The organism is Buchnera aphidicola (Takecallis taiwana) (assembly GCF_039355125.1).
GTDB lineage: Bacteria > Pseudomonadota > Gammaproteobacteria > Enterobacterales > Enterobacteriaceae > Buchnera_L > Buchnera_L aphidicola_AG.
On the sequence record NZ_CP134979.1, the window covers coordinates 346029 to 432979 of the forward strand.

Genomic DNA, 86951 nt, shown 5'->3' on the forward strand with positions numbered 1-86951 from the left:
AGAAATTGCTCAACATGCATTAAAAAAGCATATTGGCGCAAGAGGTTTACGTGCAATTATAGAACATATTTTATTGGATATCATGTATGATTTACCTTCAAAAAATAATGTTCACAAAGTAATAATTAATAAACTAGTCGTTCAAAATAAAATTAAACCAATCATTATATATGATCCAGAATAGTAAAAAATTACTATATATACAATATGTACACCATAATACAATAAAAAATTCTTTATTATTACATAAAATTATCGATAATTGTAAAAAATATTTATATAAATATTTCAATCAATATATACATTCAAAAATAATTACAAAACAATTAAGAGAATAATATGAACTCTGAATGTTCTAAAAACATTGTTATTCCAATATTACCATTAAGAGATATAGTAATATACCCAGATATAATAATCCCATTATTTGTTGGACGTAAAAAATCTATAAAATGTATTCAAACAGCTGTAAAAAATGACAAACAAGTAATGTTAGTTGCACAAAAAACATCTAAAACAGATAATCCAAGTCTACATGAATTATTTTCTATTGGTACAATAGCAACAGTGTTACAAATGTCTACATTACCTGATGGTACTATAAAAATTTTAGTCAAAGGTCTAAAACGCGGGCAAGTACATAAATTATATGAAAACAATGATTTTTTAACTGCGGAAATTGAAAAACTTCATTCGTATGAAACTAATAAGAAAGAAATAACAATATTGATGAAAATTGCAGTAGAAAAATTTGAACAATACATAAAATTTAATAAAAATATCCCGATTGAAATACTACATTCTTTACATGATATACATCAAGCATCACGATTATCAAATATTTTATCTTCACAAATCACATTAAAATTACATGATCAACAAAAAATTTTAGAAATGCTAAATGTTAATAACAGGTTAGAATATTTAATTCTAACTATGAAATCAGAAATTGAATTATTTAAAATAGAAAAAAAAATCAGAAACCGAATACAACATAACATAGAAAAAAATCAAAAAGAATATTACCTAAACGAGCAAATAAAAGCTATTCAAAAAGAATTAGGTGAAATAGAAGGGATTACTAACGAATGTGATATATTAAAAAATAAAATTCAAACATTAAAATTACCACAAATAGTAAAAAATAAAGTCTTATTAGAAGTAAAAAGATTAAAAATGATGTCTCCAATATCAGCAGAAGCATCAGTAATAAGAAGTTATATTGATTGGATTATACAGGTTCCGTGGTCTACGAAAAGTAAAATTAAAAAAAATCTACATCAAGCTAAAAATATTTTAGATAATGATCATTACGGTTTAAAAAAAGTCAAAGAACGAATCTTAGAATATCTAGCTGTACAATCTAGAACTAATAAACTTAAAGGTCCAATTTTGTGTTTAGTTGGTCCGCCTGGTGTAGGAAAAACTTCATTAGGTAAATCTATTGCTCAAGCTACAGGTAGAAAATATATTAGAATGGCATTGGGTGGTATACGTGATGAAGCAGAAATTAGAGGACATCGAAGAACATATATTGGTTCACTTCCGGGTAAAATTATACAAAATATTGTCAAATCTAAGGTAAAAAATCCACTTTTTTTATTAGATGAAATTGATAAGATATCACATGATATACGAGTTGACCCTATATCAGCTTTACTAGAAGTGTTAGATCCTGAACAAAATACAAATTTTAATGATCATTATTTAGAATTAGATTATGATTTATCAAATGTTATGTTTATTGCTACTGCAAACTCCACAAATATTCCAGCTCCTTTATTAGACAGAATGGAAATCATTTATGTATCAAGTTATACCGAAGATGAAAAATTTAATATTGCAAAAAATTACTTAAAACCAAAACAAATTTATAGAAATGCCTTACAAAAAAATGAAATTGAAATTTCAGATAACGCAATTAAAAACATTATTGCATATTATACTCGAGAAGCAGGTGTACGAGGTTTAGAAAAAGCTCTTGCTAAAATATGTAGAAAAGTAGTAAAAATATTAGTTACAGATACATCAGTAAAAAATATTAATATTCATACAAAGAATTTAAAACAATATTTAGGAATAAAAAAATTCCACTATGGTAAAAAACATAAAGATAATCAAATTGGACAAGTTCGCGGTTTAGCTTGGACAGAAGTAGGAGGAGAATTATTAACAATTGAAGCAGCTTGCATACCCGGAAAAGGTAAGTTGATATATACAGGCTCATTAGGCAAAGTTATGCAAGAATCTATACAAACAGCATTAACTGTTGTACGATCACAATCAAAAACTTTAAATATTACAATAGACTTTTATGAAAAGCGTGATATACACGTACATATTCCGGAAGGAGCAACACCTAAAGATGGTCCTAGCGCAGGTATTGCAATCTGTACTGCTATAATATCCACATTAACAAAAAATCCTGTACGAACAGATATTGCTATGACTGGAGAAATCACATTAAATGGAAATGTTTTAATTATCGGAGGATTAAAAGAAAAAATATTAGCAGCACATCGAGGAAAAATAACAAATATTATTATTCCATATCAAAATAAACATAACTTAATAGATATACCAGAAAATATTTTATCTACTTTAACAATACATACAGTAAAAACTATTCAAGAAGTTTTAATACTTGCGTTCAGTAATAAAACTGATGTTATATAAATACAGTATTAATATATAATTTGGCTGGAAATCTTACTTTAATCCAGCCTGTATGTATATTTGATATCCTACACGTAGATAACTTGTATCTAATAAAAAACAATCATATTCTATACCAATTTTATTATACTAAGTAATATAAACTAAATTTATAACGTACAGAATATTTGAAAATAAATAGGATTTTTTGTGCAATTATTTAAAGAAATAAAATGGTACTTTTTGCAAGAATGGAAGCGATATTTAGGATCAATAATTATACTTACTATAATTGCAATATTACAACTTATACCACCTAAAATAATTGGTATATTAGTAGATCAAATTATAGTAAAAAAACGTTATGACAACAAGCTATTTTATTGGACTGGATTAATATTATTCATTTCTATATTAATATACATATTAAGATATATTTGGAGAATATTATTATTCAGCGCTGCATATAAATTAGCAGTTATGATAAGAATACAATTATACCATGCTTTAAACAAAAAAAATGTAAAATTTTATTGTACATATCGTACTGGAGATTTAATGGCTCGTGCTACTAATGATGTTGATAAAGTAGTATTTGCAGCTGGTGAAGGTGTATTAACATTAATAGATTCTATGATAATTAGTATATCCGTATTAATTATCATGACTGTATATATTAATTGGAAATTAACAATAATTGCATTCATACCAATGCCGGTTATGACCATTATTATTAAAAAATATGGACAAAAACTATATTATGCTTTTAAAAAAGCACAAATAACATTTTCCAATCTAAATAATCAAACACAAGAAAGTTTAACAAATATTTACATGATTAAAAGTTTTGGGTTAGAAAAATATGAAATCAAAAAGTTTAAAAAAATTACTGATGATATAAATATCAAAAATATTATAGTATCTCAAATTGATGCAAAATTTGATCCAACTATTTATTATTCTATTACGTGTTCTAATATAATTACAATGTACACTGGGGGTTATTTTATTTGGAATAATATCATTACTATAGGACAACTAACTAGTTTTATTATGTATTTAAATTTAATGACTTGGCCTATGTTAGCATTAGCATGGATGTTTAATATTGTTGAAAGAGGTAATGCTGCCTGGAATCGAATTCAAAATATCATAAATAACAATTGTCTTATCCAATCTAATACAGTGAATATTTTAGAAAATAAAAAAAATATAAAAATTAAAATATCTAACTTTCAATATCCAAACACTGAAAAATCAACCTTACATAATATTGTTATAAAAATTAAATTCAATAACATAATAGGTATTTGTGGACCTACAGGAAGTGGAAAAAGTACACTATTACATTTAATACAGAGATATTTTCACCCTGTACAAGGTAATATTTATTATAATAATATACCAATACAAAATTATAATATATTACATTGGAGAAATAAATTATCCTGCGTGAATCAAAATATATTTTTGTTCTCAGATACCATTCGAAACAATATTGCTTTTAGTAATATATATGCTCAACAAACCGATATTGAGTATGTTGCAAAATTAGCAAAAATTCATCAAGACATTATAAATTTTCCTCATGGATATAACACACAAATTGGTGAACGGGGAATTATGTTATCCGGAGGTCAAAAACAAAGACTTGCAATTGCACGAGCATTATTACCAAATGCAGAGATTTTAATATTAGATCATGCTTTATCTGCAGTAGATCGATTAACACAACAAAAAATTTTTAACAATATCATATCCTGGAAAAATAATAATCATACAATTATTATTGCTACACATGAATTACAAATACTGAAACAAACAAATCACATTTTCATTATAGAAAATGGAATGCTAACACACAACGGTACTCATAATCAATTAATAAAATATAAAAACTGGTATAGTACAATACTGCGAAAACAAAAAAATAAAATCATATAATTATAAATATGAATAATAAGGAAATATATGGCTAATTTCATACAAGGTTGGCCAACATTAAAACGTCTTCTAAAATATAGCATACAATTTAAAAGAAAAATTAGCATAGCATGTTTATTATTATTAATTGCATCTTCTGCAGAGATATTAGGTCCTATTTTAATAAGTTATTTCATTAACCATATACTGACAAACCATATTTTCAATAAGAATATCATTATAGAAATTTTTGTTTTTTATTTAATAACGCAAACTATATCTATCATATTAAACTATTTACAAGTGTTATTGTTTAATAAAATTGCTATTCAGATAGTTCAAAAATTACGGATAGAAGTAATCACAACTACACTTGCTCAGCCTTTACAGTTTTTTAATATGAAACCAATTGGTAAAATTATTTCTATAATTACAAATGATACAGAAATAATTAAAGAATTATATGATACAGTATTAACTACCATTTTTAAAAATAGCATCTTAATACTCATTATATTATGTGCGATGTTTTTTTTGAATTGGAGAATGGCAATTATTGTTACTACATTATTGCCAGTAATTATTGCACTAATATTAGTGTATCAATATTATAGTACCCCAATTTTAAGGAAAATGCGAATATATTTAGCACAAATTAACCATGAATTTAACGAAATTATCAATGGTATCTTAACTATCCAACAATTTTCTCAAGAAAACCGTTTTAAAAAAATCATTACAAATACAAGTAAAAGACATTATCAGACTAAAATTCAAGCTCTAAAATTAGATAGTATTTTATTAAGACCATTAATTAGTTTTCTTTTTACAATCATATTATGTGAATTAATGATACTATGCTCATTATCTACAAATGGTATATTATCTATTGGTACATTATATGCATTTATTAATTATTTAAATCGATTAAATGAACCATTAATTACCATTGCTACACAACAAACTATCTTACAACAAGCAATAGTTGCTGGCGAACGAATATTTAAAATTCTTGATACAAAAACACAAAGATATGGTAATGACATGAATATGTTAAAAACAGGCGAAATTATCATGTCGAATGTAAGTTTTCAATACAAAAAAAATACACCTACCATACTAAATGATATTAATTTATATATCAAATACAAAAGTTTTACCGCTATTGTTGGTAAAACAGGAAGTGGAAAAAGTACATTAATAAATTTATTAATGGGATATTATCCTGTCACAAAAGGTGCTATTTATATCGATAAAAGATTATTATCTTCATTACATTATCAAGTCTTACGAAATGGAATATATATGGTTCAACAAGAACCAACAATTTTTACAGGTACCATTAAAACAAATATTACTTTGGGAAAAGTAATGTGTGAAAAAAAAATATGGAATATTTTAAAAATAGTCCACCTATATTCTTTTATACAATCTTTACCAAAAAAATTAAATTTTATTTTACGGGAAAGAGGTGATAATTTATCCATTGGACAAAAACAATTATTATCTATAGCACGTATTTTATTATTAAAACCAAAAATTTTAATATTAGATGAGGTCACAGCAAATATTGATTCTGAAACAGAACAAATTATTCAAAAAACATTAATTTCAATTCAAAAAAAATCAACATTAATTATCATTGCACATAGATTATCAACAATCATGAAAGCAGATAATATCATTGTTTTAAAAAATGGAAAAATATCTGAAGTTGGTAATCATACACAACTGATTCATAAAAAGGCAATATATTATAAAATGTACCATACATATTAAAGTTATACTACATTTGTTAGCTCTATAATACCTATTTTCATTTAATTTAGCTGCTTCCTTCCAGACCTGACTAGTTATTTAAATTCTAATAGTATTAGAGCTAACAAACCTAATTAAACTGCAATGTTATTTAGTATAACATTATTATCATACATAAAAAATATAAAAAACACAAATGTTAATTTATATATTTTCTAATATATAATCAACAATTATATTTTATAAAATATATACATCTAACATAAATTATATAATACAAACTCATGAATTATAAAATTTTAGCAAGAAAATGGAGACCAAAAAATTTTTCTGAAGTCGTTGGTCAAAATTATATTATACAAACAATAAAAAACAGTTTTATATTAAATAAAATTCATCAAGCTTGGATCTTTTGTGGTACTAGAGGTGTAGGTAAAACTACAATTGCTAGATTATTATCCCAAGTATTAAATTGTCATCATAGAAAAGAAGAACGCGCCTGTCATATTTGCATAAATTGTCAAAATATTAAAAATCAGTGTTTTCCTGATATATTAGAAATAGATGCTGCTTCGAAAACTAAAGTTGAAGACATTAAAGAGATCTTAGAAACTACACAGTACATGCCAATTCAAGGTAAATATAAAATTTACCTTATTGATGAAGTACATATGTTATCTAAATATAGTTTTAATGCATTATTAAAAATTTTAGAAGAACCACCAAAGTATGTAAAATTTATTTTAATTACTACAGAGATTAATAAATTACCAGATACCATTATATCCAGATGTATTTTTTTTAATTTACAGTTAATACATTATACAGATATTCAAAAACACCTAATAAATATTTTAACATTAGAAAAAATTAATTTTGAAATACCTGCTTTAAAAATCATTTCTGAATATGCAAATGGAAGTATAAGAGATGCATTAAATTTAACTGAACAAATGATATTATTAAGCAAAAATAATATTACAAAAAAACTAACAATACAAATGTTAGGTATATTAGATAAATACCATATAATAAAAATTATTTTTTCTCTTCTAGAAAAAAATGCTGTACAGTTAATACATTTATTAAATTATATTTATGATACAAATATAGAATTAGAACAAATATTTATCACAATATTAAAAATATTGCATGATATTGCTATTTTAAAAAAAATACCACAATATAATAAGATGCAGGAATGTTCCAAATATCAAAATAAAATATTGCAACTCTCTAAATTAATTACTTATACAGAATTACAAAGTTATTACAAACTTATTTTATATGGCAGAAAACAATTACCTCTCTTTCCTAACATAAAAATAGGAATCGAAATAACATTATTAAATGTATTACATGCTGTAACTAATAAATTGATTTTTTAAAATATTAAAATATAGTAGAATCATTATATTATACATAAATATTTATATTAGAACTCTATGTAATTAATATAAGGATAAATAATTATGTTTGACAATAATAATATTGGTGACTTCATGAAAAAAGCACAGAAAATACAAGAGAAAATGCAAAAAATAAAACATGATATGCATACTATACAAGTTCAAGGAGAATCTGGAGCAGGATTGGTTAAGGTTATAATGAATGGTCAACATCATTGTATCAAAATAGATATTGATTTTAGTTTATTAAACCCATCCGAAAAAAATATACTCGAAGATTTAATAACAGCGGCATTTAACGATGCTAATCAAAAGATCAATGAAGAAAAGAAAAACAAAATGTCCAGTATCACTCCTGGTATACCAATCCCTAACGATATAAATTTCATGATATAATAAAAAATACTTAATAAAAAATAATAATAAAAAATTTTTAGGAAATAGTAAATATGACCATAAATACAACAGAAAAATATAAATTTAAATCCGAAACAAAACAATTATTACATTTAATGATACATTCTCTTTATTCTAATAAAGAAATATTTATTAGAGAATTAATTTCTAACGCTTCAGATGCAATTGATAAAATGAGATTTACTATGTTATCAAAAAACATAAATGATCAATTACCTTATAACATGTGTATTAGAATAAAAATAGATAAAAAAGAAAACAAGATAATAATATCAGATAACGGTATCGGAATGACAAAAGATGAAATTATACAAAATTTAGGTATGATTGCAAATTCTGGAACAAAAAAATTTATACAGAATATAAAAAATATCAATCATCAAGATTATCAATTCATTGGTAATTTTGGAGTTGGTTTTTATTCGTCATTTATTGTTTCTAAAAAAGTAATTGTTATAACGAAACATATGGATTTAAAAAACGAAGATTATGGTATTAAATGGACATCCGAAGGTCAAGGAGAATATATTATTGAAACAATAACAAAAAAAGAACATGGTACAGATATCGAGTTATATTTAAAAGATACAGAAATAGAATTTTTAGAAGATTGGAAGATAAAAAATATTATTCAAAAATATTCAAATCATATTTCTATTCCAATAGAAATACAACAGTATGATGACAAAAATAAAACGTTATCATGGAAACAAATTAATCAAGGACAAGCATTATGGATGCGTAATAAATCAGAAATCCATAATAAAGAATATGAAGAATTTTATTACAGTATTACACAAGACAAAAATAAACCACTAACCTGGATTCATAGTACAGTTGAAGGCACACATGAATATACATGTTTGTTATATATTCCAAATAAATCAACATGGAGTATACTAGATCAAGAGAATAAAAACAATGGATTAAAATTATATGTCAAAAAAATTTATATTATGGATGATGCTAATCAATTTTTACCTAACTATCTACGATTTATTAAAGGAATTTTAGATACAAATCATCTTCCATTAAATGTCTCTAGAGAAATTTTACAGGATGATAAAAATACTAATATTTTAAAAAAATCACTTACAAAAAGAATATTAACACTAATCAAAAAAATATCCACCGAAGAACCAGAAAAATACAAAGTTTTATGGAAAGAATTTGGATCAATGCTAAAAGAAGGTGTTGCAGAAGATATACAAAATCAAGAAACAATTGCCGGATTATTAAGATTCACATCGATAAATCATAACTCCCCAGAACAAACATTATCTTTAAACGAATATATTAACAATATGAATAAGCAACAAGAAAAAATATACTTTATTACTGCAGAAAATTATGAAGCAGCAAATACTAGCCCTTATCTAGAAATATTTCGGAATAATAAAATTGATGTTTTATTATTATCGGAACGTATTGATGATTGGATGATGCACTATTTAACAACCTTTAAAAATAAAAAATTCCAGTCTATTAATAAAGTTGATCCAGATTCTGAAAAATTATTTAACAAAATTAGTGATAAGATTAAAATTACACCAGAAAAACAAAAATTTTTAAATAAAATTCAACACATATTACAAGAAAATATTATTTCTGTTAGATTTAGTAAAAGATTAATTAATAGCCCAGCTGTATTAATTGCTAATGCACATGCTATTAGCCCACACATGTCAAAATTATTTCAAGCCGCTGGACAAAAAATACCATTAACAAAATATATTTTTGAAATTAACCCAACACATCCTTTAATCCAGAAAATGATTAGTATACAAGAAACGGATAAAATTAATATATGGATTCAAACTTTATTTGATCAAGCGTTATTATCTACACACGGAACATTAAAAAATCCAAATCACTTTATAAAAAATATTAATCAATTACTGACTGACTAGTAAAATGATATATGAAAATTATAATTTTCGGACCCCCGGGATCAGGAAAGGGTACACAATCTAATTTAATTATGCAAAAATATAACATTCCCATAATATCCATCGGTGATATATTACGTAACATCATGCTGAAAAAAAATCAATTAGGTATGTTGATTAAAAAAAAAATACAGACTGGTATGTTAATAGATGATAATATAATAATTGATTTACTCATGGAAAAAATACAAAATAATTCCATGAACAGTTTTATATTAGATGGATTTCCAAGAACAATCAAACAAACAAAAATAATGAATAAAAAAAATATCGTTATTAATTATATTATAGAATTGACTCTGAATAAAAAAATCTTATATGAACGCATTTTAGGCAGACGAATTCATATCCCGTCAGGACGAATATACCATGTGAAATATAATCCTCCGAATATTTCAGAACAAGATGATATTACTCATGAAAAATTAACCACCCGTATTGACGATAATATACAAACTATTCATCAAAGATTATGTGAATATCAAAACATGCATGAAATTATGATGAAATATTTTCATACAATAAAAAACAATAAAATAACTAAATATACCCAAATCAATACTGAAAAATCAATACAAAACGTATTTTCAAAAATCAAAAAATTTATAAAACTGAATAAAAATTTATAATTTATATAATACAATATTAATAATTATACAATATAAAAAATACGCTCTATAGGATTCGAACCTATGACCTACGGCTTAGAAGGCCGTTGCTCTATCCAACTGAGCTAAGAGCGCTATTTAAATTACTGAGTAATTAAAAGTTTTTATTAAATAAAATTATACTACATTAGTATATTAAAATCTATAGTATAAATAAAAAATTAGGATTAAATATGTTAAATAAAATTATGAATGGATCTATTCTTGCTGATGAAATAACTCAAAACATAAAAAAACAAGTGAAATATGAACAACGTTTCGGTAAAAGACCACCGGGATTGGCAGTAATTTGGATAGACAATCATGCATCATCTAAATTATATGTTCAAAAAAAAAGACTCGCTTGTAATCAGGTCGGTTTTTTTTCAGAAGAATGGAAATTACAAACATCAATTACAGAAATAGAAATAATTAATTTAATTAAAAAATTAAATTTAAATGATAAAATTGATGGTATATTAGTACAATTACCATTACCAAATACTATCAATACTAATAATATTATTGAATCAATTGACCCTAGAAAAGATATTGACGGATTTCATCCGTACAATATTGGTTGTTTATGTCAAAAAAAACCAAAACTCAGACCTTGTACTTCAAGAGGAATTATTAAAATATTAAATAAATATAATGTGAATATGGCTGGTATGAATGCAACAATTATAGGTGCTTCTAATATTGTTGGACGTCCCATGGGGCTAGAATTATTATTATCCGGATGCACAACAACTATCACTCATCGATTTACTAAAAACTTAAATACACATATTTCCCAATCAGATTTGATAATCGTAGCAGTTGGTAAACCAAATTTTTTACATGAAACACATATTAAATATGGAGCAGTAATTGTTGATGTAGGTATCAATCAAATACCATCCAAAAATATAATAATTGGTGATGTAAATTTTCAAAAAGTATTACCAAAAGTATCTTATATTACTCCAGTACCAGGAGGTGTTGGTCCAATGACTGTTGCAACATTACTAACCAATACATTAGAAGCATATCAAGAAAAATATGAATATAAACATCTCAATATTATATACTAGTCATTATTAATAATATTTTTTTTTAAAAAAATTGATGGATTTTGTATTAATAAACCAATTGTATTAGATAAATAGCGTAACTGATATAATAACTGCATAGTCACAAATTGATTTTCATCTTTAAAAGCTATATTAATTTTTTTTAATAAAGAGAATAAAATCGATATTGCATATGGAGTATTAAAATCATTAAACATAGCATTATGAAAATTTATACAAAAATACTGATATTTTAAGGAAAATTGAGTTTTTAATACAGGATGATGACAATCAAATTTTTCTAAAGCCGTATATAATTTTCTTAAAGATATCTTTGATTTTTTTAAATTATTTACATTATATTGTAATGGTTTACGATAATGCGTTAATAAAAAAAAATATCGTATTACTTCTGCATCATATATTGTAAGTAAATGCTTTAACAAAATTGAATTTCTTAAAGATTTAGACATTTTTGTATTATTAATTGATAATGCACCTACATGTATCCAGTATTTTCCATACGATTTAGTATTATATAATGCAGTAGATTGTGCGCATTCATTTTCATGATGAGGGAATAATAAATCAACTCCACCGCCATGAATATCAAGATTTTTTCCAAAATATTTATAATTTATTGCAGAACATTCAATATGCCATCCAGGACGCCCTAAACCCCATGGTGAATTCCAATTAGGTATATCATGTTCATCTACTTTTTTCCACAATACAAAATCATGTACAAAATCTTTATTATGATAATTTATACTTATTTTCAATTGATTTAATTTCTGTCTAGACAATATACCATAATTCTGATAACTTGATATAGAAAACAGTATATCTCCGTTTTGCGCAAGATAAGCGTATTTTTTTTGTATTAATTTTTGTATGATAATTATAATATCTTGAATATGTAATGTTACTCGAGGTTCAAGTTCGGGTTTTAATAAACCTAAATTTAAAAAATCTTGCTGCATAGATTGAATCATACGATGTGTTAAATTTATTACACTTTCATTATTCAAACGCGCTGCTTGAATAATTTTATCATCAATATCAGTAATGTTGCGAATATATTTAACTTTATATTTGCAGTATTGTAAATATCGAATAATCATATCAAATACAGTAAATGTCCGAGCATGACCAATATGACAATCAGCATATACAGTAATACCACATACATATATATTTACTATTTTGAAAAATATTGAAGAAAAAACCTCTTTCTTTTTTGTTAACGTATTAAAGATTCTTAACATTACTCACTCTTATATAAAAACTTTAATATCATAGAAATATAATTATACATATATATATATTGTTATAATGTTATATATGAAAATATTATTTCACCACAGAACAATAGTAAAATATTTGCACTGTGGCGAATATGTTTTATTAATAAAAACATTAATTAATTGAATATAACAAAAAACTATAAACTAACAACATTAGCCGCGGATGGTCCTTTTGCACCTTCAGTAATCTCAAATTCAACACTTTGTCCTTCTGACAAAGTCTTAAATCCATTACTTTGTATAGCAGAAAAATGCACAAAAACATCCTTACTGCCATCTTCAGGTGTAATAAAACCAAAACCTTTAGATTCATTAAACCACTTCACATTGCCTTTAATCTTAGACATCAAAATTACCTTACTAATAACCCAAAAAATAAAACTGTAACAGTACTTTCAAATGGATATTAACACAATATAATTATATATAGGTTTCTACATTCACCACTAAAAACAGTATTCAAAAATTATCACACTATTTCAATGATAAACAAAATATAATTTCTAACAATGATCAAAAATATTCTACACAGAATAATATACTGAACAGACAAACATAAAAATTCCAATTTATAATTTTTTATTTTAATTTATGATTTTAATATTTTTAATAGAAGAGTTTTTAATAATAGGATTTTAAGGAAGGGAGTTTTAGGATGGATTTATACGCAGATTGTTTAGATAAAAAGTTTACAAAAAGTACATATTGAAGAAATATTGATATTATAAAAAAATATACCCTGGTAATTTCCTACTCTTGCACGAGGAGAGCCTCGTACTACCATCGGCGTTATAATATTTCACTTCTGAGTTCGGTATGGATTCAGGTGGTACCATTACACTATTTTTACCAGGGTATAAACAATAAAGTCATATTTCAAAAAATTTTTTAAAATATAAAATTAATATAAAACAACTATAGTATTGTAAGATCAAGCCTCTCGGGTCATTAGTACTGGTTAGCTCAACATATCGCTATGCTTACACACCCAGCCTATCAACGTTGTAGTCTTCAACGTCCCTTCAGTAGACTTTCGTCTCAGGGAAGACTTATCTTGGGGCAAGTTTCGTGCTTAGATGCTTTCAGCGCTTATCTTTTCCGCATGTAGCTACCGGGCAATGCCATTGGCATGACAACCCGAACACCAGGGATGCGTCCACTTCGGTCCTCTCGTACTAGAAGTAGCCCCCCTCAATCTTCCTACGCCCACGGCAGATAGGGACCGAACTGTCTCACGACGTTCTAAACCCAGCTCGCGTACCACTTTAAATGGCGAACAGCCATACCCTTGGGACCTGCTTCAGCCCCAGGATGTGATGAGCCGACATCGAGGTGCCAAACACCGCCGTCGATATGAACTCTTGGGCGGTATTAGCCTGTTATCCCCGGAGTACCTTTTATTTGTTGAGCGATGGCCCTTCCATACAGAACCACCGGATCACTAAGACCTGCTTTCGCACCTGCTCGCGCTATCACGCTCGCAGTTAAACTGGCTTATGCCTTTACACTAACCTCACGATTTCCGACCGTGATTAGCCAATCTTTGTGCTCCTCCGTTACTCTTTGGGAGGAGACCGCCCCAGTCAAACTACCCACCAGACACTGTCTCTATACCGGATTACGGTATTAGGTTAGAAGACTAAATTTTAAAGGGTGGTATTTCAAGGTTGACTCCAACAAACCTAGCGATTTGTCTTCTTTGTCTCCCACCTATCCTACACATTAAAAATCAATATTCCATGTCAAGCTATAGTAAAGGTTCACGGGGTCTTTCCGTCTTGCCGCGGGTACACTGCATCTTCACAGCAATTTCAATTTCACTGAGTCCCAGGTGGAGACAGTCTGGCCATCATTACGCCATTCGTGCAGGTCGGAACTTACCCGACAAGGAATTTCGCTACCTTAGGACCGTTATAGTTACGGCCGCCGTTTACCGGGGCTTCGATTAAGAGCTTCAAGATTTAAACTTTAACTCTCTCAATTAACCTTCCGGCACCGGGCAGGCGTCACACCGTATACGTCCACTTTCGTGTTTGCACAGTGCTGTGTTTTTAATAAACAGTTGCAGCCAGCTGGTATCTTCGACTAATCTCGGCTCAAAAAGCAAGTTTCATCACCTATTATTAGCGTGCCTTCTCCCGAAGTTACGGCACCATTTTGCCTAGTTCCTTCACCTGGGTTCTCTCAAGCGCCTTGGTATACTCTACCTAACCACCTGTGTCGGTTTTGGGTACGATTTAATTTTACCTGTAGCTTAGAGGATTTTCTTGGAAGTGTGGTATTAATTACTTCGTTACCGTAGTAACTCGTCATCACGCCTCAACTTAAAAATAACCGGATTTGCCTAATTATTATATCTACACGCTTAAACCAGGATATCCGTCACCTGGATAATCTAACCTACTCCGTTTCCCCTTCGCAGTAAAATTAAGCACAGGAATATTAACCTGTTTCCCATCGATTACGCCTTTCGGCCTCACCTTAGGGGTCGGCTTACCCTGCCCCGATTACCGTTGGACAGGAAACCTTGGTTTTTCGGCGAGCAGGTTTTTCACCTGCTTTATCGTTACTCATGTCAGCATTCGCACTTCTGATACCTCCAAAATATCTTACAATATTTCTTCACAGGCTTACAGAACGCTCCTCTACCCAATAAAAAAATTATTTTTCATTGCCACAGCTTCGGTATATAGTTTTAGCCCCGTTACATCTTCCGCGCAGGCTGACTTGACCAGTGAGCTATTACGCTTTCTTTAAATGATGGCTGCTTCTAAGCCAACATCCTGGTTGTCTATGACTTCCCACATCGTTTCCCACTTAACTATAATTTTGGGACCTTAGCTGGTGGTCTGGGTTGTTTCCCTTTCCACAACGAACGTTAGCACCCGCTGTGTGTCTCCCGTGATAACATTCTTCGGTATTCGGAGTTTGCATCGGATTGGTAAGCCGGTATGGCCCCCTAACCGAAACAGTGCTCTACCCCCGAAGATGAATTCACGAGGCGCTACCTAAATAGCTTTCGAGGAGAACCAGCTATCTCCCGGTTTGATTGGCCTTTCACCCCTAACCATAGGTCATCCGCTGATTTTTCAACATCAGTCGGTTCGGTCCTCCAGTCGGCTTTACCCGACCTTCAACCTGCCCGTGGCTAGATCACCGGGTTTCGGGTCTGTATCTTGCAACTTAACGCCCGTTTAAGACTCGGTTTCCCTACGGCTCCCTTATAAAGTTAACCTTGCTACAAAATACAAGTCGCTGACCCATTATACAAAAGGTACGCAGTCACCTGATAAATTAGGCTTCTACTGCTTGTACGTATACGGTTTCAGGATCTATTTCACTCCCCTAACCGGGGTTCTTTTCACCTTTCCCTTACGGTACTAGTTCACTATCGGTCAATCAGGAGTATTTAGCCTTGGAGGATGGTCCCCCCGTCTTCAAACAAGATTTCTCGTGTCCCGTTCTACTTTTTGAGTTCACTAGTTTAATTTTTTTAATATACTGGGCTATCACCATGTATCGCTATTTTTTCCAAAATATTCTAATAAAAATTAAATAGCTTATAACTCTAGGCTGTTCCCTTTTCGCTCGCCGCTACTAAGAGAATCTCAATTGATTTCTTTTCCTCAAGATACTTAGATGTTTCAGTTCTCTTGGTTCGCTTTACTAACCTATTAATTTAGTTAGTAATGACATTTAAAAATGTCGGGTTTCCCCATTCGGAAATTACCGGTTATAACGCTTCTTATCAGCTTACCGATACTTTTCGCAGATTAGCACGTCCTTCGTCGCTTCTGATTGCCAAGGCATCCACCATATACGCTTATTTGCTTGATCTGACAATCCATAGTTGTTTTATATTAATTTTATATTTTTAAAGAACATTTTAAATTTTATATCTTATATTATATAAAATATAAAATTTAATTTCTACTGTATACATATTAACATAAAATGTTATTTTTGCATACATATTTTTTAATTTAAATTGTCCCCTAGGGGATTTGAACCCCTGTTGCCGCCGTGAAAGGGCGATGTCCTAGACCTCTAGACGAAGGGGACTAAAAAAATGTAAAATAACTAAAATATATAAATACGTATTTAACATATTCACATAAGTATAAGATATTATTCTTACAAAACATCATAAAATAGTCAATATATTTTTTATATTTAATTAAAATCTATATACACCAATACTTCTTATTTTTATTTAAAATATGAATAACATATGGAATATTTGGAAAAATACCGTTCCATAAATAAAAAGAATATGCTGCTTGACTAACTAACATACCAATCCCATCTGCATAATAAATCCCACCATGATCTTGATACCATTTTAAAAATGGTGTAGACTTGTCATTATAATATAAGTCATAAAATACTGTTCGTTCCGGATAAAAAATAAAATTAGAAAGAAAAAAATTACATTCATTCTGAATACCAGACGAAGTCGCATTAATCACTATATGATAATTTAAATCTTTTAAATCATCTATTGGAATAGCTTTAATATAACCAAATTTTTTAAAATATAAAGCTAAATTATCAGCTTTACTAAAAGTGCGATTTACAATATCAATAGAACAATTATAAGATAGTAAATTAGGTATAATACCTCGAGCTGCACCACCAGCACCAATTAATAAAATTTTTTTATTTATATTAATAAAATTTAGTCTCTTTAAGTCATATATTAAACCTATACCATCTGTATTATCTCCTAAAATTACATTATTACGTAATCTTTTCAAAACATTGACAGAGCGAGTAATTTGCGCTCTTCTCGTAACAACATGTGATAATTTATACGCTTCCTCTTTAAATGGAACTGTAACATTTGCACCTTGACCATGAGTGTTAAAAAACTCTAACATAACGTTTGCAAACATATTTTTTTCAACATGCTGGCTTCCATAATTAAAAATAAACCCTATATCTTTTGCAAAACATTGATAAATGATAGGTGATTTAGAATGACAGACAGGATTTCCAAAAAGCATATAATTATATTTTTTTTTTATAGACATTACGAATATATTCTCCAGTCAAAACATTAATAATGTTATAAGGATATAAAAATTCCTAGTATTACTAACTAATACCAGGATATCAGATCCAAGATACCTTAATATATCTTCTGTAGTACGTGATGGCTCTTATACGAGAAATATTTTCATTAATAGATATGCGAAGTGTTACAAAATAATAACATAATTTTTTACAATAAGACGTTTTTTAATGCGAATAATAGTTAAATTCGAAAAACCAGTCATCCATTTTAAAAGATCAGAGCAATCTAGAACTAAAAAAGTAATCAAATCCGGCCATGAAAACAATAATTTTGCTTTGAAACACAAAGCATTTATACTTTATAAGGAAACAACTCATTGCAACAGGTAGCTACTAAAATTAAATTTTTTTACTACGATGTTTCAAACACAATATATTCATTATAATATCATCACTGATCAGGTTATAACCCATCGTAAATCCTGCTAATTTAAGATAAAAAATAATATACTCTTTATTTAAAAAATACATAAAATTCACAAGTAATTCATATAAATAACGTATTTTAATATCATTTTCTTTATATGTAAAAAAAATATTAACATGAAATTCAATATTATCATTAAAGAACAATATTACATGCATATATATCATATATTTAACAAAACATTATAATAATAAATTATTACTTACGATTTATAATATTAATATGGCCATACTAAAAATATTAACATACCCAGACAAAAGATTACGGTTCATAGCACGACCAGTTAAAAAAATAAATAAAAAAATTCATAATATAATACATAATATGTTTGAAACTATGTATAGTCAACAAGGTATAGGGTTAGCTGCAACACAAGTAAATATTCATTTACAAATTATTGTTATTGATCTTATGATGGAACAATATCCACCAATTGTACTCATCAACCCCAAAAAAATACAAACAAGCGGTATAACACAAACTGAAGAACGTTGTTTATCTATCCCTGGATTTAGTAAAAAAATTACTAGAGCAAAGGATATTAAAATCAGTGCATTAAATATCTATGGTAAACAGGTATACGTTAAAGCAAACTCATTACTTGCTATATGTATACAACATGAAATCGATCATCTATCTGGAATATTACTAATTGATTACAGATAATATAATACATATATGAGATATAATATGCAAAAAAAAAAACAGTCATTAAGAATTATTTTTGCAGGAACATCGAATTTTTCAGCATGTTATTTAAAAACCTTAATATTATCACATCATATTATACTAGGAATTTTAACACAACCGGATCGACCGAATACAAGAGGTAACATTATTACACAAACTCCGGTAAAACAACTTGCCAGTAAATATAACATTCCTACTTTTCAACCTCATACACTCCAAAATCAAACAGATTATATAAATATATTACATACAAAAGCAGATATTATGATTGTTGTAGCATATGGATTAATATTACCTGTATGTATATTACATGCATTTCCAATGGGATGTATTAATGTACATGCTTCATTGTTGCCCAATTGGAGAGGTGCTGCACCAATCCAATGGGCAATACTAAAAGGAGAAAAAAAAACAGGAATTACTATTATTCAAATGGATGAAAAACTGGATTCTGGACAAATACTATATCAACAATCCTGTAATATTCTTCCAGACGACACAACTAGTAGTTTACTAAATAAATTAAGTCAAATCGGTTCAAAAGTAATATTAAAGGTTTTAAAAAAAATACAAAATAAAAATATTATTCCAATAATACAAGATGAAAAAAAAGCAACTTATGCAAAAAAACTATCGAAATCTATGGGAAAAATTAATTTTTTCAAAGACGCACAGTATATAGAACGTATGATTCGTGCATTTCATCCATGGCCAGGAACGTATATTGAAATTCAAAATATGAAAATTAAAATTCATCAAGCAAATATTATAAAATCAAATTTAAGATATCACATTGGACAAATTGTTAAAATTAATAAAAATGGTATGCAAGTTCAAACAAAAAAACATATTTTAAATATCCAAAAAATACAAATACCGGGTAAAAAAATTATTTCAGTTTATCAATTCGCACAAACAAATAATAAAATTTTTCAAATCAATAAAATAATAACTATATAATAAATTTTTTAATATAAACGGCAATAATATGCCGTTATATACAGTAAAACGCAAAAAATTTTATTTTTTATATAGAATATTACGATCAACAAATTTCATGTATGCAATCTTTGCTTTATCGCCAGATCGAAAACCATATTTCAAAATTTGGGTATATCCGCCTGGGCGCTTAATAAAAAACGGTCCAAGTTCATTAAACAATTTTAATACACTGCTGTTATCTCTGATTCTTGAAAACACTAATCGTCTATTAGAAACAGAATCAATTTTAGCAATAGTAATCAATGGTTCAATAATAGTACGCAATTCTTTTGCTTTAGGTAACGTTGTCTTTATAATTTCATATTTGCATAATGAACATACCATATTTGCAAACATAGCTTTATAATGACTAGAAGTACGATTGAAAGAACGACCACATTTTCTATGCCTCATGTATATCCCTTAATCATAAAAATAAAAACATACGTATTATTTATATTTACCTTATGTATTTTTTGGAGGCCAATTTTTAATACGCATACCTAACGATAGTCCTTTTGAAGATAATATATCTTTAATTTCCGTTAAAGATTTTTTTCCAAGATTTGGTGCTTTTAATAATTCTGACTCAGTTTTTTGTACCAAATCACCAATATAATTTACCATTTCTGCTTTTAAACAATTTGCAGATCGTACAGTCAACTCTAAATCATCAACAGATTTTAGTAATATTGGATCAAAATCTGGTTTTTTTTCTTTAACTTCAATAACCGGTTGTTTTGTTAAATAATTTAAATCAACAAATGCAGACAATTGTTCAGACAAAATTGTAGCAGCACGACGTACTGCTTCTTCAGGATCAATAGTTCCATTTGTTTCAATTTCTATAATCAACTTATCCAAATCTGTACGTTGTTTTACTCGTGCAGGTTCTACAAAATATGCAATGCGTTCAATAGGACTGTAGCAGGTATCTAACGATATACAACCAACATGTTTATTAATATCATGTGATGCAATTCGAGATGCTGCAGAAACATAACCAATACCCTTTTCAACTTTCATAGTCATATCAATTGATGCTGTTGGATCAGTTAAATTACAAATGACATGTTGCGGATTCATAATAACAACACTACTATCATGTATAATATCAGAAGCTTGAACAACCCCAATACCAGATTTTTTAATTTGCAAAACCGCTTCATCTTTACCAATAATTCTAATTGCTAGCTCTTTAATATGCAATAATATAGTAAGAACATCTTCCTGAATACCAGTTTTAGCACTATATTCATGTAAAATACCTTTTATTTGCACTTCAGTGACAGCATATCCTGGTATTGAAGAAAGCAATATCCTACGTAATGCATTACCAATAGTATGACCAAAACCTCGTTCTAAAGGTTCAATGGTAACTTTAAAATACGTTGATCGGATTTGTTCAATATCCACTATACTTGGTTTTAATAAACCTATCGAAATATTTTGCATATAATCTCCTCCCCAATCATTTGTTTATAATTTATTTTGAATAAAGTTCAATAATCAGGTGTTCATTAATATCCGGTGCTAAATCAGAACGGTCAGGAATTCTAGTAAATCGACCTTCTAATTTATTTTTATCAATATCTAACCAAACTGGTTTTTCTCTTTGTTCTGCTAATACTAAAGAAGCTTTTATCCTTTTTTGCATTCTACACTTTGCTCGGACTGTAATACGATCATCCTGAGACAGTTGATAAGAAGCAACATTGACAATATTGTTATTTACCATAATTGTTTTATGGTTTATAAGTTGTCTAGATTCTGCTCGTGTTGCACCAAATCCTAAACGATACACTACATTATCTAATCTGCTTTCTAGAAAAATTAATAAATTTTCTCCAGTATTGCCTTTCAATTTTGTTGCTCTTTTATAATAATTATGAAATTGCCGTTCTAATATACCATACAAACGACGCACTTTTTGTTTTTCTCGTAATTGTACACCATATTCAGATAGTCGCGTACGTCTTGTACCTTGTTGACCAGGTAATTGATTAATTTTACATTTAGAATCAATAGCACGATAACTAGATTTTAAAAATAAATCTGTATTTTCTCGACGACTTAATTTTAATTTAGGTTTTAAATATTTTGCCATATTGAGAGTCTCTCAAAAAATTTTTTAATTATACACGTCTCTTTTTAGGAGGACGGCAACCGTTATGCGGTATGGGAGTCACATCAGTAATGTTTGTAATCTTAAATCCGGCAGTATTCAATGCACGAATTGTTGATTCTCTTCCTGGACCCGGTCCTTTTACCATAACTTCTAAATTCTTAATACCATAATCTTTAATAGATTCAACACATCGTTCTACAGCAACTTGCGCTGCAAAAGGCGTAGATTTCCGTGATCCTCGAAAACCTGAACCACCAGCAGTTGCCCAACCTAAAGCATTACCCTGACGATCAGTAATAGTAACAATGGTATTATTAAAAGATGCATGTATATATGCAATACCATCTAAAATTTTTTTTTTAATTTTTTTTTTTAAACGAACTGTAGATTTTGCCATATTGAAATGCTCTATAAAATTATTTTTTGATTGGTTTACGAGGACCTTTTCTAGTACGAGCATTAGTTTTTGTTCTCTGCCCTCTTACAGGTAATCCTCTACGATGACGCAAACCACGATAACATCCAAGATCTATTAACCTTTTAATATGTAAAGTACATGTTCTACGTAAATCACCTTCTACAATTAATTTAGAAATCGCCTGACGTAATAGATCTATTTGCTGTGCAGTTAAATCTTTAGTTTTAATTACTTCTGATATGTTACAATACATACAAATACGCTTAGAACGTGTTTTACCTATACCATATATTGAACGTAACGCAATCATGATATGTTGATTATTAGGAATATTAATTCCTGCAATACGAGCCATTATGTTCCTCTATATTGATATTAACAAATAGTATTTTTATCATAAATAAAAACATACTATAAAAATAAACTTAAAAAATTACCCTTGACGCTGTTTATGTTTTGGATATTGAGTACATATCACACGCAGTACATTCTGTCGTTTTAAAATTTTACAATTACGACACAACTTTTTAATCGATGTACGAACTTTCATATTACCACCTATATTTCAGTGAAAATAATACTGTATATTTTCAAAAATAATTATTAATACTTAATATTTAAAGGAGATTTTTTTAAAAGAGCATTATATTTATTTGATATCATAAACGTTTGAAATTGTGCAACAAAATCAATAATGACAACAACAATAATTAATAACGATGTCCCTCCAAAAAAAAACGGAACATGTAAAATAATTTTAAACAATTCCGGTATCAAAATAATAAACATAATATATAATGCATTTATAATAATTAAGCAATTGATTATACTATTAATATATTTTGTTGTTTGTAAACCAGGACGAACACCTGGAATAAAAATACCAGATTTTCGTAAATTTTCAGAAATTTCTCTAGGATTACATACTAAATTATCATAAAAAAAACAAAAACAAAAAATCAATACAGCATATAACGTAATATATAATACTTCACCTGGTTTCATATAATATTCTATCATTGTAAACAAGATAAAACCAAAATGTATCTTAAACAATGAAATTATGAAAGATAACACAAGAATTACACTAGCAGAAAAAATCGCCGGCATTACACCAGACATATTAATCTTTAAAGGTAAATGTGTATGTTGCATAACATACATTTTATGTAAATTACGTTGCTTGGAATGATATAAAATAACTTTTCGATAACTACTTTCAATAAACACAATACTAAATATTACAAAAAATAAAATCAAAATAATAAAAAATGCATAAAAAAACGATATATGTAAAAATTTCATATGACTAATCATACCAGTCAAACTTAAAGGTATTTTAGAAATGATACCAATAAACATAATCATTGAAATGCCATTACCAATACCACATTCAGTAATTAATTCACCTAACCACATTAATAACATTGTACCAGTACATAAACTTAATATAGTAGTAAAATAAAAACACCAATCAGGATGTATAATTATTTGTATAGAATTCGATATATTCGGTAAAGTCCACGCAATACCAATGGATTGTAATATTGCAATAAATAAAGTTATATATCGTATATATTGATTAAGTTTTTTTTTACCTAACGCACCTTCTTTTTTAATATCAGATAACTGTTTTATCATTAATGTTAATAATTGCATAATAATAGAAGCAGAAATATAAGGCATAATACCTAAAGAAAAAATCGATGCATAGCTTAAAGCACCACCAGAAAACATATTAAACAAATCAATTACTGTACCATTTTGTAATTTTAAAAAATTCGATAAAACAGTATGATTGATACCAGGAACAGGTATAAAAAAACCAATTCGATAAATCATTATTGCAAAAATTACAAAAATAATTCTGTGTTTTAATTCCAGCAAAGTCTTACTAACATTGTTTAATTTGAATTGTGTAATATTAGTCATATTATACAACAGTTTCCTTAACTGTACCACCTAACATCTCAATCGCTACTAGTGCGCCTTTCGTTACTTTAATATCTTGTACTACAATTTTTTTATCTAAAACACCTTTATTAATAATTTTTACATATTTAACATTTTTTTTAATAATATTAAAATTTTTTAATGTATTCAAATTAATATATTGGTCAGAGATTTTATTAATTTCAGATAATCTCACTTCTTGTGTCACACGTTGTTTCCGTGATAAAAAACCAAATTTTGGAATACGTCTATATAATGGCATTTGACCACCTTCAAAACCTCTTCTAATACTTGATCCAGTTCTTGAGGTTTGCCCTTTATGTCCCCTACCACATGTTTTACCAAATCCGGTTCCAATTCCTCGACCAACTCTTTTATGTTTTTTTTTAGAACCGTGTGCAAATTTCAAAGTATTTAAATACAATTTTTTATCCTTTTTTAATATGAATCATATAATATACTTGATTAATCATACCTCTAATAGATGGTGTATCCAATCTTACTACTGTATGTCCAATACGTCGTAAACCTAACCCTATCATTGTTGCTTTATGTCTAGGAAGACGACCAATACTACTTTTAATTTGTGTAATAAAAATTTTTTTTATCATATATACTTATCCTAAAATTTCAGCAACAGACTTGTTTCTTTTAGCAGCAATCACTTCAGGAGATTGCATATTTTTTAAACCATTAATGGTTGCTCGAACAACATTAATCGGATTAGTTGAACCATATGTTTTAGCTAACACATTATGTATACCTACAACTTCTAACACTGCTCGCATTGCTCCACCTGCAATAATCCCAGTACCTTTAGATGCCGGTTTCATAAATATTTTAGAACTAGTATGTACACCCTGCACAGAATGTTGTAAAGTACCATTTTTAATGTTAATATTAATCATATTACGACGTGCTTGCTCCATAGCCTTTTGTATAGCCGCTGGTACTTCTCGTGCTTTACCATATCCTATTCCTACTTTACCTTTATTATTGCCGACAACAGTTAACGCAGTAAATGAAAAAATTCTACCTCCTTTAACAGTTTTAGAGACGCGGTTTACTGTAATTAATTTCTCTTTTAAATCAATAGTATTTTTTTTTTCATAATGAATCATTGTATTATATCCTTTAAAATTTTAATCCCGCTTTTCTCGCAGACTCGGCTAATATTTTTACGCGACCATGATATTTAAATCCAGAACGATCAAATACTACAGATTGAATACCTTTTTTTAATGCACGATGTGCGATAATTAAACCAATAAAACTAGCAGATTGTTTATTACCAGTATATGAAGAAAGTTGTCTTTGTATACCTTGTTCTAATGTTGAAGCAGACATTAAAACAGTAGAAGTGTTTATATCAAAAATCTGAGCATATATATGACGAGAAGTACGATGTATAATTAATCGTATCACATTTAAAGATTTAAATTTATGACGCATTTTCAAACTTCGCCGTTTCCTAGAAGATAGTTTATTATTTAAAAGAACCATTATTTTTTCTTAGCCTCTTTAACACGTACATGTTCACCGAAATAACGAATACCTTTGCCTTTATATACTTCCGGTTTACGTTTTGATCGTAAATTAGCTGCTACTTGTCCAAGTAATTGCTTATTCATACTTTTTAAAATAATTTCAGTTGCAGAAATAATTTCTGCTATAATATCTTTAGGTAAAGCATATTTAATAATATGTGAATATCCTAAAGACATAGTAATAATATTATTTTTTTCAATACTAACACGATAACCTACACCAACTAATTGTAATTTTTTTGAAAAACCACTGGTTATACCTATAATCATAGAATTTACTAAGGATCTTGTAGTACCTGCATGCATCCAACCATCATTTTTATTTAATTTCGATTGAAAATATATTTTATTATTATCATATGTAATGATAACAGAATGATGAATGCTATGTGAAATCGATTTATTTTGATTACTAATGGTAATCATACCTTTATTTAAAGTAACTATTATATTATTAGGCACAAAAACTGGTTTCTTTGCAATACGCGACATGCCTTAATCTCCTAAATTTAAGATACTATACAAATAATTTCTCCACCTATACCCATTTTATTCGCTTTTTTATTACTTATGATACCTTTAGAAGTCGATAAGATAGCAATGCCTAAACCATCCATCACAACTGGTAAAGTTGTCTTTTTTTTATAAATGCGTAAACTTGGTTTACTAACTCGTTTAATTTCTTCAATTACAGGTTTACCATTAAAATATTTTAAAAAAATATTTAATACTTTTTTATTTGATTGTTTTTGTACAGTATAATAATCAATGTAGCCTTCTTGTTTTAAAACATTTATAATAGCAATTTTAAAATTTGAGGCAGGTGTACAAACTTCTACTTTATTAGCTTTCTGACCATTTCGAATATTTGTTAACATATCTGATATTGGATCTTGCATACTCATATAATCACCTTATATTTTATAATCACTGTATATCTTATTTACCAACTAGCTTTTCTTAATCCTGGAATTTCACCACGCATAGCAGCTTCCCTGACTTTAATTCTACTTAAACCAAATTTTCTTAAAAAACCATGAGGACGACCTGTTTGGAAACATCGATTACGCTGTCTAGATAAACTAGAATCACGCGGTAAAGTTTGTAATTTTAACATTGCTTCCCATCGTATAGTTTTTGATAATGACATATTTAAAATTATTTTTTTTAATTGTTGACGCTGTAAAAAAAATTTTTTACCTAATTTAATTCTTTTAAATTCACGTGCTTTCATTGATTCTTTAGCCATCTTAATCCTTAAAAATTATCTCTGAAAAGGAAAATGAAACGCAGAGAGTAATGCAAAACCCTCAGCATCGGAACATGCAGTTGTTGTAATAGAAATATCTAACCCACGTACTTTATCGATAGTATCATAATTAATTTCAGGAAAGATAATTTGTTCACATATCCCCATATTATAATTTCCACGACCATCAAAAGATTTTTTTGAAAAACCACGAAAATCACGGATTCTTGGTATCACAATCGTGATTAATCGATTTAAAAAATTCCATTTACGTATACCACGTAATGTCACTTTACAGCCTATTGGATAACCTTGTCGTATTTTAAAACCAGCAATAGATTTTCTAGATTGTGTTATAATTGGTTTTTGACCTGAAATTAACATTAAATCTTTTACTGCTTGTTCTAAAACTTTTTTATCATGATTTGCTTTTCCTGCACCCATGTTTAAAGTAATTTTTTCTATATTTGGTACTTGCATAACTGATACATATCGAAATTTTTTCATTAATGCTTTCACAACATGTGTTTTATAAACATTATATAATAAAATCATTATCACATCCTACTAATTATTTAATAATTTGATTATTAGATTTTAAAAATCGTACTTTTTTTCCATCAATAAATTTAAATCCAATACGATCTGCTTTTTTAGTATCAGGATTTAAAATAGCAACATTAGAAATATGTATTAAAGCTTCTTTCTTAATAATACTTGCACTAATATTCTGTTCAGGACGACCTTTTTGATGCTTTTTAATAAAATTAATACCTTGAACAATAATTTTAGACTGATTTATTGAAATGAATTGTACTATTCCAGTTTTACCTTTATCACGACCAGATAAAATAATAACACGATCTAAACGTTTAATTTTTAAAGCCATATACCCCCCCTTATTATTACAATTACTAAAATACTTCTGGTGCTAAAGAAATAATTTTCATAAATTTTTCTGTTCGCAATTCACGTGTTATTGGACCAAAAATACGCGTACCAATAGGTTGATTCACATTATTTAAAATAACACAAGCATTATGATCAAAACGAATTAATGACCCATCTGTACGTCGAATACCTTTCTTTGTACGAACAACAACTGCATTAAATACTTCCCCTTTTTTTACTTTACCTCGTGGTACTGCTTCTTTAATTGATACCTTAATGATATCACCAATTTTTGCATACCGCTTTTTTGAACCTCCTAACACTCGAATACACATAGCAGATTTTGCGCCTGAATTATCCGCAATATATAATATAGTTTGTTCTTGTATCATAATGTCTTTATACTCCAAAATACATTAATATTCAATATAAAATAACAAGAATATATCATAAAATTTATATTATCTAAAAATCAGGAAGACATGTCAATATTCATGTCTTCGAAAAATAAATTACTAAATTATGGATTTTTTAACAATTCGAATCAATTTCCATGATTTTGTTTTAGAAATTGGCCGACATTCCGATACCTCAACAATGTCTCCATTCGAACATTCATTAAGCTCATCATGAATATGTAATTTAGTTTGTGTTTTAATAAATTTACGATATACCGGATGTTGAATTAATCGTTCCACCAATACTACAGCAGATTTATTCATCTTATTGCTTAAAACTGTTCCTTTTAATGTCTTCAACTTCACAGTCATGTATTATTCCTGCTTTTTATGGTAATGATTGTTTTAATACGTGCAATATTTTTACGTGCTATACGTAACATGTGATTATTTTTTAATTTCCCGGAAGCGAGTTGTATTTTTAAACTGAACTTTTCACGTAATATATTTAATAGCTCAATTCGCAAATCAGCGATTTTTTTTTTATGTAATATAGATAATTTCATAATATCACCACTTACTTACAAAAGTTGTTTTAACAGATAATTTCGATGTCGCTAATTTAAATGCAAGTCGAGATTCCTCTTCCGATAATCCTGAAATTTCATATAATACTTTTCCAGGTTGTACTAAAGCCACCCAATATTCAACATTACCTTTACCTTTTCCCATACGTACTTCTAATGGTTTTTGTGTAATTGGTTTATCTGGAAAAACTCTTATCCATAATTTACCTTGTCTTTTCATAGATTTTGTAATTGCACGCCTTGCTGCCTCAATTTGACGTGATGTTAACCTACCTAGTGTAATGGCTTTTAAACCAAACGTTCCAAAATTAATCTCAGAATTTAAAATAATACCTCTATTTCTTCCCTTATGCATTTTACGAAATTTTGTACGCTTAGGCTGTAGCATAATTATAATAGCCTCCGTATTCTAGGTAATATCCTATATTGTCTTTTTTCATTTAAAAAACTTTTATTTTCATTCTTTAAAAATTGCATACCATCCAGAATTTCTCCTTTAAAGACCCAAACCTTAACTCCAATAATACCATAAGTAGTATGTGCCTCAGATAAACTATATTCAATATTTGCACGCAAAGTATGTAATGGTACACGACCCTCGCGATACCATTCTCTACGAGCAATTTCTGTTCCTCCCAATCTACCACTCACTTCAACTTTAATACCTTTAGCACCCTGACGCATAGCATTTTGTACAGCGCGTTTCATTGCTCGTCTAAACATGATTCTTCTTTCAAGTTGCATTGTAATATTGTCTGCAATTAATTTAGCATCTAATTCAGGCTGTTTTATTTCTGCAATATTAATTTGAGTAGGAAAACCAGTCATACTTGCTACAATTAATCTTAACTTCTCAACATCTTCGCCTTTTTTTCCAATAACAATACCAGGTCTAGATGTATAAATAGTCACACGAACACTCTTAGCAGGTCTTTCAATGACAATACGTGAAATAGATGCTTTATTAAGTTTTTTATTTAAGAAAGCTCGTATCTTAAAATCACTATTTAAATATTCAGAAAACTCTTTTTTTTGAGCAAACCAAGTGGAATTCCAAGTTTTTATTATACCTAATCGCATACCATGTGGATGTACTTTTTGACCCATAATTACTATTCTCCTTCAATGTATGAATCAGATAAAATCATAGTAATATGGCTAGTACGCTTTAAAATTCTATCTGATCGACCTTTAGCTCTTGGCATCATTCTTTTCATAGTAGGACCAGCATCAACAAAAATACTTTTTATAAATAAATTATCTGAATCAACTCCATAATTATGCTCTGCATTAGCAATAGCAGATTGTAATAATTTTATCACAAAAAGTGCTGCTTTTTTTGTATGAAAATTTAATATATTAAGTACTTGATTTACTTTTTTGCCACGCACAAGATCTACTACTAATCTAACTTTTTGAGCTGATGATTTTACTTTACGATATTTGGCTATAATTTCCATAAATTACTCTTATACCTATTTTTTTTTAATTTTTTTATCAGAGACATGTCCTCGATAAGTTCTAGTCAAAGCAAATTCTCCTAACTTATGTCCAACCATTTCTTCAGTAATAAAGATTGGTATATGTTGTCTACCATTATGTATTGCAATTGTCATTCCAACCATATTAGGGAAAATTGTTGAACGTCTAGACCAAGTTTTTAATGGTTTTTTATTTCCACTTAATATATACTTTTTTACTTTTTTAAATAAACTAACATCAATAAAAGGGCCCTTTTTAATAGAACGAGGCATATCATATCCTTATATTACTTATTATAATTACGATGTCGTAAAATGAATTTTTCAGTTCGTTTATTTTTACGTGTTTTTTTCCCTTTTGTTTGTTGACCCCATGGTGTAACAGGATGTTTTCCAAAATTTTTACCTTCTCCACCCCCATGCGGATGATCAATTGGATTCATTGCTGTACCCCGTACAGTTGGTCGAATACCACGCCACCGCGAAGATCCTGCTTTTCCTAACATTTGTAACATATGTTCAGAATTACCGACTTCACCGATTGTTGCTCGACATCTACCATCCACTTTCCGTATTTCTCCTGATCGTAATCTAACACTAACATAATTATTTTCATGAGCAATAATTTGAGCAGAACTACCAGCAGTTCGTGCAATTTGTCCACCCTTACCGACTTTAATTTCGATATTATGAATCAATGTTCCGTTCGGTATATTACACATAGGTAAACTATTACCGATTTGAATAGGCACTTTATTCCCGGAAATAATGTTAGATCCTATATATAAACCTTTTGGAGCCAAAATATACTTCCTAGTACCATCTGCATATAAAATCAAACATATATTAGAAGACCGATTAGGATCATATTCTAAACGTTCTATTTTCGCATAAATATTATCTTTATTCCGCTTAAAATCGATGATACGATACATTCTTTTATGCCGACCACCAATATGTCGCGTAGTAATATGACCAAGATTATTTCTACCCCCGCTTTTACTATTATGTTGCAACAATAATCGTAATGGACGACCATGATATAAGTCTTTATTCAACATTTTCATCACATGCCGTCTACCTGGTGAAGTCGGATTACATTTTACAATTACCATAATAAACTTTTACCTTTAAATAACATTATTAATAAAATCTAAATTTTGACCTGTTTTCAGTTGAATATATGCTTTTTTCCAATGATTACGCCGAACATTGTATTTACCACGTTTTTTTAACTTCCCTTTCATTAACACTGTATTCACATGCTCGATCTCAACAGAAAATATTTTTTTTACAGCTTGTTTGATATCATTTTTAGTCGCTTTTAATGCTACTTTTAATATTATCGTATTATTTTTTTTTAAAACACGCGTTGATTTTTCAGAAATATGTGGTGTATACAATACTTTAAAAACTTTATAATCAGATATCATATGAGCATTGCCTCAATGTGTTTAATTGCTGCAACAGTTACAATAACATTTTTAAATTTAATTAAACTAATTGGATTAATGAATTTCACATTTTCTACACAAACTTTATATAAATTACGTGATGCCAAAAATAAATTTTGATTTATATCATTAATGATAATATATGCTTCATGTAATGATATACTATTTAATTTTTCAAGTAATAATTTTGTTTTTGGTTGCAGTATATCAAATTCTTTAAAAACAAATAAACGGTTTTGTTGAATTAACGTCGAAAAAATACTTCTTAATGCTCCACGATACATTTTTTTATTAATTTTTTGTGTATATAATGTTGGTTTTGATGCAAAAGTAATTCCACCAGATCTCCAAAGTGGGCTTCTAATTGATCCTGCACGAGCACGACCAGTACCTTTTTGACGCCAGGGTTTTTTACCAGAACCAGAAACTTCTGCTTTAGTTTTTTGAGCATGACTACCTTGTCTGGAACCAACAAGATAAGCAGTAACAACCTGATGTATCAATGCTGAATTAAATTTTTTTTTAAAAATAGCATCCGAGACAGAAATACTTAATTTTTCTTCCTGAACCATTAACTGCATATTCACTCCTTACGCTTTAATTGCCGGCTTAACAATAACATTACCACCTATCGATCCAGGTACAGAACCCTTTACAAACATTAAATTATTCTGAAAATCAATTTTTATAACTTTTAAATTTTGAATAGTTACACGTGTATTTCCTAACTGACCAGACATTTTCTTACCTTTAAAAACTCTGCCTGGCGTTTGATTCTGACCGATAGAACCCGGTGCTCTATGTGATAATGAGTTACCATGGGTAGCATCTTGCATACTGAAATTCCAACGTTTGACTGTACCTGAAAATCCTTTACCTTTAGTTATACCAGAAACATCAACTTGATGAATTGTATTAAAAAATGATATATCAATAATTTGACCTAACTGAAATACTTCATTTTCATGAATTCTAAATTCCCATAATCCACAACCTACTAATACCCCAGATTTAGCAAAATGACCAATTTCTGATTTGACTAATTTTTTTTTTTTTTTTATTCCTGTTGTTACTTGAATCGCATGATAATAATCATTAACTGTGTTTTTAATTTGTGTAACATAATGCTTTTTAATTTCCAGTACTGTTATGGGGGTTGAAGCACCATCTTTATGAAAAACGCGAGTCATACCAATTTTTTTACCAATAAGTCCAATCATAAAATTTTACCAATAATTATTATATTTGTATTTAATCTAAACTAATTTGTACATCAACTCCAGCAGCTAAATCAAGCCGCATTAATGCATCAACGGTCTTTTCAGTTGGTTGTACAATATCAATTAATCGTTTATGAGTACGAATTTCATATTGATCACGAGCATCTTTATCAACATGAGGTGATATTAATACAGTAAATCGCTCTTTTTTTGTCGGTAAAGGAATAGGTCCTTGTACTTTTGCGCCTGTTCTTTTAGCAGTAGCAACAATTTCAAAAGTTGATTGATCAATTAAACGATGATCAAACGCTTTTAATCGAATACGAATTCTTTGATTTTGCATAAAATACAAACTCCAGTAATATAAAAATAAAAATATATCGTATAAACAACGATGTTATATAACAATCATATAATATTAAATTATTGTGCATATAACCTATACACATTCATTGCAGAATACTAATAATATATTCAAAAAAATAAATTGCTATTATACTAATTTTTATATGATTATCTCTTAAAAATCAAGAAAAGAGAATATATAATCCCCTTTCTTGATAATAATTGAAATAACGACTTATACTATATTATCATACGTTTAATATATCAATTAATTCATTACCTTAATTACTACTCCAGCACCAACAGTTTTTCCGCCTTCACGAATCGCAAATCTTAAACCATCAGCCATAGCAATTGGATGTATTAATGTAACAATCATTTTAATATTATCGCCTGGCATAACCATTTCTACTCCATCTGGTAATTCAATAAAACCGGTAACATCTGTCGTTCGAAAATAAAATTGAGGCCGGTAACCTTTAAAAAACGGTGTATGACGACCACCTTCTTCTTTTGATAAAATATACACTTCAGATTCAAATTTTGTATGTGGAGTAATACTACCAGGTTTAGCTAAAACTTGCCCACGTTCTATCTCATCGCGTTTTGTACCCCGTAATAATATACCAACATTTTCTCCAGCACGTCCTTCATCTAATAACTTTCTAAACATTTCTACACCAGTACAAATTGTTTTTGTAGTCGGTTTAATACCAACAATTTCAATTTCTTCACCGACTTTAATAATACCTTTTTCTACTCTACCAGTTACAACAGTGCCCCGTCCAGAGATAGAAAATACATCTTCAATTGGCAATAAAAAGGATTTATCAATATCTCTTTTTGGATTTGGAATATAAGTATCTAATGCATTAGAGAGATCCAGTATTTTTGATTCCCAGTTACTATCTCCTTCCAATGCTTTTAAAGCAGATCCTCGAATAATCGGGGTTTCATCACCTGGAAAATCATATTGCGTTAATAAATCTCGTACTTCCATTTCTACTAATTCTAATAATTCTTCATCATCAACCATATCACATTTATTTAAAAATACTACTATATGAGGCACACCGACTTGCCGTGCTAATAAAATATGTTCTCGAGTTTGTGGCATGGGACCGTCAGTAGCTGCAACAACTAAAATAGCGCCATCCATTTGTGCAGCTCCAGTAATCATATTTTTAATATAATCAGCGTGTCCCGGGCAATCAACATGTGCATAATGTCTAATTTTAGTATCATATTCAACATGCGATGTATTAATTGTAATGCCTCTTGCTTTTTCTTCCGGCGCATTATCAATTTGATCAAAAGCACGAGCCGAACCACCATAATGTTTAGACAAAACAGTTGTAATCGCAGAAGTTAATGTAGTTTTACCGTGATCCACATGACCTATTGTGCCAACATTAACGTGTGTTTTTAATCTTTGAAATTTTTCTTTAGACACGATTTTTCCCTTTATTAATAATTTTTGTTAAGTATTAAAATACGTTACATATTGCACATTATTTAGCTCGTGTTTCCACAATATTTAATGCAATATTTTTTGGTGTTTCTAAATAATTGAGAAATTCCATAGAATAAGAAGCTCTTCCTTGAGTTTGAGAACGTAAATCTGTTGCATATCCAAACATTTCTGATAACGGTACTTTTGCTGCAATTAACTTTCCGAATGATAAATCTGTCAATCCTTCAATAATACCTCGTCTACGATTTAAATCTCCTATAACATCACCCATATAATCTTCCGGTGTTTCAACTTCAACTTTCATAATCGGTTCTAATAAAATTGGTTTTGCTCGATTAAACGCATCCTTAAATGCCATAGAAGCAGCAAACTTAAAAGCAAGTTCAGATGAATCAACATCGTGATATGAACCAAAATGTAATCTTACCCCAATATCAACAACTGGATAACCGGCAAGCGGACCCGATTTTAGTTGTTCTTGAATACCTTTATCAATTGATGAAATATACTCATTCGGAATGACACCGCCTTTAATATCATTCACAAATTGATAACCCCCTTCATTCGCATTTAATGGAAATAAATCAATTACAACATGCCCATATTGACCACGACCACCCGTTTGCTTAATATACTTACCTTCAACATTTTTTACAATATTTTGAATAGTTTCACGATAAGCTACTTGAGGTTTTCCAATATTAGCACCAACGTTAAATTCTCGTTTCATGCGATCAATGATAATTTCTAAATGTAATTCACCCATACCAGAAATAATTGTTTGATTTGATTCATAATCTGTATGTACTCGAAATGACGGATCTTCTTTTGCTAGACGATTTAAAGCTAAACCCATACGTTCTTGATCTGTTTTTGTTTTCGGCTCTATTGCAATAGAAATCACCGGTTCAGGAAATTCCATTTTTTCTAAAATAATCGGCTGATTTAAATCACATAGTGTATCTCCAGTTGTAACATTTTTTAGCCCAATAGCTGCAGCAATATCGCCAGCATAAACTTCTTTGATTTCTTCTCTTTTATTAGCATGCATTTGAACAATTCTTCCAAATCGTTCTTTTTGCATTTTTCCTGAATTTAATATTGTATCACCGGATGATACAACACCTGAATATACTCTAAAAAATGTCAAATTACCAACAAATGGATCATTAGCAATTTTAAATGCTAAGGCAGAAAAAAATTCTTTATCATCAGTCATACGTTGTGATATTTTTGATGTTTTAACATCTACGATACCTTTTACTGAATCAATATCAAGCGGGGAAGGTAAATATTCAATAATAGCATCTAAAAGAGATTGTATTCCTTTATTTTTAAAAGCAGAACCACATGTTACTAGTACAATTTCATTTTTTAAAACTCGATTACGTAATTCAGATTTTATTTCATTTTCTAATATAACATTATTATTTAAGTACTTTTCCATAATATGTTCATTAGATTCCACTGCAGCTTCAATTAAAATTTGATTCCATTTTTTTGCTTCTGAAATCATATTATCTGGAATGCTTGTATAAGAAAATGTAATACCCTGATCTTCTTCATTCCAATAAATTGCTTGCATTTTTAAAATATCAATTACCCCAACAAAATTTTCTTCTGTTCCAATTGGTAATTGTAAAGGAATCGGAGTAATTTTCAAACGTTGTTTCATTTGTCGTAGTACTTGAAAAAAATTTGCTCCAATACGATCCATTTTATTAATAAATGCAATACGAGGCACATGATACTTATCTGCTTGTCTCCAAACAGTTTCTGATTGGGGTTGAACACCACCTACAGCACAATATACCATAACAGCTCCATCTAAAATACGCATAGAACGCTCTACTTCAATAGTAAAATCAACATGACCTGGTGTATCAATAATATTAATTCTATGAGATTCAAATTGATTGTTCATACCAGACCAAAAAGTTGTAGTTGCAGCAGAAGTAATTGTAATACCACGTTCTTGTTCTTGTTCCATCCAATCCATGGTTGCTGTACCATCATGCACTTCTCCAATTTTATGATTAATACCCGTATAAAATAAGATACGCTCTGTTGTAGTTGTTTTACCAGCATCAATGTGTGCACTAATACCAATATTGCGATAATATATAATAGGGGTTTTACGAATCATGCGCCTCCTCCACAAAAAATAAATATAATTGATTAATGTGTATTATAGAATAATTTTATAATTATATTTGAATTATTATTTTTTTAAAAATTTTATTATACAAATTAATAAACAACTACCACCTATAATGTGCAAATGCTTTATTTGCCTCAGCTATACGATGCACTTCATCTCGTTTTTTTATAGCTGCACCTTTTTTATCTAAAATATCTACAAATTCTTGAAATAATCTCATAAACATAGAATGATCTTTTCGACGACGAGCTGCATTCACGATCCATTTCATAGCTAATGTATTTCTGCGTACTGAACGAACTTCTACCGGTACTTGGTATGTTGAACCACCTACACGTCGTGATTTCACTTCAACTGTTGGACGGACATTGTTTAAAATTAATTCAAATACATCTAGTACACCTTTATTCACTGTACAAGATATTTTTTCTAATGCAGAATATACAATAAATTCTGCAATAGATTTTTTACCATTCATCATTAATATATTAATAAATTTTGCTAAAATCTCTGATGCAAACTTTGGGTCAGGCAAAATTTTTCTTTGATCAATCGTACGACGTCTCGACATAATAATTCTCCTATTTGTTTGTAATATATATTATAAAATCTTACAAAATTATTTTTTTATTCGTTTTACACCATACTTAGATCGACTTTTTTTACGATTTTTTACTCCTGCACAATCTAATGCACCTCGAACTACATGATATCTCACACCAGGTAAATCTTTTACACGACCACCACGAATTAAAATCACTGAATGTTCTTGTAAATTATGTCCTTCACCTCCAATATATGCAGTTACCTCAAATCCATTTGTTAATTTAACTCGACATACTTTTCTAAGAGCTGAATTAGGTTTTTTAGGTGTAGTCGTATAAACACGTGTACACACACCACGCTTTTGAGGACAACCTTCCAATGCAGGAACATTGTTTTTAGATAATCTTCTAACACGCGGCATCCGTACCAACTGATTTATAGTAGTCATATCATCCTTATTAACAATATTTGTGAATCATTATTATATATTTAAAGATATAATATCTATATCAATAACATACAACTATAAAATATTTACTTTTTACCAATTCATACATTGTGTATGTTTTTCTGTTAAAATCACAAATTCAGAATAATTTATTACTTTAAAATGATTGGAAACATAATGTAAAACACCTCGAGCCAATACATCCTCCTGTAATACAAACAAATTTTTTGAATGTTGTAACAATTTATCTAATAAAAAATTTTTACTTAAAGAAATTAATACACCATCTTGTAATGTAATAAGACTGTCCTGAGCAGATAACATATTTAACATGGAATAAATATCTATTTTAAAAGGTGAGTTTGATAATATATGTAACATAATTTTTTTTATATTGTTTAAAAGTTTAAAATAAAATCAAATTTTTTTATTTTTTTTCTAATTTTTATAAAACTACAAATATTTAACTTCAATACATAATCAACGTTCTTATAAAGACCACGCTGTAATAAAGAATCATAACATAAATAAAAATTATTAATGTTATTAGCAATAAATATCTTAAAAGAAATAAAATAAGATTTTGATAATATAAAATTTGGTTGTTGATATTTTAGTATTTGAAATACTCCATCTCCAATAAAAAAAATGCCTATATTTTCTGTATAGCATGACATTGATAAAGCTAAATTTAAACCTTCTTGTCCTAACGTTTTACCATATGGTGCGTGTGAAAATATAATCGCTATTTTTTTCATATGAAATTAAAATTGTAATAAACGATCTGAGTGTAATATTGAATATGCCAATTTTCCTAATCCTACCAACTGAAATCCAGCATGATGATTATCATGTACAACACTAATATTTTTGGCATCAGATTTAAATACCATACCCCGATTCCTAGCTGCAGTAGAACAAAGATACAAATTAATTGAAAATTTTTTACTAAACTTACACCAACAATCAACTAAATTAATTCCATTTACTGATTCATTCATCCTATTGATTCCATTAAAAACACCATCACTATAAAAAAAAATACTATGAATAGAGTTGTTAGTTGTTTGCATAATATTTTTAGAAAATAAAAATGCACTTTTTGAATTTTGTGAATCAAATAATGAATGTGTAACAAGTATAGTATATACTAACATGATATGCAAATAATAAAAAGTCAAATTTTAAAATTTATTACATGTATATTAACATATAATAGAACAAAAGTAAAAATATTTATAAATAATTACAATAAATTGCTGTCATTATACTATTTATATTCATCATTTCAAAATATCATATATATACATAACGTATAATATGAAAAATATTAATATAAAATACAAAATATGAACAATAAAGATAAAATAGGATTAACCATTATTAGTTTTTTAGCATATTATTTAACAGGAGCAATGATTGTTGTAACAGGAGTTGTTATAAGAAGTATTTCAGTATATTTTAAATTATCTATTGCAGATATGAGTAACACTTTCACTTTTTTAAATGCTGGTATATTAGTATCTATTATTTTAAATTCCTGGCTAACCAAGCTAGTTTCATTAAAGAAGCAAATTATTCTGGGATTTTTATTGATTATAATAGCTATTACAGGATTTATTAAAATACATAATATACTAATTTTTTGCATCAATATGTTTATCCTAGGAATGGTTGGAGGTATCACCATGTCAATAGGAACATTTTTAATTACAAATATTTACTTTGGAAAAGAAAGAACATCCAAATTATTAATTACAGACTCATTTTTTAGTATGTCAGGTATTATTTTTCCAATTATTTCAGCATTCTTATTAAGAAATCATATCCAATGGTATTGGATTTATTTTATTATTGGAATAATATATTTTATTATATTTATAATTACTTTAAATGTCACATTTCCTATATATCACGTAGAATCTTCCGAATCTAATTCAGAATCAAAAACAAACTATCACACTAGTATATTAATATTATGTTGTACAGCATTATGTTACATCTTAGGACAACTAGATTTTATTTCTTGGATTCCAGAATATGCAATACAAAATATTGGAATAAACATGCAATCAGCTAGTCATCTAGTTAGTAATTTTTGGTTATCCTATATGATAGGCATGTGGTGTTTTAGTTACATTTTAAAATTTATTGATTTACAACTTGCACTAACTATATTAAGCGGAATATCTACACTATTGATGTATTATTTTATTCATAATCATAATTTAGCTTTATTTAATATTATCATCATTACATTAGGGTTTTTTTCCAGCGCAATATATACAATTATTATTACTTTAACATCTCTCCAAACCAAAAAACCATCACAAAAATTGATTAACTTAATATTAATTTGCGGTACTATAGGTACATTATTAACATTTATTATTACTGGTCCGATTGTATATAAAATTGGAATACGCGGCGCGTTAATTATTGCTAATATACTATATAGTATAGTATTTATATTATCCGCGTGCTTAGGGGTAACCAGTAAACACAAAATACACTTTTAAAAATATAGATAATTTATAAACCAAGAACATTATACAGTTTTTGTATAGTTTTTTGTGCTTCTTTTTTTGCAAGAGACGCACCGATATCTAGAATATCACGTAAATAATCTTTTTTATTTTTAAAATAAAAAAATTTTTCTTGTAATTTTAACAATATATCTAATATAGATTGAGTAACTAATAATTTAAAATTTTTATATGTTGTATTAACAAACATATTTTCTAATACCGAAATACTCGTGCCTGTTAAACTAGAATAAATATTTAACAGGTTTGAAATACCTGGTTTATTTACAGTATCATAAAATATCTTATTATCCGAATCAGTGATCGAACGAGCAATTTTTTTTACAACACATTTATGATCATCTAATAAAAATATTATGTTATTAAGATTAGAATCTGATTTAGACATTTTTTTTATAGGATTTAATAAAGCCATAATTTTAGATCCGTTCTTATTAGGTATATAAATTTTTGGCACAGTAACAACTTGCCCATATAAAAAATTTAATCGCTTTGCAATCTTTCGTGCTAATTCTACATGCTGTATTTGATCATGGCCAACTAAAACTGTGTCACTTTGATACAGTAAAATGTCTGCAGCCATTAATATCGGATAATTAAATAATCCAATATTAATATTATTAGGATTAATTTTTGATTTTTGCTTAAATTGTGTCATACGAATCAATTCACCAAAATATGTATGACAATTTAATATCCAATTTAATTGACAATGTTCTTGTACTTCTGATTGTACAAATATTATACTTTTTTTAGGGTTGACGCCTGATGCTAAATAAAGAGCCAATGTATCCAAAATATTTTGTTGAAACAATTTTTTATCCTGATTAACAGTTATTGCATGTAAATCTGCGATACTATAAATACAATTATACATGTCCTGTATGTGCATCCAGTGCGATATTGTACCAATATAATTACCTAAAGTAAGTTTACCAGACGGTTGTATCGCGCTAAACATAATTGATTTTGATAACCCCATTTTATATCCTGTATTTTAAAAAAAACATTAAAAAATTATTTTTTATGTAAGTTATGTAATTTATTTTTTATCATATCAATAGTATATTTATAATTTTTAGATCGAAAAATACAAGATCCGATAACAAAAATATCAGCACCTGCATCAGCAATATCTTGTACATTATTTAAATTAATACCACCATCAACTTCTAATAATATACGCGCATTACATTGATTAATCTTTTTTCGTGCTTGATAAATTTTTTTTAAAACAGGTAAAATAAATTTTTGACCAGCAAATCCAGGCATAACACTCATTAATAAAATGACATCTATTTGGTCCATAAAATCAGATAAAATATTCAAAGATGTATCCGGGTTAATTGCTAAACCAGCTCTACAACCGAAGTTTTTTATTAAAGATAACGTACCTATAACATTTTGACTTGCTTCTGGATGAAAAGTAATAATATCAGCCCCTGCTTTAGCAAATAACGGAATTAAATTATCTACAGGTTGAACCATTAAATGCACATCAATAGGCGCTTGAATGCCATATTGTCTTAAAGATTTTAAAACCATAGGCCCGAAAGTTAAATTAGGAACATAATGATTATCCATGACATCAAAATGAATAATATCACCACCCGAAAATAGTACATCTTTTACGTCTTTACCTAATTTTGCAAAGTCTGCTGATAAAATTGAAGGAGCAATAAAAATTTTTTTCATTTTAATCTCATATATTTACAAATATAAAAAGTTATTATTTAAAACATGCTTTTACCGCAGAAATAATAATATTTTTCTTAACATTTTTCAAAATTGTTAATTGGCCAATTGCAATTGGTATAATTAATTGTATATTTCCGGAATAACTTTTTTTATCACGCACCATATATTTCAAATAAGATTCAGGACACATATCCTGTGGAGCATATATCGGTAAATCAGCATTTTTAATTAAATTAATCATACGTTTAGCATTATTAGTATTTATCATACCTAATGTTTTTGATACTTGAATTGCCATAACCATACCTACAGCAACTGCTTCACCATGCAACCAACTTGAATATTCAAAATATGCTTCAATTGCATGACCGAATGTATGACCTAAATTCAATAAAAGACGACTACTTTTTTCACGCTCATCTGTACTTACAATATTAATTTTTAATTCACAACATTTCTGAATACAATATAATACACTATCTAGTTCTAACGATAATATTTTTTTTATATTTTTTTCTAACCATTGAAAAAACGCATCATCAAAAGAAATAGCATATTTAATTACTTCTGAAATACCAGATATTAATTGTTTATATGGAAGTGTGGATAAAAAATTAATATCAGTAATTACAGATTCAGGTTGCCAAAACGTACCAATCATATTTTTTCCAAGTTCATGATTGACACCTGTTTTACCACCAATTGCAGCATCAACTTGTGATAATAATGTTGTAGGAATCTGCACAAATCGTATACCCCTTTGATAAATAGATGCAGCAAACCCTGTAATATCACCTATCACTCCACCACCTAAAGCCACTAACATTGAATTACGATCATGTAACTTTTTTAATAAAAATGTTAGTAATAAATGAACAGAATTTAATGTTTTATAGTTTTCACCATCAGATAGAATAAATTCATCTACAGAAATTTTTTTTTTTAAAAAATACTTTACTATTTTTTGTTTCCATAATATTGAAATAGTATGATTAGTGACTAAAACACACCTATCACCTACTTGAAAAGGATGAAAAACATTTTGTGCATTAAATATATTACATCCAATATTTACTGGATAAGTATGACTAGCAGTTTGAAGAAATATTTTTTTTATTGTCATAATATGCTCAAGTTCAAATAACATATGATTTATATTGTTTTTAAGGTATGTACTATATAATTTACAATTGATTTTGTATGTTGATTATTAGTATTAATAGTAATATCAGATATTTCTTCATATAAAGGATTTCGAACATTTGCTAACCTTCTTAAAACCATTTCCGATGATTCAGTGGTATTTAATAACGGCCTATGTTTAGATCGGTTAGTACGTAATAATTGTTTTTCAATTGCTACTTTTAAATAAATTATTACACCACGTGCAGATAAAATATTTCTAATTTTTTTAGAAAGAATCGAACCGCCTCCTGTCGCTAGTACAATTTTATTCATTTGAGTTAATTCACTAATAACCTTTTCTTCACGTACTCTAAATCCAGATTCACCTTCTATATCAAACACCCAACTAATGTCTACCCCAGTTCGCTTTTCAATTTCATGATCTGAATCATAAAATGACATACCCAGGTGTTTTGACAATTGAAAACCAATAGTGCTTTTTCCAGCACCCATCGGCCCTATCAAAAAAATATTTCTTTTTTCAATCATATCTTTAATATTAATTGTGTTATTTTATAAGATCTAGTAGGTATTAAACTCTATTAGAAGGAATAAAAATGTTTCGATAATCAAATATAATCATAATACTATAAATCTTTAAAATAATACAATGAATTTCTATGTATATAGAAATGCTGCCTTCCACAAAAAATATACATATATATAAAGAAAATCACTTGATTATATTTATATCATATATGATAATAAATATATGGTGAGGTGTCCGAGAGGATGAAGGAGCACGCCTGGAAAGCGTGTATACGTTTAAAATGTATCAAGGGTTCGAATCCCTTTCTCACCATAAAAAATTAATATTTCATATAAATTTAAGAATATGCTAATTATAATATTAATGTATTTAAAGCCAGTTGAATCATATTATGAAAAGTTGATTCTCGTTCTTGTGAAGTTAAATTTTGCTTCAAAGTAATATGATCTGATACAAAACATAATGATAATGCTTGTATATTATATTCAGCGGCAATACTATAAATACCAGCTGTTTCCATATCTACGCCTAATATATTATATCTATTGAGTAAATTATAAAGTACTTTATTACGCGTATAAAACACATCTGTAGTAAAAAAATTTCCAATATTAACTTGCATATTCATATCATCAGCGCAATTTTTAACATTCGATAATAACTGAAAATCTGCAATTGCTGAAAAATCATAATTTTCAAATTTCATTCGATTAAAGCTTGAATCAGTGCACGCACCCATTGCGATAATAATAGCCTTTAATGGTATTTTTTGTTGCATAGTACCACATGTACCAACGCGAATGATTTTTGTTACATTATAAAATTTAATTAATTCTTCAACATAAATACTTGCAGATGGTATCCCCATGCCATGACTCATAATAGACACTAAAGTATTTTTATAATATCCTGTATAACCTAACATATTACGAACATTTGTTACCTGTAATGCACGTTCCAAAAAATTTTCTGCAATATACCTTACACGACGAGGATCACCAGACATAATCATACGATGAGAAAAATCATTTTTTTTAGCATTAATGTGAGGTGTAATCATAATATTTATTGCCTTAATAATACATGAAAATTTTATACGATATATTGTAAAATACTGATATCATTACTAAAATATTATAGTATACTTACACCGTATTGCATTGAAGATAATAAAAAATATTTTGCTATTGTTTGTGCAATGTCAGAAAAAGTTTTACGGTGACCAAAATAATTATTTTTCATAAATTTATTATATAATATTATTGGAATAAATTCTCTAGTATGATCCGTACCCGGCCAAGTTGGATCACAACCATGATCTGCGGTAATAATTAATAAATCTTCATCATACAATGCATGTAATATTTTTGGTAATTGTTGATCAAAAAATTCTAAACCAGATGCATAACCAGACACATCTCTTCGATGTCCCCATATAGAATCAAAATCAACAAAATTAACAAAAACAATAGTATTATGTACAGCACTTTTTATTTGTTGTATAGTATTATTAATCAGTTCAGTTAATCCGACTGCATGAATAGATTTAGTAATACCAAGATTGTCAAAAATATCTGCAATTTTACCTAATGCAATTACATGACCGTTTTTTTCTTCTATTAGCTTTTGTAAAATAGTTTTCTGATGCGGGGGTTTTGAAAAATCTTTCCTATTACCTGTACGAACAAAATCACACGCATTTTCTCCAACAAAAGGCCGGGCAATAACTCTGGTAATATTTAAATTATATTTATTAAGAATTGCTCTAATGCCAATACATAAATCATATAAATTATTTAAACCAAAATATTTTTCATGACAAGCAACTTGAAAAACAGAATCAGATGATGTATAAAAAATTGGTTTCTTGGTATGAATATGTAGTTCACCAAAATCTTTTAATATATCTACTCCTGAAGCCTGACAATTACCTAATATACCAGGTAAATTAAATTCTAAAATTATTTGATTTAATATATATTCAGGAAAACTATTATTTTTATTAACAAAATAATCCCAATGAAATAATACTGGAACACCTGCTATTTCCCAATGTCCTGAAGACGTATCTTTTGCTGTAGAAATTTCACTAGCAAAACCATAATTACTAATAACATTCACAGGTTGCAAAATACCAAGAGGTAAATTTCCTGTAATCTGATAATAAATTTTACCTAAACCTAAAGACATTAAATTAGGAATATTTAACGTACCAAATCGATTATCATTAGCTTTTCCAAAATAACAATATTCAGATATATGTCCAAATGTATTTGCGCCAATATCATTAAATTTCTTAGCATCACAACTATAGCCTACTCCAAATGAATCTAAAACTAAAATAAACACTCGTTTCATATAACATAACCTAATAATCTTTTAATAAAAATGTCTATAAAAATTAACAACTATTTACAATATATACAATAATACAAATTTATAAAAATGAATGGGCACCGCGATTATGTTTAGTAATATCTTGTACGCCACTTAAATCCGGAAAATGACTTAAAATTTTTTTTTCAATACTATTTTTTAAGGTAATATTTGACATTGTACAACCATTACAACCACCGACAAAACGTATCATAACATATTTTTCTTCGGAAATATCGACTAAAATAATTTTACCACCATGCATACTTAACATAGGATTAATATGACAATCAATAAAATATTGTACTTCAATAAAAATAGGAGTTTTTTCAACGCTAGTTTGTACAGAGTTATTATGAATCACAGCTTTATTTATTACATTCGGGGCTAATAACATTAATTTTTGGTTCATTTGATTACCAATTAAATCAATTTTTGAATCACGAAGATATGGAGCAAAACTTTTCTGAATATAAATATTAAAACCGTCATATTGTAATTCAATATCTTGATTTAATACTGTTTGATATGTATCATAAGACATTTTACATTCAGCATCTTCTGTACCGGGATATTGGATAGAAATTCTTAAGTTATTTTTTTTATCTTGTTTACACAACAAAGATTTTAAATATTTTTGTGCTCGTTCAGTAATATGTATCATAAAATTCTTATAATATTAATAATATAACAAATGATTTTTATATATTATCATAAATATATGATTAAAAAATTTTCTTTATATCCTAACGTATAATATAACAATATTAAAAATAATATATAGTACATCTATATAAATATTGCAGACAAATTTTAGAAAATATACAATATATGGAATATTAAAGGAAGATTATAATAAATTTTATGCATATAGTTAGAATGGTAATTCTTCATCAAATTCTACTCCCGTCATATCATCTTCTAACAACTTATTTTTTAAATCAATATCCGCTTTATTATTATTTGCAGATAAATCCTGTACAATACTATGATTATTTTTATCATTACCGTTTATAGAATTCAATTTACGATTACCTAACATTTGCATTTTACCATTCATATTAACTATGATTTCTGTTGTATAACGATCTACTCCAGTTTTATCAATCCATTTACGTGTTTGTAAAGAACCCTCTATATATACCTGCGAACCTTTATATAAGTATTTATTTGCAATTTCTGCTAATTTGCCAAATAAAACAATTTTATGCCATTCAGTTTTTTCTTTTATTGAGTTTGTATTTTTATCTTTCCAACTTTCTGAAGTTGCTAAAGTGATATTTGTTACCGCACTTCCATTAGACATATAACGTATTTCAGGATTTTTTCCTAAATTACCAATTAAAATTACTTTATTAATACCTCTAGCCATATTTTTATCCCTATATAATACATACACTATAAAAATATTAAATAATAAAAAATAATATATTCTAATTACAGTAATTTATTTATATATTCTGTATAAATATAATATAATTTGAAAAAAAATTATACTTTAATAAAAACCCACGATTAACATTAAAAAACATGTTATATATATAAAATAAATGAAAAAATATAATTTTTTTAAAAAAAATAAAGTTAATAATCATCTACCTTATTCATTAGAGGCAGAACAGTCTGTACTAGGTGGACTAATGTTAGATAATGAAAAATGGGATATTGTATCAAATAATATTATTGCAAATGATTTTTTTAATACTACACATCAAATTATTTTTCAAGAAATGCAAAAATTAACCGACCTAAATTCTCCAATAGACTTAATTACGTTATCTGAATCACTTGAAAAAAAAAATATATTAGATCAAATAGGAAAATTCTCTTATTTATCTGAAATGATTAAAAATACTCCTAGTACTGAAAATATTGTTGCATATATTAATATAATTAAAGAATATGCAATATTACGTGAAATTATTGCTATAGGTAATAAAATCACTCATTTAGGATATAATACCAACGGTAAAACTAGTGCAGAAATTTTAGATTACGCAGAATCTAATGTTTTAAACATTACTCAAAAAAGATTAAATCAAGATAAACATCCTAAGAATATACGATCAATGCTAGATAAAACAATAAATGTAATAGAAAAATTAATTAGTTCGCCTGATAACAACATTACGGGATTAGATACAGGATATGCAGATTTAAATAAAATGACATTAGGTTTACAGCCATCTGATTTAATTATTATAGCAGCACGTCCGTCTATGGGAAAAACAACACTGTCAATGAATATTTGTGAAAATATTGCTATGAAATATAATCAACCAATATTAATTTTTAGTTTAGAAATGCCAGGAGAGCAAATCATGATTCGAATGTTATCATCATTATCCCGAGTATATCAACACCACATTCGAACTGGTATACTTACTGATGAAGATTGGTCTCGACTATCAAGTACAATTAATATTTTATTAAAGAAAAATAATATATATATAGACGATTCAGCCCAATTAACACCTAATGAAATACGTTCAAAAGCTAGAAAATTATATAGATCTAGAGGATTAAGTCTAATTATGATTGATTATTTGCAATTAATACATGTTCCACATTTATCTACACAACGTACATTAGAAATTGCTGAAATTTCCAGATCATTAAAATCATTAGCGAAAGAACTAAAAATACCTATTATTGCCGTTTCACAATTAAATCGGTCCTTAGAACAACGAGCAGATAGAAAACCTATTAATTCTGATTTAAGAGAATCTGGATCATTAGAGCAAGATGCAGATTTAATAATATTTATTTATCGAGATGAACTATATAACGAAAAAAGTGAATTAAAAGGCATTGCAGAAATTATTATTGGAAAACAAAGAAACGGTCCTAATGGAACAATAAAATTAATATTCAACGGAAATTTATGTCGATTTGACAATTATTATCAATAATATATACATATTAAAAAATTTAACATACTCATATAAAAAACATGATATACATGATAAAATGATACAAATATTTATATATTATATATTTATTGTATGTAATATAGAAAAATAAATTTTCATTTAATTAAATATTAAATTTATATAAAATAATACATACAATACACATCATGATTGAGCATATCACGTGGAAACTACTTTAAAAAATAGCTTATTAGTTGCTATGCCAGGAATAAAAAATCCAATTTTTCAAAAAACAGTAATATATATTTGTGAACATACTCAAGAAGGAGCAATGGGTATTATAATAAATAAACCATTACAAACATTAAAAATAAAAAATATTTTACAACAATTAAATATTAATCCATCATCATGTCTATTTGGACCTAAAGTGAAAGAGACAATTATTATGGGCGGACCTCAAGCACAAGAACGAGGATTTATATTACATTCTTCAAAAAAAAGATTTTATTCTAGTATTCAAATTTCTGAAGAAACTGTTATTACCACCTCAAGAGATATTCTAGAATCTATTGCGATCCTTGAAGAACCAACAAATATATTAGTTGCATTAGGATATTGTACATGGGATAAAAACCAATTAGAACACGAATTATTAAATAATTTTTGGTTAACTTCTACTGTAAATCAAAAAATATTATTCCAAACACCAATCAATAAAAGATGGATTTCAGCAACGCAAAATATAGGAATTGACATATATAAATTATCCATTCATTTTGGTCATGCATAAATTATGCTTATATTATCATTTGATTTCGGTACAAAAAATATCGGTGTAGCCATTGGTCAAAATATTACATGTACAGCACATGCACTAAACTGTATTAAAGTAAAAAACGGTATTCCTGATTGGAATAAAATTCATCATCTCATTACATACTGGATGCCAGAATTAATTATTGTAGGATATCCGTTAAATATGAACGGATCTCAACAAAAATTTACTAAAAAAACTATTACTTTTGCTAAATTATTAAAACAACGGTTTCTTATTGATGTTAAATTACATGACGAAAGATTAACAACTATAGAATCAAAATCAATTTTATACATGCAAGGCGGATATAAAAAATTAAAAAAAAATAATATAAACGCTTTATCAGCTGCATTAATATTAGAAAGTTGGTTACAAAAAAATAAAAAATTCAAATTATGACTATAAATAGGAAAATACCGTGATATTTATGACTGATTTAAGTTTATATATTCATATACCATGGTGCTTAAAAATATGCCCTTATTGTGATTTTAACACATACAAATTAAAAAAATATGACTCAAAAATCCGCTATATTAAACATCTAATACAGGATCTAAAAACACATAGCAATATCACTAAACAACGAAATATAAAAACTATTTTTATAGGTGGCGGGACACCCAGCCTACTTAATTCAAATATGTTAAAATATTTATTAAACACAATTAAGGAAAATATATCCTATAATCGTACTATAGAAATTACGATAGAGGTTAATCCGGAAACTGTTACAATAGAGAAAATATTAGATTATATAAAATGTGGTATTAATAGATTCTCATTCGGGGTACAAACATTTAATCCAACATTATTAAAATTATTAGGAAGAACGCATTCTCCTGAAAAAACAATATGTTTACTATATGAAATACAAAAATATAATACAATAAATTTTAATATCGATTTAATGTATGGTATACCACAACAAACATTACACAACTGTCTATCTGATCTTGAAACAGCTATACTAATTAATCCACAACATATTTCTTGGTATCAATTAAGTATAGAAAAAAATACTATTTTTTATTATCAACAGCCCATGTTACCTACAGAATCTAAAATTTGGGCCATGTATAAACAGGGTAATTCATTATTAATACAATCAAAGTATCAAAGATATGAAATATCTTCCTATTCTAGAAATCATAATATATGTTTGCATAATATGAATTATTGGAAATTTGGCGATTATCTTGGTATTGGATGTGGCGCACATAGTAAAATAACAAAACAAAATGGAGATATCATACGTATTACAAAAAAAAAAAGATTATATGAATATTGTCATAAATCTCAAAAATATACTGCAGAAATCATTAAAATTCCAGATCAAGAAAAACCAGTAGAATATTTTATGAATGTATGTCGATTACTTCAACCAATTAAAAAAACAGATTTTAAGTTATATACTCGTTTAAAATTACACAATATACAAAACAATATACAACATGCAGTGTTCAAAAAATATATTTTAGAAAAAGATAAATATTGGTATATTACACAAAAAGGAAGAGATTTTTTAAATGATTTAATTATGTTATTCATATAAATAAAATATACTAATTTAATAACCATATAACACTAGTTTTTATATTGAAAAATCAAATTAAAAATTTTTTTTTTACTTACTGCTGCTTTACACCCAAATTTTGTCCATTTGATAAAATATTCTAACATATCCGCATGAAAAAAATTCGATATATTAACAAAATTTTTCATATTATTCAGCATATTTATTATGTATTGTGCATATAATATACAATCAGTTATAATATGTAATATACCGTTATAAATAATTTTTTTTGCAAGTAATATTATAAATGATTTATTTAAAATTCTTCTCTTATGATGGCAGGTTTTTGGCCAAGGGTCAGGAAAAAATATTTGAACTACATTAAGTGTATGATCTTTTATCATATATTTTAAAACTTCTACAACATCATGCGCAATAATTTTTAAGTTATATATTGTACTTTCTGAATCATGTATTTGTTTCATAATATTAGCAATACCAGGAAGATACACTTCAACACCTAAATAATTATATGATTGATGTCGTACAGCAGTATAAAATAAATGCTTACCATCACCAAAACCAATTTCCAATATTATTGGACGTCTTTTATGTATAAAAATATCATTCAAATCAATAAATTTATGTTGAAAATTTATTCCAAATTCAATCCAATATCTTTTTAAAATGTAAATAATTTTTTCATTCAAAGGACGCATACGTAATTTAAAACTATGTACTGTACGCAAAAAAATACCTTTTTTATTATAGGATGGTGTAATAAAATTATTTGTTATAATATTTTTCATAATTTTGATAAAATTAGGTAATTAATTATATATATATTTATATTGTACGTTAAAAATATACAAAATATCAGAATGTTAAAACCGATAGTATGGAAAATTGGAAATTTGCACAAATTATAGTAAATTGGCAACACCAATATGGTCGAAATACTTTACCTTGGCAAAAAAATAACGATCCATATCAAATATGGATATCAGAAATTATGTTACAACAAACCCAAGTAAAAACTGTGATACCATATTTTAATAATTTTATTAATATTTTTAAAAATATTCATGATTTATCCGCAGCTAATTTAAATCAAATATTATACTTATGGAGCGGACTCGGATATTACAACCGTGCTTATAATATATATAAAACCGCAAAAATTATAGTTAATAAATATTATGGACATTTTCCAACAAATTCAACTAATTTAATCACATTACCAGGAATTGGATTAAGCACAGCAAATGCTATTCTATCACTATCTTATAATTTTTCTCTACCAATTTTAGATGGTAACATAAAACGCATATTAACTCGTTTTTATAATTTAAACAAAAATAATATTAGTAATATACAATACATTCGTATATTATGGAGAAAAATACAACTAATTACCCCTATACATCATGCTAAAAAGTTTAACCAAGGTATGATGGATTTAGGTTCACTAATATGTTCTTATAAAAATCCGAAATGTACTATTTGTCCAATCAAGATGTCTTGCCAATATACTGAAAATATCTTACATCATGTAATAATAGCTAAAAAAAGAAAAAAAAAACCAAAGAAATGTTCTTTTTATCTCATACTACAATATAAACAATATATTTATCTAAAATATAGAAAAAATAGCACAATATGGAAAAAATTATTCTGTTTTCCTGAATTTTATAACATACCAGATATGCAACATTGGATATCACATCACAATATTCACGCTGTATATAGTAAAAAATATTATTATAAAAAACATCAATTTAGTCATTTTACACTGAAAATGATATTTATACATATATTCCTAAAAAATAAAATATTTAAAAACAATCAATCTAATATATGGTATAACCAAAACAATACACAATATATTGGTATACCGAAACCAATATACAATATTTTATGTCAAATAAAAAATCACTCATATAACACCGAAAAAAATAATATGAAATTAATATTTTGCCAATATTTTCAAAAAGTACTAGAAGGTTTTGAAAATCAATTTTATCCGGGATTAATCGGTCAAAAAATCTTTCAAAATATTTCTAAAAAAGCTTGGAATCTATGGATGAAAGAACAAACAAAATTTATTAATGAAAATAATTTAAATATGTTACACCCATCACATAACAAGAAAGTTGAAAAATATATGATGCATTTCTTATTTTTAAAAAATCAAAAATAAAATTTTTTCAGTAATATACAAGTATATCGTTCTAATTCAAGTAACAGTTTATATGCTCTGTGATTTTTAGCATATTGATTGAATATATATTTTAATTTTAAAAAATAATTATTTAAAAAATTTTTGGAAAATATCTTTAAACAATGTATTTTCCATTTTTTCATTTCTACTACATTTAAGAGATTTGGAAAATTTCGTGCTCGTAATCGAAAAAACATTGTTTGTAATTTATGGCTGAAATCCAATTGTATTTTATTCCAATAATTTATTTTAATACTATGTATTTTATACATAGTATTTTTTTCTTTTTGAGAAAAAAATGCATCATATAATGTTAAATCTACATTATCAGTCATATGCTGATAAGTATAATTTTTCAAAAAAATTTCGAGTTTTTGGAATGACTGATATTTTTTATGTAAAATATGTATTTTTTTTAAATACACAGAAAAATTAATTGATAAAGTTAATAATCTAGTTTTAGTAAAAATATCCAATGGAATTAGTATTGGACATTTATTAATATTTAAAAAACTGATCCCCAAACTATATAATTTTTTCATACTAATTTTATTAATATGTGTGACATTTAAATAATGTATTAAAATGTCAATATCCATATATAAATCAAAAAATATTAAAGTATGACACTGTCCCCAATATATTGGAGCAATACAAGTTATATTTTTTCTTACGGAACCAAACGAATGAGAAATATAAATTAAAGGGGTATGATCTTGAATATTAATCAATTTTTTAATATTATTTTTTAATCTATATTTAAAAAAAAAATTAAATAATTCGGGTTTTTTATCTTTTATAAAACGCATTATGTCAATTGTAGCATATACGTCAGATAAAGCATCATGTGGATCATGATAAATATTATTTACTTTTGTTAAATCTTCTAATTTAAAACTTACAAAACCTAATTTATTTTTCGGCCAAATAATATTATTTGGTGTTAAAATATAACATGCCCTTACAAGGCACATTACATCCCATCTAGAATTATTATTTTTCCAACTCCAAGAATAAGGATCTAAAAAATTACGATAAAAAATATTTCTTGTAATTTCATCATCAAATTGAATATTATTATAACCTATAATACAAGTATTACTAACATTTAAGATACCAAATATCTTTTTAGAAAAAAAAAACTCATTTAATCCATTTTCTTTAGTATATTGTGGTGTAATCCCAGTTAATAATACAGATTCAGGATCAGGTAAGTAATCATTAGGGGGATAACAATAAAAATGCTGTTTTGGCTCAATAATATTTAAATTAAAATCAGTTCTGATAGATGCAAATTGTGCTGGCTTGTCTAAAGCAGGATGTAAACCAAATGTTTCATAATCATAAAATAAAAAATTAAGTTTACTATCTATTAAATTTTTCACAAAAAATTACACTATGTAAATATTTTTAAAAAATATATTTATCTCCTCCGACTGGGCTCGAACCAGTGACATACGGATTAACAGTCCGCCGTTCTACCAACTGAACTACAGAGGATTATGTAATATATATATTACCATGTAAAAAAAATTTTGTCAAAAACTTTTAATTATACTATAATGAATATAGTATTAAATCATAAAATATCATATTGCCGGCCCTTTAGCTCAGCGGTAGAGCACGCGACTCATAATCGCTTGGTCGCTGGTTCAAATCCAGCAAGGGCCAATATAAAATTAACAAATCAATATGTATAATTTATAGTTACTAATAATACAATATTTTAAAATAAGAGATAAACATCATATGTATCAAGAAAAAATTATTCAATTTGCTTTAAAACGAAAAGCGTTACAATTTGGAAATTTTAAATTAAAATCTGGACGTTATAGTCCTTATTTTTTTAATTCAAACCGTTTTTATAACGGATCGGATATCTTAGCACTTGGAGAAATGTATAGTGATGCTATAAAAAATACTAAAATAAATTTTGACGTTATATTTGGCTTAGCATATAAAGGTATTCCAATAACAACAGCAATAGCAATAGTACTAAAGAAAAAATATAATTTTAACATACCTTATTTCTTTAATCGAAAAGAAAAAAAAACATATAGTGACTCAGGTAATATTATCGGAAAAACATATACTAACAAAAATATTATCATCATTGATGATGTCATAACATCAGGTATAACAATTCAACAATCTAATACAGTGATCAATTTTAAAAACAATAATAATAATATTGTAGGTATATTTGTACTATTTGATCGCCAAGAATGTTCTGTATCACATACAAATACCGCAAAAGATGAATTAATACAGAAATATTGCTGCCCTATATTTTCTATTATTAATATTGTAAATATAATAAAATATCTAAAAAAAAATAATATTTATCAACAACATTTAAAAAAAATGATTGAATATTATCAAAAATATGGATCATCCAATATTAACATTATATAAATAATGGTGTTATTATACACCAGAATGTCCAAAACCACTCTTATTTCTAAGAGTAGATGTAAACTTAGACACAAGATTAAAAACAGGTCTTATAATTGGTACAAAAAGTAATTGCGCAATTCTGTCACCTGGTTTAATATGGAATTTTTTTAAACTTCTATTCCATACCGAAATCATCAATTCACCTTGATAATCAGAATCAATTAATCCTATTGTATTGCCTAAAATAATGCCATGATTATGACCTAAACCAGAACGGGGTAAAATTATTGCTGTAATTAAAGGATCACGAATAAAAATTGCGATACCAGATGGTAATAATATAACTTGATTAGGATTTACTGTTACTGTACTACATATCATTGCTTGTAAATCTAAAGCACTAGATCCAGGTGTTTGATATTTCAGACATGAAACATCACATCCCAATTTTTTATCTAAAATCATTATATCAATTGTACACATAAAATATATTTCACTATAAATAAATTATTTTTATTAAAAAATTTATACATCTTTAAGATGTATTATTCAATAATACATCTTGTTGTTTAAATACCAATTTTATTAAAAAATCATATCAAAAACCGTACTAAATGTAATAAAATATACAAATATAATTATTGAGAAATAATCCGTACTAATATATAACATGAAACATGTGTATAGGGTTGAAAAATAATATAATATTTACCTGTTTTACGAATTACGTTATCTGCAATCATTAACTCGTGTTTCTCTACAGACACACCTAATTCTGTAATTTCGTGTAATATTTCTTTTAATCCAATTGAACCAAATAACTTACCTGTTTCTCGCGATTTTGTAAATATAGTAATTGGACTAATTTTTTTTATTTGTAAAATTCGTAATTGTGCATTTTTTATATCAATTTTTTCTTTTAATTGAATTTCATGATTTTTAGATTGTAATTCTTTTATATTGTTAACATTACAAAATACAGCCATACCATAAGGTACAAGGTAATTTCTAGCATAACCTGCTTTTACTGTAACAGTATTACCAAATTGCCCTAAACCTGGAATATCTTTTAATAAAATAATTTTCATATTCGTTTCTTTTGTATTGAAAAAATTAACGATGTTGATCAGTATAAGCAATTAAAGCAAGATACCTAGCACATTTAATTGCTCGAGATAATTGTTTTTGATATTTTGAGCAAGTACCTGTAATACGACTTGGAACAATTTTGCTATTTTCAGTAATATAATGTTTTAATGTAACAATATCTTTATAATCTATTTGAATAACATTATCTGCTGTAAAACGACAAAACTTTCTTCTTCTAAAATATCGTACCATACTTAATTTCCTTGTTTCTATTTAAAAATATTATAAACATGCAATAATATAATAGATATAAAAATTATTTTAATGCTGGTTTTTCATCTTTTAATTTTAACATAGGTGATATAACATCAATTTTACTTTTTAAATTTAAAATTAAATTTCGGATAACACAATCATCAAAACGACACTTTTCTTGCAATTTTTTAATAATATTTGGTGATAATTCAATATTCATTAAAATATAATATGCTTTTCTTACTTTATTAATAGAATACGCAAGTTGACGTCTACCCCAATCCTCAAAACGATGAATTAAACCACTATTTTTCATAATAAATTTTTTATAGTCATGAATAATATTAATTAACTGTTCTGATGTTTGATCAGGATGTATCATAAGTACAATTTCATAATGACGCATAATATTCAAAAATCCTTATAAATACTTGAATATATAAAGTAATATCTGTTATTACAATATAACATATACGTTAATTACTAATATATATATTAACAAAATTTATATAATTAATAAAATTCTTCATATATTATATATAATAGTATAATATCATATAAATCAAATAATATTCAAAAACATATATCTTAAAAAACATAATTTTTAAAATAATAATATTTATATATATTCTATATTAAATGTATCACGTACTATAATTGTATCTAATCGATCCGGACCAGTAGAAATCATATCAATAGATACTCCATGCCCGATATAATGTTCGATATAAGAAATATATTGTTGCGCCAAGAACGGTAATTGTGAAAATATAGTTATTCCCTTAATAGACTTATTCCAACCGGTTAAAATATGATAAACTGGCTTAAATTCATCCCAATTTAAACACGAAAATGGATTCTTAATAACTTGATCCGTATGCAAATTTTTATATGCAATACAAACTTTTATTTCTGATAATCCATCTAAAACATCTAATTTTGTCAAGCACAAAGAAGAAATTGAATTTAAAATCACCATTCTTTTAAGTAATACTAAATCTAACCAACCGGTTCTTCGTCTACGTCCAGTTGTAGAACCAAATTCTTTGCCGACCTTAACAAAATAATCATCTGTTAGATCCGTTAATTCGGTAGGAAAAGGCCCAGAACCTACTCGTGTACAATATGCTTTAACAATACCCAATATAAAATGTACTTGCTGTAAACGTGCACCAGATCCGGTGAAAATACCACCAATCGTACTATTAGAAGACGTAACATATGGAAATGTTCCATGATCTAAATCTAATAACGCACCTTGTGCACCTTCAAAGATAATTTTTTTATTCTCATATTCTGCTTTTTGTAATAATAATGCTATATCTTTCGTTCTGTTTTTAAAAACTTTTTTTGACAATAACAATTCTTCCAATATAGTATCATAATTAACTGGAGTAGATTTATAATAATGAACAAACTGAAAATTATAATAATCAACAATACGTTTCAATTTTTCTCGTAAAACAGATTCTTTATATAAATCACGTACTTGTAAACCAAAACGTGATACCTTATCCTCATAAGCAGGTCCAATACCTTTTTTCGTCGTACCTATACATTGTGTATCCAATAAATGTTCTCTCAGAATATCCATTTTTATATGATATGATAAAATTAAGGGACAATGATGTGATATGAACAAACGGCCATCCAATGAAATACCTAAACCAGATAACATATTGATCTCATCAATTAAACCTTGAGGTGAAATTACTACACCATTACCTAATAAACAAATAACATGATTATGTAAAATACCTGATGGGACTAAATGTAAAATAATTTTTTTATTATTTACAACCAAAGTATGTCCAGCATTATGCCCGCCATGATATCGAACTACATAATTTGCTGTACGTGTTAGCACATCTACAATTTTACCCTTACCTTCATCGCCCCATTGCATACCTAATATAACAATATTTTGTTTCATAAAATACCTTATCATACTTAATATAATAATTAAATAAATATAGTAAACATATCAATACATTTCTAAAAATAATAACTACAATAATATTTTATTCATTATATTTTAAATAAATCATGAATTTACTATCCAATTTAATGTATTATTTAATAATTTAGTACCGTATGTTGTTAAAATAGATTCCGGGTGAAATTGGAAACTGCACACTTTATCTTGATCGTTTCTCACTGCCATTACCATATCATTTAAAAAAGCATTAATAACTAAATTTTTTGGAATATTTTTACATACTAAAGAATGATATCGTGCTACTAAAAATGGATTAGGTAAATTAAAAAACATAGCTTTTTGATCATGATATATGTAAGATGTTTTACCGTGCACAATTAAACCTGAGTATTCTACAGTACCTCCATAATATTCTACAATAGCTTGATGGCCTAAACAAATACCAATAATGGGAATTTTGCCTATTATTACATGTAATAATTGTAATATACATCCAGCATGTTTAGGTTTTCCCGGGCCAGGGGATAATAAAACAATAGGTTTTTTTAATTTAGATAAAGTTGATAAAATAATATTTAATGAAACAGTATTACGATAAATAATAACAGCATACCCGTTGACCCTTAACTGATCAACAATATTATATGTAAAAGAATCAAAATTATCTATTAACAGAATATCTTTAGACATTCTACAATACATCCTTTTCATAATTTGATTGAATAATCGAATTTAATACAACTTGCGCTTTATTACGACTTTCATTAGTCTCATCTATAGGAATCGAATCTAAAACTATACCTGCTCCCGCCTGTATTACAGCAATATTATTTTCTACATATGCCGATCTAATAATAATACAGGTATCTAATATACCTGATGCTGTAAAATAACCAATAGCACCACCATAACTACCACGTTTTTTTTTTTCTACTTCATAAATTAATTGCATAGCGCGAATTTTTGGTGCTCCAGTCAATGTACCCATATTCATACAAGCAGAATACGCATGCAATGCATCTAAATCGCCTTTTAGTGTACCAACAACCTTTGAAACTAAATGCATAACATGAGAATATCGATCAACTTTTGTAAGTTGTGAAACATATCTAGTGCCTGGTACACAAATTTTTGCTAAATCATTTCTAGCTAAATCTACCAACATTAAATGTTCTGATAATTCTTTATGATTAGTACGCATTTCTAATTCAATTCTACTATCAAGATCAAGATCAAAATTTCCAAATTCATCAAAACCTCTTGACCTAGTTCCCGCAATAGGATAAATTTCAATCCTACGATTTATTGGATTATACTTCAATGCACTTTCAGGAGACGCGCCAAATAATGTAAAATCCATATCCTGCATAAAAAACATATACGGACTAGGATTATTTAATTTTAATGCATGATATGCAGATAAAGGATATGGACATAATAATGAAAACTGTCTTGACGGAACTACTTGAAAAATTTCACCTTTTCGTATGTATACTTTCATTTTATTAACAATTTTTTGATATTCTAAATCACTAAAATTTATTTCAATTTTTGGATTAGGGATTTTATAATCGGGTATATTAATAGGTGTATTTTTTAATTTTTTACGAATATTAAGTAATCTACGAGTAATACGTTTTTGTTCACAAACATCAGAATTAAATATACTTCCATAAAGTATACTTTTTTGCTTTAAATGATCAATAGTTAATAATATTTCTGATAAATAAAAGCAAAAATCCGGGCATTTTTGCACACTATGTATTTCTGGTAATACTTCAAACGTATTAACTAAATCATATGAAAATAATCCGCCAAAAAAAAATGAATCTAGATCTTTCTGATCTACTTGAATTGATTGCATAATAAATCGAAAAGTATCAAATACCGATAATGCACGTAATTTAATATCTTCATCTAAATCCAATGTATGACGCGTAAAAATTAACTTTAGTTGATTTTTATAAAAACTAATCTTTACCATTTTAGGAATAATGTTACAAAGATGATATAATATACTTGTACCATTTTTAGTTAAAGCATCAAGAATTACAACTTGATCGTAAGCAGTAATACGTACTGCTGCATCAATAATCATCATGCTTTTTAATTGATATTTTTTGTTTATTTCTGCAGATTCCAACAATAAAGTCGATTTTTTATCACCACAAATTTCATAAAAAGTTGCTGCTGGATTACTTCTATAGGGAGCATCAATTTGAATATTTTTAAATTTACATTGTATATTATGCTGATTCATGTGTATACATCAATTTTATAATAAATCGTATTTATTTGAATACTATGTCAAAAAATATTACATATTAACATAATGTAATATAAATAATATTTAAAATAAAATAATACACGAAAAAATAAACTATTTTTATAAAATTGTAATATTATTTTTAAAATAAGAAATATATAATTGTAAATATACATTGTTATAAATCATTATAATGATTTAAATATATTAAATTTAATATTTTGAATCTTGATACATATAAATCATGATCAGATAAAATATGTAAATTATTCCAATTTTTTAACCACGTAATTTGTTTTTTTGAAAATTGATGTGTTGCAATAATTGCACGATCAATCATATCACTATAACTAATTTTACTTAAGAAATATAACCACATATGACGATAACCAATACACTTTATCGCAGGTGATGTTATCTTTAAATCACCTCTATAAAATAATTTACGTACTTCATATTCTAAACCTTGATGTAACATATTATAAAAACGCTTCTTAATCTGAGCATATAAATATTTTCTTTTTGGTAGTAAAGCAAATTGTATTACTTTATATGGAAAACTATTAGATATTTTTTGTTTTAATATACTCATTTTATTACCGGTCATTAAATACACTTCTAACGCTCGTATGAGTCTATAAATATCATTTGGATGAATTATATTAGCAGAGTCAATATCTACTAACGATAAATATTCATGTAAAAAATTTTTACTACTAATTTTATGATAATATAACAACCGATCTCGCAATTCTATATTCGCTGTAGGTAATACCGATATACCATGCAATAAAATATGATAATATAACATAGTTCCACCCACTAATAATGGAATTCTATTCATATAAAAAATTTCTTCAATAGCTTGCATAGCATCACGACGAAAATCAGAAACAGAATATAAATCACCCGGATCTACCAAATTAATTAACCGATGTGGATGTTGTAATAATTCTATACTACTTGGTTTAGCAGTTCCAATATCCATATTTTTATAAATTAAAGCTGAATCAACACTAATTAATTCTATTGGAAGATATTTACGCAAACTCATAGCTAAAGTTGATTTACCAGATGCTGTGGGACCCATTAAAAAAATAACAAATTTTTTATTCAAATTACTCATTATATGTCAATATCATTTAACAAAGTGTAGATTTATTATAGTAATTTATTAAACCCAGAGTAGAATCGTCATAATTCAATATACTATTTTTGTTACTTAAGTCACTATAAATACTTTGAGATATTTGTTTTCCAAGTTCTACACCCCATTGATCAAAACTAAATATATTAAAAATAACACCCTGAGTAAATATTTTATGTTCATATAATGCAATTAATAAACCTAAAGAATAAGGATCAATTTTATGAAATAATAATGTATTACTAGGACGATTACCTTCAAAAAATTTAAATTTTTCAATATATTGATTTTTCATATTATATTTAGATGATATAATATTATCCTGTTTATAAAAAAAATTACCAAAAGCTAATGCATGTGTTTGAGCAAAAAAATTGGACAATAATATCTCATGATGATTATATATAGGATTTTGGGACACTATTGGGGCAATAAAATCACATGGAATTAACTTTGTACCCTGATGCATTAATTGATAAAATGAATGCTGACCATTTGTACCGACTGTACCCCAAATAATCGGGCCAGTTTGCCAAGAAACCTGATTTCCATTACGATCAATATTTTTCCCATTAGACTCCATATTACTTTGTTGAATATATTCAGGTAAACGATGTAAATATTGATCATATGGTAAAATCGCTTCTGTTTCAGTATTAAAGAAATTATTATACCAAATACCAATTAACGCTAACAAAACAGGCATATTACTACCAAAATTAGTTTGTTGAAAATGTACATCCATATCATACGCACCGCTTAATAATTGAGAAAAATTTTTAAATCCAATTGATAATGCTATTGATAATCCCATTGCAGACCATATGGAATAACGTCCCCCAACCCAATCCCATAATCTAAAAACATTACTTTTTAAAATACCAAAATTTTCGGCTTTTCGAAATGCCATAGTTACTGCAAAAAAATGCTGATCCATATACTCAATATTACCAACTTTTTTCAAAAAATACCTTTTAATAGTTTTAGCATTAATCATAGTTTCTTGTGTAGTAAAAGTTTTTGATGATATTAAAAATATTGTGGTTTCAAAATTAATTATCTTGAATAATTGAAATAATTCCGTACTATCAATATTAGAAATAAAATACATATTTAAATGATTTTTATATGGTTTTAAAGCATCTGTCACCATCTTAGGTCCTAAATCAGAACCACCAATACCAACATTGACAACAGTAGTAATTTTTTTTCCTGAATATCCTTTCCACTTACCAGAAATAACTTGTTCTGAAAAACTTTGTATCTTATCTAAAACAAATTTAATTTCAGGCATAATATCAAATCCATTTAATATAATTTGATTATTAGATTTATTTCTTAAAGCAGTATGTAAAACCGGGCGTTTTTCAGTAAAATTAATATTTGAACCAGAAAACATTGCTTGAATTGCTGTAGATAAATTCATTTCATTAGCTAAATTTAACAATAATTGCACTGTTGTATGTGTAATTCTATTTTTTGAAATATCAAGTAGTAATTTATTTTGGAAAGTAAAGGAGAATTTTTTAAAACGGTCTTTATCCTTATTAAATAAATCAATTAAATGTACATGTTTAATCTCTTGAAAATGATTGTTTAATTCTTTCCAAGATGTAGTTTTAACAGGAGCAATATTTTTCATGGTATAATAATCCTTTTTTATATAATCAGCANTTTTAATATCACAATACAATATAAAAAACAATTTAAAAATTTACTATAATTTATATTATCAAATAAAAATTTATGACACTACTATAGAAACAATATAATAAAAAATAAAAATATTATTTATTTCTGATATTATGGTTCTTATATAGAATTCAAAAAAAATTGTAAAATACATCATATATATTATAATAACAATGATAAATGATAATAATTTAATATGGATTGATTTAGAAATGACCGGATTAAATCCGGATAAACACCGAATTATAGAAATTAGTACAGTAATCACAAATGCAAATATTAATATAATCGCAGTGGGTCCATGTATCCCAATACATCAACATCCAAAACACTTATCATTAATGAATACATGGAACCGTAAAACTCATACAAAAACTAACTTAATTAACAAAATTCAAACTAGTAGATATAACGAAAAAAAAGCTGAACAAGAAATACTCAATTTTATTAAACAATGGGTACCAAATAAGAAATCACCCATGTGCGGTAATACAATTAGTCAAGATCGACGTTTTTTACTTAAATATATGCCAAAGTTAGAATCATACTTTCATTATCGTCATATTGATATTAGCACAATAAAAGAATTATTAAAACGATGGTATCCGAATTTAATACATACACAAAAAAAAACAAATCAACATATAGCATTATTTGATATTTATAATTCCATTGATGAACTAATATTTTATAAAAAATTTTTTATAAAAAATTCTATACAACTAAAAAAAATAACTTAAATACTTGCAGTTTATTTAAATTATGTTATATACTATAATGGTAAATACAAGAAACATGCGGGAATAGCTCAGTTGGTAGAGCGCAACCTTGCCAAGGTTGAGGTCGCGAGTTCGAACCTCGTTTCCCGCTGAATAACAAAATTACATACTACAATACTATATCAATAGAAAAGCATTTATATTATATAATAACCTTACTGTTATAAAAATTTCTTATTAAATCGCTCAATTCTGCCTCCATGAGAAACATTTCGTTGTTTACCGGTATAAAAAGGATGACATTTTGAACATATATCAATATTTAAAGTTTTTACACTTAAAGTAGAAAATATATTAATACTGTTTCCACAAGAACAGGTCACAACAGTTTCTTGATACTTAGGATGAATATTGGGTTTCATTTTATCTCCGGCTATATAACTACTAAAATAGTAGTAATATTTGAAAATTGAAATTATAATTATAAGAATGACAAGCGGTTATAATTTATAATATATAATATCTACTAATTATAAATTAGATAATATTTATAATTAACAAAAACACGTAATAAATTTTTGATATTCTATACAAAGAGATCGATTTATGACCACAATATTAAGTATTAGATTAAATAATAAAGTAGTAATCGGTGGAGATGGTCAAGCTACTTTAGGCAACACTATTATGAAAGGTAATGTAAACAAGGTAAGATCTCTGTATAATAATAAAGTTATTTCAGGATTTGCAGGAGGTACAGCGGATTCATTTACTTTATTTGAACTGTTTGAAAAAAAATTAGAAATGTATCAAGGACAACTAAAAAAATCAGCAATAGAACTTGCTAAAGATTGGCGTAGCGACCGCGTCTTACGTAAACTAGAAGCAATATTAGCTGTTGCCGATAAAAATACATCATTAATTATTACAGGGAATGGTGATGTCATACAACCAGAACATGATATCATTGCTATTGGTTCTGGAGGATCATATGCCAAAGCAGCTGCTTATGCATTATTAAAACACTCTACATTAGAAGCGCGCAAGATTGTCAAAACAGCATTAACTATTGCGGCAGATATTTGTATATACACAAATCATATCTTTACCATTAAAGAACTACATTCAGAAAAATAAAAGGATTATTTTTATGCCAACTATGACTCCTCGAGAAATTGTAAAAGAACTTGATAAATTTATTGTTGGGCAAAAAAAAGCAAAAAGAGCAGTAGCAGTTGCACTACGAAATCGTTGGCGAAGAATGCAACTAAAACGGGATTTACAACATGAAATTACTCCAAAAAATATTCTTATGATCGGACCAACAGGTGTAGGAAAAACTGAAATTGCACGCAGATTGGCAAAATTAGCGCACGCGCCATTTATTAAAGTTGAAGCAACAAAATTTACCGAAGTAGGATATGTAGGAAAAGAAGTAGATTCAATTATTCGTGATTTAATTGAAACAGCAATGAAAATTATAAAAATTAAAAAATCTAAAAAACATAAACAACAAGCAAAAAAAATTGCTGAACAAAAAATATTACAAATTCTTGTACCAACAGTGAAAAATAATAATAATGATAATACTAACAAAAAACCAACAACAACTATACAAACATTTCATAAAAAGCTACAATCAGGTGAACTAGATGATAAAGAAATTGAAATTAATATCACAAATCACCCTATGGGTGTAGAAATTATGGCACCACCAGGTATGGAAGACTTAACAAATCAGTTGCAATTACTATTTCAAAATCTCAATCATCAAAAAAAAACAAAAAAAAAAGTAAAAATTAAGGATGCAATGCGAATACTATGTGCAGAAGAAGCGGCAAAATTATTAAATATAGAAGAAATAAAACAAGAAGCTATTACATTAGTCGAACAAAACGGAATAGTATTTATTGATGAATTAGATAAAATTTGCAAAAATAGAGGTACAACAGGTTTAGATGTATCACGAGAAGGTGTACAAAGGGATTTATTACCAATAATTGAAGGATGCTCAGTATCAACAAAATATGGAACCGTAAAAACAGATCATATTTTATTCATCACATCCGGTGCATTTCAAATATCCAGCCCTTCAGATTTGATACCAGAATTACAAGGCAGATTACCCATTAGAGTAAATTTACATCCATTAAACATACAAGATTTCGAGAAAATATTAACAGAACCAAAAACAGCACTCATTACACAATATACTGCATTAATGAAAACAGAAGGTGTTAATATTCAATTTACAAAAGATGGAATATATAAGATTGCAGAAGCGTCATGGAAAGTAAATACCATTATGGAAAATATTGGCGCAAGACGATTATATACTGTCCTTGAAAGATTAATGGAAGATATATCATTTATGGCAAATGAAATTAAAGATCAAATTATTATAATAAACGCCGAATATGTTAGTAAACATTTAGATCAATTAATCTTTAACGAAGATTTAGGTCGATTTATATTATAAATACAGAATCAATCACTGTGTTTACAAAAAGGCTTGAATATGACTTACTGGGTAAATGCTAAAGTAGTAAAAATTACAAGATGGACAAAACGATTATTTAAAATTATTTTACATGCACCAATAACACCATTTTTAGCTGGACAATTTGCAAAAATTGCAATAAAAATATCAGAAAAAAAATATATTAAAAGAGTATATTCGTATGTTAATGCTCCACATGATAAAAATCTAGAATTTGTTATAACATTAATTCCAAATGGTATTATGTCTAATAAATTATACCACCTGACTATAGGGGAAGAAATATTAATTTCTAAAGAAGCGTCAGGTTTTTTTACCATGCAAGAAATTCCAACATGCCAAATACTCTGGATGATGGCTACTGGTACAGCTATAGGCCCATTCTGTTCAATTTTACAAGACGGGACCGGGCTAGAGAAATTTAAAAAAATTATTCTAATATACGCTGTTAAATATGCAACAGAATTAGTATATTTACCACTAATAAATAAAATAAAAAAACGCTATCAGAATAAACTCATTATACAAACAATCACTAGTCAAGAGAAAAATATAAATTCATTAACTGGTAGAATTCCCAAATTATTATGTAATAATATACTAGAACAAAATATTGGTTACAATATCTGTCCAAAAACATCGCATGTCATGTTATGTGGTAATCCTGACATGGTCAAAGAAACCCAATCCATACTTATTCAAAAATTTAATTTAAAAAAACATTTACGTAGAATGCCAGGACATATTAGTAGTGAAAATTATTGGTAATAATACAGATCACTTAACACTAATATTCTATTTTTTAAATCTTTAAACTAACAATCTGATACAGAAAATGTTAATACCTCTTGAATTTTATTAATATGACATATAAGCATAATAATGCGGTCAATACCTAAAGCAACACCAGAACAATAAGGCATATATTTATTATTCAATGCATTTATAAAACGCATATCAATTGCTATTTTTGGTATTTTTAATTTAACTCTATAGTTATTATCCAGATCAAACCGTTTTTTTTGTTCCCTAGAATCAATCAGTTCACAAAATCCATTACCTAATTCTATACCCTTAAAAAATAATTCAAACCGATCAGAAACATTACAATCGATTTTGTTTATTCGAGCAAGCATAGCTTGGCTGGCAGGATAATGATATATAAAAATTGGATGTTGTAAACCAAGATTTGGTTGAATCACTATTAAAAATATTAAATTTAATAAATCAATAATAGTATTTTTTTTTTGTATTAAATGTTGATGATTAATTTTATTTAAAATATTATATAATTTTTGAATATCAACATCAAACGGATTAATAGATAATCTTTGTATAAAAATATCCTGATAAGAAACACGATCACAAGCTGGAAATTGAAAAATTGACTTAAGTAAAACTTCAATCTGTTCCATCATATCAAACATATTATAGAAGGGTTGATACCATTCTAATATAGAAAACTCTATATTATGTAAAGCACCAGACTCATCATCACGAAATACATGGCATATTTGATAAATAGGGCCAATATCCCGTGATAATAATCTTTTCATATGATATTCTGGGCTTGTAATAAGCCATCTAGTAATGTTGTTATGATTAGTATAATTCATATTACATAATACTGGTAATGGCATTAAATGACAATCTGTCACTGTATGTTGTGTCAGAATTGGTGTTTCTACTTCTAAAATATTTCTTTTAAAAAAAAATCTACGAATATTAAATATTATATTTGCTCGTTTTGATAAAATAACATTAGATTTTTTAAACATTAAAATTCTCAAATCAAATATATGAAAAATTATATTACAAAAAAATCATATTTAGCCCATATATTTATGGGCTAATATTAAATGTGATAATAACACCTATTAAATACATATAATATTCGTTCTATAACCTTAATTGATAAAATTACAATATTTAATTTTAGGTAATGCATCTTCCGATAAAATAATGGAAGTACGAGCACCAAAAGTTGTATAATTTTTATTTGTTTGCTCATCTACAATTTTAATCAAACGACCTAAATACGTTGCTGTCAACTTAATTTGATTATGTTTTAATGTATCTATTGAATACAATATAGCAGATTGTTCAGGAACAAATTTATCTATATCTACAGTATTATAAAAAATACTTAAACATGGTTGATTCAGTAAATCTTGTTGAAAACATGATAAAACTAAATTTCTTAAAAATGTATTCGGGATAGCTGCTTGTAAAATATTTAAAGTATGATAATGTAAACCAGAGGTAAAATGTGCATTATCGATAATAATGCTACTCTTTTTTGGTAATTTAATATCTGGTAATTTATTTTTTATTTGTTGTGCTTCATAAAATATTTTTTGACTTAAACAATCTGTACTACTAATTTTATTTGTTACATTTAAATCAATCCAATTAATATTTTTTGTTTTGTTTTCAAAAAATATAGGATTAGATTTTGCAATACGTTTATGATAATAAGGTAATTTTACACTATTAGATTTAATCGTATAAAAAATACTACCTATGTTAGGCATAGTTAATAATTTTGATAAATGAAAATATTTTTTTATACTTACAAAAAAATCTAATTTATTATAAATGGATTTTTGTAATTCAGATTTTATTACATCTATATGTGTTGTTTTTGTGAAAGAATCTTTAATCCTATTACGAAATAGAAAAATATTTTTTACTACCGTAACTGCTTTATGAATAGTATTAAAACTTACACTACTAATTGTAGATTTTACAATATCAATTGGGTTTGGAAAAATTTTTTTAAAAATACTGTGTATAGTTGGTATAACACGTGAATAATCTTTAAAAAAATTCACAAAATAAGACTTGAAACCCTGACTATACACATCTTTAGGAAAACTTAACCTTGGTACAACAAAATAAATATTATTTCTAAGTTTTCTAATAGTAAGATCTACTATTTTATTATTTAGTATTCCCTTTAAAAAAATACAATACCGAAGTTTTGAAGTAACATGTAAGATGAATGTTTGTACAGTATGAAAACGAATAACATCATTTGGTTCTCGAAACATCATCACAGGTCTTTTTTGATCATATATCGTATTTAAAACATGTGTTTTATGATAGGTCATATTTTTTACTTTGAAATCAGTATGATGAACTACCTTATTTGCTTGTATTAATATTTTTTTATCACGAATAGGGAAAATAGTTGTCATATTATTGGGATTCTCCCTTTATCCGAATAGATCGAAATTGTTAGTTGATGGAATGACAAGATTACTAATTAATATTATATATATTATTTACAAAATATTGCAACAAAAAATTATATTACAAATATATACATTATATTTCAATATATTTAATTTACATAAACTTTATTTATATTTAATATATATGATATATAAAATCAAACTTATAAACTATACCAATAAAAAAAAATTATTACATTTTCAAACTAAATGGAAAATTCAACATGATGATAATGCTAAATTTTCTTTAATTTTTAATAAAAATCGTATTGAATTAAACAACCACGTAATTAATACTAAAAAGAATATATGGATAGATTTTAATTATAAAAAAATGGTATTGCATCAAAGCGATCAAAAAATAAAAATGATACAAGCTATTGGAATAAAAAAAAACTTTTTTCCAAATATTGTAGATGCCACTACTGGATTGGGTAAAGATGCGTTTATATTCTTTTCATATGGATGTCATGTTACTATGATCGAACGTAATCCAATTATATCAATCTTGTTAGATGATGGATTAAAACGAAGTTATCAAGATAATAAAATACAACATTTAATAAAACAACGCATGCAATTAATATATAATACCAGCTTAAATATTCACCAACTGAATATTAAAAAACCCGATGTAATTTATTTAGATCCAATGTTCCCAAAATTAAAAAAAAAAGCACTATCAAAAAAAACAATACGAACAATTCAAGATATAGTTGGTAATGATACAGATTCTCACTTATTACTACCAATATGTCTATTATTTGCTAAAAACCGCGTTGTTGTTAAACGACCAAAAAAATCAAATCACGTTGCAAATATAAAACCAAACTACATTATCGAAACAAAGAAACATCGTTTTGATATTTATTTAACAAAAAAAAATACTAAAATATATTATTAAAAATATATTTACAATAAAAATTTATATATTTTATGATATAAAATGATATAATTATTATATTATATTACATCATTCTTGATCAGTATTGATACGATGTACATATTTTGCTCCAATAAGTAGTATTGTAATAATAAATATAGAAATACCAACCCAATTACCAAATGACCAAAAAATACCACCAAATGTACCAAGTATACTCGATCCTAAATAATAACAACACAAATATAATGAAGATGCTTGACCTTTTGCTATTTTAGAACGATAACCTATCCAACTGCTTGCAACTGAGTGAGCAGAAAAAAAACCACTCGAAAACATCATTAATCCTAAAATTATAAATATTAAAATATTCCATTGCGTCATTACAATACCTAAAATCATAATTAACAATGAATAAATTAATACATTTTTTCTACCATACTGGATAATAAATTCACTCGCTTTCGGTGAACTATATGCTCCAGTTAAATACACCACAGATAACAAACCTATAACAATTTGATTTAAAAAAAACGGTTTTATCATTAATCGATAACCAACATAATTAAATAAAGTTACAAAACTACCCATTAAAATAAAACCAATTAAAAATAAAGTCGATAACACATTATCATTACATTGTATCAGGAAACTACGCATAATTTTATTAGGTTTTAAAGAGATACTAATAAAGTTTTTAGAAGCAGGTAACAAAATTACAAACAGTACAGATCCAATTAAAGAAACAATACCAATAATAAATAGTGATTTTTCCCAAGAACAATAATTAACTAAGACACTACTTAAAAATCTACCAGAAAAACCACCAATAGTATTACCACTAATATACAACCCTATTGCAAAAGGTAATATTTTAGGATGCATTTCTTCACTTAAGTATGTCATTGCAACAGCAGCTACACCACTTAACGTTAAACCGGTTAACATCCTTAAAATAATAATTTCAATCCAGGTATGCATTGCAGAACATAATATAGTTAATGATGTCGCTAACAATAAAGAAGTGCTCATGACGATTTTACGACCGAATGTATCTGATAAAGAACCTGTAAATAACATACCAATAGCCATGGATGCTGTAGCAGCAGATAAAGATAAACTACTCTGTGCAGGTGTTAAATGAAACTCACTTGAAAAAGTAGGTAAAATAGGTTGTACACAATATAAAATTGAAAAAGTAGCTAATCCAGCCGAAAATAAAGCAATAATAACTTTTTTAAATTTTATAGTTTCACGACCAATATATTTTTTTTTTTCACACTGAAAATTAGTAATAACATGTTTTTGATTACACTGTTTCTTTAAACCGGACAAGCCTTTCTCCTTTTATTTAGGAACATCATATTATATTAAAAATGTACTTTCAATATTATGTTTAATAATATTATATTTTATATAATAATAATATAAAAATTATCAAACCTTGAAAAATCTTTCACTAATATAGCCATCATATACGTATTCAGCAGGTCCTGTCATATACACATCATGTCCAAATCCATTCCAACGAACTTGTAAATCACCGCCTGGTAAAGTCACAATAACATGATTTTTTAAAATACCTTGTATAATACCAAATACGACAGAAGCACAGGCACCACTACCACAAGCTTGTGTTTCACCAACTCCGCGTTCATATACACGTAAGATAATATGCTCATTAGACACAACTTGCATATAGTTAACATTAATACCGTCCGGAAAAAAAGAATGATTATTAAGTATTTTTCCAATACGGCATACAGGATAATTTTTAATATTTTTAACAATAGTAATAAAATGCGGATTGCCAATAAAAATTGTACCGTATTTTATTATACAATCATTTACAGTAAATGTATTTAAACGAAAATTATTTAATATAAACTTTGGTATATTCAATAAATTAAATTGAGGTTTACCCATATTTACAATGATATTATTTTTATTAATGATTTGAATAATAATATGGCTATTTTGTGTTTGTACCATCAGTGTAGTTTTTATAGTCATCTTTTTTAAATATATAAAATATGCAAAACACCTTGCACCATTACCACACTGCGCTACCTCAGAACCATCCGAATTAAAAATACGATAATAAAAATCATATTTGATATTTTTTGCATGTTCAACTATTAATAACTGATCAAATCCAATACCAGTATTTCGATTAGATATTTTCTGTATTACTTGTTTCGATAAATTAAATTCTTGATTAATTCTGTCTAAAATGACAAAATCATTACCTAAACCATGCATTTTTGAAAAATTTAATACTTTATTTTGATTTAACATAATAAGAAAGATTTATATAAATGAAAAAACAAACCTGATAATATTGATCAGTAATATTTAAATTTACATCATGTAATCTCATACAAGATATAATTGGATAAACTTATGAAGCTTACAAAATCTGAATTTCATACTTTATATAATAATATTTTAACACAAATTGAAAACACTTTAGATCATGTAAATTATGAAAATGATTTAGATTATGAAATTAATCATCACATTATGGTAATATCTTTTTCTAAAAAAAATAAAATTATCATTAGCAAACAAGAATCATTAAGACAAATTTGGTTAGCTACAAAACAAAATGGATATCATTTCAATTATAAAAATAACAATTGGATTTGTAATCGTAGTAAAATAAATTTTTGGCATATCTTAAAACAAGCGTGTTATTTACAAGGATCTATGAAAATTACATTAGAAAATTTAATAATATAAAAATATAATTCGGCGAAAGAGGATTTGAACCCCTGACCTACTGGTCCCAAACCAGTTGCGCTACCAAGCTGCGCTATTCGCCGAAATAAAAAATATTTAAAAATTTAAAAATTTAAAAAACACTTTGGGTGACTAATGGGGCTCGAACCCATGACATCTGGAACCACAATCCAGGACTCTACCAACTGAGCTATAGTCACCATATAAGTAATTTAAAACAATATATACTAAGAAATTATAACATATTATTTATTTTAAGTAAATATTTTTCAAATTAAAAAATTGCGCTCGACAGGATTTGAACCTGAGACCTCTACCTTCGGAGGGTAGCGCTCTATCCAACTGAGCTACGAGCGCTTTAAAAAAAAGATAATTATATTTCAAAAATATAAATATAATACATGAACTAAATATAGATTCAAAAATATATTTTATGTTATAATACATTATAACAAATGTTACAATTATTTAGTATGTATTTTTATATACGTTGCATCATATTAAAAAATTCGTAATTTGTCTTTGTCATAGACAATTTATTAATTAAAAAATCCATTGCATCAATTTCATTCATCGGATGAATGATTTTACGCAAAATCCACATTTTTTTTAATTCTTCAGATGAGGTTAATAATTCTTCTTTTCGAGTACCTGAACGATTATAATCAATTGCTGGAAACACACGTTTTTCTGCAATCTTACGGGATAATAATAATTCCATATTCCCCGTTCCTTTAAATTCCTCATAAATTACTTCATCCATTTTAGAACCGGTATCAATTAATGCTGTAGCAATAATAGTTAAACTACCACCCTCTTCAACGTTTCGGGCAGCACCAAAAAATCGTTTTGGTCGATGTAAAGCATTAGCATCTACACCTCCTGTTAATACTTTACCGGAAGCAGGTACAACTGTATTATATGCCCTGGCTAATCTAGTCACAGAATCGAGTAATACAACAACATCTTTTTTATGTTCTACTAAACGTTTAGCTTTTTCAATCACCATCTCTGCTACCTGAATGTGTCGCAGAGCTGGTTCATCAAATGTTGAAGCAATAACTTCTCCTTTCACTAAACGTTGCATTTCTGTTACTTCTTCAGGTCGTTCGTCAATTAATAAAACTATTAAAACACACTCTGCATGGTTTTGCGCGATACTTTGAGCAATATTTTGTAATAACATAGTTTTACCAGCTTTTGGTGGAGCTACAATCAACCCTCTCTGTCCTCTACCAATAGGAGCAGATAAATCTAAAACACGCGTGGTTAAATCTTCAGTTGATCCGTTACCTCGCTCCATCCGTAATCGTGAATTAGCATGCAATGGAGTTAAATTTTCAAATAAAATTTTAGTACGTGCGTTTTCTGGTTTTTCATAATTCACTTTATTAACTTTTAATAAAGCAAAATATCTTTCGCCCTCTTTAGGAGGTCTAATTTTACCAGCAATAGTATCCCCGGTTCGCAAATTAAATCTACGAATTTGACTTGGTGATATATATATATCATCAGGACCAGCTAGATAAGAACTATCTGAAGAACGTAGAAAACCAAATCCATCTTGCAATATTTCTAAAACTCCATCTCCAAAGATATTTTCACCACCTTTTGCATGTTGTTTTAGAATAGTAAAAATAATATCTTGTTTTCGCATTCGAGCTAAATTTTCTAGTCCGATCTTATTACCAAGAATAATTAATTCAGAAACTAACATATTTTTCAGTGTAGTAAGATTCATAAATATCATTTCTTAATAAAAACACTAATATATAACTGTAGAAATATTTGGAGTTATCTTTAGAGGAGGGGGAAGGAGGGATATAAAATACATCTATCTTATAATATTAATAAACTTTTATATTATAATAATAACACGATATTAAAAAAATATCTAGCGGTTTTGGAGTACAAAACATATCATATAATATGTATATTATGTAATATTAAAATGTAAATTTAATAATTTTTTAATTTCAGATGCAGAAATTACGCCTGAATTTTTAGCAATTAATTTACTATTTTTAAAAAATAATAATGTCGGTATACTTTGTATAGAATATTTTGACATAATTTCTTGACAAGCATCGACATTCACTTTTGCGACTATTAATGTTTTTTGATATTCTTGTGCAATCTCTTCTAAAATTGGTACAAAAACTTTACATGGGCCACACCAATCTGCCCAAAAATCTACAATAACTGGTTTATTTTTATTATTAATTACTGTATTAAAATTATCATCTGTTAAAGATATAAGTAAACTATTCATAATATTCGTCCTGAGAAATTTGATTATAAAAAATAAAATAATATTTAAATATATTATACTATATTTATCCAAATTAAATCATGTCTGGGTAATTCAAATAAAAAACGACTTGGTTGAATTTGTATAATTTCATTATAGCAAGATCTTTGATGACAATAACTAAATGTCAATTCAGTTTTAGCTCGAGTAATAGCAACATAAATTAATCGACGCTCTTCAGCAATATTATTAACATGAATTTGTTGATAAGAAGGAATAATACCTTCTTCTGATCCGACTATGAATACAATAGGAAATTCTAAACCTTTCGATGCATGCATGGTCATTAATTGTATAGCATTACATTCATTAGTATGATTAGCGTTTATATTTATATCATGCATAACAAATTGATTTACTAGTTGTACTAATATATCATACGTATTTAATGTAACATATTTTTCACTATACTGTTTAAAAAATGCTTTGGTCCAGTCTAAAAAAATATGTACATTTTGTATACATTTTTGATAATTATTTTTATTAGATTTTATTAACCATTTTTCATACTGTGTATCATGCATGATTTTATATAATATTTGTGTTGGTTTTTCTTTAAAAAAAAGCATGATATTTTTCACCCAAACTGTAAATTTATCTAATCTTTTACGTACATATGAATGTAATGTATTTTTAAAAACATCATCTTGTATAACAGAAAAATAATCTTTATTATAATCATTTGCATATTTAACAATTTTTTTTACTGTATTTATACCAATATTACGAGCTGGTATATTAATAATTCTTATAAGAGAGATATTATCATATTGATTAATAAAAAATTTTAGATATGATATTAAATTTTTAATTTCAGATCTATTAAAAAATGAATTATTGCCATGAATAAAATATGGTATTTGTTTTTGAAATAAATATTTTTCAAAAATTTTAGCTTGTTGATTCGTACGATATAAAATAGCATAATCATGGTAATTCATACCATGATGTACTTTATGTAGTAATATATCATCAATAATTTTTTTTGCTTCTTGGTATTCATTTTTTAACTTTAATACACGAATTTTCGCACCATCTGATAAGTTAGAAAATAATTTTTTTTTAAAAATATGCACATTATTCGATATTAACGTATTCGCAATATGTAAAATCCTTTTTGATGATCTATAATTATGTTCCATTGTGATAACTTGTAAATTAGGATAATCACGTTTTAAAAATAATATATTATCAATATTAGCTCCACGCCATGCGTAGATAGATTGATCATCATCACCTACCAACGTAAAATTAGATGCAGAACCTGTTAATAATTGAATTAATTTGTATTGACTAAAATTAGTATCCTGATATTCATCTACTAATAAATATTTAATATAATTTTGCCACTTATCCTGAATCACAGGATGTTTTTGCAATAAAATAACTGCCACATAGATTAAATCGTCAAAATCAAAAGCATTATTTTGTTTTAAAAATTTATTATATTGATCATAATATACAGCAAAGATTTGATCTTGTTTTGAAACAGCATCTTTCTTTGCTTGTTTAGGAGTAATAATTTTATTTTTTTGATACGTAATATATGAAATAATTTTTTTTAAAATATCATGATTATTTCGCATATTTTGTGCAATAATACTTTTAATTAATCGTGTTTGATCTGCAGAATCAAATAAAGTATAATCACTTTTATATCCTAATAAATCTAGTGATTGTGAAATAATTTTCATACCTAACGCATGAAATGTATAAATATTTAATTTTTGACTAATATTTTGTTTTGTCTGCAAAATTTTATAAATTCTAGATTTCATTTCTTGAGCGGATTTATTTGTAAAAGTAACTGCAAAAATCTCACTAGCTTTATAGCCATATTGATTAATTAATGTAACAATTTTATTAATTATAACACAAGTTTTTCCTGACCCTGCCCCTGCTAATACTAAGCAAGGACCTTGTACTGTATGAATTGCTTGTACTTGCCGTTTATTTAACAACATATATTATTTAAATATCTAAAATGCTTTTCATATTTTTCATGTAACTTCTTAATTTTCTGCCAATCTTTTCAATATCATGATTATAAATTTCTTGATTTAAGTCATGTAATTTTATATTACTAATCTCAGTCTTTGGATAAGAAACACCAATATCATCCTGACGTATATTACGAATAAAGTTTCTTAAAATAGGTATCGCACGTTTTGTAAATAAATAACTACCATATTCTGCTGTATCAGAGATTACTAAATTCATTTCATAAAAACGCTTTCTAGCAATAGTATTTGCGATTAATGGTAATTCATGTAAAGATTCATAATACGCAGATTCTGCTTTAATACCAGAAGATACCATAGTTTCAAATGCTAACTCTACACCTGCTTTTAATATAGCAACCATTAATGTACCGTTTTGAAAATATTCATCTTCTATGATGACTTCATTTGAAGTAACCGCTTTTTCAAATGCAGTATTTTTAATTTCATCACGCCATGTTAATAAATTTTTATCATTATTATGCCAATCAGCAATCATATTTTTTGAAAAATCACCTGAAATAATATCATCCATATGTTTCTCAAACAATGATTTTAACATAGTTTTTAAATTATTGGATAACTCACATACTCGAAATTTAGAAGAATTAGATAATCTATTTAACATTAAAGTAATACCACCATGTTTCAATGCTTCGGTAAGCACTTCCCATCCGGATTGTAGTAACTTTACTGCATAACTAGACTGATAACCATGAGACATGAGATAATCATAAATCACGATTGAACTAGACTGTAATAAACCACATAATATAGTTTGTTCTCCCATTAAATCCGATTTGACTTCAGCTATAAAAGATGATTTTAAAACGCCAGCACGATGACTACCAATAGAAAACGCCCAAGCTTTTGCAATTTCTAAACCTTGTTGTAAAAAATCATTTTCATGATGTACTGCAATTAATGCAGGTACACCAAAACCGCGTTTATACTCTTCACGTACTTCAGTACCTGGACATTTTGGAGCTACCATAATCACAGTAATATCTTTTCTAATAATTTCCCCAACTTCAACAATATTAAACCCATGAGAATAACCTAAAATAGAATTTTTTTTCATTAATGATTGTATATTCTCAATAACAACCGAATGTTGTTTATCAGGTGTTAGATTAATTACTAAATCTGCTATCGGTATTAATTGGTCATAACTACCAACTGGAAAATTATGATTAATTGCATTTTGCCAAGATTGATTTTTCGTTAAAATACTTTCTTCTTTTAATGCATAAGAAATATTTAAACCTGAATCACGCATATTCAAACCTTGATTTAATCCTTGAGCACCACAACCAATAATAACAATTTTTTTATCTTTTAAAATATTAATAACATTGCTAAAATTTTTTTTATCTAAAAACGAACATTGCTGTAACTGTATCACTTGATTACGAAAATTCAATGTATTAAAATAATTATTCATATTTATATCTGTTCCTATATAAAGAAAAAGCGTATAATATTTTACTTATTGACCAATGAATTATTTTTTAGTAATAGGTTAATCTGTTTAGTATTACGAACCGCGCCTTGATCTGCACTAGTTGCAAACAATGAATATAACTTTAATGCAAATGAAATTGTACGAAAACGATGTTTTGGTTGATATGCTTTAATATGATTTTCTTCTTCTTTTTGACGATTCATTAATTCATTTGTTGTAATCTTTAAACAAATTGATCGATTTGGGATATCTATACATATTAAATCATTATCTTTTACTAAAGCGATTAACCCTTTATTTGCAGCTTCTGGAGAAATATGCCCAATTGATAAACCGGACGTTCCTCCTGAAAATCTACCATCAGTTATCAAAGCACAGGATTTATCTATACCCATAGATTTTAAATATGTACTAGGATATAACATTTCTTGCATCCCTGGTCCACCTTTTGGACCTTCATAACGAATTAATACAATATCACCAGCATGAATTTTATTATTTAATATTGCTTCTACAGCAGTGTCTTGACTTTCATAAACTTTAGCCCGACCTGTAAAAACTAATTGATCTTTATCTAATCCAGCAGTTTTAACAATACAACCATTTTGTGCTAAATTACCATACAAAACTGCTAATCCACCATCTTGGCTATAAGCAAACTGAGAGGATCTAATACATCCAAATTGTCGATCATTATCGACTGTATCCCAACGAAATGATTGAGAATATGGTATAGTTGTTCTGATACCTGCAGGACCAGCCCTAAACATTTTAATTATATTATCATCTTTAGTATATTTAATATTGTATGTTTTTAACATTGTGCTTAACGATTGACCTAAAATATTATATACATTTTGATGTAATAAATTAATTTCATTTAATTCGCCTAAAATACCCATAATACCACCTGCTCGATGTACATCTTCTACATGATACAACATACTACTAGGAGCAACTTTACATAAATGTGGCGTTGTTCGTGATAATCTGTCAATATCTTTCATAGTAAAATCGACACTACCTTCTTGTGCGGCAGCTAATAAATGTAAAATAGTATTTGTAGATCCACCCATTGCAATATCTACACGCATAGCATTTTCAAAAGCAAGCTTATTTGCAATATTACGAGGTAAAACAGACGTATCATTACAATGATAATATTGTTGAGTTGCTATTACTATTGCTTTTGCAGAATCGATAAATATTTGTTTTCGATCAACATGTGTAGCTAATATAGTACCATTACCCGGTAATGCTAAACCTATGGCTTCCATTAAACAATTCATAGAATTTGCTGTAAACATACCTGAACATGAACCACATGTAGGACACGCAGATGTTTCAATATCATATACATGATCATCAGATATTTTTGAATCAGCACTATTACTGATCGCATCTACCAAATTAATTTTCTTAAATTCATTATTTAAAGAAACTTTACCAGCCTCCATAGGACCACCAGAAACAAATACAGATGGTATATTTAATCTTAATGCAGCCATAAACATAGCTGGAGTGATTTTATCGCAATTAGAAATACAAATCATAGCATCAACACAATGCGCATTAATCATATATTCAATTGAATCAGCGATCAATTCACGCGAAGGTAAAGAATATAACATACCTTCATGTCCCATGGCAATACCATCATCTACAGCAATAGTATTGAATTCTTTTGCTACACCTTGACCGGTTTTATTAATCACATCCACAATTAATGTACCAACATCTTGTAGGTGTATATGTCCAGGGACAAATTGAGCAAAGGAATTAACAACTGCGATAATAGGTTTTTTAAAATCATCATCTTTCATTCCTGTAGCACGCCATAATGCTCTAGCACCTGCCATATTTCTACCACTAGTACTAGTTTTAGAACGATATTTAGGCATAATTTCTAATCTCTACAATAGAATATCTATATGGTTAAAAAATATTTATTAAAAATCCATGATTATATTTTATTTATATCAATTAATATATTATGTATAAAAAAGATTCTTAAAAAACGTATAACTACACAGGGATGAAGGGACTTGAACCCCTAACTTTCGGTTTTGGAGACCGATACTCTACCAATTGAGTTACATCCCTATATAAATTATAAGTATACTATTTTAAATATATTTAGTCTATTTAAAAATAAATCAAAAAATCACAAAATTAATTTTCGAATTTAATCGTTAGAAATATTACTATAAAAAATACATTATATACAAAAAATAATATATTAATTTTTTAGATATTATAAAATAACATCATTTATATTAAAATTCTATATTATATAATTTATTAAAGGCATAACATGAAGTTTCCAATTTATTTAGATTATGCATCAACAACACCGGTAGATACAGAAATAGTAAAAAAAATGATCAACTACCTCACTCTTAATGGTACATTTGGTAATTCTGCATCACGATCACATCAATTTGGTTGGTTAGCAGAAGAAGCAATAGATATTGCACGTGAACAAATTGCAGAATTAATTCATGCTGATCCAAGGGAAATTATCTTTACTTCAGGTGCTACCGAATCTAATAATCTCGCTATTAAAGGTTGTTGTAGTTTTTATCGTAATAAGGGTAATCATATTATCACAAGTAGTACTGAACATAAATCAGTATTAGATACTTGTAGATATCTAGAACAAAAGAAATACTCTGTTACATATATTAATCCAAAAAAAAATGGTATAATTGATTTACAAGATATTATAAAAAACATAAAAAAAAATACAATATTAATTTCAATTATGTATGTTAATAATGAAACTGGAACTATACAAGATATAAACAATATTTCCAACATATGTCGTAAAAAAAATATTTTTTTACATGTAGATGCAACACAAGCTATAGGTAAAATACCAATCAATTTAAACAAGACTTATATTAATTTAATGTCATTTTCAGCACATAAGATTTATGGACCGAAAGGTATTGGTGTATTATATATTAAACGTAAACCAAGAATTAGACTAACTCCACAAATACATGGCGGGAGCCATGAACGAGGAATGCGATCTGGTACATTACCAGTACATCAAATTGTTGGTATGGGCGCTGCATGTAAAATTGCAAACCGTAATCTACCTCATGAAATAACACGTATATTTCATTTACGTAATATGCTTTGGGACGGTATTAAAAATATTGAAGAAATATATTTAAATACTAATTTACAATATAGTGCACCACATATTTTAAATGTAAGCTTTAATTTTGTAGAAGGTGAATCTTTAATCATGGCATTAAAAAATCTAGCAGTGTCATCTGGATCTGCTTGTACCTCAGCAAGTTTAGAACCGTCATATGTACTAAAAGCATTAGGCTTGAAAGACGAATTAGCACATAGCTCAATTAGATTTTCAATAGGACGGTTTACAACAGAAGCAGAAATTACATATACAATCAATATGATTCATACAGCAATACATAAATTACGTGAATTATCCCCATTATGGGAAATGTTTAAAGATGGCATTGATCTAAATAAAGTAAAATGGCAACATAACTAAACTTCAAGATAAGGTAAACATATGACATATAGTAAAAAAGTTATTGATCATTACGAAAATCCTCGTAATGTCGGATCTTTTAAAAACGTACAATCTAAAAAAATTGGTAGTGGACTAGTTGGTGCTCCAGCTTGTGGAGATGTTATGAAATTACAAATTAAAGTTAATGAAAAAGGAATTATTGAAGATGCTTGTTTCAAAACATACGGATGCGGTTCCGCAATTGCCTCAAGTTCTTTAATTACCGAATGGATTAAAGGAAAATCTATAGAAGAAGCGGAGAAAATTACAAATACTACTATTGCGGATGAATTAGATTTACCACCGGTAAAAATTCACTGTTCAATTCTTGCAGAAGATGCAATTAAAGCAGCAATTCAAGACTATAAAAAAAAAAAATAACAATTTTCAGCATTCCTGACATATTTACATGTTATATAATTGTAATATTTCAGGAATATACAAACCGAATATATAGAGTAAATATTATAAAAATAAATTTATTTTAATAAGGCTAATAATATGTCAAAAATTATTTTTTTACCAAATAAAATTTTATTATCAAAACAAAAAATATGTATTATGAAAATTGGTGAAACCATTTTAGACATTGCTTTAAAAAATAATATTAATATGCAACACGCATGTGAAAAATCATGCGCTTGTAGTACCTGTCATTGTATTATTCGACAAGGATATGAATCATTATCGGAAATTACAGAAAAAGAAAATGATGTGCTAGATAAAGCATATGGTGTTGAATACTATAGTCGTTTAGCTTGCCAGGCAAAAATCTTAAATTTAAATATAACTATTAAAGTTGAAATACCACAGACAAAATAAATAAATAAAATTTAAAAATATATTTATCGAATCATATATGGATTGCTTTTATTTTTAAAAATAATTTTAATAATACTACCAAAAAGATGTAACCGATCTTGAAAAAAATTTATTAAATAACGTTTATAATTTTTTGAAATATACATTAATTGATTTCCATGTATTACAATTGTAGGCGGGTTATATCCTCCGGGATGTGCATATTGTAATTTTATTTGTTTACCCCGAATCACTTTCGGAGGATACTCCTGAATCGCTTGATACATTATCTTTGTTAATTCAGAAGATTTCATAATAAAATTAATATTATTATTTAATTTATTAATTAAAAAAAATATTTTCTTTATACCTATTTGATATAAAGCAGAAATAAAATGAATATAAAAACAATGTATAATTTTATACTTATAATATAAATAATTTCTTATTTTATTTTTTTCTACAATAGATAATTTTTCTGATTTATTAATTAATATTAATATTTTTTTTCCAGATTGAATCATAACATTTAACAACCATAGATCTTGCTTATTAAAACCATCAGTATAATCTACAATTAAAATTGAAATATGAGTATTAGCAATAGCATGTAAAGTTTTTAATATTGATAATGATTCAACTGAAGTATTATTCTTTTTACGTACCCCGGCTGTATCCATAATAACATATTTTTGTTTTTGAAAAATTATTGTATCTGTAATACTATCTCGTGTTGTACCAGGAATATTACAAGTCACTGCCCGCTGTTTCTTTAGTAACGCATTAAACAATGTTGATTTACCTACATTTGGTTTTCCAATAAGAGCAATCATAATATTTTTTAATACATTAGAATTTGTTTTTTTAATTATATTATTACATGAAATATTTCCGGGTAGTAATATATGTTGATTATACCAAATTTGTATTTTATTTTTTAATCTTGATATTCCTAAAGACTTTAATGCTGAAATTAAAAAAATTTCTTTAATACCGAAACAAAAATATTCACTAAATTTATATTGATAATCTTGAATTGTATCAATTTTATTAATAATAATAAAAATCGTTTTTGACTGTTTACGTATTCTATGCAATAAAATTTTATCTGCTTCAGTAATACCTGTCTTCATGTTAAAAACAAATAAAACTAACGATGCTTCACGAATTGCAATAAATGTTTGATTTAAAATGCTTTTTTGTATATTATTATTATCAGTATCTAATTGTATACCTGCTGTATCAATAAGATTAACAATAGAATTTTTTAAATGTAATATACCATACTGTCGATCTCGTGTAAAATTTATTGTATGATGCACGATAGCAACATTCTTATTTATTAATTTATTAAATAATGTTGATTTACCGACATTAGTTTGTCCCACTAAGACTATATTGAATATCATATATTAAAAACCTCGAATGAAAAAATATTATTTAATATATTTCAGTTAACATAAATATATTCAATCATATCATTATACAGAGGTATGATATATCTTTTTTTATAGGCAATACTAATGTTGTATGATACATCTTTTTTTATAGGCAATACTAATGTTGTATGATACATCTTTTTTTATAGGCAATACTAATGTTGTATGATACATCTTTTTTTATAGGCAATACTAATT

Annotated in this window: 94 protein-coding genes, 10 tRNA genes, 2 rRNA genes, 1 other RNA gene and 1 pseudogene (1 of these 108 only partly in view); 30 read left to right on the forward strand and 78 right to left on the reverse strand. The window is 27.1% G+C overall.

The window, feature by feature from the left end; translation table 11 throughout:
- The 4 genes and pseudogenes from clpX to RJT54_RS01610 form a co-directional block, all read left to right on the forward strand.
- Positions 1-184: pseudogene (gene clpX, locus RJT54_RS01595) on the forward strand (ATP-dependent Clp protease ATP-binding subunit ClpX); its annotated part reaches 902 nt to the left of the window's first position; the annotation flags it as partial.
- A gap of 155 nt (positions 185-339) precedes the next feature.
- Complete coding sequence (gene lon, locus RJT54_RS01600) at positions 340-2676, forward strand: endopeptidase La (protein ID WP_343128104.1); 2337 nt, start codon at positions 340-342, stop codon at positions 2674-2676.
- Positions 2677-2865: 189 nt separating this feature from the next.
- Positions 2866-4599, forward strand: coding sequence for an ABC transporter transmembrane domain-containing protein (locus RJT54_RS01605; protein WP_343128105.1), 1734 nt, complete (start codon positions 2866-2868; stop codon positions 4597-4599).
- Between the two features lie 27 nt (positions 4600-4626).
- Positions 4627-6357, forward strand: coding sequence for an ABC transporter transmembrane domain-containing protein (locus tag RJT54_RS01610; RefSeq protein ID WP_343128106.1), 1731 nt, complete (start codon positions 4627-4629; stop codon positions 6355-6357).
- Positions 6358-6368: 11 nt separating this feature from the next.
- On the opposite strand, the gene ffs is transcribed toward RJT54_RS01610, so the two are convergent.
- Positions 6369-6463, reverse strand: an RNA gene (ffs, locus tag RJT54_RS01615) — signal recognition particle sRNA small type.
- A 157-nt stretch (positions 6464-6620) separates the two neighbouring features.
- On the opposite strand from ffs, the gene dnaX reads away from it, so the two are divergent.
- The 4 genes from dnaX (at position 6621) to RJT54_RS01635 (ending at position 10740) form a co-directional block, all read left to right on the forward strand.
- Entirely contained in the window at positions 6621-7724 is a 1104-nt protein-coding gene (dnaX, locus tag RJT54_RS01620) for a DNA polymerase III subunit gamma/tau (RefSeq protein ID WP_343128107.1), read from the forward strand.
- Between the two features lie 84 nt (positions 7725-7808).
- On the forward strand, positions 7809-8141 hold the full coding sequence (locus tag RJT54_RS01625; RefSeq protein WP_343128108.1) for a YbaB/EbfC family nucleoid-associated protein: 333 nt from the start codon (positions 7809-7811) through the stop codon (positions 8139-8141).
- Between the two features lie 59 nt (positions 8142-8200).
- Positions 8201-10072, forward strand: a complete 1872-nt coding sequence (gene htpG / locus RJT54_RS01630; protein WP_428994181.1) for a molecular chaperone HtpG — start codon at positions 8201-8203, stop codon at positions 10070-10072.
- 11 nt (positions 10073-10083) lie between these two features.
- Positions 10084-10740 (forward strand): nucleoside monophosphate kinase, encoded by a 657-nt coding sequence (locus RJT54_RS01635; protein ID WP_343128110.1) that lies wholly within the window; start codon positions 10084-10086, stop codon positions 10738-10740.
- Positions 10741-10780: 40 nt separating this feature from the next.
- Here the strand turns inward: RJT54_RS01635 and RJT54_RS01640 are convergent.
- A tRNA-Arg gene (locus RJT54_RS01640) sits at positions 10781-10854 on the reverse strand.
- A gap of 98 nt (positions 10855-10952) precedes the next feature.
- On the opposite strand from RJT54_RS01640, the gene folD reads away from it, so the two are divergent.
- Positions 10953-11834: a bifunctional methylenetetrahydrofolate dehydrogenase/methenyltetrahydrofolate cyclohydrolase FolD gene (folD, locus tag RJT54_RS01645; RefSeq protein ID WP_343128111.1), complete on the forward strand. Its 882-nt coding sequence runs from the start codon at positions 10953-10955 to the stop codon at positions 11832-11834.
- On the opposite strand, the gene cysS is transcribed toward folD, so the two are convergent.
- The 6 genes from cysS to aroE form a co-directional block, all read right to left on the reverse strand.
- Entirely contained in the window at positions 11831-13081 is a 1251-nt protein-coding gene (gene cysS / locus RJT54_RS01650) for a cysteine--tRNA ligase (RefSeq protein ID WP_343128112.1), read from the reverse strand. The two genes, folD and cysS, sit on opposite strands and share 4 nt — an antisense overlap.
- A 176-nt stretch (positions 13082-13257) precedes the next feature.
- Entirely contained in the window at positions 13258-13467 is a 210-nt protein-coding gene (gene cspE, locus RJT54_RS01655; protein ID WP_158349571.1) for a transcription antiterminator/RNA stability regulator CspE, read from the reverse strand.
- Positions 13468-13857: 390 nt separating this feature from the next.
- Positions 13858-13974 (reverse strand): 5S ribosomal RNA (gene rrf / locus RJT54_RS01660).
- A gap of 73 nt (positions 13975-14047) precedes the next feature.
- Positions 14048-16957, reverse strand: a 23S ribosomal RNA gene (locus tag RJT54_RS01665).
- A gap of 152 nt (positions 16958-17109) precedes the next feature.
- Positions 17110-17182, reverse strand: a tRNA-Glu gene (locus tag RJT54_RS01670).
- A gap of 122 nt (positions 17183-17304) precedes the next feature.
- Positions 17305-18153 (reverse strand): shikimate dehydrogenase, encoded by an 849-nt coding sequence (gene aroE / locus RJT54_RS01675; RefSeq protein ID WP_343128113.1) that lies wholly within the window; start codon positions 18151-18153, stop codon positions 17305-17307.
- Positions 18154-18845: 692 nt separating this feature from the next.
- On the opposite strand from aroE, the gene def reads away from it, so the two are divergent.
- Together def and fmt are read left to right on the forward strand one after the other, a co-directional pair.
- Positions 18846-19289 carry a peptide deformylase gene (gene def, locus RJT54_RS01680; RefSeq protein WP_343128114.1) on the forward strand — a complete coding sequence of 148 codons (444 nt, stop codon included), beginning with the start codon at positions 18846-18848 and terminating at the stop codon, positions 19287-19289.
- Positions 19290-19313: 24 nt separating this feature from the next.
- Positions 19314-20273, forward strand: coding sequence for a methionyl-tRNA formyltransferase (gene fmt / locus RJT54_RS01685; protein ID WP_343128115.1), 960 nt, complete (start codon positions 19314-19316; stop codon positions 20271-20273).
- 60 nt (positions 20274-20333) lie between these two features.
- On the opposite strand, the gene rplQ is transcribed toward fmt, so the two are convergent.
- From rplQ to tusD, 35 genes are all read right to left on the reverse strand, one after another.
- On the reverse strand, positions 20334-20708 hold the full coding sequence (rplQ, locus tag RJT54_RS01690; protein WP_343128116.1) for a 50S ribosomal protein L17: 375 nt from the start codon (positions 20706-20708) through the stop codon (positions 20334-20336).
- A 51-nt stretch (positions 20709-20759) separates the two neighbouring features.
- A complete protein-coding gene (locus RJT54_RS01695; RefSeq protein WP_343128117.1) occupies positions 20760-21749 on the reverse strand; it encodes a DNA-directed RNA polymerase subunit alpha in 990 nt (329 codons plus the stop codon).
- Between the two features lie 31 nt (positions 21750-21780).
- Complete coding sequence (rpsD, locus tag RJT54_RS01700) at positions 21781-22401, reverse strand: 30S ribosomal protein S4 (RefSeq protein WP_343128118.1); 621 nt, start codon at positions 22399-22401, stop codon at positions 21781-21783.
- 28 nt (positions 22402-22429) lie between these two features.
- Complete coding sequence (rpsK, locus tag RJT54_RS01705; RefSeq protein WP_343128119.1) at positions 22430-22819, reverse strand: 30S ribosomal protein S11; 390 nt, start codon at positions 22817-22819, stop codon at positions 22430-22432.
- Positions 22820-22838: 19 nt separating this feature from the next.
- Positions 22839-23195 carry a 30S ribosomal protein S13 gene (gene rpsM, locus RJT54_RS01710; protein ID WP_343128120.1) on the reverse strand — a complete coding sequence of 119 codons (357 nt, stop codon included), beginning with the start codon at positions 23193-23195 and terminating at the stop codon, positions 22839-22841.
- A gap of 78 nt (positions 23196-23273) precedes the next feature.
- Complete coding sequence (rpmJ, locus tag RJT54_RS01715; RefSeq protein WP_343128121.1) at positions 23274-23390, reverse strand: 50S ribosomal protein L36; 117 nt, start codon at positions 23388-23390, stop codon at positions 23274-23276.
- A gap of 53 nt (positions 23391-23443) precedes the next feature.
- Positions 23444-24772, reverse strand: a complete 1329-nt coding sequence (gene secY / locus RJT54_RS01720) for a preprotein translocase subunit SecY (protein ID WP_343128122.1) — start codon at positions 24770-24772, stop codon at positions 23444-23446.
- Between the two features lies 1 nt (position 24773).
- Entirely contained in the window at positions 24774-25217 is a 444-nt protein-coding gene (rplO, locus tag RJT54_RS01725) for a 50S ribosomal protein L15 (RefSeq protein ID WP_343128123.1), read from the reverse strand.
- Between the two features lie 4 nt (positions 25218-25221).
- Positions 25222-25404, reverse strand: a complete 183-nt coding sequence (gene rpmD, locus RJT54_RS01730) for a 50S ribosomal protein L30 (RefSeq protein WP_343128124.1) — start codon at positions 25402-25404, stop codon at positions 25222-25224.
- A gap of 6 nt (positions 25405-25410) precedes the next feature.
- Positions 25411-25914 (reverse strand): 30S ribosomal protein S5, encoded by a 504-nt coding sequence (gene rpsE / locus RJT54_RS01735; RefSeq protein ID WP_343128125.1) that lies wholly within the window; start codon positions 25912-25914, stop codon positions 25411-25413.
- 13 nt (positions 25915-25927) lie between these two features.
- Entirely contained in the window at positions 25928-26296 is a 369-nt protein-coding gene (rplR, locus tag RJT54_RS01740) for a 50S ribosomal protein L18 (protein WP_343128126.1), read from the reverse strand.
- Positions 26296-26832 (reverse strand): 50S ribosomal protein L6, encoded by a 537-nt coding sequence (rplF, locus tag RJT54_RS01745; protein ID WP_343128127.1) that lies wholly within the window; start codon positions 26830-26832, stop codon positions 26296-26298. The genes rplR and rplF overlap by 1 nt, the downstream gene beginning before the upstream one ends.
- 17 nt (positions 26833-26849) lie before the next feature.
- On the reverse strand, positions 26850-27245 hold the full coding sequence (gene rpsH / locus RJT54_RS01750; RefSeq protein WP_343128128.1) for a 30S ribosomal protein S8: 396 nt from the start codon (positions 27243-27245) through the stop codon (positions 26850-26852).
- A gap of 38 nt (positions 27246-27283) precedes the next feature.
- The gene (rpsN, locus tag RJT54_RS01755; protein WP_343128129.1) at positions 27284-27589 is read right to left on the reverse strand and encodes a 30S ribosomal protein S14; all 306 of its coding nucleotides are present in this window, start codon (positions 27587-27589) and stop codon (positions 27284-27286) included.
- A 15-nt stretch (positions 27590-27604) separates the two neighbouring features.
- Positions 27605-28144 (reverse strand): 50S ribosomal protein L5, encoded by a 540-nt coding sequence (gene rplE / locus RJT54_RS01760; protein WP_343128130.1) that lies wholly within the window; start codon positions 28142-28144, stop codon positions 27605-27607.
- 16 nt (positions 28145-28160) lie between these two features.
- On the reverse strand, positions 28161-28478 hold the full coding sequence (gene rplX, locus RJT54_RS01765; protein ID WP_343128131.1) for a 50S ribosomal protein L24: 318 nt from the start codon (positions 28476-28478) through the stop codon (positions 28161-28163).
- Between the two features lie 25 nt (positions 28479-28503).
- Complete coding sequence (gene rplN / locus RJT54_RS01770; protein ID WP_343128132.1) at positions 28504-28872, reverse strand: 50S ribosomal protein L14; 369 nt, start codon at positions 28870-28872, stop codon at positions 28504-28506.
- A gap of 123 nt (positions 28873-28995) precedes the next feature.
- Positions 28996-29250 (reverse strand): 30S ribosomal protein S17, encoded by a 255-nt coding sequence (rpsQ, locus tag RJT54_RS01775; protein WP_343128133.1) that lies wholly within the window; start codon positions 29248-29250, stop codon positions 28996-28998.
- The gene (gene rpmC, locus RJT54_RS01780) at positions 29247-29444 is read right to left on the reverse strand and encodes a 50S ribosomal protein L29 (RefSeq protein ID WP_343128134.1); all 198 of its coding nucleotides are present in this window, start codon (positions 29442-29444) and stop codon (positions 29247-29249) included. Before rpmC ends, rpsQ begins: the two co-directional genes overlap by 4 nt.
- Positions 29445-29448: 4 nt before the next feature.
- Positions 29449-29853, reverse strand: coding sequence for a 50S ribosomal protein L16 (rplP, locus tag RJT54_RS01785; RefSeq protein WP_343128135.1), 405 nt, complete (start codon positions 29851-29853; stop codon positions 29449-29451).
- Positions 29854-29855: 2 nt separating this feature from the next.
- A complete protein-coding gene (rpsC, locus tag RJT54_RS01790; protein ID WP_343128136.1) occupies positions 29856-30572 on the reverse strand; it encodes a 30S ribosomal protein S3 in 717 nt (238 codons plus the stop codon).
- A gap of 5 nt (positions 30573-30577) precedes the next feature.
- Positions 30578-30925 (reverse strand): 50S ribosomal protein L22, encoded by a 348-nt coding sequence (gene rplV, locus RJT54_RS01795; RefSeq protein ID WP_343128137.1) that lies wholly within the window; start codon positions 30923-30925, stop codon positions 30578-30580.
- A gap of 15 nt (positions 30926-30940) precedes the next feature.
- Complete coding sequence (gene rpsS, locus RJT54_RS01800) at positions 30941-31219, reverse strand: 30S ribosomal protein S19 (RefSeq protein WP_343128138.1); 279 nt, start codon at positions 31217-31219, stop codon at positions 30941-30943.
- 14 nt (positions 31220-31233) lie between these two features.
- Entirely contained in the window at positions 31234-32061 is an 828-nt protein-coding gene (gene rplB / locus RJT54_RS01805; protein ID WP_343128139.1) for a 50S ribosomal protein L2, read from the reverse strand.
- Positions 32062-32076: 15 nt separating this feature from the next.
- Positions 32077-32379, reverse strand: coding sequence for a 50S ribosomal protein L23 (gene rplW, locus RJT54_RS01810; RefSeq protein WP_343128140.1), 303 nt, complete (start codon positions 32377-32379; stop codon positions 32077-32079).
- Complete coding sequence (gene rplD, locus RJT54_RS01815) at positions 32376-32981, reverse strand: 50S ribosomal protein L4 (protein ID WP_343128141.1); 606 nt, start codon at positions 32979-32981, stop codon at positions 32376-32378. The genes rplW and rplD overlap by 4 nt, the downstream gene beginning before the upstream one ends.
- 9 nt (positions 32982-32990) lie before the next feature.
- Complete coding sequence (gene rplC, locus RJT54_RS01820; RefSeq protein ID WP_343128142.1) at positions 32991-33620, reverse strand: 50S ribosomal protein L3; 630 nt, start codon at positions 33618-33620, stop codon at positions 32991-32993.
- A 31-nt stretch (positions 33621-33651) separates the two neighbouring features.
- Positions 33652-33963, reverse strand: a complete 312-nt coding sequence (rpsJ, locus tag RJT54_RS01825) for a 30S ribosomal protein S10 (RefSeq protein ID WP_343128143.1) — start codon at positions 33961-33963, stop codon at positions 33652-33654.
- A gap of 270 nt (positions 33964-34233) precedes the next feature.
- Entirely contained in the window at positions 34234-35418 is a 1185-nt protein-coding gene (gene tuf / locus RJT54_RS01830) for an elongation factor Tu (protein WP_343128144.1), read from the reverse strand.
- A gap of 58 nt (positions 35419-35476) precedes the next feature.
- Positions 35477-37585 (reverse strand): elongation factor G, encoded by a 2109-nt coding sequence (gene fusA / locus RJT54_RS01835; RefSeq protein ID WP_343128145.1) that lies wholly within the window; start codon positions 37583-37585, stop codon positions 35477-35479.
- Between the two features lie 115 nt (positions 37586-37700).
- Complete coding sequence (rpsG, locus tag RJT54_RS01840) at positions 37701-38171, reverse strand: 30S ribosomal protein S7 (RefSeq protein ID WP_343128146.1); 471 nt, start codon at positions 38169-38171, stop codon at positions 37701-37703.
- 48 nt (positions 38172-38219) lie between these two features.
- Positions 38220-38594 carry a 30S ribosomal protein S12 gene (gene rpsL, locus RJT54_RS01845; RefSeq protein ID WP_343128147.1) on the reverse strand — a complete coding sequence of 125 codons (375 nt, stop codon included), beginning with the start codon at positions 38592-38594 and terminating at the stop codon, positions 38220-38222.
- 93 nt (positions 38595-38687) lie between these two features.
- Positions 38688-38927 carry a sulfurtransferase complex subunit TusB gene (gene tusB / locus RJT54_RS01850; protein WP_428994168.1) on the reverse strand — a complete coding sequence of 80 codons (240 nt, stop codon included), beginning with the start codon at positions 38925-38927 and terminating at the stop codon, positions 38688-38690.
- Positions 38928-38992: 65 nt separating this feature from the next.
- Positions 38993-39352, reverse strand: coding sequence for a sulfurtransferase complex subunit TusC (gene tusC, locus RJT54_RS01855; RefSeq protein ID WP_343128149.1), 360 nt, complete (start codon positions 39350-39352; stop codon positions 38993-38995).
- Between the two features lie 6 nt (positions 39353-39358).
- Positions 39359-39751 (reverse strand): sulfurtransferase complex subunit TusD, encoded by a 393-nt coding sequence (tusD, locus tag RJT54_RS01860; protein WP_343128150.1) that lies wholly within the window; start codon positions 39749-39751, stop codon positions 39359-39361.
- 192 nt (positions 39752-39943) lie between these two features.
- Here tusD and tsgA point away from each other — a divergent pair, with 192 nt between their 5' ends.
- Complete coding sequence (tsgA, locus tag RJT54_RS01865) at positions 39944-41113, forward strand: MFS transporter TsgA (RefSeq protein ID WP_343128151.1); 1170 nt, start codon at positions 39944-39946, stop codon at positions 41111-41113.
- A 13-nt stretch (positions 41114-41126) separates the two neighbouring features.
- On the opposite strand, the gene trpS is transcribed toward tsgA, so the two are convergent.
- From trpS to aroK, 4 genes are read right to left on the reverse strand one after another with little or no spacing between them, the layout of a single operon-like run.
- Complete coding sequence (gene trpS, locus RJT54_RS01870; RefSeq protein WP_343128152.1) at positions 41127-42122, reverse strand: tryptophan--tRNA ligase; 996 nt, start codon at positions 42120-42122, stop codon at positions 41127-41129.
- A gap of 35 nt (positions 42123-42157) precedes the next feature.
- Positions 42158-42835: a ribulose-phosphate 3-epimerase gene (rpe, locus tag RJT54_RS01875; protein ID WP_343128153.1), complete on the reverse strand. Its 678-nt coding sequence runs from the start codon at positions 42833-42835 to the stop codon at positions 42158-42160.
- Between the two features lie 34 nt (positions 42836-42869).
- The gene (gene aroB / locus RJT54_RS01880; RefSeq protein WP_428994182.1) at positions 42870-43955 is read right to left on the reverse strand and encodes a 3-dehydroquinate synthase; all 1086 of its coding nucleotides are present in this window, start codon (positions 43953-43955) and stop codon (positions 42870-42872) included.
- A 35-nt stretch (positions 43956-43990) separates the two neighbouring features.
- A complete protein-coding gene (aroK, locus tag RJT54_RS01885) occupies positions 43991-44512 on the reverse strand; it encodes a shikimate kinase AroK (RefSeq protein WP_343128155.1) in 522 nt (173 codons plus the stop codon).
- A 225-nt stretch (positions 44513-44737) separates the two neighbouring features.
- On the opposite strand from aroK, the gene RJT54_RS01890 reads away from it, so the two are divergent.
- Positions 44738-44825: transfer RNA gene (locus tag RJT54_RS01890), tRNA-Ser, on the forward strand.
- A 40-nt stretch (positions 44826-44865) separates the two neighbouring features.
- On the opposite strand, the gene deoD is transcribed toward RJT54_RS01890, so the two are convergent.
- From deoD to ssb, 4 genes are all read right to left on the reverse strand, one after another.
- Positions 44866-45573, reverse strand: a complete 708-nt coding sequence (deoD, locus tag RJT54_RS01895; protein WP_343128156.1) for a purine-nucleoside phosphorylase — start codon at positions 45571-45573, stop codon at positions 44866-44868.
- A 74-nt stretch (positions 45574-45647) separates the two neighbouring features.
- The gene (locus RJT54_RS01900; RefSeq protein ID WP_343128157.1) at positions 45648-46871 is read right to left on the reverse strand and encodes a phosphopentomutase; all 1224 of its coding nucleotides are present in this window, start codon (positions 46869-46871) and stop codon (positions 45648-45650) included.
- Positions 46872-46950: 79 nt separating this feature from the next.
- Positions 46951-47553, reverse strand: coding sequence for a NifU family protein (locus RJT54_RS01905; protein WP_343128158.1), 603 nt, complete (start codon positions 47551-47553; stop codon positions 46951-46953).
- Positions 47554-47763: 210 nt separating this feature from the next.
- Entirely contained in the window at positions 47764-48261 is a 498-nt protein-coding gene (gene ssb / locus RJT54_RS01910) for a single-stranded DNA-binding protein (RefSeq protein ID WP_343128159.1), read from the reverse strand.
- A 178-nt stretch (positions 48262-48439) separates the two neighbouring features.
- Between ssb and dnaB the strand changes: the two genes are divergently transcribed.
- The 4 genes from dnaB (at position 48440) to hemW (ending at position 52137) form a co-directional block, all read left to right on the forward strand.
- Positions 48440-49801, forward strand: coding sequence for a replicative DNA helicase (gene dnaB, locus RJT54_RS01915; protein ID WP_343128160.1), 1362 nt, complete (start codon positions 48440-48442; stop codon positions 49799-49801).
- 220 nt (positions 49802-50021) lie between these two features.
- Positions 50022-50555, forward strand: coding sequence for a YqgE/AlgH family protein (locus RJT54_RS01920; RefSeq protein WP_428994183.1), 534 nt, complete (start codon positions 50022-50024; stop codon positions 50553-50555).
- Positions 50556-50558: 3 nt separating this feature from the next.
- Complete coding sequence (gene ruvX / locus RJT54_RS01925) at positions 50559-50981, forward strand: Holliday junction resolvase RuvX (protein ID WP_343128162.1); 423 nt, start codon at positions 50559-50561, stop codon at positions 50979-50981.
- A 28-nt stretch (positions 50982-51009) separates the two neighbouring features.
- Positions 51010-52137: a radical SAM family heme chaperone HemW gene (hemW, locus tag RJT54_RS01930; RefSeq protein ID WP_343128377.1), complete on the forward strand. Its 1128-nt coding sequence runs from the start codon at positions 51010-51012 to the stop codon at positions 52135-52137.
- 32 nt (positions 52138-52169) lie between these two features.
- On the opposite strand, the gene trmB is transcribed toward hemW, so the two are convergent.
- Complete coding sequence (gene trmB / locus RJT54_RS01935) at positions 52170-52910, reverse strand: tRNA (guanosine(46)-N7)-methyltransferase TrmB (RefSeq protein ID WP_343128163.1); 741 nt, start codon at positions 52908-52910, stop codon at positions 52170-52172.
- An 89-nt stretch (positions 52911-52999) separates the two neighbouring features.
- On the opposite strand from trmB, the gene mutY reads away from it, so the two are divergent.
- On the forward strand, positions 53000-54301 hold the full coding sequence (gene mutY / locus RJT54_RS01940) for an A/G-specific adenine glycosylase (RefSeq protein WP_343128164.1): 1302 nt from the start codon (positions 53000-53002) through the stop codon (positions 54299-54301).
- Here mutY and sbcB read toward each other — a convergent pair.
- Both sbcB and RJT54_RS01950 read right to left on the reverse strand, forming a co-directional pair.
- Positions 54292-55707: an exodeoxyribonuclease I gene (gene sbcB, locus RJT54_RS01945; protein WP_343128165.1), complete on the reverse strand. Its 1416-nt coding sequence runs from the start codon at positions 55705-55707 to the stop codon at positions 54292-54294. The genes mutY and sbcB overlap by 10 nt on opposite strands.
- 42 nt (positions 55708-55749) lie before the next feature.
- A tRNA-Asn gene (locus tag RJT54_RS01950) sits at positions 55750-55822 on the reverse strand.
- A gap of 99 nt (positions 55823-55921) precedes the next feature.
- On the opposite strand from RJT54_RS01950, the gene RJT54_RS01955 reads away from it, so the two are divergent.
- Positions 55922-55993: transfer RNA gene (locus tag RJT54_RS01955), tRNA-Ile, on the forward strand.
- Positions 55994-56071: 78 nt separating this feature from the next.
- Positions 56072-56737 carry an orotate phosphoribosyltransferase gene (gene pyrE, locus RJT54_RS01960; protein ID WP_343128166.1) on the forward strand — a complete coding sequence of 222 codons (666 nt, stop codon included), beginning with the start codon at positions 56072-56074 and terminating at the stop codon, positions 56735-56737.
- A 12-nt stretch (positions 56738-56749) separates the two neighbouring features.
- On the opposite strand, the gene dut is transcribed toward pyrE, so the two are convergent.
- From dut to pgi, 9 genes are all read right to left on the reverse strand, one after another.
- Positions 56750-57202: a dUTP diphosphatase gene (gene dut / locus RJT54_RS01965; protein WP_343128167.1), complete on the reverse strand. Its 453-nt coding sequence runs from the start codon at positions 57200-57202 to the stop codon at positions 56750-56752.
- 155 nt (positions 57203-57357) lie between these two features.
- A complete protein-coding gene (gene rplI / locus RJT54_RS01970) occupies positions 57358-57807 on the reverse strand; it encodes a 50S ribosomal protein L9 (RefSeq protein ID WP_343128168.1) in 450 nt (149 codons plus the stop codon).
- A gap of 25 nt (positions 57808-57832) precedes the next feature.
- Positions 57833-58060, reverse strand: a complete 228-nt coding sequence (rpsR, locus tag RJT54_RS01975; RefSeq protein WP_343128169.1) for a 30S ribosomal protein S18 — start codon at positions 58058-58060, stop codon at positions 57833-57835.
- A 64-nt stretch (positions 58061-58124) separates the two neighbouring features.
- Positions 58125-58469: a 30S ribosomal protein S6 gene (rpsF, locus tag RJT54_RS01980; RefSeq protein ID WP_343128170.1), complete on the reverse strand. Its 345-nt coding sequence runs from the start codon at positions 58467-58469 to the stop codon at positions 58125-58127.
- Between the two features lie 213 nt (positions 58470-58682).
- Positions 58683-59996 (reverse strand): adenylosuccinate synthase, encoded by a 1314-nt coding sequence (locus RJT54_RS01985; RefSeq protein ID WP_343128171.1) that lies wholly within the window; start codon positions 59994-59996, stop codon positions 58683-58685.
- Between the two features lie 111 nt (positions 59997-60107).
- The gene (locus RJT54_RS01990; protein ID WP_343128172.1) at positions 60108-60692 is read right to left on the reverse strand and encodes an aminodeoxychorismate/anthranilate synthase component II; all 585 of its coding nucleotides are present in this window, start codon (positions 60690-60692) and stop codon (positions 60108-60110) included.
- A gap of 1 nt (position 60693) precedes the next feature.
- Positions 60694-62262 carry an anthranilate synthase component 1 gene (locus RJT54_RS01995; protein WP_343128173.1) on the reverse strand — a complete coding sequence of 523 codons (1569 nt, stop codon included), beginning with the start codon at positions 62260-62262 and terminating at the stop codon, positions 60694-60696.
- A 184-nt stretch (positions 62263-62446) separates the two neighbouring features.
- On the reverse strand, positions 62447-63394 hold the full coding sequence (gene miaA, locus RJT54_RS02000; RefSeq protein WP_428994169.1) for a tRNA (adenosine(37)-N6)-dimethylallyltransferase MiaA: 948 nt from the start codon (positions 63392-63394) through the stop codon (positions 62447-62449).
- A gap of 16 nt (positions 63395-63410) precedes the next feature.
- The gene (pgi, locus tag RJT54_RS02005; RefSeq protein WP_343128175.1) at positions 63411-65057 is read right to left on the reverse strand and encodes a glucose-6-phosphate isomerase; all 1647 of its coding nucleotides are present in this window, start codon (positions 65055-65057) and stop codon (positions 63411-63413) included.
- 223 nt (positions 65058-65280) lie between these two features.
- On the opposite strand from pgi, the gene orn reads away from it, so the two are divergent.
- Both orn and RJT54_RS02015 read left to right on the forward strand, forming a co-directional pair.
- Entirely contained in the window at positions 65281-65847 is a 567-nt protein-coding gene (gene orn, locus RJT54_RS02010) for an oligoribonuclease (protein ID WP_343128176.1), read from the forward strand.
- A 57-nt stretch (positions 65848-65904) separates the two neighbouring features.
- A tRNA-Gly gene (locus RJT54_RS02015) sits at positions 65905-65977 on the forward strand.
- Positions 65978-66047: 70 nt separating this feature from the next.
- Here the strand turns inward: RJT54_RS02015 and rpmE are convergent.
- Positions 66048-66248 (reverse strand): 50S ribosomal protein L31, encoded by a 201-nt coding sequence (gene rpmE, locus RJT54_RS02020; protein WP_343128177.1) that lies wholly within the window; start codon positions 66246-66248, stop codon positions 66048-66050.
- A 184-nt stretch (positions 66249-66432) separates the two neighbouring features.
- Between rpmE and hslV the strand changes: the two genes are divergently transcribed.
- Genes hslV through RJT54_RS02035 form a run of 3 tightly spaced genes read left to right on the forward strand, consistent with a single transcriptional unit; the run spans position 66433 to position 69094 of the window.
- On the forward strand, positions 66433-66963 hold the full coding sequence (gene hslV / locus RJT54_RS02025) for an ATP-dependent protease subunit HslV (RefSeq protein ID WP_343128178.1): 531 nt from the start codon (positions 66433-66435) through the stop codon (positions 66961-66963).
- 13 nt (positions 66964-66976) lie between these two features.
- Positions 66977-68305, forward strand: coding sequence for an ATP-dependent protease ATPase subunit HslU (gene hslU, locus RJT54_RS02030; RefSeq protein WP_343128179.1), 1329 nt, complete (start codon positions 66977-66979; stop codon positions 68303-68305).
- A 39-nt stretch (positions 68306-68344) separates the two neighbouring features.
- Entirely contained in the window at positions 68345-69094 is a 750-nt protein-coding gene (locus RJT54_RS02035; protein WP_343128180.1) for an FAD-binding oxidoreductase, read from the forward strand.
- Between the two features lie 47 nt (positions 69095-69141).
- Here RJT54_RS02035 and epmA read toward each other — a convergent pair whose 3' ends face one another.
- Positions 69142-70104: an elongation factor P--(R)-beta-lysine ligase gene (epmA, locus tag RJT54_RS02040; RefSeq protein WP_343128181.1), complete on the reverse strand. Its 963-nt coding sequence runs from the start codon at positions 70102-70104 to the stop codon at positions 69142-69144.
- A 129-nt stretch (positions 70105-70233) separates the two neighbouring features.
- Positions 70234-71526: a hypothetical protein gene (locus RJT54_RS02045; RefSeq protein WP_343128182.1), complete on the reverse strand. Its 1293-nt coding sequence runs from the start codon at positions 71524-71526 to the stop codon at positions 70234-70236.
- A 181-nt stretch (positions 71527-71707) separates the two neighbouring features.
- Here RJT54_RS02045 and RJT54_RS02050 point away from each other — a divergent pair, with 181 nt between their 5' ends.
- Positions 71708-72466 carry a class I SAM-dependent methyltransferase gene (locus RJT54_RS02050; RefSeq protein ID WP_343128183.1) on the forward strand — a complete coding sequence of 253 codons (759 nt, stop codon included), beginning with the start codon at positions 71708-71710 and terminating at the stop codon, positions 72464-72466.
- Positions 72467-72535: 69 nt separating this feature from the next.
- Here RJT54_RS02050 and RJT54_RS02055 read toward each other — a convergent pair whose 3' ends face one another.
- Both RJT54_RS02055 and dapF read right to left on the reverse strand, forming a co-directional pair.
- The gene (locus RJT54_RS02055; RefSeq protein ID WP_343128184.1) at positions 72536-73780 is read right to left on the reverse strand and encodes an MFS transporter; all 1245 of its coding nucleotides are present in this window, start codon (positions 73778-73780) and stop codon (positions 72536-72538) included.
- 102 nt (positions 73781-73882) lie between these two features.
- Positions 73883-74743 (reverse strand): diaminopimelate epimerase, encoded by an 861-nt coding sequence (gene dapF, locus RJT54_RS02060; RefSeq protein ID WP_343128185.1) that lies wholly within the window; start codon positions 74741-74743, stop codon positions 73883-73885.
- A gap of 105 nt (positions 74744-74848) precedes the next feature.
- Here dapF and cyaY point away from each other — a divergent pair, with 105 nt between their 5' ends.
- On the forward strand, positions 74849-75187 hold the full coding sequence (gene cyaY, locus RJT54_RS02065) for an iron donor protein CyaY (RefSeq protein WP_343128186.1): 339 nt from the start codon (positions 74849-74851) through the stop codon (positions 75185-75187).
- Positions 75188-75196: 9 nt separating this feature from the next.
- Here the strand turns inward: cyaY and RJT54_RS02070 are convergent.
- From RJT54_RS02070 to RJT54_RS02110, 9 genes are all read right to left on the reverse strand, one after another.
- A tRNA-Pro gene (locus tag RJT54_RS02070) sits at positions 75197-75270 on the reverse strand.
- Positions 75271-75314: 44 nt separating this feature from the next.
- Positions 75315-75387: transfer RNA gene (locus RJT54_RS02075), tRNA-His, on the reverse strand.
- Positions 75388-75470: 83 nt separating this feature from the next.
- Positions 75471-75544 (reverse strand) — tRNA-Arg (locus RJT54_RS02080).
- Between the two features lie 124 nt (positions 75545-75668).
- Positions 75669-76928: a transcription termination factor Rho gene (rho, locus tag RJT54_RS02085; RefSeq protein ID WP_343128187.1), complete on the reverse strand. Its 1260-nt coding sequence runs from the start codon at positions 76926-76928 to the stop codon at positions 75669-75671.
- A gap of 195 nt (positions 76929-77123) precedes the next feature.
- Positions 77124-77459 (reverse strand): thioredoxin, encoded by a 336-nt coding sequence (gene trxA / locus RJT54_RS02090; RefSeq protein ID WP_428994170.1) that lies wholly within the window; start codon positions 77457-77459, stop codon positions 77124-77126.
- Between the two features lie 53 nt (positions 77460-77512).
- Positions 77513-79462 carry a UvrD-helicase domain-containing protein gene (locus RJT54_RS02095; RefSeq protein ID WP_343128189.1) on the reverse strand — a complete coding sequence of 650 codons (1950 nt, stop codon included), beginning with the start codon at positions 79460-79462 and terminating at the stop codon, positions 77513-77515.
- A 7-nt stretch (positions 79463-79469) separates the two neighbouring features.
- Complete coding sequence (ilvC, locus tag RJT54_RS02100; protein WP_343128190.1) at positions 79470-80942, reverse strand: ketol-acid reductoisomerase; 1473 nt, start codon at positions 80940-80942, stop codon at positions 79470-79472.
- Positions 80943-80983: 41 nt separating this feature from the next.
- Complete coding sequence (gene ilvD, locus RJT54_RS02105) at positions 80984-82864, reverse strand: dihydroxy-acid dehydratase (RefSeq protein WP_343128191.1); 1881 nt, start codon at positions 82862-82864, stop codon at positions 80984-80986.
- 129 nt (positions 82865-82993) lie between these two features.
- Positions 82994-83066: transfer RNA gene (locus RJT54_RS02110), tRNA-Trp, on the reverse strand.
- 211 nt (positions 83067-83277) lie between these two features.
- Between RJT54_RS02110 and RJT54_RS02115 the strand changes: the two genes are divergently transcribed.
- From RJT54_RS02115 to fdx, 3 genes are all read left to right on the forward strand, one after another.
- On the forward strand, positions 83278-84492 hold the full coding sequence (locus RJT54_RS02115) for an IscS subfamily cysteine desulfurase (RefSeq protein ID WP_343128192.1): 1215 nt from the start codon (positions 83278-83280) through the stop codon (positions 84490-84492).
- Between the two features lie 21 nt (positions 84493-84513).
- Complete coding sequence (iscU, locus tag RJT54_RS02120) at positions 84514-84894, forward strand: Fe-S cluster assembly scaffold IscU (RefSeq protein ID WP_343128193.1); 381 nt, start codon at positions 84514-84516, stop codon at positions 84892-84894.
- A 120-nt stretch (positions 84895-85014) separates the two neighbouring features.
- Complete coding sequence (gene fdx, locus RJT54_RS02125) at positions 85015-85335, forward strand: ISC system 2Fe-2S type ferredoxin (RefSeq protein WP_343128194.1); 321 nt, start codon at positions 85015-85017, stop codon at positions 85333-85335.
- Positions 85336-85358: 23 nt separating this feature from the next.
- Here fdx and der read toward each other — a convergent pair whose 3' ends face one another.
- Positions 85359-86723, reverse strand: a complete 1365-nt coding sequence (gene der / locus RJT54_RS02130; protein ID WP_343128195.1) for a ribosome biogenesis GTPase Der — start codon at positions 86721-86723, stop codon at positions 85359-85361.
- Between the last annotated feature and the right edge of the window lie 228 nt (positions 86724-86951).

What these genes read in the sequence shown, in the direction of transcription:
- RJT54_RS01635 (WP_343128110.1), top strand. Translation starts at nt 10,084, where the DNA reads ATGAAAATTATAATTTTCGGACCCCCGGGATCAGGAAAGGGTACACAA.
- fmt (WP_343128115.1), top strand. Translation starts at nt 19,314, where the DNA reads ATGCAAAAAAAAAAACAGTCATTAAGAATTATTTTTGCAGGAACATCG.
- pgi (WP_343128175.1), bottom strand. Translation starts at nt 65,057, where the DNA reads ATGAAAAATATTGCTCCTGTTAAAACTACATCTTGGAAAGAATTAAAC.
- rplC (WP_343128142.1), bottom strand. Translation starts at nt 33,620, where the DNA reads ATGATTGGACTTATTGGTAAAAAAATTGGTATGACTCGCGTTTTTCAT.
- rplR (WP_343128126.1), bottom strand. Translation starts at nt 26,296, where the DNA reads ATGGTTCTTTTAAATAATAAACTATCTTCTAGGAAACGGCGAAGTTTG.
- rpsK (WP_343128119.1), bottom strand. Translation starts at nt 22,819, where the DNA reads ATGGCAAAATCTACAGTTCGTTTAAAAAAAAAAATTAAAAAAAAAATT.
- RJT54_RS01985 (WP_343128171.1), bottom strand. Translation starts at nt 59,996, where the DNA reads ATGAAACAAAATATTGTTATATTAGGTATGCAATGGGGCGATGAAGGT.
- rpsE (WP_343128125.1), bottom strand. Translation starts at nt 25,914, where the DNA reads ATGATTCATTATGAAAAAAAAAATACTATTGATTTAAAAGAGAAATTA.
- secY (WP_343128122.1), bottom strand. Translation starts at nt 24,772, where the DNA reads ATGACTAATATTACACAATTCAAATTAAACAATGTTAGTAAGACTTTG.
- tusD (WP_343128150.1), bottom strand. Translation starts at nt 39,751, where the DNA reads ATGTTAGTATATACTATACTTGTTACACATTCATTATTTGATTCACAA.
- hslU (WP_343128179.1), top strand. Translation starts at nt 66,977, where the DNA reads ATGCCAACTATGACTCCTCGAGAAATTGTAAAAGAACTTGATAAATTT.
- rpmJ (WP_343128121.1), bottom strand. Translation starts at nt 23,390, where the DNA reads ATGAAAGTTCGTACATCGATTAAAAAGTTGTGTCGTAATTGTAAAATT.
- cyaY (WP_343128186.1), top strand. Translation starts at nt 74,849, where the DNA reads ATGAAGCTTACAAAATCTGAATTTCATACTTTATATAATAATATTTTA.
- rpmE (WP_343128177.1), bottom strand. Translation starts at nt 66,248, where the DNA reads ATGAAACCCAATATTCATCCTAAGTATCAAGAAACTGTTGTGACCTGT.
- def (WP_343128114.1), top strand. Translation starts at nt 18,846, where the DNA reads ATGGCCATACTAAAAATATTAACATACCCAGACAAAAGATTACGGTTC.
- RJT54_RS01905 (WP_343128158.1), bottom strand. Translation starts at nt 47,553, where the DNA reads ATGATACATATTACTGAACGAGCACAAAAATATTTAAAATCTTTGTTG.
- pyrE (WP_343128166.1), top strand. Translation starts at nt 56,072, where the DNA reads ATGTATCAAGAAAAAATTATTCAATTTGCTTTAAAACGAAAAGCGTTA.
- lon (WP_343128104.1), top strand. Translation starts at nt 340, where the DNA reads ATGAACTCTGAATGTTCTAAAAACATTGTTATTCCAATATTACCATTA.
- trmB (WP_343128163.1), bottom strand. Translation starts at nt 52,910, where the DNA reads ATGAAAAATATTATAACAAATAATTTTATTACACCATCCTATAATAAA.
- rpsN (WP_343128129.1), bottom strand. Translation starts at nt 27,589, where the DNA reads ATGGCTAAAGAATCAATGAAAGCACGTGAATTTAAAAGAATTAAATTA.
- rpsR (WP_343128169.1), bottom strand. Translation starts at nt 58,060, where the DNA reads ATGGTACGATATTTTAGAAGAAGAAAGTTTTGTCGTTTTACAGCAGAT.
- tusB (WP_428994168.1), bottom strand. Translation starts at nt 38,927, where the DNA reads ATGTTAAATATGTTATCTGCTCAGGACAGTCTTATTACATTACAAGAT.
- rplP (WP_343128135.1), bottom strand. Translation starts at nt 29,853, where the DNA reads ATGCTACAGCCTAAGCGTACAAAATTTCGTAAAATGCATAAGGGAAGA.
- RJT54_RS01625 (WP_343128108.1), top strand. Translation starts at nt 7,809, where the DNA reads ATGTTTGACAATAATAATATTGGTGACTTCATGAAAAAAGCACAGAAA.
- rplF (WP_343128127.1), bottom strand. Translation starts at nt 26,832, where the DNA reads ATGTCGCGTATTGCAAAGAAACCAGTTTTTGTGCCTAATAATATAATA.
- RJT54_RS01695 (WP_343128117.1), bottom strand. Translation starts at nt 21,749, where the DNA reads ATGCAAAATATTTCGATAGGTTTATTAAAACCAAGTATAGTGGATATT.
- mutY (WP_343128164.1), top strand. Translation starts at nt 53,000, where the DNA reads ATGGAAAATTGGAAATTTGCACAAATTATAGTAAATTGGCAACACCAA.
- rplX (WP_343128131.1), bottom strand. Translation starts at nt 28,478, where the DNA reads ATGGCTTTAAAAATTAAACGTTTAGATCGTGTTATTATTTTATCTGGT.
- tsgA (WP_343128151.1), top strand. Translation starts at nt 39,944, where the DNA reads ATGAACAATAAAGATAAAATAGGATTAACCATTATTAGTTTTTTAGCA.
- fdx (WP_343128194.1), top strand. Translation starts at nt 85,015, where the DNA reads ATGTCAAAAATTATTTTTTTACCAAATAAAATTTTATTATCAAAACAA.
- folD (WP_343128111.1), top strand. Translation starts at nt 10,953, where the DNA reads ATGTTAAATAAAATTATGAATGGATCTATTCTTGCTGATGAAATAACT.
- trpS (WP_343128152.1), bottom strand. Translation starts at nt 42,122, where the DNA reads ATGGGGTTATCAAAATCAATTATGTTTAGCGCGATACAACCGTCTGGT.
- dut (WP_343128167.1), bottom strand. Translation starts at nt 57,202, where the DNA reads ATGTGTACAATTGATATAATGATTTTAGATAAAAAATTGGGATGTGAT.
- epmA (WP_343128181.1), bottom strand. Translation starts at nt 70,104, where the DNA reads ATGTTTAAAAAATCTAATGTTATTTTATCAAAACGAGCAAATATAATA.
- rplQ (WP_343128116.1), bottom strand. Translation starts at nt 20,708, where the DNA reads ATGAGGCATAGAAAATGTGGTCGTTCTTTCAATCGTACTTCTAGTCAT.
- RJT54_RS01995 (WP_343128173.1), bottom strand. Translation starts at nt 62,262, where the DNA reads ATGAATCAGCATAATATACAATGTAAATTTAAAAATATTCAAATTGAT.
- RJT54_RS02095 (WP_343128189.1), bottom strand. Translation starts at nt 79,462, where the DNA reads ATGTTGTTAAATAAACGGCAAGTACAAGCAATTCATACAGTACAAGGT.
- aroE (WP_343128113.1), bottom strand. Translation starts at nt 18,153, where the DNA reads ATGTCTATAAAAAAAAAATATAATTATATGCTTTTTGGAAATCCTGTC.
- RJT54_RS02045 (WP_343128182.1), bottom strand. Translation starts at nt 71,526, where the DNA reads ATGACAACTATTTTCCCTATTCGTGATAAAAAAATATTAATACAAGCA.
- trxA (WP_428994170.1), bottom strand. Translation starts at nt 77,459, where the DNA reads ATGAATAGTTTACTTATATCTTTAACAGATGATAATTTTAATACAGTA.
- rpsM (WP_343128120.1), bottom strand. Translation starts at nt 23,195, where the DNA reads ATGGCTCGTATTGCAGGAATTAATATTCCTAATAATCAACATATCATG.
- RJT54_RS01920 (WP_428994183.1), top strand. Translation starts at nt 50,022, where the DNA reads ATGCCAGGAATAAAAAATCCAATTTTTCAAAAAACAGTAATATATATT.
- rpmD (WP_343128124.1), bottom strand. Translation starts at nt 25,404, where the DNA reads ATGATAAAAAAAATTTTTATTACACAAATTAAAAGTAGTATTGGTCGT.
- dnaB (WP_343128160.1), top strand. Translation starts at nt 48,440, where the DNA reads ATGAAAAAATATAATTTTTTTAAAAAAAATAAAGTTAATAATCATCTA.
- RJT54_RS02050 (WP_343128183.1), top strand. Translation starts at nt 71,708, where the DNA reads ATGATATATAAAATCAAACTTATAAACTATACCAATAAAAAAAAATTA.
- rplB (WP_343128139.1), bottom strand. Translation starts at nt 32,061, where the DNA reads ATGGTAATTGTAAAATGTAATCCGACTTCACCAGGTAGACGGCATGTG.
- rpmC (WP_343128134.1), bottom strand. Translation starts at nt 29,444, where the DNA reads ATGAAATTATCTATATTACATAAAAAAAAAATCGCTGATTTGCGAATT.
- rpsJ (WP_343128143.1), bottom strand. Translation starts at nt 33,963, where the DNA reads ATGCAAAATCAAAGAATTCGTATTCGATTAAAAGCGTTTGATCATCGT.
- RJT54_RS01900 (WP_343128157.1), bottom strand. Translation starts at nt 46,871, where the DNA reads ATGAAACGAGTGTTTATTTTAGTTTTAGATTCATTTGGAGTAGGCTAT.
- rplI (WP_343128168.1), bottom strand. Translation starts at nt 57,807, where the DNA reads ATGAAAATTATTTTATTAAAAGATATTCCAGGTTTAGGGCAATTTGGT.
- tusC (WP_343128149.1), bottom strand. Translation starts at nt 39,352, where the DNA reads ATGAAAAAAATAGCGATTATATTTTCACACGCACCATATGGTAAAACG.
- rpsC (WP_343128136.1), bottom strand. Translation starts at nt 30,572, where the DNA reads ATGGGTCAAAAAGTACATCCACATGGTATGCGATTAGGTATAATAAAA.
- rpe (WP_343128153.1), bottom strand. Translation starts at nt 42,835, where the DNA reads ATGAAAAAAATTTTTATTGCTCCTTCAATTTTATCAGCAGACTTTGCA.
- rpsD (WP_343128118.1), bottom strand. Translation starts at nt 22,401, where the DNA reads ATGGCAAAATATTTAAAACCTAAATTAAAATTAAGTCGTCGAGAAAAT.
- hemW (WP_343128377.1), top strand. Translation starts at nt 51,010, where the DNA reads ATGACTGATTTAAGTTTATATATTCATATACCATGGTGCTTAAAAATA.
- ruvX (WP_343128162.1), top strand. Translation starts at nt 50,559, where the DNA reads ATGCTTATATTATCATTTGATTTCGGTACAAAAAATATCGGTGTAGCC.
- rpsS (WP_343128138.1), bottom strand. Translation starts at nt 31,219, where the DNA reads ATGCCTCGTTCTATTAAAAAGGGCCCTTTTATTGATGTTAGTTTATTT.
- rplD (WP_343128141.1), bottom strand. Translation starts at nt 32,981, where the DNA reads ATGCAGTTAATGGTTCAGGAAGAAAAATTAAGTATTTCTGTCTCGGAT.
- iscU (WP_343128193.1), top strand. Translation starts at nt 84,514, where the DNA reads ATGACATATAGTAAAAAAGTTATTGATCATTACGAAAATCCTCGTAAT.
- RJT54_RS02115 (WP_343128192.1), top strand. Translation starts at nt 83,278, where the DNA reads ATGAAGTTTCCAATTTATTTAGATTATGCATCAACAACACCGGTAGAT.
- orn (WP_343128176.1), top strand. Translation starts at nt 65,281, where the DNA reads ATGATAAATGATAATAATTTAATATGGATTGATTTAGAAATGACCGGA.
- rho (WP_343128187.1), bottom strand. Translation starts at nt 76,928, where the DNA reads ATGAATCTTACTACACTGAAAAATATGTTAGTTTCTGAATTAATTATT.
- cspE (WP_158349571.1), bottom strand. Translation starts at nt 13,467, where the DNA reads ATGTCTAAGATTAAAGGCAATGTGAAGTGGTTTAATGAATCTAAAGGT.
- rpsG (WP_343128146.1), bottom strand. Translation starts at nt 38,171, where the DNA reads ATGTCGAGACGTCGTACGATTGATCAAAGAAAAATTTTGCCTGACCCA.
- rpsL (WP_343128147.1), bottom strand. Translation starts at nt 38,594, where the DNA reads ATGACTACTATAAATCAGTTGGTACGGATGCCGCGTGTTAGAAGATTA.
- rplW (WP_343128140.1), bottom strand. Translation starts at nt 32,379, where the DNA reads ATGATATCTGATTATAAAGTTTTTAAAGTATTGTATACACCACATATT.
- RJT54_RS01990 (WP_343128172.1), bottom strand. Translation starts at nt 60,692, where the DNA reads ATGTCTAAAGATATTCTGTTAATAGATAATTTTGATTCTTTTACATAT.
- cysS (WP_343128112.1), bottom strand. Translation starts at nt 13,081, where the DNA reads ATGTTAAGAATCTTTAATACGTTAACAAAAAAGAAAGAGGTTTTTTCT.
- rplV (WP_343128137.1), bottom strand. Translation starts at nt 30,925, where the DNA reads ATGGAAATTATAGCCAAATATCGTAAAGTAAAATCATCAGCTCAAAAA.
- fusA (WP_343128145.1), bottom strand. Translation starts at nt 37,585, where the DNA reads ATGATTCGTAAAACCCCTATTATATATTATCGCAATATTGGTATTAGT.
- ilvC (WP_343128190.1), bottom strand. Translation starts at nt 80,942, where the DNA reads ATGAATAATTATTTTAATACATTGAATTTTCGTAATCAAGTGATACAG.
- dapF (WP_343128185.1), bottom strand. Translation starts at nt 74,743, where the DNA reads ATGTTAAATCAAAATAAAGTATTAAATTTTTCAAAAATGCATGGTTTA.
- rplN (WP_343128132.1), bottom strand. Translation starts at nt 28,872, where the DNA reads ATGATACAAGAACAAACTATATTATATATTGCGGATAATTCAGGCGCA.
- rpsQ (WP_343128133.1), bottom strand. Translation starts at nt 29,250, where the DNA reads ATGACTGTGAAGTTGAAGACATTAAAAGGAACAGTTTTAAGCAATAAG.
- ilvD (WP_343128191.1), bottom strand. Translation starts at nt 82,864, where the DNA reads ATGCCTAAATATCGTTCTAAAACTAGTACTAGTGGTAGAAATATGGCA.
- rplE (WP_343128130.1), bottom strand. Translation starts at nt 28,144, where the DNA reads ATGATTTTATTATATAATGTTTATAAAACACATGTTGTGAAAGCATTA.
- dnaX (WP_343128107.1), top strand. Translation starts at nt 6,621, where the DNA reads ATGAATTATAAAATTTTAGCAAGAAAATGGAGACCAAAAAATTTTTCT.
- RJT54_RS02035 (WP_343128180.1), top strand. Translation starts at nt 68,345, where the DNA reads ATGACTTACTGGGTAAATGCTAAAGTAGTAAAAATTACAAGATGGACA.
- RJT54_RS01610 (WP_343128106.1), top strand. Translation starts at nt 4,627, where the DNA reads ATGGCTAATTTCATACAAGGTTGGCCAACATTAAAACGTCTTCTAAAA.
- aroK (WP_343128155.1), bottom strand. Translation starts at nt 44,512, where the DNA reads ATGATTGAAAAAAGAAATATTTTTTTGATAGGGCCGATGGGTGCTGGA.
- rpsH (WP_343128128.1), bottom strand. Translation starts at nt 27,245, where the DNA reads ATGAGTATGCAAGATCCAATATCAGATATGTTAACAAATATTCGAAAT.
- ssb (WP_343128159.1), bottom strand. Translation starts at nt 48,261, where the DNA reads ATGGCTAGAGGTATTAATAAAGTAATTTTAATTGGTAATTTAGGAAAA.
- deoD (WP_343128156.1), bottom strand. Translation starts at nt 45,573, where the DNA reads ATGATTACACCTCACATTAATGCTAAAAAAAATGATTTTTCTCATCGT.
- miaA (WP_428994169.1), bottom strand. Translation starts at nt 63,394, where the DNA reads ATGAGTAATTTGAATAAAAAATTTGTTATTTTTTTAATGGGTCCCACA.
- hslV (WP_343128178.1), top strand. Translation starts at nt 66,433, where the DNA reads ATGACCACAATATTAAGTATTAGATTAAATAATAAAGTAGTAATCGGT.
- rpsF (WP_343128170.1), bottom strand. Translation starts at nt 58,469, where the DNA reads ATGCGTCATTATGAAATTGTACTTATGATACATCCTGATCAAACATCA.
- der (WP_343128195.1), bottom strand. Translation starts at nt 86,723, where the DNA reads ATGATATTCAATATAGTCTTAGTGGGACAAACTAATGTCGGTAAATCA.